The sequence below is a fragment of the Streptomyces sp. NPDC020917 genome (genome assembly GCF_044333795.1).
Taxonomy (GTDB): Bacteria; Actinomycetota; Actinomycetes; order Streptomycetales; family Streptomycetaceae; genus Actinacidiphila.
The window spans coordinates 1-115,343 of sequence record NZ_JBIRRR010000003.1; the positions used below are offsets into that span (position 1 = coordinate 1).

The 115,343-nt window shown below is 72.2% G+C and carries 90 protein-coding genes and 1 pseudogene (1 of these 91 running past the window's edge); 50 read left to right on the top strand and 41 right to left on the bottom strand.

Going from position 1 to position 115,343, the window contains the following annotated elements; all coding sequences use genetic code 11:
- Positions 1-410 precede the first annotated feature (410 nt).
- On the top strand, positions 411-3,374 hold the full coding sequence (locus ACH4TG_RS07405) for a CBM35 domain-containing protein (protein WP_398241207.1): 2,964 nt from the start codon (positions 411-413) through the stop codon (positions 3,372-3,374).
- A gap of 50 nt (positions 3,375-3,424) precedes the next feature.
- On the opposite strand, the gene ACH4TG_RS07410 is transcribed toward ACH4TG_RS07405, so the two are convergent.
- Entirely contained in the window at positions 3,425-3,994 is a 570-nt protein-coding gene (locus tag ACH4TG_RS07410; protein ID WP_398241208.1) for a GNAT family N-acetyltransferase, read from the bottom strand.
- Positions 3,995-4,423: 429 nt separating this feature from the next.
- On the opposite strand from ACH4TG_RS07410, the gene ACH4TG_RS07415 reads away from it, so the two are divergent.
- Entirely contained in the window at positions 4,424-7,504 is a 3,081-nt protein-coding gene (locus ACH4TG_RS07415; RefSeq protein ID WP_398241209.1) for a LamG domain-containing protein, read from the top strand.
- A 107-nt stretch (positions 7,505-7,611) separates the two neighbouring features.
- Here ACH4TG_RS07415 and ACH4TG_RS07420 read toward each other — a convergent pair whose 3' ends face one another.
- Complete coding sequence (locus ACH4TG_RS07420; RefSeq protein ID WP_398241210.1) at positions 7,612-8,166, bottom strand: GNAT family N-acetyltransferase; 555 nt, start codon at positions 8,164-8,166, stop codon at positions 7,612-7,614.
- A 223-nt stretch (positions 8,167-8,389) separates the two neighbouring features.
- Here ACH4TG_RS07420 and ACH4TG_RS07425 point away from each other — a divergent pair, with 223 nt between their 5' ends.
- The 4 genes from ACH4TG_RS07425 (at position 8,390) to ACH4TG_RS07440 (ending at position 11,442) form a co-directional block, all read left to right on the top strand.
- Entirely contained in the window at positions 8,390-9,061 is a 672-nt protein-coding gene (locus ACH4TG_RS07425) for a TetR/AcrR family transcriptional regulator (RefSeq protein ID WP_398241211.1), read from the top strand.
- Positions 9,018-9,812 carry a maleylpyruvate isomerase family mycothiol-dependent enzyme gene (locus tag ACH4TG_RS07430; protein ID WP_398241212.1) on the top strand — a complete coding sequence of 265 codons (795 nt, stop codon included), beginning with the start codon at positions 9,018-9,020 and terminating at the stop codon, positions 9,810-9,812. Before ACH4TG_RS07425 ends, ACH4TG_RS07430 begins: the two co-directional genes overlap by 44 nt.
- Before the next feature lie 134 nt (positions 9,813-9,946).
- Positions 9,947-10,621 carry a GntR family transcriptional regulator gene (locus ACH4TG_RS07435; RefSeq protein WP_398241213.1) on the top strand — a complete coding sequence of 225 codons (675 nt, stop codon included), beginning with the start codon at positions 9,947-9,949 and terminating at the stop codon, positions 10,619-10,621.
- Between the two features lie 137 nt (positions 10,622-10,758).
- The gene (locus ACH4TG_RS07440) at positions 10,759-11,442 is read left to right on the top strand and encodes an alpha/beta fold hydrolase (protein ID WP_398241214.1); all 684 of its coding nucleotides are present in this window, start codon (positions 10,759-10,761) and stop codon (positions 11,440-11,442) included.
- A gap of 14 nt (positions 11,443-11,456) precedes the next feature.
- On the opposite strand, the gene ACH4TG_RS07445 is transcribed toward ACH4TG_RS07440, so the two are convergent.
- Genes ACH4TG_RS07445 through ACH4TG_RS07460 form a run of 4 tightly spaced genes read right to left on the bottom strand, consistent with a single transcriptional unit; the run spans position 11,457 to position 15,014 of the window.
- Positions 11,457-12,404 (bottom strand): catechol 2,3-dioxygenase, encoded by a 948-nt coding sequence (locus tag ACH4TG_RS07445; protein WP_398241215.1) that lies wholly within the window; start codon positions 12,402-12,404, stop codon positions 11,457-11,459.
- Between the two features lie 29 nt (positions 12,405-12,433).
- Positions 12,434-13,519: a 4-oxalomesaconate tautomerase gene (locus ACH4TG_RS07450; RefSeq protein WP_398241216.1), complete on the bottom strand. Its 1,086-nt coding sequence runs from the start codon at positions 13,517-13,519 to the stop codon at positions 12,434-12,436.
- A gap of 2 nt (positions 13,520-13,521) precedes the next feature.
- Complete coding sequence (locus ACH4TG_RS07455) at positions 13,522-14,247, bottom strand: 4-carboxy-4-hydroxy-2-oxoadipate aldolase/oxaloacetate decarboxylase (protein ID WP_398241217.1); 726 nt, start codon at positions 14,245-14,247, stop codon at positions 13,522-13,524.
- Positions 14,244-15,014, bottom strand: coding sequence for a PIG-L deacetylase family protein (locus tag ACH4TG_RS07460; RefSeq protein WP_398241218.1), 771 nt, complete (start codon positions 15,012-15,014; stop codon positions 14,244-14,246). Before ACH4TG_RS07460 ends, ACH4TG_RS07455 begins: the two co-directional genes overlap by 4 nt.
- Positions 15,015-15,382: 368 nt before the next feature.
- Here ACH4TG_RS07460 and ACH4TG_RS07465 point away from each other — a divergent pair, with 368 nt between their 5' ends.
- On the top strand, positions 15,383-16,897 hold the full coding sequence (locus tag ACH4TG_RS07465; protein ID WP_398241219.1) for an MFS transporter: 1,515 nt from the start codon (positions 15,383-15,385) through the stop codon (positions 16,895-16,897).
- A 120-nt stretch (positions 16,898-17,017) separates the two neighbouring features.
- Here ACH4TG_RS07465 and ACH4TG_RS07470 read toward each other — a convergent pair whose 3' ends face one another.
- Positions 17,018-17,401, bottom strand: a complete 384-nt coding sequence (locus tag ACH4TG_RS07470; RefSeq protein WP_398241220.1) for a hypothetical protein — start codon at positions 17,399-17,401, stop codon at positions 17,018-17,020.
- 186 nt (positions 17,402-17,587) lie between these two features.
- Here ACH4TG_RS07470 and ACH4TG_RS07475 point away from each other — a divergent pair, with 186 nt between their 5' ends.
- Positions 17,588-18,514 (top strand): helix-turn-helix domain-containing protein, encoded by a 927-nt coding sequence (locus ACH4TG_RS07475; RefSeq protein ID WP_398241221.1) that lies wholly within the window; start codon positions 17,588-17,590, stop codon positions 18,512-18,514.
- 28 nt (positions 18,515-18,542) lie between these two features.
- Here ACH4TG_RS07475 and ACH4TG_RS07480 read toward each other — a convergent pair whose 3' ends face one another.
- Both ACH4TG_RS07480 and ACH4TG_RS07485 read right to left on the bottom strand, forming a co-directional pair.
- Positions 18,543-19,262, bottom strand: coding sequence for a class I SAM-dependent methyltransferase (locus tag ACH4TG_RS07480; protein WP_398241222.1), 720 nt, complete (start codon positions 19,260-19,262; stop codon positions 18,543-18,545).
- Positions 19,263-19,379: 117 nt separating this feature from the next.
- Positions 19,380-21,044 (bottom strand): serine/threonine-protein kinase, encoded by a 1,665-nt coding sequence (locus ACH4TG_RS07485; RefSeq protein ID WP_398241223.1) that lies wholly within the window; start codon positions 21,042-21,044, stop codon positions 19,380-19,382.
- Positions 21,045-21,244: 200 nt separating this feature from the next.
- On the opposite strand from ACH4TG_RS07485, the gene pip reads away from it, so the two are divergent.
- The 5 genes from pip to ACH4TG_RS07510 all read left to right on the top strand — a co-directional run bounded on the left by pip (position 21,245) and on the right by ACH4TG_RS07510 (position 24,538).
- A complete protein-coding gene (gene pip / locus ACH4TG_RS07490) occupies positions 21,245-22,204 on the top strand; it encodes a prolyl aminopeptidase (RefSeq protein WP_398241224.1) in 960 nt (319 codons plus the stop codon).
- A 273-nt stretch (positions 22,205-22,477) separates the two neighbouring features.
- A complete protein-coding gene (locus tag ACH4TG_RS07495) occupies positions 22,478-22,891 on the top strand; it encodes a sortase-dependent protein (RefSeq protein ID WP_398241225.1) in 414 nt (137 codons plus the stop codon).
- 3 nt (positions 22,892-22,894) lie between these two features.
- On the top strand, positions 22,895-23,542 hold the full coding sequence (locus tag ACH4TG_RS07500; protein ID WP_398241226.1) for a class F sortase: 648 nt from the start codon (positions 22,895-22,897) through the stop codon (positions 23,540-23,542).
- 122 nt (positions 23,543-23,664) lie between these two features.
- Positions 23,665-24,162 carry an RNA polymerase sigma factor gene (locus tag ACH4TG_RS07505; RefSeq protein ID WP_398241227.1) on the top strand — a complete coding sequence of 166 codons (498 nt, stop codon included), beginning with the start codon at positions 23,665-23,667 and terminating at the stop codon, positions 24,160-24,162.
- Entirely contained in the window at positions 24,146-24,538 is a 393-nt protein-coding gene (locus tag ACH4TG_RS07510; RefSeq protein ID WP_398241228.1) for a hypothetical protein, read from the top strand. Before ACH4TG_RS07505 ends, ACH4TG_RS07510 begins: the two co-directional genes overlap by 17 nt.
- Before the next feature lie 101 nt (positions 24,539-24,639).
- Here the strand turns inward: ACH4TG_RS07510 and ACH4TG_RS07515 are convergent, their stop codons facing one another.
- Both ACH4TG_RS07515 and ACH4TG_RS07520 read right to left on the bottom strand, forming a co-directional pair.
- The gene (locus ACH4TG_RS07515) at positions 24,640-25,302 is read right to left on the bottom strand and encodes a DUF6185 family protein (RefSeq protein WP_398241229.1); all 663 of its coding nucleotides are present in this window, start codon (positions 25,300-25,302) and stop codon (positions 24,640-24,642) included.
- Between the two features lie 53 nt (positions 25,303-25,355).
- Complete coding sequence (locus tag ACH4TG_RS07520) at positions 25,356-26,702, bottom strand: ribosomal protein L7/L12 (protein WP_398241230.1); 1,347 nt, start codon at positions 26,700-26,702, stop codon at positions 25,356-25,358.
- A 134-nt stretch (positions 26,703-26,836) separates the two neighbouring features.
- Between ACH4TG_RS07520 and ACH4TG_RS07525 the strand changes: the two genes are divergently transcribed.
- Positions 26,837-27,247, top strand: coding sequence for a hypothetical protein (locus ACH4TG_RS07525; protein WP_398241231.1), 411 nt, complete (start codon positions 26,837-26,839; stop codon positions 27,245-27,247).
- Positions 27,248-27,289: 42 nt separating this feature from the next.
- Here ACH4TG_RS07525 and ACH4TG_RS07530 read toward each other — a convergent pair whose 3' ends face one another.
- Positions 27,290-29,239: a BTAD domain-containing putative transcriptional regulator gene (locus tag ACH4TG_RS07530; RefSeq protein ID WP_398241232.1), complete on the bottom strand. Its 1,950-nt coding sequence runs from the start codon at positions 29,237-29,239 to the stop codon at positions 27,290-27,292.
- A gap of 112 nt (positions 29,240-29,351) precedes the next feature.
- Between ACH4TG_RS07530 and ACH4TG_RS07535 the strand changes: the two genes are divergently transcribed.
- Positions 29,352-30,230 (top strand): alpha/beta fold hydrolase, encoded by an 879-nt coding sequence (locus ACH4TG_RS07535; RefSeq protein WP_398241233.1) that lies wholly within the window; start codon positions 29,352-29,354, stop codon positions 30,228-30,230.
- A 269-nt stretch (positions 30,231-30,499) separates the two neighbouring features.
- Here ACH4TG_RS07535 and ACH4TG_RS07540 read toward each other — a convergent pair whose 3' ends face one another.
- The 3 genes from ACH4TG_RS07540 to ACH4TG_RS07550 all read right to left on the bottom strand — a co-directional run bounded on the left by ACH4TG_RS07540 (position 30,500) and on the right by ACH4TG_RS07550 (position 34,658).
- Positions 30,500-31,594, bottom strand: coding sequence for a B12-binding domain-containing protein (locus tag ACH4TG_RS07540; protein ID WP_398241234.1), 1,095 nt, complete (start codon positions 31,592-31,594; stop codon positions 30,500-30,502).
- Complete coding sequence (locus tag ACH4TG_RS07545; protein ID WP_398241235.1) at positions 31,591-33,273, bottom strand: SpoIIE family protein phosphatase; 1,683 nt, start codon at positions 33,271-33,273, stop codon at positions 31,591-31,593. The genes ACH4TG_RS07540 and ACH4TG_RS07545 overlap by 4 nt, the downstream gene beginning before the upstream one ends.
- A gap of 200 nt (positions 33,274-33,473) precedes the next feature.
- Entirely contained in the window at positions 33,474-34,658 is a 1,185-nt protein-coding gene (locus ACH4TG_RS07550) for a PP2C family protein-serine/threonine phosphatase (protein WP_398241236.1), read from the bottom strand.
- Positions 34,659-34,754: 96 nt separating this feature from the next.
- Here ACH4TG_RS07550 and ACH4TG_RS07555 point away from each other — a divergent pair, with 96 nt between their 5' ends.
- Positions 34,755-35,246: a MarR family winged helix-turn-helix transcriptional regulator gene (locus ACH4TG_RS07555; RefSeq protein ID WP_398241237.1), complete on the top strand. Its 492-nt coding sequence runs from the start codon at positions 34,755-34,757 to the stop codon at positions 35,244-35,246.
- Positions 35,247-35,295: 49 nt separating this feature from the next.
- Here the strand turns inward: ACH4TG_RS07555 and ACH4TG_RS07560 are convergent, their stop codons facing one another.
- The gene (locus tag ACH4TG_RS07560; protein WP_398241238.1) at positions 35,296-35,709 is read right to left on the bottom strand and encodes an SHOCT domain-containing protein; all 414 of its coding nucleotides are present in this window, start codon (positions 35,707-35,709) and stop codon (positions 35,296-35,298) included.
- A gap of 313 nt (positions 35,710-36,022) precedes the next feature.
- Here ACH4TG_RS07560 and ACH4TG_RS07565 point away from each other — a divergent pair, with 313 nt between their 5' ends.
- The gene (locus ACH4TG_RS07565; protein WP_398241239.1) at positions 36,023-36,304 is read left to right on the top strand and encodes a dsRBD fold-containing protein; all 282 of its coding nucleotides are present in this window, start codon (positions 36,023-36,025) and stop codon (positions 36,302-36,304) included.
- A gap of 345 nt (positions 36,305-36,649) precedes the next feature.
- Positions 36,650-39,010 (top strand): family 43 glycosylhydrolase, encoded by a 2,361-nt coding sequence (locus ACH4TG_RS07570; protein ID WP_398241240.1) that lies wholly within the window; start codon positions 36,650-36,652, stop codon positions 39,008-39,010.
- An 86-nt stretch (positions 39,011-39,096) separates the two neighbouring features.
- Here ACH4TG_RS07570 and ACH4TG_RS07575 read toward each other — a convergent pair whose 3' ends face one another.
- Both ACH4TG_RS07575 and ACH4TG_RS07580 read right to left on the bottom strand, forming a co-directional pair.
- Positions 39,097-41,670, bottom strand: coding sequence for an NEW3 domain-containing protein (locus ACH4TG_RS07575; protein WP_398241241.1), 2,574 nt, complete (start codon positions 41,668-41,670; stop codon positions 39,097-39,099).
- Positions 41,671-41,681: 11 nt separating this feature from the next.
- Complete coding sequence (locus ACH4TG_RS07580; RefSeq protein WP_398241242.1) at positions 41,682-44,114, bottom strand: glycosyl hydrolase family 95 catalytic domain-containing protein; 2,433 nt, start codon at positions 44,112-44,114, stop codon at positions 41,682-41,684.
- Between the two features lie 471 nt (positions 44,115-44,585).
- On the opposite strand from ACH4TG_RS07580, the gene ACH4TG_RS07585 reads away from it, so the two are divergent.
- Entirely contained in the window at positions 44,586-46,754 is a 2,169-nt protein-coding gene (locus ACH4TG_RS07585) for an NEW3 domain-containing protein (protein ID WP_398241243.1), read from the top strand.
- 152 nt (positions 46,755-46,906) lie between these two features.
- Here the strand turns inward: ACH4TG_RS07585 and ACH4TG_RS07590 are convergent, their stop codons facing one another.
- A complete protein-coding gene (locus tag ACH4TG_RS07590) occupies positions 46,907-47,746 on the bottom strand; it encodes an alpha/beta fold hydrolase (RefSeq protein ID WP_398241244.1) in 840 nt (279 codons plus the stop codon).
- A 161-nt stretch (positions 47,747-47,907) separates the two neighbouring features.
- On the opposite strand from ACH4TG_RS07590, the gene ACH4TG_RS07595 reads away from it, so the two are divergent.
- Positions 47,908-48,792 (top strand): aminoglycoside phosphotransferase family protein, encoded by an 885-nt coding sequence (locus ACH4TG_RS07595; protein WP_398241671.1) that lies wholly within the window; start codon positions 47,908-47,910, stop codon positions 48,790-48,792.
- 229 nt (positions 48,793-49,021) lie between these two features.
- On the opposite strand, the gene ACH4TG_RS07600 is transcribed toward ACH4TG_RS07595, so the two are convergent.
- Positions 49,022-50,497: an MFS transporter gene (locus ACH4TG_RS07600; RefSeq protein ID WP_398241245.1), complete on the bottom strand. Its 1,476-nt coding sequence runs from the start codon at positions 50,495-50,497 to the stop codon at positions 49,022-49,024.
- A 312-nt stretch (positions 50,498-50,809) separates the two neighbouring features.
- Between ACH4TG_RS07600 and ACH4TG_RS07605 the strand changes: the two genes are divergently transcribed.
- From ACH4TG_RS07605 to ACH4TG_RS07625, 5 genes are all read left to right on the top strand, one after another.
- Positions 50,810-51,184, top strand: a complete 375-nt coding sequence (locus ACH4TG_RS07605; protein ID WP_398241246.1) for a YybH family protein — start codon at positions 50,810-50,812, stop codon at positions 51,182-51,184.
- A 93-nt stretch (positions 51,185-51,277) separates the two neighbouring features.
- Positions 51,278-52,459 (top strand): hypothetical protein, encoded by a 1,182-nt coding sequence (locus ACH4TG_RS07610; RefSeq protein ID WP_398241247.1) that lies wholly within the window; start codon positions 51,278-51,280, stop codon positions 52,457-52,459.
- 867 nt (positions 52,460-53,326) lie between these two features.
- Positions 53,327-53,632, top strand: a complete 306-nt coding sequence (locus tag ACH4TG_RS07615) for a DUF1214 domain-containing protein (RefSeq protein WP_398241248.1) — start codon at positions 53,327-53,329, stop codon at positions 53,630-53,632.
- Between the two features lie 69 nt (positions 53,633-53,701).
- Positions 53,702-54,370: a GAP family protein gene (locus tag ACH4TG_RS07620; protein WP_398241249.1), complete on the top strand. Its 669-nt coding sequence runs from the start codon at positions 53,702-53,704 to the stop codon at positions 54,368-54,370.
- 89 nt (positions 54,371-54,459) lie between these two features.
- Positions 54,460-56,166, top strand: coding sequence for a SulP family inorganic anion transporter (locus tag ACH4TG_RS07625; RefSeq protein WP_398241250.1), 1,707 nt, complete (start codon positions 54,460-54,462; stop codon positions 56,164-56,166).
- A gap of 226 nt (positions 56,167-56,392) precedes the next feature.
- Here ACH4TG_RS07625 and ACH4TG_RS07630 read toward each other — a convergent pair whose 3' ends face one another.
- Positions 56,393-60,694 (bottom strand): glycoside hydrolase family 3 C-terminal domain-containing protein, encoded by a 4,302-nt coding sequence (locus ACH4TG_RS07630; protein ID WP_398241251.1) that lies wholly within the window; start codon positions 60,692-60,694, stop codon positions 56,393-56,395.
- A 347-nt stretch (positions 60,695-61,041) separates the two neighbouring features.
- On the opposite strand from ACH4TG_RS07630, the gene ACH4TG_RS07635 reads away from it, so the two are divergent.
- A complete protein-coding gene (locus ACH4TG_RS07635) occupies positions 61,042-63,927 on the top strand; it encodes a family 78 glycoside hydrolase catalytic domain (protein ID WP_398241252.1) in 2,886 nt (961 codons plus the stop codon).
- 20 nt (positions 63,928-63,947) lie between these two features.
- Here the strand turns inward: ACH4TG_RS07635 and ACH4TG_RS07640 are convergent, their stop codons facing one another.
- Positions 63,948-64,316, bottom strand: coding sequence for a DoxX family protein (locus ACH4TG_RS07640; protein ID WP_398241253.1), 369 nt, complete (start codon positions 64,314-64,316; stop codon positions 63,948-63,950).
- 77 nt (positions 64,317-64,393) lie between these two features.
- Between ACH4TG_RS07640 and ACH4TG_RS07645 the strand changes: the two genes are divergently transcribed.
- Entirely contained in the window at positions 64,394-64,795 is a 402-nt protein-coding gene (locus ACH4TG_RS07645; RefSeq protein ID WP_398241254.1) for a winged helix-turn-helix transcriptional regulator, read from the top strand.
- Positions 64,796-64,801: 6 nt separating this feature from the next.
- On the opposite strand, the gene ACH4TG_RS07650 is transcribed toward ACH4TG_RS07645, so the two are convergent.
- Positions 64,802-65,245, bottom strand: coding sequence for a hypothetical protein (locus ACH4TG_RS07650; RefSeq protein ID WP_398241255.1), 444 nt, complete (start codon positions 65,243-65,245; stop codon positions 64,802-64,804).
- A 386-nt stretch (positions 65,246-65,631) separates the two neighbouring features.
- Between ACH4TG_RS07650 and ACH4TG_RS07655 the strand changes: the two genes are divergently transcribed.
- Entirely contained in the window at positions 65,632-65,766 is a 135-nt protein-coding gene (locus ACH4TG_RS07655; protein ID WP_398241256.1) for a hypothetical protein, read from the top strand.
- Positions 65,763-67,445, top strand: coding sequence for an amidase (locus ACH4TG_RS07660; protein WP_398241257.1), 1,683 nt, complete (start codon positions 65,763-65,765; stop codon positions 67,443-67,445). Before ACH4TG_RS07655 ends, ACH4TG_RS07660 begins: the two co-directional genes overlap by 4 nt.
- Positions 67,446-67,535: 90 nt before the next feature.
- Here the strand turns inward: ACH4TG_RS07660 and ACH4TG_RS07665 are convergent, their stop codons facing one another.
- Complete coding sequence (locus ACH4TG_RS07665) at positions 67,536-69,584, bottom strand: SpoIIE family protein phosphatase (RefSeq protein WP_398241258.1); 2,049 nt, start codon at positions 69,582-69,584, stop codon at positions 67,536-67,538.
- 148 nt (positions 69,585-69,732) lie between these two features.
- Positions 69,733-71,808, bottom strand: coding sequence for an alkaline phosphatase family protein (locus ACH4TG_RS07670; RefSeq protein WP_398241259.1), 2,076 nt, complete (start codon positions 71,806-71,808; stop codon positions 69,733-69,735).
- A 378-nt stretch (positions 71,809-72,186) separates the two neighbouring features.
- On the opposite strand from ACH4TG_RS07670, the gene ACH4TG_RS07675 reads away from it, so the two are divergent.
- Positions 72,187-72,639: an SRPBCC domain-containing protein gene (locus tag ACH4TG_RS07675; RefSeq protein WP_398241260.1), complete on the top strand. Its 453-nt coding sequence runs from the start codon at positions 72,187-72,189 to the stop codon at positions 72,637-72,639.
- 158 nt (positions 72,640-72,797) lie between these two features.
- On the top strand, positions 72,798-73,085 hold the full coding sequence (locus tag ACH4TG_RS07680) for a DUF4333 domain-containing protein (RefSeq protein ID WP_398241261.1): 288 nt from the start codon (positions 72,798-72,800) through the stop codon (positions 73,083-73,085).
- 132 nt (positions 73,086-73,217) lie between these two features.
- Here the strand turns inward: ACH4TG_RS07680 and ACH4TG_RS07685 are convergent, their stop codons facing one another.
- Together ACH4TG_RS07685 and ACH4TG_RS07690 are read right to left on the bottom strand one after the other, a co-directional pair.
- Entirely contained in the window at positions 73,218-73,775 is a 558-nt protein-coding gene (locus tag ACH4TG_RS07685) for a hypothetical protein (protein ID WP_398241262.1), read from the bottom strand.
- 116 nt (positions 73,776-73,891) lie between these two features.
- Complete coding sequence (locus ACH4TG_RS07690; RefSeq protein WP_398241263.1) at positions 73,892-76,930, bottom strand: glycoside hydrolase family 2 protein; 3,039 nt, start codon at positions 76,928-76,930, stop codon at positions 73,892-73,894.
- Positions 76,931-77,685: 755 nt separating this feature from the next.
- On the opposite strand from ACH4TG_RS07690, the gene ACH4TG_RS07695 reads away from it, so the two are divergent.
- Positions 77,686-80,541, top strand: coding sequence for a glycoside hydrolase family 2 TIM barrel-domain containing protein (locus ACH4TG_RS07695; protein ID WP_398241264.1), 2,856 nt, complete (start codon positions 77,686-77,688; stop codon positions 80,539-80,541).
- 450 nt (positions 80,542-80,991) lie between these two features.
- Here ACH4TG_RS07695 and ACH4TG_RS07700 read toward each other — a convergent pair whose 3' ends face one another.
- Positions 80,992-83,946, bottom strand: coding sequence for an alpha-L-fucosidase (locus ACH4TG_RS07700; RefSeq protein ID WP_398241265.1), 2,955 nt, complete (start codon positions 83,944-83,946; stop codon positions 80,992-80,994).
- Between the two features lie 300 nt (positions 83,947-84,246).
- Here ACH4TG_RS07700 and ACH4TG_RS07705 point away from each other — a divergent pair, with 300 nt between their 5' ends.
- Positions 84,247-85,974, top strand: a complete 1,728-nt coding sequence (locus tag ACH4TG_RS07705; protein ID WP_398241266.1) for a beta-N-acetylhexosaminidase — start codon at positions 84,247-84,249, stop codon at positions 85,972-85,974.
- A gap of 140 nt (positions 85,975-86,114) precedes the next feature.
- On the opposite strand, the gene ACH4TG_RS07710 is transcribed toward ACH4TG_RS07705, so the two are convergent.
- Positions 86,115-87,059: an NADP-dependent oxidoreductase gene (locus ACH4TG_RS07710; protein ID WP_398241267.1), complete on the bottom strand. Its 945-nt coding sequence runs from the start codon at positions 87,057-87,059 to the stop codon at positions 86,115-86,117.
- A gap of 206 nt (positions 87,060-87,265) precedes the next feature.
- On the opposite strand from ACH4TG_RS07710, the gene ACH4TG_RS07715 reads away from it, so the two are divergent.
- Entirely contained in the window at positions 87,266-87,769 is a 504-nt protein-coding gene (locus ACH4TG_RS07715) for a MarR family winged helix-turn-helix transcriptional regulator (RefSeq protein WP_398241268.1), read from the top strand.
- A 57-nt stretch (positions 87,770-87,826) separates the two neighbouring features.
- Here the strand turns inward: ACH4TG_RS07715 and ACH4TG_RS07720 are convergent, their stop codons facing one another.
- Positions 87,827-88,786: a helix-turn-helix domain-containing protein gene (locus ACH4TG_RS07720; RefSeq protein ID WP_398241269.1), complete on the bottom strand. Its 960-nt coding sequence runs from the start codon at positions 88,784-88,786 to the stop codon at positions 87,827-87,829.
- 417 nt (positions 88,787-89,203) lie between these two features.
- Between ACH4TG_RS07720 and ACH4TG_RS07725 the strand changes: the two genes are divergently transcribed.
- The 5 genes from ACH4TG_RS07725 to ACH4TG_RS07745 all read left to right on the top strand — a co-directional run bounded on the left by ACH4TG_RS07725 (position 89,204) and on the right by ACH4TG_RS07745 (position 93,046).
- Positions 89,204-90,343, top strand: coding sequence for a hypothetical protein (locus ACH4TG_RS07725; protein WP_398241270.1), 1,140 nt, complete (start codon positions 89,204-89,206; stop codon positions 90,341-90,343).
- 156 nt (positions 90,344-90,499) lie between these two features.
- Complete coding sequence (locus ACH4TG_RS07730; RefSeq protein WP_398241271.1) at positions 90,500-90,784, top strand: hypothetical protein; 285 nt, start codon at positions 90,500-90,502, stop codon at positions 90,782-90,784.
- A gap of 345 nt (positions 90,785-91,129) precedes the next feature.
- Positions 91,130-91,477 carry a hypothetical protein gene (locus tag ACH4TG_RS07735; RefSeq protein ID WP_398241272.1) on the top strand — a complete coding sequence of 116 codons (348 nt, stop codon included), beginning with the start codon at positions 91,130-91,132 and terminating at the stop codon, positions 91,475-91,477.
- Positions 91,478-91,555: 78 nt separating this feature from the next.
- Positions 91,556-92,110, top strand: a complete 555-nt coding sequence (locus tag ACH4TG_RS07740; RefSeq protein ID WP_398241273.1) for a YceI family protein — start codon at positions 91,556-91,558, stop codon at positions 92,108-92,110.
- A 60-nt stretch (positions 92,111-92,170) separates the two neighbouring features.
- Positions 92,171-93,046, top strand: a complete 876-nt coding sequence (locus tag ACH4TG_RS07745) for an NAD(P)-dependent oxidoreductase (protein WP_398241274.1) — start codon at positions 92,171-92,173, stop codon at positions 93,044-93,046.
- A 5-nt stretch (positions 93,047-93,051) separates the two neighbouring features.
- Here ACH4TG_RS07745 and ACH4TG_RS07750 read toward each other — a convergent pair whose 3' ends face one another.
- Positions 93,052-94,248 (bottom strand): YncE family protein, encoded by a 1,197-nt coding sequence (locus ACH4TG_RS07750; RefSeq protein ID WP_398241275.1) that lies wholly within the window; start codon positions 94,246-94,248, stop codon positions 93,052-93,054.
- A 641-nt stretch (positions 94,249-94,889) separates the two neighbouring features.
- Between ACH4TG_RS07750 and ACH4TG_RS07755 the strand changes: the two genes are divergently transcribed.
- The 3 genes from ACH4TG_RS07755 (at position 94,890) to murJ (ending at position 100,023) form a co-directional block, all read left to right on the top strand.
- Entirely contained in the window at positions 94,890-96,416 is a 1,527-nt protein-coding gene (locus ACH4TG_RS07755) for a UDP-N-acetylmuramoyl-L-alanyl-D-glutamate--2,6-diaminopimelate ligase (protein WP_398241276.1), read from the top strand.
- 96 nt (positions 96,417-96,512) lie between these two features.
- The gene (locus ACH4TG_RS07760) at positions 96,513-98,186 is read left to right on the top strand and encodes a hypothetical protein (protein ID WP_398241277.1); all 1,674 of its coding nucleotides are present in this window, start codon (positions 96,513-96,515) and stop codon (positions 98,184-98,186) included.
- 7 nt (positions 98,187-98,193) lie between these two features.
- Positions 98,194-100,023, top strand: a complete 1,830-nt coding sequence (gene murJ / locus ACH4TG_RS07765) for a murein biosynthesis integral membrane protein MurJ (RefSeq protein WP_398241278.1) — start codon at positions 98,194-98,196, stop codon at positions 100,021-100,023.
- A gap of 60 nt (positions 100,024-100,083) precedes the next feature.
- Here the strand turns inward: murJ and ACH4TG_RS07770 are convergent.
- The 3 genes and pseudogenes from ACH4TG_RS07770 to ACH4TG_RS07780 all read right to left on the bottom strand — a co-directional run.
- Positions 100,084-100,728, bottom strand: a pseudogene (locus ACH4TG_RS07770) (glycosyltransferase family 2 protein); the annotation flags it as partial.
- Positions 100,725-102,137 (bottom strand): UDP-N-acetylmuramoyl-tripeptide--D-alanyl-D-alanine ligase, encoded by a 1,413-nt coding sequence (gene murF / locus ACH4TG_RS07775; RefSeq protein ID WP_398241672.1) that lies wholly within the window; start codon positions 102,135-102,137, stop codon positions 100,725-100,727. The gene murF and the pseudogene ACH4TG_RS07770, both read right to left, overlap by 4 nt.
- Before the next feature lie 239 nt (positions 102,138-102,376).
- The gene (locus tag ACH4TG_RS07780; protein ID WP_398241279.1) at positions 102,377-103,171 is read right to left on the bottom strand and encodes an NDP-sugar synthase; all 795 of its coding nucleotides are present in this window, start codon (positions 103,169-103,171) and stop codon (positions 102,377-102,379) included.
- 131 nt (positions 103,172-103,302) lie between these two features.
- Here ACH4TG_RS07780 and ACH4TG_RS07785 point away from each other — a divergent pair, with 131 nt between their 5' ends.
- A complete protein-coding gene (locus ACH4TG_RS07785; protein WP_398241280.1) occupies positions 103,303-103,440 on the top strand; it encodes a hypothetical protein in 138 nt (45 codons plus the stop codon).
- Positions 103,437-104,444 carry an NAD(P)/FAD-dependent oxidoreductase gene (locus tag ACH4TG_RS07790; protein ID WP_398241281.1) on the top strand — a complete coding sequence of 336 codons (1,008 nt, stop codon included), beginning with the start codon at positions 103,437-103,439 and terminating at the stop codon, positions 104,442-104,444. Before ACH4TG_RS07785 ends, ACH4TG_RS07790 begins: the two co-directional genes overlap by 4 nt.
- Before the next feature lie 147 nt (positions 104,445-104,591).
- On the opposite strand, the gene ACH4TG_RS07795 is transcribed toward ACH4TG_RS07790, so the two are convergent.
- Positions 104,592-105,890 carry a hypothetical protein gene (locus ACH4TG_RS07795; protein WP_398241282.1) on the bottom strand — a complete coding sequence of 433 codons (1,299 nt, stop codon included), beginning with the start codon at positions 105,888-105,890 and terminating at the stop codon, positions 104,592-104,594.
- 338 nt (positions 105,891-106,228) lie between these two features.
- On the bottom strand, positions 106,229-107,017 hold the full coding sequence (locus ACH4TG_RS07800; protein ID WP_398241283.1) for an SDR family oxidoreductase: 789 nt from the start codon (positions 107,015-107,017) through the stop codon (positions 106,229-106,231).
- 159 nt (positions 107,018-107,176) lie between these two features.
- Between ACH4TG_RS07800 and ACH4TG_RS07805 the strand changes: the two genes are divergently transcribed.
- From ACH4TG_RS07805 to ACH4TG_RS07825, 5 genes are all read left to right on the top strand, one after another.
- Positions 107,177-108,025: a LysR family transcriptional regulator gene (locus ACH4TG_RS07805; RefSeq protein WP_398241284.1), complete on the top strand. Its 849-nt coding sequence runs from the start codon at positions 107,177-107,179 to the stop codon at positions 108,023-108,025.
- A gap of 56 nt (positions 108,026-108,081) precedes the next feature.
- The gene (locus ACH4TG_RS07810; protein WP_398241673.1) at positions 108,082-108,360 is read left to right on the top strand and encodes a hypothetical protein; all 279 of its coding nucleotides are present in this window, start codon (positions 108,082-108,084) and stop codon (positions 108,358-108,360) included.
- 33 nt (positions 108,361-108,393) lie between these two features.
- The gene (locus ACH4TG_RS07815; RefSeq protein WP_398241285.1) at positions 108,394-108,855 is read left to right on the top strand and encodes a nuclear transport factor 2 family protein; all 462 of its coding nucleotides are present in this window, start codon (positions 108,394-108,396) and stop codon (positions 108,853-108,855) included.
- Positions 108,856-108,992: 137 nt separating this feature from the next.
- On the top strand, positions 108,993-109,859 hold the full coding sequence (locus tag ACH4TG_RS07820; protein WP_398241286.1) for an oxidoreductase: 867 nt from the start codon (positions 108,993-108,995) through the stop codon (positions 109,857-109,859).
- 168 nt (positions 109,860-110,027) lie between these two features.
- Positions 110,028-110,309 (top strand): hypothetical protein, encoded by a 282-nt coding sequence (locus ACH4TG_RS07825; RefSeq protein WP_398241287.1) that lies wholly within the window; start codon positions 110,028-110,030, stop codon positions 110,307-110,309.
- A 132-nt stretch (positions 110,310-110,441) separates the two neighbouring features.
- Here the strand turns inward: ACH4TG_RS07825 and ACH4TG_RS07830 are convergent, their stop codons facing one another.
- Positions 110,442-111,302, bottom strand: a complete 861-nt coding sequence (locus tag ACH4TG_RS07830; RefSeq protein WP_398241288.1) for a dienelactone hydrolase family protein — start codon at positions 111,300-111,302, stop codon at positions 110,442-110,444.
- 137 nt (positions 111,303-111,439) lie between these two features.
- On the opposite strand from ACH4TG_RS07830, the gene ACH4TG_RS07835 reads away from it, so the two are divergent.
- The gene (locus tag ACH4TG_RS07835; RefSeq protein WP_398241289.1) at positions 111,440-112,471 is read left to right on the top strand and encodes a GlxA family transcriptional regulator; all 1,032 of its coding nucleotides are present in this window, start codon (positions 111,440-111,442) and stop codon (positions 112,469-112,471) included.
- A gap of 133 nt (positions 112,472-112,604) precedes the next feature.
- Here the strand turns inward: ACH4TG_RS07835 and ACH4TG_RS07840 are convergent, their stop codons facing one another.
- From ACH4TG_RS07840 to ACH4TG_RS07855, 4 genes are all read right to left on the bottom strand, one after another.
- Positions 112,605-112,790, bottom strand: coding sequence for a hypothetical protein (locus ACH4TG_RS07840; RefSeq protein ID WP_398241290.1), 186 nt, complete (start codon positions 112,788-112,790; stop codon positions 112,605-112,607).
- Positions 112,791-112,920: 130 nt separating this feature from the next.
- Positions 112,921-114,117, bottom strand: coding sequence for a M20 family metallopeptidase (locus tag ACH4TG_RS07845; protein ID WP_398241291.1), 1,197 nt, complete (start codon positions 114,115-114,117; stop codon positions 112,921-112,923).
- Positions 114,114-115,208, bottom strand: coding sequence for an LLM class flavin-dependent oxidoreductase (locus tag ACH4TG_RS07850; protein WP_398241292.1), 1,095 nt, complete (start codon positions 115,206-115,208; stop codon positions 114,114-114,116). Before ACH4TG_RS07850 ends, ACH4TG_RS07845 begins: the two co-directional genes overlap by 4 nt.
- On the bottom strand, positions 115,205-115,343 hold the end of the coding sequence (locus ACH4TG_RS07855; protein ID WP_398241293.1) for an ABC transporter substrate-binding protein. 767 nt of this gene lie beyond the right edge of the window; 139 of the gene's 906 nt are visible here — the last part of the coding sequence; the start codon falls outside the window, past its right edge; its stop codon occupies positions 115,205-115,207. The genes ACH4TG_RS07850 and ACH4TG_RS07855 overlap by 4 nt, the downstream gene beginning before the upstream one ends.

Below are 115,343 nucleotides of genomic sequence, written 5' to 3' on the forward strand. Positions count from 1 at the left end.
CACCCTCCTCGCCAACCAGATCAACGGCACCAACCCCACCCCCAAAGAACTCCTCCACGAACCCGAACTCGTCGTCCGCCACTCCACCGCACCCACCCCGAAGTAGGGCCCCGCGGCGGACCCCGGCGCGGGTCGAGGCGGTCGGGCTCCCGGGCTCCCGGCCGCGGAATTCCGAGCAAGAAACCGACGGAAAAGCTTCACCGCATTCACCGCCGAATGGCGCGTATGCGCGAGCGCGGTGCCATCGGCGCAGCTCATCCCCTTGCCGGCGGCGTCACACCCATTTCGCGCCGCGCGCCGCGCCTTGGGCAGGACCGCCGGGATCCATTGCACGGGGGTGAACGCGGGGCTACGGTGCCGCTCGCTCAAGCACTCGCGCTTCTCCCCCACTTCTCCCGCGGAGTTCACCCATGCCCGAATCCCCCCGGGGCACCCGTCTGCCCAGATCGGCGCCCGCCGCGCTCGTCGCGCTGCTCGCCCTGCTGGCCGCCCTCGTCAGCTGGACCGCGCTGCGCGCCTCGGCGTCCACCGCCGGCACCGTCTACGAAGCCGAGTCGGCCGTCCTGTCCGGCGGCGCCGTGACCGCCTCCGACCACACCGGGTTCACCGGCAGCGGCTTCGTCGGCGGCTACACCGACGGCAACAAGGGCAGCGCCGCGACCACCTTCTCGGTGACCGCGGCGAGCACCGGCGGCTATGTCTCGACGCTGCGCTACGCCAACGGCACCACGGCCGCGCAGACCCTCTCGGTCTACGTCAACGGCACCAGGGCAACGCAGATCTCGCTGCCCGCGACCGCCGACTGGAACACCTGGGGCACCGTCGCCACCGCGGTCACGCTGGCGGCGGGCAGCGACACCGTCGCGTACCGCTTCGACAGCTCCGACAGCGGCAACGTCAACCTGGACAACCTCACCCTCGCCGGCGTCCCAGCTCCGCCCGCCGGCCAGTACGAGGCGGAGTCCGCGGCCCTGTCCGGCGGCACGGTGATCGCCTCCGACCACACCGGGTTCACCGGCAGCGGCTTCGTCGGCGGCTACACCGACGGCAACAAGGGCAGCGCCGCGACCACCTTCTCGGTGACCGCGGCGAGCGCGGGCGGCACGCCCGTCGCGCTGCGCTACGCCAACGGCACGGGCTCCACCCGCACCCTGTCGGTGTACGTCAACGGCGCCAAGGTCACGCAGACTTCGCTGCCCGCGACCGCCGACTGGAACACGTGGGGCTCGGTCACCGAGAACCTGACGCTGAACTCCGGTGCCAACGCGGTCGCTTACCGCTTCGACAGCTCCGACAACGGCAACGTCAACCTCGACAGCATCACCGTCGGCACCGGCACGACCACGCCGCCGACGACCCCGCCCACCACTCCGCCCGGTGACGGCGGCGGCCAGGCGTACGACGCGGCGACCGCGTTCTTCACCGGCGGCCCCTCGGTCGGCACCTCGATCGCCGGCTACGCGGGCGTCGGCTATCTGACCGGCTTCACCGCCCAGGGCGCCCAGACGCAGATCGACACCGCCGTGCCGTCCGCGGGCAGTTACGCCGTCTCCGTCGCGTACGCCAACTCCTCCGGCGCCGCGCAGACGCTCTCGCTGTACCTCAACGGCCTCAAGAACGCGCAGCTCACCCTGCCCGCGGGCAGCGGCTGGCTGTCGGTCACCAGGACCGTCGCGCTGCGCTCCGGGCTGAACCTGATCGGCCTCCAGCACGACTCCGGCGACACCGGCGACGTCGCCGTGGACGGAGTGTCGGTCGACGGCGGCACCGCGCTCGCCACCCAGGGCGCGACGCTGCCCTACACCGAGTACCGCGCCGCCGACGCCACCACCAACGGCAGCGTGCTCCCGGTCAGCCGCGCGTACCCCTCGCTCAGCGCCGAGGCCACCGGGCGCAGCGCCGTCCAGCTCACCGGCACCGGGCAGTACGTGCAGATCACCCTCACCAAGCCCGCCAACTCCGTGGTCGTGCGCTACTCGATCCCCGACACGTCCGACGGCTCGCCCACCACCGCGCCGCTCTCCCTCTTCGAGGGCGGCACCAAGGTCACCGACCTCACCCTGACCAACAAGTACGCGTGGCTGTACGGCGGCGGCTACTACGACACCAACAACCCGGCCGACGGCAGCGGCCACCACTTCTACGACGACGTGCGCTACAAGAGCGCCGCCACCTGGCCGGCCGGCACGGTCCTGAAGCTGCAGAAGGACACCACCGCCGGCGGCACGTTCACCCTCGACACGATCGACACCGAACTGGTCGACGCCGCCTACGCGATGCCCGCCGGATACGTCTCGGCCGCGGCATACGGGGTGACCCCGGGCGGCGGCGACGTCACCGCGGCGCTCAACAGCGCGCTGAGCCAGCTGTCCGGCACCGGTCAGGGCCTGTGGCTGCCCGCCGGCACGTACGGCATCTCCGGCCGGGTGAGCCTCGGCGACGTCGCGCTGCGCGGCGCGGGCCCCTGGTACACCACCCTGCAGTCCACCGCGGAGAACGGCAGCGGCGGCCTGTACGCGACCGGCGGCCGCACCCAGATCGCCGACCTCGCGGTCTTCGGCGACCACACGTTCCGCAACAACGACCAGGGCGCACCCGCCATCGAGGGCGCCTTCACCTCCGGCTCGCTGATCCTCGACGTGTGGATGGAGCACTCCAAGGTCGGCCTGTGGGCGGTGCCCGGCACCGGACTCGACGTCTCCGGCGTACGGGCCCGCGACATCTACGCCGACGGCATCCACGTGCACGGCGGCTCCTCCGGCACCCGGGTCGAGCAGTCGAACGTCCGCAACACCGGCGACGACAACATCGCCCTGGACACCGAGGGCGGCGACGTCACCCACTGCACCGTCTCGCACAACACCGTGCAGTCGCCCGTCCAGGCGGGCGGCATCGGCGTCTACGGCGGGGGCGACAACGTCGTGGAGAACAACGCCGTCAGCGACACGGTCGCCTTCGGGTCCGGCATCGACGTCAGCACCGCCTTCGGCCAGAACTTCTCGGGACCCACCACCGTCCGCGACAACCTCCTGGTGCGGGCGGGGTCGCACGAGTACAACTGGAACTCCGATCTCGGCGCGCTGTGGATCTTCGCCGACGCCAAGGGCGACATCACCCAGCCCGTCACCGTCACCGGCAACACCATCAAGGACAGCTCCTACCAGGCCGTCCTGCTCAGCTACAACCACCGGATCAGCAATCTGGCCTTCGACCACGACACCATCACCGGGGCCGGCACGTACGGCTTCGACATCAACACCGTCACCGGCAGCATGACCGTCAGCAACACCACGGTCAGCGGTACGTCCTCCGCCGCCCTCAACAATCCCGGCGGATACACGATCAACCGGGGCCCGGGCAACTCCGGCTTCTGATCCGGCCGGATGGGGAACGGGGTCCCGAGCCGACGGCTCGGGGCCCCGTTTCAGATCCGGGCGCGCTCCCACTGCTCCTTGGTGATCTCGTACCGCACGCCCCCGTGCTCGGCGCCCTCGACGCGTCCCATGTCGGGGGGAACGGGCGCGGTGTCCACGAACGTCATGCCGAGCTTCTCCATGACACGGCGCGAGCTATGGTTCACCGTCATCGTCGCGGCCCAGGCCATGCGCAGTCCGAGCCCGGTGAACCCTTTGTGCAGCAGGGCCTGCGAGCCCTCGGTGGCGTAGCCCCTGCCCCAGGACGCCTGCCGGAGCCGGTAGCCGAGTTCGGCCTCCTCGCGGGGTCCGTCCGTCTCAGGACGCAGGCAGAACCACCCGACGAACGCCCCGCCGTCGCGCTCGTGCGCGGCGAACAGCCCGAGCTCACCGTCCCACTTCTCGTACCCGGCGATGATGTACGGCAGGTGCCGCTCGCGGACCGTCTCCGGCGCGGTCGCCTCGCCCCCGGTCAGATAGCGCATCACCGCCGGATCACTGTCCAGCTCGATCAGCAGCTCCGCGTCCGCCGCCGTGAATCGCCGCAGGCTCAGCCGCTCGGTCTCCAGGTACATGTCCACCCCATGGATCCTGCCCCACACACCCACAACCGTCCAATGGCCCGTCGGGCGCGCGGCCCGGCTTCGTGCGGGGTGCCGCGGGTGGGCAAAGGGGGCGCCACGATTTTGCCAAAGATCGGAGCTATAGGGGGTAGGCAGCCCCAGTCGGATCGCCGTATAAAGCATTGACCCGACGTCAAGTCCACGGATTGCCCGACCGGAGGCGCGGTTACGGGGAGTCGTCCTCCTGCGATCCGGCGAAATGTCGGATGTCTTGGGGTTGTGGTCATCGGATCACTGAGGGCAGCCGAGGCTGCCGAGCGTCGCACTCGCTGTGGAGGCACCGTGTCATCGAGACCGTCCCTACCCCCTCACTCCCCGCCTCACCCGTCCCCGCCCCGGCGCCGTGCCCGGTCGATGGTGGCCGGCGTCGCCGCGTTGCTCACCGCCGTGTCCGGGGTCGCTCTCGCCGCGGGCACCGCGCCGGCAAGCGCGGCGGCGACCTCGACCACCGCCTGGCGGAACGGGGCCTTCGACCTCGACCCCCTCGCCGTCGTCAGCCGTGACGACATCGTCATGACCAAGGCCAACACCAATCCCAACACGTCCATGCCGCTGGGCAACGGGGCGCTCGGCGTGTCCGCGTGGGCGGCGAACGGGTTCACCGCCCAGCTCAACCGGTCGGACACCATGCCGTCGCGCAAGTCCCCGGGACAGGTCGCCATCCCGGGCCTGTCCGCCATGACCCAGGCGGCCGACTTCACAGGCCGGCTCGACCTGACCACCGGCGTCCTGGAGGAGTCCGGCGGCGGCATCTCGATGAAGGCGTGGGTCTCCACCGCCGCGGACGAGCTGGTCATCGACGTGTCCGGCGCGAACCCGGACGTCGCGCAGACCGCCTCGGTCAGCCTCTGGTCCGGCCGCCACCCGGCCGCGGCGGTGTCCGGCACCACCGGCACGCTCGCCGAGACCTGGCAGGACAGCTCCGGTTACGGGGCGAGCGGGCAGACCTTCGGGACGCTGGCCGCGATCACGGCCGACGGCCGCAACGTGAAGGCGAGTGTCGCCGGCTCCACGAAGGTGCAGCTCGACTTCACCCCGGACGCCAAGGGCGACTTCCGGGTGGTGGTGGCCGCCCCGCACTGGACCGGCGGCGACGCCGCGGCGACCGCCGCTCAGGTCATCGGCAGCAGCGCCACGCTCCCCGAGACGGCGCTGCTCGGCAAGCAGAGCGCGTGGTGGCACCAGTTCTGGGTGCATTCGGGCGTGGTCGAGATGAACTCCGCGGACGGGAACGCGGCCTACATCGAGAACCTGCGGACGCTGTACCTCTACGACGCGGCCGCCAGCTCGAAGGAGGGCACGTACTTCGGCAGCCAGGCCGGCGAGGCCGACATGTTCGCCTGGAACCAGGACAAGCAGACCTGGGCGCCGAACGACTACTGGCTGTGGAACCTGCGCGGCGAGATCTCCGCGAACATGAGCTCGGGCAACTACCAGCTCAACACGCCGATCTTCGACATGTACATCAACGACCTGCCGAACATCGAGGCGTGGACCAAGGAGCAGATGGGCGGCCTGCCCGGCGCCTGCGTGCCCGAGACGATGAGCTTCAACGGCAACGGCTACTACGGCGACGGCCCGGTCGAGTCGGACGCCTCGTGCGCCCTGGCCGCCGCGCCGCAGTGGAACGCCCTGAACGTCAGCAGCGGCGCCGAGGTGTCGCTGTACATGTGGCAGCAGTACCAGGGCACCAAGGACATCCAGTTCCTGCGCAGGGCCTTCCCGTTCATGGAGGCGACCGCCCAGTTCCTGCTGGCCTACCAGCAGGTCGGCTCCGACGGGCTGCTGCACGCGGTCGCGAACGCGCACGAGACCCAGTGGTCGGTGCAGGACCCCACCATGGACATCGTCGCGGACAAGACGATCTTCCCGATCATCGCGCAGGCGGCCGAGATCGTCGGTGACTCCCCCGCCCAGGACCCGCTGCTGGGCACTTTCGCCACCGCGCTGACGCAGATCCCGCCGTACCCGCGCACCGACGCCAAGACCAGGTCCCAGCTGCTCAACCCCGGCTACTCCGAGGCCGAGACCCAGGCCGCGGACGCCACCGGGACCGACATGATCGGCATCTCGTACCAGCCGGCCGCCCAGCGGCACAACGGCGAGAACCTCGAACTCGAGCCGCTGTGGCCCTGGAACCAGGTCAGCGACCAGGACGCCAACCTGTTCTCGCTGGAGCAGCGCGGCTACACCAACCGGCCGAACAAGGGCGGCAACGACTGGTCCTACGACGCCGTGGACGCGGCCCGGCTCCAGCAGCCCGCCCAGGTCGAGGCCGACCTGGTCTCGATCACCGAGGCCCACCAGGTCTATGTGAACGGCCTGGCCGACATCAACAACTCCATCGGCTACCAGCCGTACCAGGAGCAGTCCGCCAACGTCGCCGCCGCCGTGAACGAGGCCCTCGCCCAGGACTACGACGGCATCATCCGGTTCGCCCCCGCGTGGCCTTCGGACTGGGACGGCAGCGGCTCCGTCGCCATCCAGCACAAGAGCAAGGTCGACGTCCAGGTCGAGAACGGCGAACTCGTCACCGCCGCCGTCGAGGCCGCCACCACCGAGAGCCTCAAGGTCAAGAACCCCTGGCCCGGCCGGCAGGTCCAGGTGGTCGACGGCAGCACCGGCGCGATCGTCGTCGCCCCGACCTCGGACGCGGTGGTGACGCTGAACGCCCGGGCCGGTTCCTCCTACCTGGTCGAGCAGCCCGGCTCACCGACCTCGGCCCGGCCGTACGCCCCGGTCACCGGCGTCCCGGCCACCACGGACAAGCGCCTGGGCACCCGGCACATCGGGCTCGACGACACGCCGACGCCGCCGCCGTGCGCCACGCCCACTGCGCCGCTGCTGGCCGCGTACGACCCGACGTCGGGCAGCACCGTCACGGACGTCTCCGGAAACAAGCGGGACCTGTCCTTCGCCCACGAGTCCGCGTCCTACGCGTCGGACGGGCCCACGGGGTCGGCTGCGGTTCTGGGCAGCGGCGGCTACCTCACCTCGGCGGCGACGTCGATGGGGTTCGTCCCCGACGCGACGTTCGCCGTGGAGGTCAAGGCGGAGCCGTCCGCGAGCTACCGGCGGATCTGGGACTGGAAGTCCTCGGGCGGGGGTGACGGCGACGGACTGCTCCTCGACCTGACCCCGTCGAACGCCCTGCGCATCATCACCACGGGCACGAACCACACGTTCGCCACCCAACTGCCCATGGACACATGGGTGAACCTGGTGGTCACGGTGGCCGACACCGGTGACGTGACGGTCTACTTCGACGGCAAGCAGGTCGACCGGACCACCATAGGGGAGACCGATCCCCCGGGCATCAACGGCTGCGCGACCGGTGCGGTGCACCTGGGAGCCGACCAGGGTGGCGGCCAGTCCCTGACCGGCGAGATCGACCGCGCCGCGGTCTTCACCCGCGCGCTGACCCCCACGGAGGTCGCCGGCTGGCAGCACGAGGCCGGCCTGGCCTGAGCAGTCCCCTCACCGCGGAGCCCCCAGCCGTCCCCAGCCGGGGGCTCCGCGCTTCTCGCTGGTCATCCCTGTGCGGATGCCGCACGTCGGGATCGGGCGTGCCCCGCCTAGCGGGCCGCCTGGTGCAGGCTGGCGAACTCGTGGGCGAGGATGCCCATCACGACCAGGTCGTGGTGGCGACCGCCGAAGAACGCGCGCTCGCGAAGGCGGCCCTCGTCGACGAATCCCAGCTTGCGGTGGAGCGCCAAGGACGCCTCGTTGTGGGCGAGTATCCGGGCCTCGCACTTGTGGTAGCGCCGTTCGGCGAACATGAACCGCAGCAGCATGACCACCGCTTCCGTCGCATAGCCCTTGCGGCGGTGGTCCGCGCCCAGGGTCACGCCGTACTCGAACCAGCCCATGTTCGGGTCGGCCTCGTGCGACGCCACGACCCCGACGGCTTCGCTGGTCTCGACCGATTCGACCACCATCACGAACCGGTCCCCGGCCGGAGTGGCCCCGGCCGCCTCCTTCGCCCGCGAGCGGAAGTGCTCGGCGGAGCGCGGCGGGTGCAGCAGGTCTCCCAGGCCCTCCTCGTCAACGGCGAAGCGCTGCAGCGCAGTCCAGTCCGCCGGCTCGACACCGCGCAGGCGCACTCGTGAACCAACCCAGAACGAGGTCATCCCTCATTTGATCACGCTGCGGCAGCGGCCGGTCCCGCGGCGGTCGGCCCGCTGCTGGTGCGTGCGCGGGAGGCGGCGCTGGCATAGCTGCGCGATGTGCTGCGCTCCGTCCACCCACCCGCCCGTCCTCGCCGACCGGCGGCACGGTCCGCGCCCTCAGCGCGAACGGGGCCTGTCCAACGGGGTGTTGACTTCCCTACGGGTATTAGGGTTTCCTCAATGCATGAGGGACGACCGGAGGCTGCGCCGGCGCAGGGAGACCGTGCAGGAGATCCTCGACACCGCGCTCGACGTCATGGCGGTGGAGGGTGTCGCCGCGCTGAGCATGGCCGAGGTCGCCCGGCGGGTGGGGGTGCGCCCGCCCTCGCTCTACCAGTACTTCCCGTCGAAAACGGCCGTCTACGACGCCCTGTTCGAGCGCGGCATGCGCGAGACGGTCGAGGTCCTGGAGCCCTACCGGGCCGGCCTGTCCGAGGATCCGCGAGGCGCGATCCTGGCGGGCCAACAGGCCACCGTCGCCTGGGCGATGGCCAACCCGGTGCTGGCGCAGCTGCTCTACTGGCGGCCCGTTCCCGGATTCGAACCGTCCCCCCGGGCATTCGAACCCGCGGTGCGGCAGCTGGAGATCCTGCGGACGGCGCTTCAAGCGGCGGTACAGGCCGGGCAACTCTCCCCCGCGGCCGCCGCCGAGGAAGGCATCGCCCTCTACACGGCGCTGGTGTCCGGTGTGATCAGCCAGCAACTCGCCAACGAGCCGTCCGCGCAGGTCGAACAGGGCCGTTTCTCCCGGCTCACGCGGACGGCGGTGGACATGTTCTTCCACTTCTACGCCCCCGAGGAGGGCGAGTCCCATGGATCAGACCTACGTAGAGGCCGCGCGCCTGCCGCGGACTGACCGCGATCGGTCGGCCGCGGTGGCCGAGGTACAGGGTCGGGCGGCCCTGGACGTGCTCCACAAGCTCGGCGACGAGGACTGGCGACGCCCCACGGACTGCGTGGAATGGGACGTGCGCACCCTCGTCTCCCACCTCGTCGCCCAGTGCGAGGACAACATCAGCCTGCCGACCATGCTGCGCCGCGAGATCGCGGGACGGCGGCGCCACCCCGGCAAGGGCCCGGTGGACGCGCACATGGCAGCCCAGGTCGCCGACCACGCGGCCGCCTCCGGACCGGCGCTGGTCGAGCGGTTCGCGCTGCTGTGGCCGCGCGCCGTGGCGGCCCGCCGGCGCCGGCCGGGCCTGCTGCGGCGTGCCAAGGTCGACACGGGGATCCCCGGGGCGTCGCGGATGTCCGTCGGCCACCTGCTCGACACCGTCTACAACCGCGACCTGTGGATGCACCGCATCGACCTGGCCCGGGCCACGGGACAGCCCGCCGGCGTGGGCGAGGACGAGCGGCAGATCGTCGAGGAGGCCGTCCGCGACCTGGCCCTGTCCTGGTCGCAGGCTCCCCTCGCCCTGGAACTCACCGGCCCCGCGGGCGGCGCGTGGCTGATCGGCGCGGGCGAGCCGACGGCCGTCGTCAGGGCGGACGCCGTGGCCTACATGCGCGCGCTGGCCGGCCGCGACGACGAGGTACCCCTGGAGCTGGTGTCCGGAGCGGAGTCCGCCCTCCCCGCCGCCCACCGGGCCAGGATCGTCTTCTGAACGGGCCCGGCTCACGAGCGGCCGACCGGGGCGGCGGACCCCTCCTGCGAGGGTTCCGCTCCGCCCGCCACCGGGCCTTCGGGTATGATGACTGACAAAATTGTCGCCAACTTCTGCGGGATACAGCAGTGACGATGCGCCCCCCTCTGGCCGAGGCCGGCTCCACGGCGTCAGCCACCGAAGCGATTCGCGCCGCCATCACCAGCGGGAGTTTCGCCCCGAACCAGCGCCTGGTGGAAGCCGAGTTGTCCGAGCAGTTCGGCACCAGCCGGGCCGCGGTGCGCAACGCGCTGATCGAACTGGCCGCCGAGGGCCTGGTCGAGCGCATCCAGAACCGCGGCGCCCGTGTCCGGGCCGTCCCGCTGGCCGAGGCCGTCGAGATCACCGAGGTCCGGATGGTCCTCGAGGGACTCTGCGCGGCCAAGGCGGCCGAGCGGGCCACCGAGGAGGACCGGCGGACGCTGGAGGGGATCGGGGAACGGATGCGGGCCGCGGTGTCCGGCGGCGATCCGCTCACCTACTCGGCGCTCAACCAGGAGCTGCACGGCCGGATCCTCGCCATCAGCGGGCAGCGCACGGCCTGCGCGGTCCTCGAGCGGCTGCGCGCGCAGCAGGTGCACCACCAGTTCCGCCTCGCGATGCAACCGGGCCGGACCACCGTCTCGCTGCCGCAGCACCTGGCCGTCATCGAGGCCGTCCGCTCGGGCGACGCCGCGGCCGCGGAGGCGGCGATGCGCGCGCACCTGGCGAGCGTGGTGGCGGCCCTACCGGAAACCGCACCGCCTTCCGACCTGATGCGCGGCCTCTAGAGCTGCGACCTGCCAGGTCCACCGGCTCCGGTTCGACCGAGCCGCCGCACGCGGAGCGCACACCCTGGCCTGAGCGGGGTGTCGGAGCCTGCCGATAGTGTCGGCAGGCTGGTCCGACTCGTCTCCGGGAGACCGCTGTGGACATCCTGCTCATCGCCGGCCTGTGGCTCGACGGATCCGCCTGGGACGGTGTCGTACCCGAACTCACCGCGCTCGGCCACCGTCCCGTGCCGCTCACCCTCCCCGGCCAGGGCGACGGGACAGCCTCCGCGACACTGGACGACCAGGTGGGAGCGGTGCTCGCGGCGGTTGACGCGGTGCCCGGGAAGCCCCTGGTGGTCGGGCACTCCGCCGCATCGAGCCTGGCCTGGCTGGCCGCCGACGCCCGGCCGGAGAAGGTGGCCAAGGTCGCCCTGATCGGGGGCTTTCCCGCACCCGACGGACGGGCCTACGCCGATCACTTCGCGATCCAGAGCGGCGCCATGCCCTTCCCGGGCTGGGGCCCCTTCGAGGAAGCCGACGCCGCCGACCTCGACCAGGAGGCCCGGGACCGCTTCGCGTCCGCCGCCGTTCCTGTCCCCGAGGCGGTCGCCAGGGGGATCGTTCGTCTGACCGACGAGCGCCGTTTCGACGTCCCCGTCGCGGTGGTCTGCCCTGAGTTCACGCCGGCCGACGCCAAGGAGTGGATCGCCGCCGGGGAGAGCACTGAACTCGCCCGTGTCGCCCACCTCGAGTACCTGGACCTCGACTCGGGCCACTGGCCGATGGCCACCCGCCCCCGCGAACTCGCCCGGGTCCTGGCGAAGGCTGCCATGTCCTAGCCGTTCCGGGGTGGTCAGGCCACCGGCGGGGTGCCGTGGGTGTGGAAGGACGCGATCGTCTTCAGGCCCCATGCCTGGCCCTTGGCCCGCTCGGCCTCGGTCCACGTGATCAGTTTCCAGTCGGGGGCGAGGACGAGGCGGGTGAGCGGGTTGCACAGCTCGATGCGGTTGCCGCCGGGCTCGTAGACGTAGAGGAAGAACGTCTGCTGGATGGCGTGCTTGTGCGGGCCCGTCTCGATGAAGACGTCGTTCTCCAGGAACTGGTCGGCTGCCCGGAGGATGTCCTCGCGGGTGTCGGTGGCGAAGGCGATGTGGTGCAGCCGGCCGCGGCTGCCGGTCCAGTCGTCGGTGTAGACGATGTCGTAGGACTTGTTGCCGAAGGTCATCCACCGGGCGGCGATCACACCGCTGTCGAGGCGGATCTGCTCGGTGGGCATGGCCCCGAGCACGTCGCACACGAAGTCGGTGGTCGCTTCGACCTCCTCGGCGAGGAAGTTCACGTGGTCGAGGCGGCGCACCGTGAAGCCGTTCCCGGGGTGGCGCTGCGGCTGGTTCTTGAGCGAGGGAGCGAGCGCGGGCGGCGCCTGGTACCACTCCGACTCCCAGTAGACCTCCAGCTCGTGGCCGTCAGGGTCGCGGAAGAGGTACGTCGGGCCCAGTCCCGGGTCGCCGTCGCGCCAGCCGATCCCCAGGCCCGCTGCCTCGATCGCCTTCACCCGCCGCTCCAGCGCCTCCTGACTGCCGGCCCGCAGTCCGGTGCGCCGGATCCCCGATGTGTGATGCGCCGTCAGTTTCAGTGAGTGGTGCTCGTAGTCGTCGAAGGTGCGCAGGTACACCGAGTCGCCCTGGCGGCCGTTCTCGGTCAGGCCCATGATCCGGGTGAAGAAGTCGAGGCTCTCCTCGGGGCGGGGCGTGAGCAGTTCGACGTGGGCCAGGTGGGCGATCTCGTGCATGGGTGCCATGGCGGGTCGGTCTCTCCGTCGGGTCGAGGTCAGTACGAGCGGGGGAAGACGGTGCCGTCGAACAGTTTGCGTGCGGTGCGGACCACGGCGGAGCGGCGCACGCGGACGCCTCCGCCGGCGCCGTCCCCGTCGAGTTCGACGGCCACGTCGAGCCGTCCGGTGGGGTGCTCGATGCCCAGGGCTTCGCCGGCCGCGGGCGGTGCCAGCAGTTCCCGGCCGACGGCGCCGTCCATCGACAGGGCGGTGGCCACGGTGATCGCACCGAGCACTCCGATGGACTCGTGCGGGCGCAGCGGGATGAACGTGCGGGTGGTGACGGCCCCGCCGTACCGCGGGGCGGCGACCAGCGTGGTCTTGGGCACCGGCGCCTCGCCGACGTCGCCGAGGCCCATGAGCGTGCCCGCCCGCAGGCGGAGCGACTGGATCCGGTCCAGCAACGCGGTGTCGCCGGCGAGTTGCGCGGGCGTCTCGTACCCGGTCACGCCCAGGTCCGCGGCCCGGGCGATCACCACCGGCATCCCGTTGTCGACGCACGTGACCGGGACACCGTCGACGACGTCGCTGACGTGTCCGGTGGGCAGCAGGCTTCCGCAGGCGGAGCCCTCGGTGCCGGCGAAGTCGAGGAGGACGGGGGCCGCCGTCCCGGGGACGCCGCTGATCGCCGTGGCGCCCGCGTACTCCACCTGGCCGCCGGGGGTCGGAAAGGTCGCCGTGGCGAGGCTGCCGGAGTTGACCATCCGGATACGCACCCGCGTCTCGGTGTCCGCGGCCGGGAAGAGCCCGCGCTCCACGGCGAACTGCCCGACGCCTGCCAGGATGTTCCCGCAGTTCTGCCGGTCCGAGACGTGCGCCGTGTCCACGCCGAGCTGCAGGAACAGGTAGTCGATGTCGGCGTCCGGGCTCGCGGAGGCGGACATGACCGCGACCTTGCTGGTGAGCGGATGGGCTCCGCCGATGCCGTCGATCTGGCGCGGGTCGGGAGAGCCCATGATCCGCAGGAGCAGCTCGTCGCGCTCGCGGGGGTCGGCCGGCAGGTCCCGGGCGAGGAAGTAGGCGCCCTTGGAGGTGCCGCCGCGCATGACCATGCACGGCAGGCCGGGCTGGTGACCGGTCATCGTCAGCTGCCGGTGGTGGTGTCGGAGCCGCCGCGTGCGGCGTACGCGTCGTGGTCGACGTACTCGATGCCGAGGCCGGCCAGCCGTTCGCGCAGGCCGTACCGGTCCAGGCCCAGCTCGCCGGCGAGGAACGCCTCCCGCGACGCGTCCTCCTTGGCCGTACGTGCCGCCGCCGCGGTGACCGCGTGGTCCGCGTCGCCGCGCGGCACGACCATCGCACCGTCGTCGTCGGCCAGGACCACGTCGCCGGGGCGGATCGTCTGCCCGCCGATGGTGACGGGCACGTTGACCGCTCCGGGTGTGGCCTTGACGGTGCCCTGGGCGCTGACCGCCGCGGACCACACGGGGAATCCCATCGCGTGCAGCTCGGCCACGTCGCGCACGCCGGCGGCGGTCACCAGGCCGCGCACGCCGCGCCGCCGCAGCGCGGTGGCGAACAGCTCGCCGAACATGCCGTCGGTCGAGGGGGAGGTGGTGGCGACGACGAGCACGTCGCCGGGGCGGCACTGTTCGACGGCGACATGGATCATCAGGTTGTCGCCGGGCCAGGACAGCACGGTGACCGCCGTTCCGGCGATCCGTGAGCCGAGGTGGACCGGACGGATGCCGGGGCCGAGGTAACCGGTGCGGCCCAGCGCCTCGTGGACCGTCGCGACGCCGAACGGCGCCAGTTTCTCGACGAGTTCGGCCCGCGCGCGGGGCGGGTCGGTGACGACGACGGTCCTCATGCCAGCACTCCCGTGGTCTGCGGGTACAGGCGCACGAAGGCCTCGGCCCGGCAGTCGTGGGGCAGGCCCAGGTTGGGGCCGGCGTTGCGCCGGAGCTGGACGCCGCGGCGCTTGGCCAGGTCGGTGTAGTAGTCCCACATGTGCTCCTGCGCGGGCAGGCATTCCATGGCCTTGCGCTTGCGCTCCCACACAGAGGTGATGTCGAGCAGCGTGTCCGGCTTGAAGTCGCACTGCTCGGGCTGGTGCGGCTCGAAGTGGAAGACGGGAGGGGCGCCCAGGGGCGCGCCGGGGGCGTCGTAGCCGATGGCCTGCGCGAGGATCCGGGCCTGGATCGCCATCCGGGCGGCGGCCGGGTGATCGCCGTTGTACGGGTCGGCGAGCGTGTGGGTCAGCACGACGGCGGGCTCGACCTCGCGGTGGATGCGGACCAGGCGGTCCACGAGCTGCGGGGTCTCCAGCAGGGGGTAGTCGCCGGCGTCCAGGAACTCGACGTCGGCGCCGAGAGCGGCGGCGGCGTTCTCCGCCTCGCTTCTGCGCAGCGCCTTGATCTCGTCGAGGCTCTTCCCCTCGCGCCAGGCGCGGGCCGACTCGCCCCGCTCGCCGAAGCTGAGGCAGACGACCTTGGCGGGCCGGCCGGCCGCGGCGGTCAGCGCGATCGCGCCGCCGGCGCGCCAGACGAAGTCGCCCGCGTGGGCGCTGACCACCAGGAGCGGCCCTGCCGCGGTGGGAGCGGGGGCGTCCGGTGGGGACGTGGGGTTCGTGGTCATGGTGCCTCTCCAAGGGGGGCGCGTCCGGCGGTGTGGCCTCGCGTTCTCGCGGACGGCTTGACCCTAGGTTCTGCTCTCAAAATCGTCAACAATATGCGCGACAACTCTTGCGCCATTGTCCCCGGCGGCCTAACGTCCCTCGCACGTCGACGCGCCCGGCGCGGAAGACACCCCTCGGCAGTGGGCTGCCCGTCGAGCACCACCCGGTCCGAGAAGACCGAGCACCACTCGGTCCGAGAAGACACCGACGTTTTCCCGAGGAATGGGGACCCACCTTGTCCACCCCGCTGTCAGCCCCAGGACAACCGGGCACCGCGCCCGGTCAGAGATTCCGCCACACGAGCCTGAGCCTGGCCACGATCGTCGCCGTGGGCTTCGCGGTCTGCCTGGCCCAGATCGGCCTGGCTGTCCCCGCGACCCTGAACGGCACGTTCCAGCAGGTGCTCCACCCGACGGGCGCCTCGCAGCTGGACTGGATCTCCGACTGCACCCTGCTGCCGATCGCCGCCCTGGAACTCACCTTCGGCGTGCTGGGCGACCTGTTCGGCCGCAAGCGCCTGCTGGTCGGCGGATCGCTCCTGCTGCTCGTCGGCGAGATCGTCTCCGGCACGTCGAGCGGCGTCGCGCAGATGTACGTCGGGCAGTTCATCGCCGGCCTCGGCTCGGCCGCGCTGTTCCCGACCACGCTGGCCATCATCGCCTCGGGCAGCCACACCCATGCGAGCCGGGCCCGCATGATCGCCCTGTGGGCGGCCCTGCTGTCCACCGGCAACTTCATCGCCCCGATGCTGGGCGGGCTCACCGCGACCTACGCGAGCTGGCGCCTGGCCTTCTGGATCATCGTGATCCTGGCGGCGGTGGGCACCGCCTTCAGCCAGCTGTTCGCCGAGGACTCGCGCTCGCCGGAGGACCGCTCGCTGGACATGCCGGGCCAGATCACCGTCGGGCTCGGGCTGTTCGCCCTCCTCTACGCCGTGATCGAGGGCCCGACGGCCGGCTGGGGCAGCCCGACCATCGTCGTCTCCTTCCTCGTGGCCGCCGCCCTCCTGGTGGCGTTCGTGGTCGTCGAGACGAAGGTCCGCAACCCGCTGCTGCGGATGGACCTGTTCAGGAACCGCGCCTTCGCGCTCGCGGCGGCCGTCACCGTGGTCGGCATGTTCTCCTTCCTGGGTACCGCCTATGCGATCAGCATCCGCATGGAGGTGATCCAGCACCAGAGCGCCATCCGCACCTCGGTCGCCTTCGTCCTGCTGAGCGGGCTGACCATCTTCCTTTTCCCGCTGACCTCGTTCATGATGGCCCGCTACCAGCCCCGGTGGATCCTGACCGGCGGCTTCCTGCTGATGGGCGTCGGCCAGCTCCTCGCCTCCCGGATGCCGATCACCGACACCGCGCTCACCACGATCGTCGTGCCGATGGGCCTGGTCGGCGTCGGCTTCTCCTTCGCCGTCTCCTCGGTCACCGCGACCGTCGTCAACACCGTCCCGCCGAAGCTCGCGGGCATGGCCGCGGCGACGACCAGCATGGTGCGCGACTTCGGCTTCGCCATGGGCCCCGCGGTCATCGGCGCGATCGCGCTCAGCAAGGCCGGGACACTGTTCGACTCGGCGGTCGGCACCGACCCGTCGATGGCATCCGTCCGGGCCGAGGCCGAGGGGGCCGGCCCGGTCACGGTCAACTCCGTCCCGCCGGACGTTCCGTTCAGCAAGGCCGCCTCGCACGCGGTCACCGCCCTCGACCACGGCTACTCGCTGGGCTTCCTGATCGTCGCCCTCGCCGCGCTGCTGTGCGCCGTCACCACGGCCCTGTTCCTGGGCGGCGAGAGCGAGCGCAAGGCGGAGGTCGCCACCGTCGAGCAGGAGGGCAGCGCGGTCACGGCCTGACCGGGCCCACGAGTACGGCCGGCCGGGCGTGACGGTACCCGGCGAAGCCCCCCGTGCGGTGAGGACTCGACGTCCCACACCGCACCGGAGGTCTTCGCCGGGCTCACCGCACTGCGCGGGTCAGCAGGTCTGGACGTAGTAGGCGCGGCCGCCGCTGTCGCCCATGTACCCGGGGGGCCTGCCGGAGAACGGGGCGGTGACCGAGCCGAGGTAGTTGTGGTTGACGTCGTAGAACCAGGTCATGGTGCCCGAGTACTGGTTGTCGCTCACCCAGGTGATGTTGTCGGTGCTCCCGTAGTAGTGCTCCGCGCAGGCGTACCAGGGGCCCGACCAGGTCCAGGTGTCCGTCGTGTTGTGATGGATGTGCAGGCAGATGTACCCCGACGGCACGCTGTCGCACGTTGCCGCCTGTGCCGGGCTTGCGGCGGTGAGACCCAGCCCGGCGGCCGACAGGACGCCCGCCGCCGCCAGTGCGGCCAGCTTCGCCCTTCGTGTCGCTCGCATCCGACTCGCTCCTCGCTGTGAGGGTGGTTGGTGGTCTTCCTCGAGCTGCGACCGTAGGGCCCGGTGCCGTCGGTAACTCGCCAGAATGCGCCGGCCTCCTCGCCATTTCGCACCGGCCGTGACAGGGCGCGCAGCGGGGACGGGCTAGCCTCTACCGGGCAGTGCACTGGTCGCCAGGGGGGTGGCATGACGGCGGTTTTCACCGATGTGGAGAGCATGCAGGCCGCGGTGTCGTCGATCATGGTTCCGTTGCAGCTCACCGCACCCCTCGGCACGCCCTTCCAGGTACAGGTCAGCTCGGCGCACGCCGGAGAAGTGGCCGTGGCCCGTATCGAGGACGGGCAGGGCCTGGTCGACCGCCGGCACAGGCTGATCACCTCCACCGATCCCGAGTTGTTCATGGTGGCGCTGGACCGCCGGGGGCCGGTCTGCGGGGAACAGGACGGCCGCCGGCACCGGGCACGGCGCGGCGAGTTGATGTTCCTGGACACCACCCGGCCCTACCGGCTGCGCTACGACGATCCGTGCGACGCGGTGATTCTCATGGTGCCGCGAGCCTCGCTCGGCCTCCACGCGGACGGGCTGCGCGGCAGGACGGCGGTCCCGCTGTCCGCCGACAGCGGGACCCGGGCGGTGGTCAGTGCGTTCTTCAGCGGACTCGGCGCACAGATGGACCACATGCCCGGACCTTCCGGCGCCCCGTTGGGCCACGCCCTCACCGCGCTGCTCGTCGCGGCCATCAGCCAGACCGCACCCGAACGGTCGGACCCCGCCACGGAGTTGAGCGACAAGATCGCCGCCTACGTCCTGGTGAACATCGCCGACCCGGGACTGTGCGTGGAGTCCGTGGCACGCCGGTTCGCCATCTCGCCCCGCAAGCTGCACCGGCTCTTCGCCCGCCGGCCAGAGACGTTCGCCGCCTGGCTCCGCGAAGAGCGGCTGCGCCGCGTCCACCACGACCTGCGGAACCCGGCTTTCGCCCAGCGCACCGTCGCGGCCATCGCCGCCCGATGGGGCCTGTATGACCCCGCCCACCTCAGCCGCCTGTTCACGGCCCGCTTCGGCCAGACCCCCGCGGAAGTCCGCCGCCTCGGCCCCCACCGGAACCCATGACCCGCCCCTCGCCTTGCAAGCTTTCCTGCTAAGCCAGTTGGGAAAGCAGGACGTACGTCTCGTGGTGAGCGTGGACCGTGCCGCCAAGCCCATCGATCCTCGAACGCAGTTCCAGAAGCAGGGCGGTGAGGCGGTCCGTCCCAAGTCTCACGTGATCGCTGACGGTTGCGGCAAGACCGACCCATGCGTCAGCGCCGAAGGTGCGCTCCCACCGGTAGCTCCTCATCTCCACCGGCGAGAACGCGGGGCTTCGTTCGAAGGGGTCGGCACCGGAGGCGTGCACTCGGGGCGTGGCCTGTGCCGGGCGCCATATCTGGGCGACCTCCGGCGCGTACCGGCGGTAGATCGGGTCGAACGCGGCACCTACGGCCTCGTCCACCACCGTCGAGGTCCAGAAACGCGCGATCGTCCCGCCGGCGTCCAGCACCTCGGCGGCCTTGGCGACCCCGCGCACGGGGTCGATCCAGTGCCATGCGTCACCGCAGGTGACGAGGTCGAACGTGCGCCCCGCGCAGTCCCATGACTCGAAGGCGGAGACCTCCACGTCCACACCGTGGCTGCGCGCGACCTGAGCCATCCGCTCGTCCAACTCGACGCCGAGGACGGGCAGTCCGCGCTCGGCCAGCGCCACGGCGGCCTTGCCGGTGCCGCATCCGACATCGAGGACCTTCGCCGGCCGCAGCCCGGCCAGGTCGTCGATCAGCTCGCGGGGATAGGTCAGGCGGTAGCGGTCGTACTCCTCTGCCACGGAACCGAATGACCCGGCCCGCTCGCGATCAAGGTGAAGCTCCTGCGGTGTATCGGGCATCCGGCCAAACTACCGGGCCCGTCCGGCTCGCTCCGAGCCCTCACGGACCGGCAGCGGTCAGGACCAGGACACGAGTTCGTCGGACCCGCTCCTGGATCCGGTCGGCCCGGCGGCGAAGGCACCCGCCCACGTCGCGTGCACGATCGCGCTCCACACGGCCGGGGCGGACGAGTGGTCGGTACGCAGCGCGACGGCCATCACCACGTAGTTGCCGTAGTGCCGTACCACCCCCGCGGTCTCCTTCTTCCAGTCGATCGCGCCCCGTTCGGCGCAGGGCCGGTGGCCGACGCCCTGCGGAGGGCACCACAGCGTGGTGGGGTACTCCGACCCGTACAGCAGGCCGTACGCCCGATCGGCGTCGGCGGCGGTCGGAAAGGGAATGACCTCGACGCTGACCAGGATCGGGGAGTCACCGCCGGTGGTGCGGGTCTGCTCCAGGTAGTCGCCGGTCATCATGGTGGTGCAGCCGTTCGCTGCGAACTGCTGCCCGATCAGGGCCGTTCCGGACGCCTGGGAGCACGCGTGCGTGGCGCTGTACGACTGGAGGAACTCGGCACCGCCGGCGTCCTTGAACGCGGACGAGAGCAGGGCGGGCACGCTGAGCGGCAGCGCGGACGGCGAGGCGCTGGTCGTCGTCGGGGCCGGCGCCGGGGACGTGCTGGGCGCGGTGGTGTGCGGACCGCCGCCGCTGCCGGACGCGTGCCCCGACGGGCTGTGCCCGCTGGAGCCGGAGGCGTGCGCACCGCCGCCTTTCGCGTTCCCCTGCCCGAAAAGGTCGACGGACAGCGCCACGACGCCGAGGAGCAGAAGCACGCCGATCGCGGCGAGCGCCCTGCGCCGGGCGGGGTGGCCCACGCCGGGCCCCGTCGGCGGCCGGGTGTCCGACCACGTCATCTCGTAGGGCTGCGTGGCCGTCGAGCCGCCGTCCGGCTCACGCGGTGCGTCCTGGCCGTCGAGGGCGTCCATGACCTGGCGCAGCGGGATGCGCCGGGCGGGGTCCTTCGTCAGCATCGCGGCGGTCAGCCGGGCCAGGGGCTGGGGCAGCCCGGTGAGATCCGGTGCCTCGGTCAGGGTGCGGAGCACGATCTCCTCCAGCGAACCACCGCCGAACGGGGTCCGCCCGGTGGCCGCGTAGCACGCGACACAGCCGAGGGAGAAGACGTCGCTCGCCGTGCCGACGTGGTTGCCGCGCAGTTGCTCCGGCGACATGTACCCGCGGGTTCCGGCGACGGCGGTCTGGGGGTGCTGGGTGCCGTCGAGGGCGCGCGCGACGCCGAAGTCGATCAGCCGCACACCGTCGTCGGCGAGGATGATGTTGCTCGGCTTGAGGTCGCGGTGCACGATCCTGCCGCGGTGCACACTGGCCAGTCCTTCGGCCAACTGGGCCAGTACTGTGGTCAGTTCGTCGCCCTCCAGCGGCCCGCCCTGCTCGACCCGCTCGCGCAGCGTCGGCCCGGGCACGTAGGCGGTGGCCATCCACGGCTGCTCGGCGGCCGGGTCGGCGTCCACCAGCGGCGCGGTGTAGAGGCCGCCGACGCGCCGGGCCGCCTCGATCTCCCGTGCGAACCGCTCCCGGAACGCCGGGTCGTCGGCGAGGTGCTGGTGCACGAGCTTCACCGCGACCGCGCGCCCGGCCCGGGACCGGCCCAGCCAGACCTCCCCCATGCCGCCCCGGCCGAGCTTGCGTTCCAGCTGGAACGGCCCGACGCTCCGCGGTCCCATCCCACTCACCAGCCCCTGGGAGCCACCCGTGCCACGGACCGTCCGTCGCCGCCCACCAATAGGAACCGACGCCTCACCTTTCAACCCGGTTGCAAAAAGTGGAAGTTGGGCCTGAGGTGGTGACTGCTGCGGGTGGCCGGACGGACGGTGGCGTGCAGGCCAGGGGCGCGGGTGGCCGCAAGCCCCTAGGATCGACGGCCATGGTCGATTTCTATCCGCCGACAACTCCCTACGATTCCGGGCTCCTTGACACCGGCGACGGCAACCGCCTCTATTACGAGCAACTCGGCAACCCCGAGGGGAAGCCCGCCCTGGTCGTCCACGGCGGACCGGGGGCCGGTGCCGTGCGGCGGGCGACGAGGGCTTGGGACCCCGGGGCGTACCGGATCATCCGCTACGACCAGCGCAACTGCGGGCGCAGCACCCCGCATGCGAGCGATCCGGCCGCCGACATGAGCCTCAACACCACGCGGCATCTGGTCGACGACATGGAGCGGCTGCGCGAGCATCTCGGTGTCGAGAAGTGGCTGCTCAACGGGGCCTCCTGGGGCCCGACGCTGATCCTGGCCTACGCGGAGCGGTACCCCGAGCGGGTCACCGAGATCGTGATCCAGGCGGTGATGACGAGCCGCCGCTCGGAGATCGAGTGGCTCTACCGCGGCGCCGGGCGGTTCCGCCCCGAGGCGTGGGACCGGTTCCGCGAAGGCGTTCCCGAGGACGAGCGGGACGGCGACCTGCTCGCCGCCTACGCGCGGCTGATGGAGAGTCCCGACCGCGCGGTGCGCGAGAAGGCCGCCGCCGGCTGGCTGGCCTGGGAGGACGCGGTCATCACCGGCGAACCCAACGGCGTGCCGGGCATGTACAGCAACCGCGAGATCGACGCACGCATCGCGTTCGTGCGCATCTGCGCGCACGTCTTCAGCAACGGCGCCTGGCTGGAGGAGGACCAGCTGATCCGGAACGCCCACCGGCTGGCCGGGATCCCGGGAGTGATCGTGCAGGGCCGGCACGACATGGGCTGCCCGGTCCAGACGGCGTGGGAGCTGGCGAAGGCATGGCCGGGCGCGCGGCTGCACATCATCGAGGATGCCGGGCACGCCGGAAGCGACGCCGCGGGTCAGGTGGTCCGGGACGCCATCGAGGAGTTCAAGGACCGCTGACCCCGCAGTGCGGGAAAGGCGGTGGCCGCACGCCGTCGCGCCCGAACGCGACGGCCGGCCTCCCCTGCCGCACGGACTCAGATCGTCCGGCGGACTCATCCCGTCCGGCGGAGGAGGCACCCCGTCCTCTCCCGGCCACAGCACATGATCGCGACTTTGCCATCTCTTTACAGCACGGCCCCCCAGCGGGTCGTCTCTCCGTCTGGTTGCACACCGCAAGCAGCCCGGCGCCCGCACCTCGGCGCGACCGGGCCGAACGACAGGAGAGTTCTCATGCGTGCACGGTCTTTCGTGACCGTCGTGGCCTGCGCCGGGGCGCTGGCCCTGGGCGGGGCCGGAACGGCCCTCGCGGACGGCGGTTCGCCGACGCCGACGCCTTCGACCGGTGCTGGTGGCAGCCCGACCGCCACCCCGGCCCCCACCGCCTCCAGCGGCACCGGCACCGGCACCGGCAGCACTCCGACGCCCGTCGCGTCCCCCACCGTCGACAAGGGCGCCACCGCGGCTCCCTCGGACAGCGGCAAGCAGGTCACCGCGGTGCCCGCGGGTGCCCCGAACACCGGTGTGCCGGCGCCGGCTTCGGGGTCGAACGCGGCGGAGACGGGCGCGCTGGCCGCCGCGGGGGTGCTCGTCGTCGGTGCGGGCTCGCTGGCCCTGCGGCGCCGCAGGCTCCAGGGCCGGGGCTGACCCGTGCGGACGTCCCGGCCGACCGCGCCCACCACCTTCGTCGCGGCTGCCGCTCTCGCAGGGCTGCTCGCCGGGTGCGGTGCCGCGCCGAGCGCGGCACCCGCGGCGGCCGGGCGGCCGACTCCCTCTGCTTCCGCAGGAGTTGACGACCCCGCACCCGGCGGCACGGCGGGGCCGGCACCGGCCGCCCGCTCGGTGCCCGTGCGGCTGCGGGTCCCGGACATCGACGTGGACACCCCGGTGACGGGTCTGGGTCTGGCAGCGGACGGGACCGTCGAGGTGCCGCCGGTCCGGGCGCACTCCCCTGCCGGCTGGTACCGCGGTTCCCCCACGCCGGGGCAGCTCGGGCCTTCGGTGCTCCTGGGGCACGTCACCGTCGGACGCTACGGGGACGGCGTGTTCCTGAAGCTGTCCCGGTTGAAGCCGGGGGCCCGGGTCGTCGTCGGCCTGCGCGACGGCGTCACCACCACGTTCACGGTGGACGCGGTACGCACCGTCGCCAAGGACCGGTTCCCGACCCGGGCGGTCTACGGGAACACCGACCGGCCCGAACTGCGGCTGATCACCTGCGGCGGCCCGCGATCCGGCAGCGGCTACCTCGGCAACGTCATCGTCTTCGCGTCGCTGACCGCCGTGACGCCCCCTGCCTGACGCCCGCCGCCTGACGCCCGCCGCCTGACTTTCGCCACGGAGCGACCCCCGCCCCGACGCCTGCCTCGCGACGCCCAGCGCCGTGGGGCCGACCCGCAGCCGAACCCTTCACCTGGAGCACGTTGAGCCAGTCCAAGGACCGGGCAGCCGCCGAGCTGTTCGCCGCCCTGTACGCCGACCTCGCCGGCTGGTGCCGCCGCCTGGTCGACGACGACGGCACGGCCCACGAGATCGCGTCCGAGGCGTTCGCCCGCCTGTGGCTGCGGTGGAGCAACGTCGAGGAGCCCCGCGGCTTCCTCTACGTGACCGCGGCGAACCTGGTACGCGACCACTGGCGCAGGATGGAGCGCGAACGCCGGGCGCTGCGCCGCGCCGGCACCGAGGCCACCCTGGCTCCGCGCGAGCCGGGCGCCGAGACCTCGGTGCCGGTGCGGCTGATCGTGCAGTCGATGCCCGAGAAGCTGCGGACCGTCGTCCTGCTGTACTACTTCGCCGACCTGCCGGTCAGGGAGATCGCGTCCCTGACCAAGCGCAAGGAGGGCACCATCAGGGGCGATCTCCACGCCGCCCGGGAGTATCTGCGCGCCGTACTGGGAGAACGTTGTGATCACACGCATTGAGCACTGGGAGGAACCCGGTGACGAGGAACTGGCCGCACGCCTCCTGGAAGGCCACGTGCGGCTGGCCGCGCCTCCCGGCACCTTCGAACGGATCCGCCGCCGCACCAACCGGCGGCGCGCGCTGCGCCAAACCGCGGCGACCGGAGCGGCGGCCGCGCTCGTCGCCGCGGCGACGTTCCTGCTGTGGCCCACCACAGCCGCGCCGGGCCCCGTTCCCCAGGCCCCGCTCGCCCCGCCCACGGCCACACGCTCGCCCGCGCCCGCGACCCCCTCGCCAACCCGCGCCGCACCGACCCCCTCGGCGACACCCCGCGACACGGGCACCCCCGACGGCACCACCAGCACGCCGACCACCTCGCCGGTCTCGCGCCCGTGACGCACACATACGGAGCCCGCCCCGGCGGATCGCGCCTTGACGCCGGCAGCGACCGGCAACTCCTTCCCGGCTGAAGCCTCCCAGCCCCCTTCGTTTTCGCCTCAGGGCGGGCTGGGGGGCGCGGGCGCCGAGCCCCCGCCCCGCAGCTGCTGCCACAGGCCGACCACAGCAGCGATCTGCGCCAGCGCGAAGGCGGCCTGTACGGAAGTCGAGCGCGGTTGGTAGACGGACAGCAACAGGCCGGAGGTGGAGCGCCAGTACGGGCGATCGCGTTTGAAGGTCTCGCGGTCCATCGCCATACCTGTCAGCGTCAGTATGGGCAGCAGGGCCGCCACGCTCAGCAGCCATGACCGGTCAGGATCCGTCCTGAGCACATAGGTGATCCAGCTGTCGGCGGCCACCGGCAGGAGCAGTACCAGCCACATGGCCAGCGCACGGGTGTATCCGCGCCGGCCGGGAAGCACACGGTGCATCGCGCCGAGGAAGAATCCGGCCGAGGCCCAGGTGAACTCCAGGCTGATGAAGTCGATGAGGATCTCCGGCAGCCCGAATCGCGTGCCCAGCAGGGAACTCCAGGCGGACGCATCGGTATTGGCCACCGTGAGGACCAGCACGGCTGCGGGGAGCCCCGCGACGGCGGCGACACGGGCCGCGTACAGGGCGTTGCCCCGCCATGTCGGCCGTGGCCCAACCTCAGTGGTCGCGGTGCCGGCGAACGGGCCGGTCAGGGTGCCGGGTTGCCTGCCCGCGTCCGGGGCGAACACGGCGAATGGAGTTCCAGCTCGAGCCTTCGCGATCCGGCACCAGCCCGCTCAAGTCACCAGGCGCGCCGGGCCGGGCGCACGGTCACCACCGCGCCGGCTCGCCTCAAAGCCGCCTCCGCCTTGGCCGCGGTATCGGCGCCGGCCGCCTCCAGAACCGGCCGGGGCGGCGTGTCGACAAGATCCTTGGCTTCCTTCAACCCGAGCGACGTCAGCTCACGAACGACCTTGATGACCTCGATCTTCTTCTTCCCCGCAGACTCCAGGACGACGTCCAGCAGGGCTGCGGCATCGCGCCACCCCATCCGCTGGACCGGGCGCACCGTCACCGACGCGCCGGCTCGCCTCAAAGCCGTCTCCGCCTTGGCCGCGGTATCGGCGCCGACCGCTTCCAGAACCGGCCGGGGCGGCGTGTCCACAAGATCCTTGGCCTCCTTCAACCCGAGCGACGTCAACTCACGAACGACCTTGATGACCTCGATCTTCTTCTTCCCGGCAGACTCCAGGACGACGTCGTAGCCCTCCGCCCCTTCCCTGTGACCGTACTGCGTCGGCGAGTTGGTGATGTCCACACGGGTGGCGGGCAGCGTGGACGGCAGACTCAGGGCCGCGATCGCGGCACTTGCGTCCGGGCGGTGTTCGGGCCGCTTGGCCAGCAGCCGCTCGATCAGCCCGGTCAGTGGGCCCGCGTTCCGCAGGGGTGGATGCGGCTCGAAGGCCACCGCCGCCATGATCGCCATCGCCGACGGCCGGCGGAACGGCGAGGTTCCCTCGACCGTCTCGAACAGCGTCGCGCCGAGCGAGAAGAGGTCCCCTGCCGGTTCGTCCGCGGCAGGGGTCGCGCCGAAACGCTCGGGAGCCATGTACTCCAGGGTGCCGATGACCATGCCGGTCGAGGTGATTGAGGTGTCGCCGTGCTGCTTCGCGATTCCGAAATCGGTCAGCAGCACCTGGCCGTCGGCGGTCAGCATGATGTTGGCCGGCTTGACGTCCCGGTGCACGATCCCGAGGCGGTGCGCGGCCCTGAGCGCCGCCAGCACGCCGAACGCGATCGCGGCGGCCCGTTCCGGTTCGAGGCGGGTGCGCCGTTTGAGCTCCTCTGCCAGGGACACACCGTCGACCAGGCGCATCACCACCCACGGCAGGCCGTCCTCGGTGACCACGTCGTACACGGCCACCACGTTCGGCTCGTTGCGCAGCGCCGCGGCGTTGCGCGCCTCGCGCTCCGCCCTGGCGACGAGCTCGGCCCGCGCGGTCGCGGAAGTGTACGGGTCGATCCTGATGCGCTTGATCGCCACCAAGGCGTTCAGGCGCTCGTCGTGCGCCCGCCACACCTCGCCGAACCCTCCGGCGGCGATGAGGTCCAGCAGCCGGTAGTGACCACCGATCAACCGCTCCGCCACAAGAGCCCCTCCGTCATGGGTATTTGACATTGCCAGCAGCGTACGTCGCGGGCGCGACGGGGTGTGGGGTTCCCGGATGACGAGCCGTGGGCGGGCGCCCGGCCGTCGCCGCGCGCGGCACTACGCTGCCCGCTATGGAAGCGACGCTGACGCTCAACTACCCGGCCCCGATACCGGCGGGACACGAGATCGAAGTGACCGAGTTCGCCGACACCCGGCCGGAGAAGAAGCGCAACAGCTGGAACCCGGCGTGGGACCAGCCCTTCCGGCACCCGGTGATCCTCGACGTCACGACCAACATCCGGTACCTGAACCACATGCACGTCCGGCGCGGGGACAACGGCGGCAACAGCTTCGTCCCGAACGACTACCCGCTCGAACCGCGCACCGACCTCCCCGTCAGGCGGGTCTACCGGGCCCGGGTCAAGGAGTGCGCGATCGTGATGGTGGAGGGGCTCGACCACCAGCACACCAAGCTCGTCGTCGACGTCATCGGCCCGGCACCGGCGGCGGCCGGCGAACCGGAGGACCGCCGCCCCTACTGACCCACGCGTTCCACTCGCCGGGTGCGGGTGGCCCCCGTCTGCCTACCCGCTGCCGGCCGTGCCGCCGGCGCATCCCTCCGCCTCCGCCAGGTACCGCGCCACCGGGCCCAGCGTCAGCAATCCGCTTGCTGCGCCGGCGTGTTCCGCGCGGGCGTCGCGCAGGGCGGCCGCGGCCTGCGCGGCGGCCTCGCGCTCGCCGAGGCGGACGGCGGCGCGGGCGGTCAGGCACCACATGGCCTCCTGCAGGTGGTCGCGCGGCGGTTCGGGCACGGCGGCGAGTGCGGTGCGGGCCTCCTCCGCCCGGTCCTGGGCGAGCAGCAGGAGCGGGCGCGCCCACGGCCGGTACGGGCCCCAGTCGAGGCGCGGATCGGTGGGCGCGGGCCGGTCGTGCAGCAGGCGCAGCCCCAGGAGGGCGAGCGGGAACAAGCCGCGGTGCAGCCCCGGCATCCCGGCCGTCCGCAGGGCGTCCTCGGCTGCGCGGTACTGCGCCGCGGCCGTCGCGGCGCCGGGCCCGCCGGCTCCGGTGCTGCGGGCGGCCGCGGCACGGGCCCGGAACCACGCGGTGAGGACGGGGACCAGGGGCGCCTCGGTGGTGGCGGCGATCCGCTCGGCGGCTTCGGCGTGCGCGGTGGCGGCGTCGAGGTCGCCGAGGGCGGAGGCGGACTGCAGGCGGACGAACCGGCCGAGGACGGCGAAGTTGGGCAGCTCGTGCCGGGTGGCCAGGTCGAGGATCTCGGCGCCGATCGTGTCGCGTGCCGCCGCGAGCCCGGGGCGGGTGAAGGACTGCAGGAACACCCCGTTGAGGGCGAAGGCCAGCAGCGCGGGGTCGGCCAGTTGGCGGGCCAGCGACTCGGCGTGGAGTGCCGCCTGCCGCGCGCGCTTCAGCTCGGTCCCGGACAGATCGGCGCTGCGGCTCTCGACGGCGATGGTGGCCAGCAGGCGGGCGGACAGGTCGGCGGGGGCGCCGGGGCCGAGCGCGGTGAGTGTACGTTCGGCCGCCGCGACGACGGCGCGGGACTGCTCGGGATCGTCGGCCCGGCTCCACAGGGCGGGCACGTCGTAGGCGCCGATGATCCGGGCGGTCAGGGACAGGTCTCCGGTGCGTTCCGCCGCCTGGACGGCGGCGAGCCGGTCGCGCCTGGAGTGGACGAGGGCGTCGCCGCCCGCCAGGGCGAGCGTACGGGCCAGTTCGACGGTGGTGCGCGGGCCGAGCCGGACACCAGGGGCGGTCCAGGCGGTGCGCGCGCCTTCGCCCGGCCCGGACCCGGTGAGGATGTCCCGCTCCAGCCTTCGGAGTTCGGCGCCGGGGTCGAGTCCGAGTCGGTCGACGAGCATCGCGCGGGCTTTGCGGAGGGTGGCCAGCGCGTCGGCCTGGCGGCCCGCCGCGTGGAGCGCGCGGGCGAGCAGCCCCCAGGCCGGCTCGCGCCACGGATGTTCGGCGACATGTGCGCCGAGTTCGGCGACGAGATCGGCCCCCGTCCCGGAGTCGAGGAGGATGCGGGCGCGCAGTTCCACCGCCTCCAGCCTCAGTTCCTCCAGGCGGGTCCGTTCGCGCTGCGCCCAGGCGGAGCCGGGCACGTCGGCGTAGGCGGGTCCGCGCCAGGCGGCGAGTGCCGCGCCGAGATCGGTCACCGCACCGGGGTCGCGCCGGGCGCGGGCCAGCGTGTCCTCGAAGTGGTGGACGTCCACGTCCTCGCGCGGCAGGCGCAGCGCGTAGCCGGGGCCTTCGGTGACGAGGACGCGCGGCGGGTCGCGGGGCGGCCGGTCGGGTTCGAGGGCGCGGCGCAGCGCGGCGACGAAGGTGCGCAGCGCGCCGACGGCGCGGGCCGGCGGGTCGGTCCACAGGTCGTCGACGAGGGTGTCGGTGGGGACCATCCGTCCCTCGGCGGCGACGAGCCGGGCGAGTACCTCACGGTGGCGGGGTCCGCCCAGGTCGACCGTGCCGCCGTCGTCGCGGAGGGCGCGCACGGAACCGAGCACGTCGATTCGCATGCCCCCATCCTGCGTGCCGGGGGCCGGCCGCGGCCAACCGTACTGATCGGCTGCTGATCGCCGTCGCCCACTCTGGTCCCGTCAGTCCCCCACCAGAAAGGTACGGCCCTTCATGAAGCTCACCCTTCCCGGCTTCGACCACCTCCGCCTGCCCGGTGCGGACGGGGTGGAGCTGGCTGCCGCCGTCGGCGGCAGCGGCAGCCCGGTCGTGCTGCTGCACGGTTTTCCGCAGACCCACCTGATGTGGCGGCACGTCGCCGAGCGGCTCGCCGGCGAGCACACGGTGATCTGCCCCGACCTGCGGGGCTACGGCGCCAGCGGCAAGCCGGCGGCCACCGGCCCGCAGGTCTACGCCAAGCGCACCATGGCCGCGGACGTCGTGGCCGTGGCGGCGGCGCTCGGCCACGACCGCTTCGCCCTCGTCGGGCACGACCGGGGTGCGCTGGTCGCCTTCCGCGCCGGGCTGGACCACCCGGAGGCCGTCACGCACCTGGGCATGCTCGACATCGTGCCGACGCTCGACATGTGGAACGTCCTGCACGGCGTGTCGGCCGCGGTCGGCTACCACCTCTTCCTGATGGCGCAGCCGCCCGGCCTGCCCGAGGCGATGATCGCGGGCAGCGCGGACGCGTTCTTCGGCTCGTTCCTGGACGCCTGGGCCGGCGACCCGGCCGCCATGCCGCCGGACGTGCGCGCCGCGTACCTGGCGGCGAGCGCCGCGGCGGTGCCGTCGATCGTCGCGGACTACCGGGCCTCGGCGGGCATCGACGTCGCGCACGACCAGGCGGACCTGGACGCGGGGTCGCAGCTCGCGATGCCGGTGACGGTCGTCCAGCAGGACTGGGGGGCGCAGCTGGGCTACGACGCCGCCGCGGTGTGGAAGGCGTGGGCGCCGGACCTGGACCACCGCCTGACCCGGGCGGGGCACTTCATGGCCGAGGAGGCACCCGACGAGGTGGCGGCGGCGATCCGGGGCCTGCTGGCGCGCTGAGCCCGCGGGCGCAGCCGCCGGACGTCACGGTGCCCTGGCCGCGGAGAAGGTCAGGAGGTGCTGGAGGCGGCGCGCCAGGCGGCGGGGGCAGGCCCGTCTGGCGGCGGAAGAACGTGGTGACGTTGGCGACGTCGAGGAAGCCGAGGCGCCGGGCGCGGCTGCCGGCGGGCAGGTCGGTGTGGGCGAGCAGTCGCTTGGCCTCCAGGAGATGCCGGGGGTCGTAGAACGCGGTCAGGTGGAGCATGGGCCGGGCCGGGCCGGCAGGAAGGTCATGCCGGTGCTCCGGGGTGCGTTCCGGTCGGTGCGATTGCGGCGTCCAGGGCGCACCGGGCCTCGTCGATCAGCCGGACGGATCGGGGGAAGTCCCTGAGTTCGGCGGCGAGGACGTCCAGGGCCGGGCGCAGGGACCTGGCCGGGACGTGGCGCGCGGCGAGGATCTCCGCGGTCCAGGTGATGAAGGCGGAGAACAGATCGCCGTCGTCGCAGTAGAGGGCCGCGGTCAGGAACTCCACGATGTGCGCGAGGTCCTCGGCGGTGTGCTCGCGCTGCCGGGCGGTATAAGAGGCCATCGCCGGAACGTCGGACTCCAGTTGGGTGAGGACGTCCTTGACGAGTGCCTGCCGGGCGCGGACGACCAACGTGTACTCCTGGTCGGCGAGATGGGGCAGGTCGTCGATCTGCTGCCGTCCGGCGGCCAGGTCCGGGCCAGGGATGCCGGCAGCGAGTTCCCGCGCGGCCGCGCGGGCGTCGGCGGCCCAGGCGTTCGCGCCGAGCAGCCGGGCGTTGCGGCCGTCGGGCCCGAAGGCCGCGCCGCCGGCGATGACCGGTATACCGATGGCCTGGCAGCCGGTGATCGCGGCATGGGCGGCGGGCAGCCGGGTGGGGATCGACGAGGACAGCGCGACCGCGTCCGAGCCACTGGCATGGAGGTGGGCGATGAGGTGCGGGGTGGGCACCTGGGCACCCAGGAAGTCGACCTGCCACCCTCTCAGGACGAGGACCTCCGCGAGGAGGCGCGCCGGAAGGACGTGCCATTCCTGGTCCACGCACGCCACGGTGACGCGGCCCCGGGTGGGGGTGACGCGAGCGGCCCGATGGTGGGCGAGGACGGCGATGACGCGCTCGGTGATGGCGCTCGCGGCGTGTTCCTGCGTGACGCTCAGGCGGTTGGCGGCCCACTCGGTGCCGACCTTCGCCTGCAGCGGAGCCAGGAGTTCCAGCAGGACCGTCTCGGCGTCCACGCCTTCGTCCAGCGCGCCGAGGACGAGGCCCGCCGCGCGGTGCTCGTCCCGGCTGATCACCGCGCCCCACAACTGGTCGCGCAGCGCGGGGAGCGGGTCCGGTGCGGTGGATTCCACGGTCATATCGTGTATCTGCCCCGGGTGTGCCCGTCCACCGCAGTGAGACGCGTGGTGCGGGGGGCGGTGATGGCCACCAGCGCCATGTCGTCGTGGCTGCCGTTGTGCAGCCACTGGGAGGCGAGCATCTGGATCCGCTCGACGACCGCCTCCGCGGGCAGGTCGGCGCACCCGGACAGGGCCTGCTTCAGTCGCTCGTCCCCGAACATCTCGCTGCCGAGCGGGCCCCCGCGCGCCTCGGTGAAGCCGTCCGTGTGGAGCAGGCACGTCTCGCCCGGCTGGAGGACGACCTGCGCGGAGTGCGCCTCGATGTCCGGGAGGGCGCCGATCAGGGTGCCGCGGGTCGGCACCTCCTCGACGCTGCCGTCCAGGCGCACCACCAGAGGGGCGGGGTGGCCGGCCGAAGTCAGCCGCAGCCGCACCTCGTTGCCGTCCCGCTGCACCGAGGCCAGCACCATGGTCGCGAAGCGGGTGTGGTGGGAGTTGAGCAGGGACCCGTTGAGGAGTTCCAGAATCCGTGTGTGGTCGTCGATCAGCGGCGTCAGCGCCTGAAGGGTGCTGCGGATCCTGCCCGTCAGCACGGCCGCGTCCAGCCCCTTGCCGCACACGTCACCCAGGACCACCAGCGAGGCGTCGGCGGAGGAGGGCCCGGGGTGGACGTCGTAGAAGTCGCCTCCCACCTGCTCACCGCTCTCGGCGGGGCGGTAGCCGCCGGCGAACTCGACGCCGTTCAGGCGCTGCAGGCGAGGCGGCAGCAGCTCGCGCATCAGCGTCCGGGTGATCGCGCTCTGCTCGCTGTACAGGCGGGCCGCGGACAGGGCGGCACCGGCCCGGGCGGCGAACAGCCGGGCGAAGACCTCCTCGCTCTCGCTGAACCGGGCCGGGTTGCCGCCGCGCAGCAGGATCAGGGCACCGGCGGGTATCCCGTGGCCGGGCAGCGAGGTGACGACGATCGATCCGATCGGCCCGGTGAATCCCCGGGGAAGCAGCCAGTCGGGCAGCAGGGCGCCGTCGATCCACCGCGAGGGCAGCGGCGGGAAACCCTGCAGCGCCTCGCTGAGACCGGGGAGGCTCGACGGATCGGCCGCGACCAGGTCACGGACGGCGTCGTGGCCCGCCATGGCGTGCACCACCGGCAGCTTGCCGCGGGACGGCGGTGCGACGACGACCGCCGCGTCCGCCAGGTGCTCGGCGGCCAGCCGCACGGTGGCCGCCATGCACCGGTCGGGATTCAGCGACGCCAGAAGGACGTTGGACGCCTCGACGAGGAAACCGGTGCGCTCGCGCTCGGTGGTGAGGGCCTGCTCGGCGAGCAGCCGGTCCGTGCCGTCGACGAGCCACCAGACGACCTCCCCTGCCTGGCTCCGGGTCGGGTGCGCCTCGAAACTGCGCACCCCGATCGGTCCCGCCGCCGCCGGGAGCGCCTCACCGGCGGTGCCTTCGGCCACCGGCACCCGCGCCCGCGGCACCGCGTCGGCGTGGGCCCGGGCAAGCCAGCCCGGCACGGCGTCCTTCATGCTCGCCCCGGGAACCGCCTCGCGCAGCAGCAGCCGGGCCGCGGGGTTGGCCCTGACCACGGTGCCGGCCCCGTCGGCGACCAGCACCGGGTACGGGGCCAGCGCCCACAAGCCGGACGTGGGACTCTGCCCGGCTCCTGCAATGGAATATCCCTCGACAGAGGCCATGAAAGGGGCCCGCGTGCCGCGAGCCGCACCAACTTTCCCAGGGGAGGCGAATCGTTTGCCGTGCGGCAACTATCTCTCACACGCACGTGCGATGACAACCCGCTCCCCCGCGCCCGCCCGCCAACACCGTTGCCGCCGGGGGCACTCACCACGCCACCCGGCGACGCCGCACCCCGGGAACCCGCGGCTCGGGACCTGACTCACTCCCCGTCAGGCCGGCCCGTCCAGTCCAGGCACATCACCAGGGCGTCGTCCGCGGCCGGCCCCGAACCGCGGTGACCCAGCAGGGCCTGCAGCATCGCCCGCGGCACCTGGGAAGCAGGCAGCAGACGCGTCTCGTTGATCGACCGCGCCAGCGCACGCAGGCTGTACTTCTCGCCACCCGGCGACAGCGCGTCGTAGACACCGTCGCTGATGAAGAGCAGGCGATCCCCCGGCGCGACGGTGAACCGCTGCGGCTCGTAGACGGTGTCCTCGAACATCCCCAGGGGCAGCTGCGCCTCGAGTTCGATCAACTCGACGGCCCCCTCCCGCACCCGCCAGATACGGGGCGAGCCCGCGTCGATGATCTCCACGTCCCCGGTCGGAAGATGGAAGTGGAGCAGCAGCGCCGACAGGTACTGGTCCCCCTGGTGCTGCCCGTAGACGGCCTGATCGGCCAGATAGGCCTGATCCCTCAACGACAGGCCGGCACGGCGGGCGTTGCGCAGGGCACTGACCGCGAGATTGGTCAGCAACGCCGCCTGTATCCCCTCGCCCATGCCGTTGTTCACCGTCACGTGCAGGTCGTCGGCCGAGGACGACCAGTCGAAGCTGTCGCCGAAAATGGCGTACGCCGGCTCGAGTTGAGCGCCGAGCGTGTACTCCGGCCGGGCGCACGCCCGGCCCGGCAGCAGCTGCCACTGCATCTCGGCCGCCAGGGTGAGCCGTTCGGCACGGCGCGCCTGCAGGAACAGATCGGTGTCCCGCTCGGCGACGACCAGCTCGTGCGCCAGCGCGTCCGCGCACTCCTGCAGCTCTTCGACGGTCCCGGCCGCCGGCCCGTCACCCTCCGGGTCCGGCAGCGTGACGCTCAGGATCCCCAGCCGGTCCCCGCGCACGCTGACCGGCAGATGCACCACGACCACGGCGGCCGCGTCATCGCGTTCCGCACACGGCTCCTGGGCGCCGAACGCACGGCCGGGAACGCTCGCGTGGACCGACAGCGGCGGACGCGTGTGCGGCAGCCTCTCCACCGGCTGCAGCCGGGTCATCGCGTAGTCCGCCATCAGCAGCTCCACCTTGCGGGCCCGGTGGCGGCGCTCGATCGCCGAGCGGATCACGTCGAAGATCTCGTGGGGCGGCGCGGCGCGAAGGCGACGCTCCACCGTCCCTGGTCTGTCCAACGCTATCGGTCCTACTTTCGTTGACATATCGTCGTCCAGGCGACTGCCGGATCGAACAGAGGGAACGAGCCCGAACGGCTCACTCGGGAGTGTCACATGAACGAGGCGCCGACCGCCCTGCACCAGCACACTTCCCATGACGTGACCGAGGTCGGAGAGGTCCTGGAACTCCTCGAACTGGCCTGGGAACGCGGCCGCCGCGAGTTCAGCACCGCCCCGCTGTCCGCCGCGCAGACCCGCGTGCTCTACGTCATCGAGCGCGAGCCCGGCATCAACCTGACCGGCCTCGGCCGGAGCCTGTCGGCGGCCGCCCCGTCCGTCACCCGCCTCTGCGACCGCCTCCAGGCAGCCGGATTCCTCCGCAGGGCCGCCGGAGCGCAGGACCGCCGCGAAGTGGAGCTGGAACTCACCGAGGCCGGCATCGCCCACCTGCAGACCATCAGGCACCGCCGCCAGCAGGCCCTGCACCGGGCCATGGGACGGATGGCCCCCGAAGCCCGGCAGGCACTGGCCGAGGGCCTCACGGCACTGAACGCCGCGGTGAGCGACCCCGCCCAGCCGTCCGGCCACGGCCGACGCGCCGGCTGACCGGCAGCCGCGGCCCGGCACCGGCACCGGCACCTGTACCGGCACGCCCTCAGTGCAGGATCTTCTCCTTGGCCTGCTGGAACTCCTCGTCCGACAGCCCTCCCCTGTCGTGGATCTCACTGAGCCTGGCCAGGTCGTCCACGTCACTCGTTCCGTCGCCGTGGGCGGTCTCCCGGATATAGGAGTCGAACTCCTCCTTCTGGACCCTGGCGTGCCGCGTCTCGCGCGCCCCCATCCCGCGACCGCGGGCCAGGACGTAGACGAACACGCCCAGGAACGGAAGCACGACCACGAAGACCATCCACCCGGCCTTGCCCCCACCGCTCATCGAGTCGTCCCGGACGATGTCGGCGATGACACGGAACAGCACTATCAGCCACACGATCCACAGGAAGACCCACAGGATCGTCAGGAAAACGCCGAGAACCGGATAGCTGGAGGCGAGATCGACGGTGCCGTTCATGGTGCTCACTCCTCGTGCAGAACGCCGCGGAGCCGCCACCCGCGGGCCGCCGCGAACGGCGGAGCACTCCGCACCTACCAGCCAACCGCCGGGGCGTGCCCGCGGACAGTGCCGAACGGCCCAGTCGAAGGGCACCGTCCCTCGGGGGCCGGCCCGTCGCCGCAGGGCCGGTCGGAAGGCACGAGGGGCCGGACGGCCCTACCCCGGTCGGACCCGGCTGGGTATGCCTGGAAGCGGGATGGTCCCCCCGGCGGTGGGGCCGGACGGCAACCGCCCCGCCGCCGAAGGAAGCGCTCCGGAAGGCAGGCACCTCATGACGCAGCAGACGGCGACCGCCGGACACACCAGGACATGGAACCTGCGGCTGGACATCTTCGAGACCGACCAGGACACCACGTCGGTCCACGCGGTCCTCGACACCGGCGACACCACCCTGGTCAGCCGGACCACCGCACACCGCAACCCCGACGACAGGCCGGTGCCCGAGATCGGCGACGAGTACGCGGCAGGCCGCGCCCTGCTGGCACTGGGCCGCCAGCTGCTCGACGCGGGGGCCGCCGACGCCGACGACAACGCACGCCGGACCGGGTCGTGACCCCGCGGAAGGCGCTGCGGGGACGCGTCCCCGGATGTCGGGGAGGGTGATCGGCGCCGGGGCCGGCGGCCGGGCCGGCCTCATCGCGTGGAGCGCATGCACCCGTTATTTTCTGTCACACCGGGAGGACGGGCGGGCGCTCCCGCCCCCTCCACCAGGCGATGACGTCATTCCCGGCCATGTCCGCATTCCTCCGCTGCCCTGGCGGCGCGCGTCCGCACCACCGTTCTGCCGGTGTCTTGACGGAAAAATTCGGTCTCCCTTGGATGAGCCGGGAGGGCGGCGCCGCGCGCTCCTTTGCTCGCCGCGCTCCATGCCAGGTTCTTCGATGGGGAAGGAACACTCATGGAATGGCGAGGCAGACTGGCGCGGTTCGCCGTGACGGCGTTGTCGGTCGGCGTGCTGCTGACCGGCGGGGTCTCGGGTGTCGCGCCGGCCGGCGCGGCGACCTCGGACGGCGCCGGACAGGCGCCCGCGACCTACACGAACCCGGTGACCGCCGGAGTGGTGGACACGTTCCCGGATCCGTCGATGATCCGGGGCAAGGACGGCTTCTGGTACGCGTACGGAACGACGAACCCGATCTTCAACAGCAAGGGTGAGCAAGGCGAGCACCTCCTCCCCGTCCTCCGCTCCGCAGACATGGTCCACTGGACGTACGTGGGCGACGTCGTCCCGCCGGACGCGATTCCTCCGTTCTGGCAGGGCAACTCCCGTGCCTGGGCGCCGGACATCCGCTATCTCGACGGCCGGTACCACCTGACGTACGCGCTCTCGACCGGCGGCATCGCGCTGGCCACCGCGCCGACGCCGACGGGGCCGTGGACGCATCACGGTCTTCTCGTCCCGAGCGCTCCGGTGGCCGGCTGCCCGACGGGGAACATCGACCAGGCGCTGTTCACGGACACCGACGGCACGCACTACCTCTACTGGGGCAGCTACGACGTCATCTGCGTCTCGAAGACGAACGCCGACGCGACCGCGCTGACGGGACCCGTCACCCAGGTCGCCCAGGGCCGGCGCATGGAAGGCGCGTTCGTCGTCAGGCACGGCGGCTTCTACTACCTCATGTACTCCGACGGCGGCTGCTGCGACGGCGCGTTCAGCGGCTACACCGTCAAGGTGGGCCGCAGCCAGAGCCCGTCGGGCCCGTTCCTGGACGACACGGGCACCGACCTGATGAACCATTCGAGCAAGGGCGGCTTCGTCCTCGCCCCGAACGGCAACGGGTTCACGGGTGTCGGGCACAACGCGGTCCAGACCGACCTGTCGGGCCAGGACTGGATCGTCTACCACGGGATCTCGAACGCGGACCCCGACTTCCCGCCGGTGCAGACCCGCGCGGGCGTGCTGAATCTCTCCAAGCGTCCGATGCTGATCGATCGGCTGGACTGGATCGGCGGCTGGCCGGTGGTCAACGCGGGCGCGGGCGCGAGCGTCTCGGGTGCGGCGGCTCCGGTGACGACCGGACCGGTCGACGACAACTTCAGCTCCGGACTGGCCGGTTGGGACTCCCGGGGCCCTGCCTCCGTCGGCGACGCGACGGACTCGGGGCGCTTCGCCCAGCTGGGCGCCGGGGCCACGCTCACCAGCAAGGTACGCACCGAGGGCGATCTGCGCGCCCAGGCCGACGTGCGGACGCCGGCGGGCGGCACCGTCGGGCTGCGCGCCGGCGTCAACGGGCGCAACGGCGCGGTCGCGTGGCTCGACTCGCGGGCCCGTGAACTCCGCGTCGAGGTCACGCACGGGGACACGACCGTCCGCTCCTCCTCTCCCCTGCCGGCGGCCTTCGATGCGACCACCTGGAAGGTGCTGACGCTCGACTGGGTCGGTGACGCCGTCACCGCGTCGGTCTCGGAGGACAATCTCATCGATCCGCTCGCGACGGCGACGGTGACGGCCCCCAGGAACGCGGCTCCCGGCGGCGCGGTCGCGGTGAGCGCCCAGGGCGCCGGCGGCGACGTCGACAACGTGAGCGCCGCACCGGCGGCCCGGCCCGTCACCGAGCGCGTTCCCGACCCGGTGCCGGGCCGGCTGCTCACGTCGTACTCCGACGACTTCGACGGGACGGGCATGCCGGGAACGGGCGACTCGGCGTGGTCGTGGGTGCGCCAGCCCGCAACGGGGCCGCGACTGGAGGACGGCCGGCTCGTGTGGCCCACCCAGTCCGCCGAGCTGTACACGGGCAACAACACCGCCTCCGTGCTGCTCCGGGACGCTCCCCGGTCGGACTACCTCGTCGAGACCAAGCTCACCTTCGACGGCACCCGGGCCTCCCAGCAGGCCGGTCTGGTCCTCTACCAGAACGACGACCGGTACCTGAAGCTGGCGCACTCCGTCCTGCCGGAGAACCGCAAGGCCGGCGAGGTGCTGCACCAGACGGAGTTCGGCAAGGAGGCGGAGCGCCCGACGGCCACTCCGCCGCTGGCCGTGGCGAACGGCCCGATGTTCGGCGCGGCCCCCGCGGAGACGACCTGGCTGCGGCTGTACGTGCGGCACGACGCCGCCCATGACGAGTACGACGTGCGCATGGCGTCGAGCACCGACGGCGAACGCTGGGAGTGGGGCGGCACATGGTCGCTGTCGAACCAGGGTGACCTGCGGATCGGGCTCGTCTCCATGAACACCGCCGGAGCCACCGCCACGTTCGACTACGTCCACACCTACGACATGGCCCAGGCCGCGGGAGCCGGCGCCTCCCGCTGACCCCCGGGAGCCGACCGCGGGTGGGGAGCCCCGAACAGGGTCCCCCACCCGCGGTGGTACGCCGTGCCGGCGCATGCCTCGCCGGTCTAGGTGAGGGCTCCCGGCTGGTCGTCGACCAGGATGCGGTCGATGTCGGGGGCGTTGGCGGTGGGGTTGGCGATCTCGATGGTGTTGGTGCCGGCTGCCAGGTGGACGGTCAGGTTCATCACGCCGAGCGTGTTGAAGTCCGTGGTCACCGGGAACGTCAGCGTCTGCGGGGCCCCTCCGTCGACGCTCACCATGGCCTGGCGCGACGGCGGGCCGTTGAGGTAGGCGATGGTCATCGCGTAGTCACCGTCGGCCGGTGCGTTGACGCCGTTGAAGGTCAGCGTCCCGGACTTGCCGATGTAGCCGGCCTTCTTGCCGCCGGAGCACGCCGTGCATCCGGATATCTTCGCCTGTCCGGCCAGGGTGTTCGTCGCGGCCTCGGCCTCGTACGACGTGGCGGACGGGGGCGTGGCGGCGCCGCCGGCGACGGTGAAGCCGTCGAACCCCGCGGTCGCGGCGGAGCCGCCGGCGTGGGAGGTGACGAACAGGCCGGCGTCCTGGGTGTCCGCCTGGCCGGGGACCGTCGCGGTGCCGACGGTGATCCACCCGGTGCCGTCGAAGGAGTAGAAGCCGGTGTACGTGGCGGCGCCGGTCCGCTCCAGCTTGAGGTGCACGGGCAGGGTCATGGGGTGGGTGCCGCCGGCCGGGGCCACGGAGTCGAGATGCGTGCCGCCGGTGCTCGTCCACTGCAACTGGATGCCGCCGCTGGGCGACGCGGAGAGCGCGACGCCCTCCGGTCCGGTGCCCGATCCGGTCATGTCGTTGCGGACGAGGATGCCCGCGGCGCCGGAGCCGGTGAGGCCCTGCTGCGAGGAGACCTCGGTGTCGACGGTCGAGGACGTCCCGACGGCGCCCGGCCGGTAGATCGCGCTGTACGCGTCGCCGGTCGTCGACAGGCCGCCGGTGCCGGCTCCGCTGATGCCGAACTGCTGCCCGGACTCGGCGAAGTGGGACTGCGCGTCCGTCGCGGAGGAGAAGGTGCGGTACGGCGCCCCGACCGGCGGGCTGGTGACGGCGGTCTGCGTCACCGAGGTGCTCTCGGGATGGACGCCGAGCCAGGTGTAGGACGCCGTTCCGGTGATCTGGTCGGTCCGGAACAGCTGGTCCGGCACCGGCGCGACGACCTGGAAGCGGGCCTGCACGGTCTTTTGGCTGCCGACCGCGTCGGCGCGCGTCGGCGTCAGCGGGCGCACCGTCCAGCCCTGGGGCGCGGTCAGGTTCAGCTCCACCTTCTCCACGGGGAGCAGCCCGTTGTCGGTGAAGGTCTCGGTCACGGTGCCGGCCTCGCCGGCCGTCAGGGCCGCCACGCTGCTGACGTCCAGCGAGACGTTCGGCGGCATCCGGCTCGGGTTGCGGATCGGTGAGACGCGGTACATGACCGTGGAGTGCGGAGCGACCTGGGTACTGATCGAGCCCGCGGTCTCCGTGGTGCCGTGCGTCCACAGGTCGCGCAGGGAGTACGCGGCGTGGTCGCCCGGCAGCCCGGCGGCCTGCGTGGTGGTGCTGATCGTGGCCGGGGTGTCGGTCTGGTTGAACAGGGCGACGGACACGTCGCCGTTCGCGAGCGGCTTGGCGAGCACCCAGTGCCCGTCGCCGCTGCTGACGATCGTCGCCTGCCTGCCCAGCGGGTCCTGGTCGACCGCGATGACGTCCGCGTTGGTGTAGACCGCGAGCGTGGCGGGGCTCGCGGTTCGCAGGTCGGTGCCGGCGATCAGGGGGGCGGCCATCTCCGACCAGAGGCTGAACTCGCTGCGGTACTCGGCGTCGGTCTGCCCGCCGTTGCCGATCTCCAGCATGTCCGGGTCGTTGAAGGCGCCGGGCTTCGCGAGGCCGGCGAGCTGCACGTTCTTGGTGAAGTTCGCCACCATGCTGCTGTACAGGTCGTGGATGTCGCCCGTGGTCCGCCAGACGTTCCCGATCTCCGGCCAGGCCGAGTTGGGCACGCCGAAGTCGGTCTTCTCGCAGATGCTGAAGAGGATCGGATGGCCGGTCTGCGCGGTGGCCTTCTGCAGGGCGTCGCGCATCGCGGTGTACCGGGCGATGGTGGCCGGGACGTTCTGCTGGTCCGCCGGCTGGTTGCAGTCGTCGTCCTTGAGGTAGTCGACCCCCCACTGGGCGAACTGCAGGGCGTCCGCGTCCTCGTGGCCGAGGCTGCCGGGGAACCCGCCGCTCTTGGAGCAGGTCATCGTTCCGGAGTCCTCGTAGATGCCCAGCTTCAGCCCGTCGTTGTGGACGTAGTCGGCCACCGCCTTGATCCCGTCGGGGAACTTCGCCGGGTCGGGGACGAGATTGCCGTTCGCGTCGCGCTGCTTCAGCGCCCAGCAGTCGTCGATGTTGACGTACGTGTAGCCGGCCGCCTTCATCCCGTTGGCCACCATCGCGTCCGCGGTCTGCTCGATCAGCTGCTCGCCGACCCCGCAGCCGAAGGCGTTCCAGTCGTTGAAGCCCATGGGCGGCGTCGCGGCCAGCCCGTTGTCGAGCGCCAGGGCGGGCCCGGCGGTGGCCACCGGGACGGCGACCGCGCCCAGCGCCGCGAGCGCGGTGGTGGTCAGTACGGCGAGTAGCTTGCGCATCTCAAGGCTCCTCAACCCAGTGTCGGGAGACCGATCTCGACCGGTCCGAGGGTGCGTGCGGTTGTCGCGGGAGAGCCGGTGACCGGCGCGAACGGCAGCTGCGGTGCGCCGTCCCGTTCGATGAGGTAGGACTGGCCGGCCCGCAGCGGCACGGTGAATTCGGACGCGGAGGTCGGGGCGACCACCGTGCGGCCGCCTGCGACCACCGTGACCCGCTGACCGGGCCACGGGTTGCGCACCTGCTGTGCGACGTCCGCTCCGGCCTCGATCGCGACCGTCTCCGGCACGCCGTCACGGACCTGTACGTCGACCTTGCTGCGGTGCTGGATGAACACGGTGGCGTCCGCGTTCCAGCCGGTGGGCAGCGCCGGTGCGATGCGCAGCAGGCCGTCGTAGTCCTGGACGAGCGCGTCCTGCAGCGCCGTCGTCACGACCCCGCCCTGCTCGGCGTAGGGCTCCTTGTAGCTGGCGCCGAACGACGCGAGGCCGGAGGGGCGTTGCTGGTAGGTCTTGGTGAGGTCGACCAGGGTCTTCGCCATGTCGTCGCCGAGACCGAGCCTCGCCGCGTCGATCGGGTCGAAGCTCCAGTCGTTGTGCTCCACGTAGGGGCGGTCGGTGTAGGTGCGCTTGGCCAGCTCCGAGAGCGGGCCGCTGTCGCCGATCAGGCCGTAGGGCCACACCGGTTCGAGGCCGAGGTTCTCCGCGTTGTGGGTCTTCGCGGCCTGCTGGCCCGACTGGCCGATCACGTCCTGCCCGGTGCTGTCGGCGTCCGGGCCGAGCTGCTGGGTCATGGTCGCGGCGTCGGTGCGCGGGTACGGCAGGACCTTCGGCAGCGCCGCGGTCAGCGCGTCCACGAGGTCGGGGTCGCGGTGCAGGAGTCCCGCTGCCCGGATCACGAGGGGGAAGACCGCGGTCATCGCCGTGATGTCGGTGGTCGGGTCCTGGACGTCCCACTGGGTCTCGTGCGCGTTGGACGGGCTGGTGTGCAGGAGCCCGTCGGTGCCGACCTTGGCGTACGACAGCATGAACCTGGCCCAGTCGGCCATGCCCGGGTAGTTCTGCCGCAGGAAGGCCAGGTCGTCGGTGTCCTGGTAGGTCTGCCACACGAACAGCGCGACCTCCGCGCCCGTGGTCAGCGTCCTGGTGTTGTAGTTGGCCGGCCCCTGCGCGCTGCAGTTCAGATAGGGGTTGGCGCCCCACTGGCCGGCTGCCAGGTGCACCTGGACGCCGACGCCGTTGAACCGCATGGTCTCCGGCGTGCACGCGCCGTCCGAGCCGGGGAACTGCCCGGCCGTCCAGGCGCGGGTGTCCGGCAGGGCGTCGCGGTAGAGGGCGAAGTAGCCGTCGTTGTTCGCGTACGCTCCGGCACCCATGTTGGCCGTGACCAGCATCCGCAGGTTCCAGCCCCAGTACGAGGCCGGATCCCAGGAGTGCGTGTCGCCGGAGGAGTCGAACAGGTCGGCGACACCGGCCTGCGAGCCCGGACGCACGTTGCCGCGCTCCGCGGCTGCCGTGAACAGGCTGATGGTCCGCAGGTTCGCCAGGTACTGGGCCGAACCGTCCGCGGAGGACAGCCCCATCATCCCGACGCCGTTCCAGTAGTGGTGCCACCAGGCCGCGGTCTCGCCGGTGGCGCCGCCGCCGCTGCCGGCCAGCAGCCGTGCGGCGGTGGCCGTCGCGTCGCCACCGGTCCACTGCGGCGAGGCGACGACGATGCGGAACGAGCCGTTCGGCTTGGGCCTGACGCTCACCTGCACCGTCAGCGGGTCGACGACGTCCGCGTGCACGTCGCGTCCGGCGGCGGTGATGGCGGCGAGCGAGCCGAACGTCCGGCCGCTGGCGCCCGGTTGGGTGTCGTCCTGCCACGTCTGCGCGAGCGTGCCGATGGCGCCGTCGGCCGATGCGGTCGGCGTGCGCGGCTGCCACAGGTGCAGTTGCGCCGTCTGCGCGGTGTCCGGGTCGGCTCCGGTGACGTCGATGACGAGCTGGTCGGAGTCGGCGCGGACGTAGGTGGTCGCCGTCATGCCCCCGCCGGTCTGGGTGAACGCGCCGTCGTAGAGGTCGAGTCGGCCCTGGTAGTCGGAGGCGCCGGTCAGCTTGGCCAGTCCCGGTACGACGACCTGGCCGGGCGACAGCCGGTCGGGCAGGGTGTCGGCCCTGTTCAGCTGGGCGGTCAGGCCGTTCTCGTCCCACACGCCGGCGCCGAGGCCGCCGTTGCCCAGCGGCATCGCCTGGGCCGGGGCCTTGTTGGGCTGGCCGAGGACCACGTCGGAGCTGTGCACCATGCCGGGAACGTCGACGTGGAACGAGCCGTTCTGCCACGCCGTGGTCGGCACGGTGGATGCGCTCGCCGCCGGGGCCTGCCCGATCAAGGCGACGGCCATGCCGTAGGCGAGCAGCAACACCGAGATCGACCTGCGGGTTCTCCAACCACCGTGGCGCATGAGACGGCTCCGCTCGCCGCTGGGCAACAAGACAGCGTCAGAGAAGCACCAGACATCGGATGAGTCAAGGAAAGTGACCGCATCACATGCGCAATGCCGGGCGTTTCGCCCCAGATAGATCGGGGGTTTCTCGATTGTGGGTTCCGAGGAGTTGACGGCGGCAGCCGGACCGGCCCGGGAATTGCCCGGCCACGGGCAATCCTCTCGACGCCGGGCCCTTTTCGACGATTCATCGGATGAATCCGTTGACTCAGCGGTCGATCACCCGTAGAACATGGGCACTCCCCCCTCCGAGCAGGGCACGTTGCCGTCGACCATGCTGAGGAGCCGCTCGTGCATGCAAAATTGACCAGATGTCTGCTTCCGGTACTTCTCTCCCTCGGGCTGGCCGCGGGGGTTTCGCCCGCGATGGCCTCGCCCCCGCAGGAGGCCCCACCGGGCGCCACCGAAGATGCTGCGGCCACTCCGCCCATGGGCTGGAGCAGTTGGAGCGCGCTGCGCGAGGGCAGCAGCCTGACCCAGGACGGGATCAAGGCCCAGGCGCGGGTCATGCACGACGAGTTGCAGCGGTACGGCTACCGGTACATCAACATCGACGCCGGATGGTCCGACCACCTGGACGCGTACGGGCGCGACGCCTGGGACACCACCCGCTTCCCCGACGGCCTCCCCGCGCTCGCCGCGTATCTGCACGGCCTGGGCCTGAAGTTCGGCATCTATCTGACGCCGGGCGTTCCGATCCAGGCGTACCAGGAGAACCTGCCGATCTACGGAACTCCGTACCACATGCAGGACATCGCGGATCCGACGCAGCCCGGCAACACGAACAACGACTCGTACCACATCGACTTCAGCAAGCCGGGCGCGCAGGAGTACGTGCAGAGTTACGCCGACCTGTTCGCCTCCTGGGGCGTCGACTACATCAAGATGGACTTCGTCGGCCCCGGCGGCGGCGTCATCCCCGCCGACAACCGCCCGGACATGCAGGCCTGGCACCGGGCCATCGTCGCCACCGGGCGCCCGATGCACCTGGAGCTGTCGAACTCGCTCAGCATCGCCGACACCGCCACCTGGGAGGCCACCAGCAACGGCTGGCGCACCGGCGGCGACATCGAGTGCTACTGCGGCGTCAACGGATCCAGCACCCCGCTGACGAGCTGGCAGAAGACGTCGGCCAGGTTCGACCAGGTCGCGAACTGGCAACCGTACGGCGGCCCCCAGGCGTTCAACGACTACGACTCGATCGAGGTCGGCAACGGCGACGACGACGGGCTGACCCCCGACGAACGGCAGACCCAGCTGAGCCTGTGGTCGCTGGCCGCCTCTCCCCTGCTCCTCGGTACGGACCTGACCAGGCTCGACGCCGCCGACCTCGGCCTGCTGACCAACCGCGACGTGATCGCCGTCGACCAGGACGCCATCAACGCGTCGAGGGTGAGCAAGACAGCCACCGCGCAGGTCTTCGCCAAGACGGAGCCGAACGGCACCGTGGTCATCGGGCTGTTCAACACCGGGTCCACCGCGCAGGCTGTCTCCGTCGACCCGGGCACAGCCGGTCTGCCCGCCTCCGCCTCGTACCGCCTGGACAACCTGTGGACGCACGAGGTGACCCGGTCCTCAGGCGGCTCGATCGCCGCCTCCGTCCCCGCCCACGGCGTCGCGCTGCTCCGGGTGCGCCCGTGGACCACCGACAAGGCCGCGGCCCGCCCGCAGACCGGGCTGGCGGTGACCGCGCCCGACACCCTGGCGGCCGGTCAGCAGGCCACCGTCGCGGCTGACTTCACCAACTGGGGCACCACGGCCGCGACCGGCGTCCACGTCGCCCTGGACCTCCCGAAGGGGTGGACGGCCACCCCCCAGTCCCCCACCTCGTTCGACTCCGTCGCGCCCGGCGCGACCGTCCGCGCCAGCTTCGGCGTCACCGCGCCCGCGTCCGTCACCGAGCTCTTCCCGACGGCCCGGCTCGACGCCACCGCCGGCTTCGTGTGGAAGAACGGCAGCGACACGGCAGCCGGCGGAACGGCCGCCGGGCACACGTCGATCGTGCTGGAGGCGCCCGTCCAGGCCCCGTTCCACACCTTCAACTCCACGCCGGAGCCCGCCCACTTCTCCCAGGTGGGCCCCGCACTGAGCATCCGCGCGGCCGGCGCCGACGTCTACGGGTCGAAGAACGAGTACGGGGCCCTCTACGTCCCCGGCGCGGAACACGACGGTTCCACGACCACGGTGCGCGCCACCTGGCAGCGGTACCAGAACTCCGGAGCCAAGGCCGGAATCATCGTGCGCAACGACATCACCGGCGCGAGCAACTCGCCCGGCTTCGTGACCGTGGGAGTGAGCGCCAAGAAGGGCTACTTCATGCAGTGGGACTCCAACGGCGACGGCCGGCTCGACTCCGGCACCGCCGCCAACGGCTCGGGGGTCGGCAAGCCCGTGCTGCCCAGCTGGATCCGGCTGGTCCGGTCGGGCACGACGTACACCGGTTACTACTCGACCGACGGCACCACGTGGACCAAGCTGAGCACCGCGAACGTCCCCTCCGCGGCGGCCACCCAGGACGTCGGCCTCTTCGGCACGGCCAAGAACCCGGGCTACCCGAGCCAGGACGACTTCGCCGACTTCTCCACCAGCGCCGGCTGACGAAACACCGTGTGATGTCGCGGGGCGACGGCACCTTCCCGCTTTCGGGGTGCGTCGCCCCGCGGCATCGTTGTGTGTCCCCGAAGCCGGGCACACTGCGGCGCGGGCTCCGGTCCGGGTCCGGGTCCTGACCTGGCCCGGGTCCGGGTCCGCTACCCGGCGGCGGGAGAGGTGAGGAAACGGCCCAGTTCCCGTGCCACGGCTTCGGGCTGGTCCAGCATCGACAGCACGTAGGCGTCGGGCACTTCGGCGTACCGCCCTGCGGGCAGGAGCTGTGCCAGGCGCCGGCCGTGCTCGGTCGGCATCACCCGGTTCGCTGACCACAGGACGAGCGCCGGCCCGGTGAACCCGCGCAGCGCCTCGGTGTCGCGTACGAGTTCCTCCTTGTCGAACGGCCCGTTGCAGTAGGCGCGGAGGTCCCGCCGGATGCCGGGGTCGGCGAGCAGGGGTTCGGTCCAGTGCCGGATGAGCTCGTCCGGCACTGGGCGCCGGGCCATCTGCCCGAACAGCATCGGCAGCCGGCGCAGCGGGCCGATGCGCAACTGGCGGGCGGCGAACCCCAGTCCGCCGGGCATGCGGGCGGCGAGTTTCACCATCGTGCCGGGCAGCCCGGGCGGGAAGTTGTCGAACGCCTCGCAGGGCAGGATCACTTGCCGGGCCACGCGCTGGTCGCGGCCGCGGGCGGTGAGGAACAGTGCTCCGCCCCAGTCGGTGTGGACCAGGGTGACGCCGTCCAGGCCGAGCGCGTCGAGGAAGTCGGCGACCAGATCGACCTGTCCGCGCAACGTGAGATCCGCGTCCGGTTCCATCGGCCGCCGGTGCGCCCCCAGGGGCAGCACCGGCCGTACGTAGGTGAACCCCTCCGGCAGGAGCGGCAGTACGCGATCCCACACCGTGTGGTCCATCATCAGCCCGTGGAGCAGGACGACCGGCGGCCCTGATCCCGTCACGTCGTATGCGACGACACCGGCCGGCACCTCGACATCCCGCATGGCAGTCTCCAGGAGAACGGTCTCTCCAGATAGGGGGCGCGTCCCTCACCCTACGGTGCCCCGCCGGACGGCTCCGGGTCAGGACCGCGCCCGTGGGAAAAGCGGTTGACGCCGATCGGCGCCCGGCGGTCGGATGACGTGCCATGAGCACCGAGCCGCCCATGCATCCCGGCATGCACCCCATCGACGACGGCCTCGTGCGACGGCTGGTCGCCGGGCAGTTCCCGCGGTGGGCGGGGCTGGCGGTGGAGCGGTGGCCGTCCGGCGGCACGGTCAACGCCATGTACCGGCTGGGCGACGACATGGTCGTTCGGCTGCCGCTGCTGGAGGGCGGAGCCGAGGACGTGCTGGCGGAGCGGACCTGGCTGCCCCTGCTCGCGCCCCGTCTGCCCACGGCCATCCCGGAGGTGCTGGGGGCCGGCGAGCCCGCCGAGGGGTATCCGTGGCGGTGGTCGGTGTACCGGTGGCTGGCGGGGGCGAATCCCGAGGCAGGGGCGCTGGAGGAACCGGTGCTGCTGGCCCGGGATCTGGCCGGGTTCGTGGCCGCGATGCGGAGCGTCACCCTGCCGGGGGCGCCCGGTGCCTACCGTGGCGGGCCGGTCGCCTCGCTGGACGCGGCGACCCGGGCGGCGATCGAGGAGTTGCGCGGGACCCCGGCCGAGGGCGTCGACTGCGATGCGGCGGCCGCCGTCTGGGACGAAGCGCTGCGGGCCCCGGGCTGGGACGGGTCGCCAGTCTGGCTGCACTCCGATCTGACGCCGGGCAACCTGCTGGTCGAGGACGGCAGGCTGGCCTCGGTGATCGACTTCGGGTGCACGGGCACGGGGGATCCGGCCTGCGACCTGTTCCCGGCGTGGAACCTGCTGCCGGCCGACGCCAGGGAGGTCTTCCGTGAGGCGCTGGGCGTGGACGACGCGACCTGGGTCCGCGGCCGGGGCCGGACCCTCTCGCAGGCCCTGGTCGCGCTGCCGTACTACCGGACGACGAACCCGGCGATGGCGACCAACGCGCGGCACGTGATCAGGGCGGTGCTGGACGAGAGCTGAGCTCTCCGAAGGGCGTTCCGGCACCGCCCCGCGAGGGCGTGGGTGGATCAGGCAGCGGGCAAGGGGCTGCTACCGAAGTCCACCTGCGGCGTGCCGCCGAGTCCGTGCCCGATGCCGCCGGGCGAGCGGGCCCCGACGTCCCCAAGTGCGGGCTCCTGCACCGCTCTTGGGCAGCCGGCGCCCGGCGCCACAACCGGCGTGCGCGGCCGCGGGAGCGCCGGGCCCGCTGCTACGGACAGTATTCGTCGGGCTCCTTGCCGCGCCTGAACCGGGCGAAGAGCACCGGGGAGTCCCACCCGGGGCGCTCACCGCGCATCCAGTCCTCCACCGCCGGCGTCGGCGGGTGGCGCACGCCGCCGACCACGTACAGGGCGACGCCGATCACCGCGCCCGCGATGGAGATCGCGAAGCAGATCCACAGTGCCGTCCTCGTACCCGCGTCGAGGTCGGGTCCGACGGTGGCGGCCACGTACAGCAGGATCGGCGCGACCAGGAACGCCGCGACCGCGCGGACGAGTTCGATGATCGCGAACACGCGCTGCACGTTGTTGGAGCGCAGCGAGAAGCCGGCGATGAACAGCGCCGGGACGACCGAGGCGCCGACGCCGATGCCGACAAGTCCCGAGCCGACGGCGGTGAGCACCCCCGTGGGCGGGGCGGCGGCGTTCATGAGCGCGATGCCCACGATCAGGAAGCTCATGCCGACGAGGACGTAGTAGTGCAGCGCGCGGGTGCGGAAGATGACGCTGAAAGCAGCCGCGGTGACCACCGCGCCGCCGAACTCGGGGAGGTACAGCAGCCCCAGGTGCAGGGGGCTGTAGTGGGGTGAGAGCACGGTCAGGGTCAGCGAGATCGCCGACACCGACGCGGCCGCCGCGCAGATCGCGGCGATGATGCCGGCGACCGGCAGCGTGCTGGCCAGGCTCCTGACGCACAGCAGCGGGTACTTCGCCGTGTACTCGTGTACGAAGAGGACGACGATCAGCAGCAGCCCGCCGAGCAGGGGCCCGCACGCGGTGGGATCGAGGAACCGGTGCGTGAGCAGCCGCGAGGCGCCGAAGAACGCCGCCACGCACCCCACCGTCGCCAGCCCGAGCGCGAGGTAGTCGATCGGGGCGCCCGGATTGACGGGCGGCGTGTCCCGGAAGGTCAGCAGGGAGAGCACGAGCGCCGCCAGCGCGATCCCGGCGATGATCCAGAACAGCGGCCGCCAGCCGTGGGCGTTGGCCTGGATGCCGCCGATCACCGGGCCGAGCGCGACCGCCCCGAAGATGCACACGTTCAGGATCACCACGGTCCCGCGCAGCCTGTCCGTCGGATAGTCGATGATCAGCGGCGGCACGGCGGCGATCAGCAGCAGGCTCGTGCACAGTCCCTGCAGGACGTGCCCGACGATGAACATCGAGGGGTCGACGGCCGCGGCGGTGAGCACCGAGCCGATCACCAGCAGGCAGCCGTAGACGATCAGCATCCGCCGCTGGTGCAGACGCTGGGCGAACTGCACGGCCAGCACCGTCCCCACCGCGTAACCCGCGTTGGCCATGCCCGTCGTCACGCTCATCGCCTGCGGGCTCATCCCCAGTTCCTTGGCGATGTGCGGCGTGAGGGGCCCCAGCGCCGCCGAGAGGGCGAGGTACGGCACCAGGGCGAACACCACCATGGCCGCCACGACGGGATAGCGGCCGGCGAGCGGACCCTGTCGCATCGGGCATTCTCTCCTGTTCGGCGGAAACGAGGACATTGCGGCATGCAGCCACCATGCTGGCCCGCCACCGCCGCCCCGGCGCCGAGCCCAGCCGCGATGTCACCCGATCGACGCTCAACTCCGTCCGCCGCAGCTCCGGGCACCGGCCCGGTCGGCCGGCCTGCTGGGTGGCGGTCCCGCCCACGTCGAGCGCTCGTCAGAATCCGCCGGGCCGGTGGCGGTCCGATGGTGGCTCCGCCATCGTTGAACGGCCCGCGTGTCACTGAACCGCGGCCCCGCTCGGGGCTCGCGCTTCCCCTGGAGAGCCGACCCATGTCCGACCTTGCCGACGAACTCACGGCCGCGTTGAGGCGGTACGAGCAGGCGACCAACAGTCACGACATCGACCGCGTCGTGCCGCTGATCGCCGAGGACGCGACGTACTGGTTCTCCGACGGTTCCCATCACGGACTGGACGAGATCGCCGGGGCGATCAAGCGGACCTTCGACGCGATTCGCGACGAGGAGTACGAGATCAGGGATCTCGAGTGGGTCGTCCTGGCCGACGATCACGCCGTCTGCCGTTACCGCTTCTTCTGGACCGGGGCGGTCGACGGCCGGCCCCGGTCCGGGGCGGGCCGGGGCACGAACGTGCTCGTGAAGCGGGACGGTGCGTGGAAGATGCTGCACGAGCACCTGAGTTCCTGATCCGCACGGGACGCCAGGGGGCTGGAACGGTGTGGGGCTGTGATCCGTCGCCGCTACCATCGCGGCACCACACTGCCTGGGGAGGGAACGGGGATGGGAGTGCTGTCGTCGCGCGGAAGGCGGTTGCGTCCGTGGGCGTCGCGGCGACAGCCGGGCGAAGACGTCGAGGTCGCGTACGGGCAGAAGCTGCTCGCGGACGGATCGACCGTCGAGGCGGAACGCTGGCTGCGCGAGCGGCTGACCGTCCGGGAGGGCGTGCGGAAGCCGGAACCCGGAGGGCTGCGCAGGGTCAGGCTCGCGCTCGCCGACACCCTCCTGGCGCTCAACCGGGCGGAGGAGGCCGCGGCCGTCCTCCACGCGGCCCGCACCGATGCGGATGCCTACCGGTGGTCGAGGCCCTTCACCTCGACGGCACTGCGCAGCGTGTCCGCGTTCGTGGCGATCCTGTGCGGGCGGGACACCGAGGCGGAGGCGGAACTGGACGCGATCGCGGCCGAGTTCCACGCCACACCCGCACCCGGGCCGCGGATCCTCATGGGGTACCTCCACAGCCGGCTGGTCGTTCTGGCCCTCCTGAGCCATCGGGGACGCTTCGCCGAGGCGCTCGCGGCAGCGGACGAACTCCTGCCCCGCGCGGCCGCGACGGTGGGTGTCGAGAACGGGTTCGTGGACGAGGTCCGCAGGGGCCGGGTCTTCGTTCTGGCCATGCTCGGCAGGTACGACGAGGCGGCAGCCGAATGCCGGGCCTTGCTGGCGCCCCGGCCAGGAACGGACGGGGACAGCGACGCCCAGGACACAGCGACCCTCGGCCTGGCCCACTGCCTCGTCGCGCAAGGCCGCTCCCAGGAGGCGGAGGCGGCCGTGCGCGGCCCGCTCGACCGCGCGGAGCGCGTGGAGGGCCGTTGCAGCCGCGAAGCGGTGATGCTGCGGCGTGCGCTCGCCGAGGCGGTGGCGCGGCAGGGGCGCTTCGAGGAAGCGCTCGCCCTTGTCGAGGGGCCGCCCGCGTGGGGCGTCGTCGACGCCGGTCACCACGAACTCGTTCGCGCCGAAGCCTTGCTGGGGCTGGGCCGCCGCGAGGAAGCGGAAGCCTCGGCCGCCCAGGCGCTGGCCGCAGCCACCGTGAACCACGCCCCTTGCCACGTCCGGATCCTGGAGATCCGCACCCTGCTGGCACGGATCCGCGCCTCCGCCCAGGAGTTGGACGCCGTCACCGCAGACTGGGTGACCCATTACGGCCCCGACCACCTCCGCACCCGTGCCGCCGCCGCCCGATAGAGGAAGGCACGCGAGGGCCGTGTGACGGCTGGGAGCCGCGCTCCACCATCCCGCTGGCGAAGGGGAGTTGAAGGTGTGCGACCATCCCTCTCGCACACACGACGGCACAAGGGGACGCGCGTTCGGCCGCTCGATCGGTACGGAGGACGCGTGTCCGGGGGGAAGTGAGGGGTCATGCGGGGAATCCGGGCGGTTGTGGTCTCGGGCGGGGGCATCGCCGCGCTCGCCGTGCTGGCGGTGAGCGGCTGCTCCGCGTCGTCGTCGGCTCCGCGCCCGGCGGCCGTGCATCCGGCGCGGACCGCGGCCGGCGCATCCACGTCGCCCACCGCCGATGCGCCGAGCCCCACGGCGTCCTCGCCCCGAGCTTCCGCATCCCCGACGCCCTCGGCAACGCACCGGACGACGTCCGCGCACACCGCCAGGCCCGGCGCCCGGAAGCCGGCACCCGCCGCCTCGCACTCGCATGCGCCGACCGCGCAGGACGGGCTCAAGGAGGACCCGGGCCCCCGCCCGACCGGACAGCCCACCGGACCGGGGACGCACCCCGAGCCGGGTTCGTCCGCGCCCGGCCAGGGCCCCTCCCTCTACCCGCCGGCCACGCCTTCCCCCCGCACCGCGCCGCCCAGCCCCTGACAGCCCCGCCGCCGGGGGCCGCGCCCCCGTTCGGCATCGCCTTCGCCGCCCGGACTCCGGCTGGCCGGCCTCTCCGCGAACCTCGACGGCCGGCGGCCGGTGGCCCGTGGCCGATCCGCGCAAGGAGACTCCCGGTGCGTCCCGGTCGCGCTGGACAGCCGGGGGTGCCCATTTGGCGGGGACCGGGTCGCGCGGCGCATCGGTGGCCTGGAGGGTGGCCGTAGGTGCGGGCTCATGGCCTTGGTCGAGCGTGAGGGCGGCGGCATGGCGGAAACGGTGGAGTTCAGGACGGCTACCCCGTCGCGGCGAGCGCGGCGGACTCGCCGGGCGGCGGTGCGCTCGCTGTTCGAGAAGCTGGAGCCGGACGGTGCCGGCCACGTGGACCTGTGGTTCGGGCCCCAGGAGCCGGACGGTGCGGAAGGCCGCTGGGTGCAGACGGTGCCCGGACGCGGCTGGTTCGCCTACTTCCGCATCTACGGTCCCCGGCAGGCGGCCCTCGACGGTTCCTGGAAGCCGGGCGACTTCGAGCGGCAGCACTGACCTGGAGGCCGGGCGACGTCGACCGGCTGGACTGACCGTCCGTGCACGGCGACCGGAGGGAGCGGGTCGATGGGTGGCGCGATCGGCGGGATGCTCGCGTCGGCGGTGGGCATCGCGATCAGCCCGCTGCCGCTGATCGCGGTGATCCTGATGCTGGCGACGCCGAAGGGGCGGACCAACGGCGTCGCGTTCACGGTCGGCTGGCTCGCCGGGCTGGCCGTGGTCGTGGCGATCGTGGTGGCGGCCGGAAGCGGCCTCACCACCAGCGGCGAGAAGCCCACCTGGGCCTCCTGGCTCAAACTCGCGCTGGGCATGCTGTTCCTGCTGCTCGCCGCCCAGCAGTGGCACGGCCGGCCCCGCCAGGGCCGTGCCGCGCCTCCCCCGAAGTGGATGCGGGCCCTGGACCGGTTCACGCCCGGCAAGGCGGCCGCCCTCGCGGTCCTGCTCGTCGTCGCGAACCCGAAGAACCTCGTCCTTGCGGTCGGCGGCGCGGTGTCCATCGCCACCAGCAGCGCGACCGGCGGCGGCAAGACGGCGGCCGCCGCGCTGATGGTGGTCATCGGCTCGCTGTGCACGCTGCTTCCGCTCGGGGTCTACCTCGTCGGCGGGGACCGGTCCGCCGCCGTCCTCGGCGGCTGGAAGGAGTCGATGGCCGCGCACAACGCCGCGATCATGACCACCGTGCTGGCCGTGCTCGCCGCCAAGTACGTCGGCGACGCCATCACCTCACTGACCTGACGCACGGGAGGCGGATCCCGGTCCCGGTCCTGATCCGCGGCCGGTCCCGGTCCCCCGCCTCCGCCCGACTGCCGCACGTGGAGGGAACGATGGTCGCGACGACACCCGACACCTCCGCAGGGCGCGCCTGGCCGGTGGCCGGCTGGCTGCGGCGGTACCGCTGGAACCGGCTGGGCCCCGACTCCCTCGGCGCGGCGACGGCCTGGGCGCTGATCGTCCCCGAGGGCGTCGCCTACGCGCAGATCGCCGGCGTCCCGCCGCAGAACGCCTTCTACGCCGCCCCGGTCGCGCTCCTCGCGTACGCGCTGTTCGGCACCTCGCGCTTCCTGGTCGTCGGCGCGACGTCCGCCGCCGCGGTGCTGTCCGGCGCCACCGTCTCCGGCCTGACCGGCGATCCGGCACAGGCCGCCGCGTTCTCCGCCGCGCTCGCCCTGATGGCCGGCACGGCCCTGGCCGTCGCGGGCCTGTGCCGGCTCGGGTTCATCGCCGACTTCCTGGCCGAGCCCACGCTGGTCGGCTTCCTGTTCGGCATGGCGCTCACGATGATCGTGCGTCAGCTCTCCAAGCTGACCGGCCAGTCCACCGGCGACGGCGACTTCTTCCAGCGGCTGTGGCACGTGCTCGCGCACATCGACCTGTGGAGCTGGACGACAGTCGCCGTCGGCGCCGCGGCGATCGCCGCGCTGCTGCTGCTCGAACGCTTCCTGCCGAAGGTCCCCGCCGCGCTGGTCGTCCTGGTCGCCGGCATCATGGTGTCCGCCGCCGCCGGCCTGAAGGACCACGGCGTCGACATCGTCGGCAGGATCCCGCGCGCGCTGCCCACGCCCGCCTGGCCCGACGTGCCGCTGCACGACTGGCTGACCATGCTCTCCGGCGCCATGGGGGTGGCGCTGATCTGCTTCGCGGAGGGCTTCTCCATCGCCGGCAGCTTCGCCCGCAAGCACGGCGACAAGGTCGACGCGAGCCGCGAGATGACGGCGATGGGCGCGGCCAACGCCGCCGTCGGCCTGTTCAGGGGCTTCGTGGTCTCCGGCAGCGCCTCCCGCTCGGCGGCCGCGGAGGGCGCGGGCGGCAGCAGCCCGATGGTGTCCGCCGTCGCGGCCGTGCTCGTCCTGGTCACCGGCGCGTTCCTCACCCCGCTCTTCACCGACCTGCCCGAGCCCGTGCTCGGTGCCATCGTCGTGGTCGCGGTCCGCGGATTCCTCGACGTGGGCGCGATGCGCCGCTACTGGAACCGCGACCGCCCCAGTTTCGCCGTCGCCGCGACCGCGCTGCTCGGCGTGCTCGTCTTCGACCTGCTGCCGGGGCTGCTGCTCGCGGTCCTCCTCTCGCTCGCCCTGTTCATCGCCGCGGCCAGCCGGCCCGAGCTCTCCGTCCTCGGCCGCGTCCCCGGCACCACCGTCTACGCCGACGCCGAGGCCCACGCGGCCGAGACCTTCGACGGCCTGCTCCTGGTGCGCCCGGACGGCACCCTCTTCTTCGGCAACGCCGCCCGCGTCCGGAACGAGATCGGCGCGCTCGCCGCCGAGCGGCGGCCGCGCGTCGCCGTGCTCGACCTGACCGCCAGCTACCGGTTCGGCGTCCAGGTCCTCGACACCCTCGGCGAGCTGCGGGAGGAACTCGCCCGCACCGGCACCGACCTGTGGCTGGCCCGGCCCCGCCGGTGGACCCGGGCCTTCATCGAATCGAGCTCGCTGGGCGCCCGGTTGGGCCCCGACCGGATCTTCGACACCGTCCACGACGCCGTCACCGCCTACGCGGCGAGCGGCGCCGTGGACGCCTACGAAAGGAGCTGAGCGGCAGGCCATACGCCGGGCGCCCGGTTCCGCTCCCCACTGCCCGTCGATCGAAGACCCCGCCCCGCGCCGGGATCACCACGGTGCGGGGCGAGGGGCGATGCCACAGCCAATCCTCACTGTCAGAGGGTGGCGAGGTCGACGGCGCCGGCCATCGCCTGAGGGTGGTCCGGTGGGAGGTGCCGGGTGCGGGGGCCGCCGCGGGCGCGCGGCCCCCGCACCGGGATCAGGTGACGGCGAGGCCGAACACGTGCAGCCGGGTGCCGGCCTGGTCGCCGCTGGCGGTGGCCGGGAGGGTGACGTAGGCCAGGGTCCTGCCCGCGGCCAGCGGCACCTGCGTCGCGTAGACGCTGACCGCGATGCCGGCCGGATAGCCGCTGCCCGCCGGCCGGTTCCAGGTCGGCGCGGTCGCCACGAGGTCGTTGCCCGGCAGCGGGGTGCTCGGGGTCCAGTTGGTCAGCGCGAGGGTGAACGGCTCGCTGCTGCCGTCGGTGTAGGTGAGCGTCCCGGTGCCGGAGCCGCTGCCGTTGTTGGCCGCGCCGAGGACCCACAGATGCGATCCGCTGCCGCTCACCGCGATGTGCTGCCCGGCGGCGACGACGTTGTCGGGGCTGCCGGCCGCGGCGGCCGGCCAGGTGAGCGCCGCGGGCCCGTGGGGGACCGGCTGCCCCGGTGTGAGGCCGACGCCCGCGAGCGACTGGGCCGAGTAGCTGTAGCCGGAGCCGTCGAAGTTCGCCTTCTGCGGTGCCGAGTCGTCGCTGACACCGGTGTTGTCGAAGGCGGCGGTGACCGAACCGAACAGCAGCGGCAGATCGAGGGAGCCGCCCTGGAGCTGGTAGTCCGTGCCTGCCGCGGTCACGGTGCCGGTCAGGGCGATCGAGGAGGACCTCGCGTCGTCGCCGACGGCGACGGTCAGGTCCCTGGTGACCGTCGACCGGGGCGGGATCACCACGGAGGTCTGCCCGGGGGTGACGGTCACCCCCGCGGGCGCCGCGGTCGCGGCGCTGACCGTGACCTGCTGGTCGGTGGTGTTGCGCAGGCTGAGCGTGGCCGGGTAACTGCCGCCGGTGCGCGCCAGTTTCGCGGTGGAGGTGAGGGTCGCCGAGACCAGCGGACCGACGGTGGTCCTCAGGCCGCTGCCCGCGCGGTAGCCGCCGTCGGCGGTCGCCGACGCGGTCAGCCGCCACAACCGGGCCTGGGCGCCGGGCGGGGGCGTGACCCGCCAGGAGGTCCGGAGCAGGTCGCCGGGGGCCGCCGCGTCGAAGGCCGCCGTGCTCAGCGCCTCGGCGGTCCAGCCGGCCGGCAGGTCGAGGCCGAGCCTGACGTGGTGGAGGGTCTGGGTGCCGCCCGCGGTGAGCGTCGTGGTGACGACGTTGCCGTGCGCGGGGTCGAGGGTCGCGGGTGCCTTCGCGGTGACGGTCCTGGCACCGGTCGAGCGGTGCAGCGTGTAACTGCCGGTCAGGGGGAGGTCGCGGGAGGAGTCGCCGACGAGGATCCGGTAGGTGCCGTCGTTGGTCCGCCACGCGTGCGTGCTGTCGTCCCAGGTCCTGAGGTCGGAGGCGGCCAGGGTGAAGGTGACGCGCTGCGACTTCCCCGGTTCCAGGGTGATCCGCTGGAAGCCCTTGAGCTGCCTGAGCGGTTCGCCGGCGCCGGCCGGGTCGCCGACGTAGAGCTGGGCCACCTCGCTCGCGGTCCGGGTTCCGGTGTTCTTCACCGTCGCCGCGACGCGCACCGGCCCCGCCGCGTTCGCCGTGCCCGGGGACACGGCGAGTCCGCTGAAGGAGAACGTGGAGTAGGTCAGACCGTACCCGAACGGGAACAGCGGGGTGAGGTGGTGGTCGTCGTACCAGCGGTAGCCGACCTCCAGGCCCTCGCTGTAGTGGTAGTCGGTGGTGTTCGTGGCGACGTCGACGGTGCCGGGGTAGCGGGACGGGTCGGCGGTCGGCAGCTGGTCCATGCTCGCCGGCCAGGTCTGCGGCAGCTTCCCCGAGGGGTTGACGTCGCCGAACAGGACGGAGGCGAGGGCCGCCCCGTTCTGCTGGCCGCCGTACCAGGACTCCAGGACGCCGTCGACCGAGCCGAGCCACGGCATCAGCACCGGCGCGCCGGTGTTGAGGACCACGACGGTGTGCGGGTTGGCGGCGGCGACCGCCTCGATCAGGTCGTCCTGGGCGCCGGGCAGGGTGAGGTTCTGCCGGTCGCCGTCCTCGCTCTCGTCGTCGTTGACGACCACGACCGCGACGCTGTCCTGCTGGGCGGCGGCCGCGGCCGCGGCGATGGCGTCGGTGTCGGGGGCCTGCCAGCCGAGCGTGACGGAGCCGTTCGCCGGCGGGGTCTCCGGCGTGCCGGCGACCGGGCCGTCGGGGCCGTTGACGGGCTGGTAGTTCTCCACGGTGATGGGCGTCCTCACGCCGCCCTTCAGGTGGATCGCGGAGACGCCGGGACCGTACTGGGCCCAGTCCTGGAAGACCGGCTGCCCGCCGAGGGTCATCCGCACCCCGCCGGTGTTGGCCATCGAGAAGGTGTAGGTGCCGGTGACCGGTGCGGTGAGGAAGCCCTGCCAGCGCACCGAGAAGCCGGCGCCGTTGACGCCGGGGCCGGGCGCGGCCGTGTAGTGGTCGTCGATCGCCGGCTCGACGCGGGTGAGCGCGGGCGTGCCGGACAGGTCGAGGTTGTTGAAGTAGGTCGCGGTCAGGCCCTGTTGCCCGTCAGCGGTGGTGAAGCGGGCGGAGGGGACCGTGGGCAGCTTGTCGGTGACTGCGGGCACCCGCAGCCCGCCGCGGGCGACGGCGGTCTGCCCGCCCTGGTCGTCGGCGGTGTACGCGTTCAGCTCGGAGATCGACCACCAGCTGCTCGCGGACCCGGTCTGCACGATCTTGAGGTAGCGGGCCTGCTGCGCCGGGAACGTCGCGGTGATCACCTGGCCCGAGCCGGTGCCCTCGGCCACCGGGTCGCCCCAGTTCGTGCCGTCGGCGCTCAGGTAGATCCGGTAACCGCGGGCGTAGTCGGTGGCGTTGCCGGCGTCCAGGGTGATCCGGTCGAGGAGGTGCGCGCCTCCCATGTCGGCGGTCACCCACTGGCCGTCGGCCATCGGCGTACCGCTGGACCAGCGGGTGGCCGGGTTGCCGTCGAACATGTTGCCCGGCTGGTCGGAGGCGCTCGCGGAGGAGGACGCCGCTCCGGTCCAGGAACCGGCGGTGTCCACGCGAACGTGGCCGCCCGCGCGCTTGGCGATCCCGTCGGCGACGGTGACCACCGACGACGCGTCGGCCGGCACGTGGGAGCTGCCGCCGCCCCCGGTGATCGGCGCCTCCTTCGCCGCGGCGCCGATCACCGCGATCGACGGGGTCGACGACGCGTCCAGCGGGAGCAGGCCGCCGTCGTTCTTCATCAGGACGGTGCCCTCGGCGGCGATGTCCCGTGCCGTGGTGACGTGTTCGGGCGTCGTGGCGGTGGCGCCGGGGGATCCGGCGGTGGAGTCGAACAGGCCGTAGGCGAACTCCTCGGTGAGCAGACGTGCCACCTTGTCGTTGAGCACGGCCATGCTGACCTGCCCGGAGCGCACCGCGTCGGCCAGCGGCTGCCCGAAGTTGCCGGGGGCGGGCATGGTGAGGTCCAGCCCGGCGTTCGCGGCCTGCACGGTGCTGCGGGCGCCGTCCCAGTCGGTCACCACGAACCCGTCGAATCCCCAGTCCTGCTTGGCCGTCTGGTTGAGGAGGGAGGAGTTCTCGTTGTCGTGCACTCCGTTGACCAGGCTGGTCGCCGCCATGATCGAGGCGGCCCCGCCGTCCTGCACAGCCTGCTTGAACACCGGGTAGTAGATCTCGTTGAGGGTGCGCTCGTCGACGATCGCGTTGCCGTTGTTGCGGTTCTGCTCGGTGTCGTTGGCCACCAGGTGCTTGAGGTCGGCCATCACGCCCTTGGACTGCACGCCCTTGACGTACTGGGTGACCATCGCCCCGGCCAGGTACGGGTCCTCACCGGCCATTTCGAAGACCCGGCCGCCGCGCGGGTCGCGCACCAGATTGGTGTCGGGCCCGAGGTTGACGCTGATCCCCTTCGTCCTCGCCTCGGCGCCCACCACCTGCCCGTACGCCTGCTCGGCCGCCGGGTCCCAGGTCGCCGCGGCGGCGACCGGCGCGGGCATCGCGGTGGTCCCGCCCATCACCACGCCCGCGCCGCCGTCGCTGAGGTTCAGCGCCGGGACGCACAGCCGCGGGATGGGCGCCACCACACCGGCGTAGCCGGGCAGTTGGCTGCCGTGGGTCATGGACAGCTTCTCGTCCGTCGTCATCCGCGCGAGCACCTCCGCGGCACGCTGCGCGGGCGACGCGCTCGAGCCGACCCACGGGCAGGCGGCGGAGGCGGCGGCGTCCGCGACCGGGCCTGCCGCGGCGGGGAACTGGCCCGCGGCCACGGTGAGCAGCGTGGCCGCGGCCAGCGCGCCGGCCGCCGCGCCCGCCCTGCGCCGCGATCGTCTCCGGGGGGATCCCCGGTCGGGCTCGGACTTCTCGACGGGATCGGACACGGGCGGGTCCCCTCTCTGGGCGAGCGACACACGCGGAGACACACGTGTGCATAGAACGATTCAACCGGGTCGCGCAGAACTTAGGACCCGTCAAGTCCAGGGTCAAGGGATCGGGAAACAATGTCGCCAACTTGCCAGATTGAAACGTTGTTGAAAGGGAATGGCCAAGGAATTCCCAGCACGACCCCTTGACCCTCCCCTTCTCCGGCCTTAAGTTCTGCGCCATCTCATTGAAACGTTCTATTACCGTCGGCCGGTGCACCTGACCACTGCGGGTCCGACGGTTCCGCGGGCAGGGAAAGGCAGCAATGGTGACGTCTCACCGAGGCCACCGCTGGTGTGCGGCAGTGGTCTTCCTCCTCCTGATGGTGTCCCTCCAACCGGCCCTGCCCGCGGCGGCGAGCACCGCCCCGGGGCCGGCGGGTCCGGATCTCGGCCGGGGCGACTGGATCGGCGTGGACGCGACCGACGCGAAGTGGTCGGACTACACCGTCGATGTCGACCTCACCGTGGTGAAGGAGGCGGCGAGCGTCTACTTCCGCGCCCGGTCGGGCGGTGCCGACTCGTACATGTGGCAGATCAACGTCACCGGTCCCGTCCCGATCCTGAAGAAGCACGTGTGGGCCGGCGGTGGCGTGTCCGCGGTGACCGAGACGCCCATCGGGGACGTCATCCGGCCCGACGCCCTCCACACCCCGCACCATCTGCGGATCGCGGCCGCCGGCGACACCGTCACCACGTCGGTCGACGGCGTCGTGGTCGACACCGCGCAGGAGAGCGCGTACCCGAGCGGCACCATCGGGTTCCGCGAGTCCCCGACCGAGGAGGCGACGTACCGGCACCTGGCGGTCACCTCACCGGACGGGGAGACGCTGTTCGAGGACCCGTTCACCGCGGGTGAGCCGAACGCGTTCAGCGCCGGGACCGTCGGCCCCGACGGCCTGGACCTCGCGGGCGCCGTCGCGATGCTGAAGCCACGCGACCAGACCCCCCGGCTGCGCGACGAGTTCACGCTTCCCAAGAAGGTCAGGAGTGCCCGGCTGTACGCCTCCGCGCTGGGCATCTACCAGATGAGCATCGACGGAAAGCGGGTCGGCGACGACCTGTTCGCCCCCGGCTGGACCAACTACCAACATCAGGTGCAGTACCAGGGCTACGACGTGACCGGTCTGCTCGCCCGCGGCGCGAACGCGATCGGCGCGCAACTTGCGCCGGGCTGGTACGCCGGCAACATCGGCTGGTTCGGCACCGGCCAGTACGGCACGGCGCCCGCGCTGTGGGCGCAGTTGCAGGTCACCTACGCCGACGGGTCGGTGCAGTCCTTCGGCACGGACGCCTCGTGGCGCGCGAGCACCGGCGGACCGGTGACCTCCGCGGACAACTACATGGGCGAGTCCTACGACGCCCGCAGGGAGCAGCCCGGCTGGAACGAGCCCGGCTTCACCGGCGCGGGGTGGTCCCCCGTCGCCGTCCAGCCCGGCCAGTCGGACAAGCTGGTGCGGCAGATCGGGCCGCCGGTGCGGGTGACCGGCACGGTCGCGCCGGTGGGCGTCTCCGAACCCGAGCCCGGGACGTTCGTCTTCGACCTCGGCCAGGACATCTCCGGCGTGGTGCGGCTGCGGGTGCGCGGTCCCGCCGGGACGACGGTCACCCTGCAGCACGCGCAGGCGGTCCGCCCCGACGGCACCCTGTACACGGACAACCTCGCGGCCGGTCCCGCCCCGTACCTGACCGCCGCCCAGAAGGACACCTTCACGCTGCGCGGCAGCGGAACGGAGACGTTCCAGCCGGACTTCACCTACCACGGCTTCCGCTACGTGTCGGTGACCGGCTATCCCGGAAAGCCCACCCCGGCGGATCTGACCGGGATCGTGGAGGGCACCGACGCGCCCGTCATCGGCAGCTTCTCCACGTCGAACGCCATGATCGACCGGCTCCAGTCGAACATCACCTGGAGCGAGCGGGACAACCTGTTCTCCGTCCCCACCGACACCAACGCCCGGTCCGAGCGCCTCGGCTGGACCGGTGACGCCGACTTCTTCGCCCCGACCGCGGCGTTCAACCGCGACCTCGACGGCTTCTACGCCAAGTGGGAGCGCGACCTGATCGACAGCCAGACCGCGCAGGGCGTCTTCGACAACGTCGCGCCGACCTGGCCGGCGGTGGCGAACGCCGGCTACGGCGGGGGCTGGGGCGACGCCGGCGTGGTGATCCCGTACACCGCCTGGCAGAGCTACGGCGACACCGCCATCGTCAGGAGCAGCTACGACGCCATGCGCAGGTACCTGTCCGCGATGGAGTCGATGAGCTCGGGGCTGATCCTGCCCGCGTCGTTCGCCCCGGCCGGGGACTGGATGAACGTGAACCAGCCCACCGCCTCCGACCTGATCGCGACCGCGTACTTCGCCTATGACGCCTCGCTCATGGCGCGGATGGCCGCGGCCATCGGACGCGACGACGACGCGGCCGGCTACCGCGACCTCTTCGCGCGGATCGCGTCGGCATGGAACGCCGCGTACGTGGCGGCCGACGGCTCCGTCGCCGGGAACAGCGAGACGGGCTACGTGCTCGCCCTGCACATCGGCCTGCTGCCCGAGAGCCTGCGCGCGCAGGCGGGCGACCGGCTGGCGGGGCTGGTCCGGGCCGCCGGCGACCACCTCGCCACCGGCTTCGTCGGCACCCAGTGGCTGCTGCCCGCCCTGTCCGCCACCGGGCACACCGACGTCGCCTACCGCCTGCTGGAGCAGACCACCTACCCGTCATGGGGCTACGAGATCGGGCACGGCGCGACCACGGTCTGGGAGCGCTGGGACGGCATCCTCCCCGGCGGCGGCTTCAACCCCAACGTGAACGGCAACTCCTTCAACCACGCCGTGGACGGCGCCGTCGGCACCTGGATGTACACCACGATCGCGGGCATCGTCCCCGACCCGGCGCATCCCGGCTACGCGCGCTTCTCCGTGCGGCCGGAGCCGGGCGGCGGGCTGACCCACGCCGAGGCGAGCCTGCGTTCACCGCACGGCACGATCAGCAGCGCGTGGCGCATCGCGGGGAAGGAGCTCTCCATGGACGTCGTGGTGCCGCACGGCACCACCGCGGTGATCCACGTGCCGACCCTCCCGCTCGCGCACGTCACCGCCACCGGGGACGCCCGCGCGGGCGTGCCCGAGGACGGCGCCACCGCGTTCACGGTAGGGCCCGGCCACTACACCTTCGAGACCCTCGCGGGCTGAGGAGGTCCGGCCGCAGCGGATCAGAGGGTGGCGGCGCGCAGCACGATCAGGGCGACGGAGGCCAGGGTGAGGACCGCCGCCGGAGGCGCGCCCCTGCGGTCGCCGACGCGCAGGTGGGAGGCGACCGCCCCGGCGAAGTAGAGCGTCAGGCCGATCGCGGCGGCGATGCCGGCGGGGCCCCACCAGAGCCCGGCGATCGCACCGGCCGCGCCCGCGGTCTGCGCGCCGATCAGGAAGGCCATCATGCTCTGCGGCACCCCGAGGGTGGACATCTGCTCGGTGATGTGCCGCGTCCGCAGGGACTTGGCTGCGGCCGACACCAGGAGAACCGCCGACATGACCACGGTGACGACGGCGAGGGAGACGAACACGGCGGATACCTCAATCATGCGAGATGCGAGTAGGGGGCGTGCGCACCTCGACGACGATAGGCAGCCGATAGGAACCTTCAGGTAACCTTCGGGGCATGAGCCTGCGCCCGGGAATCGTCTTCCTCGCCGACTGCCCCGCTCTCCTGGCCATGGAGATCATCGCCAGCAAGTGGTCCATGGTCACGCTCTTCGCGCTCACCGACGGCCCGTTGCGCCACGGCGAGCTGGTCGAGCTGAGCGGTGGCATCTCGCGCAAGGTACTGACCCAGACACTGCGCCGGCTCCAGGCCAACGGCCTGGTCGAGCGGCACGCGTACGCCGAGGCGCCGCCGCGCGTGGAGTACAGCCTGACCGCTCTCGGGCGCACCCTGGAGGAGCCGATCAGGATGCTCACCGCATGGGCGCGGGAGAACGGCGAGGCGGTCGTCACCTTCCGGGAGGCGGCCGGGACGGCCGGCACCGTCGAGGCGGACCAGGCAGCCCTGGCGGCCGGGTGAACGCGGTCAGCGGCGGCCGCCCGCGCATGCGGCCAGGCGTACGGCCGGCAGGTAGTGCGTGCTGCGGGGGTTGACGTCCGCGGGCAGCAGGAGGCCGCGGTCCGGCGGGGCGAGGACCTCGGCCAGTTCGTGGATCGGGTAGCCGAAGAGGTCGACGTCGCCGAACGCGACCGGCACGTCGGCGGCCCGGTTCGGGACCCGCTCGGTCCGCTCGACGTCCAGGTGTCCCAGGGTCCGCTCGGCGCACGCCGTGCAGGCATGGGCGGTGACCATGACGTCGTGGTGGGCGAAGAAGAAGGTCCAGTGCGCCCCGCACATCCACCCGGCGGCGCGGACGTCCGCGAGGGTCGACGCCGTCCACTGCGCCGCGCGCTCGGTCATGCCGAATCGCAGGACACCTGCGTTCGCCGGGAGGACGAGCCCGGTGCCGGGCACCACACGGAAGGTCACCCGCACAGTGTGCCGGGCGGCGCCGGCAGCGCACCACGTGCCGGGGGGACTGCCAACCCGCAGGTGTTTCGGGCGCGTTGACGGTGGCCTGATGTCACCCTGCGAAGCGCAGCGACGATGGAACGAGGCGGTAATCCACCGGAAACGGCATCTGGTGATCCTGGGCGCGCGGCTTCTCCCCCCAGCCGTGACCGTTAAGGAGACCACGTGTCAGTTGGCCCGGCAGATCTCACTGACGACCAGCTCAACGCCTACATCAGAGCCCGACTCGTCATTTCGGGGATCGATCTCGCGCTGTTCCCCACCGCTCCCGACCCGGTGACGGGTGCGCCCACCAGGACGCGGTGCTGTCCTCGATGCGGGGCTTCATCCGTACGAATCCGGCCGTGATCAACACCTGGCGCCCGGCCGTCCCGCAGGCGGCGCCCGGCACCGAGCCGATGCTGAGCCAGATGCTGTACCCGCCGCTGGAGTACCCCTCGATCACCGAGGCGTGGACCGGGAAGGCGGCCGGGGCATGAGCGCCCGCGACGTGAACCGCAGGGCGTTCCTCGCCGGTACCGCCACGGTGGCCGCCGGCGTCGGCACCAGCCTGGGCCTGCCGGCCCTGCTCGGGACGGAACCGCAGGCCCAGGCCACCACCGGGTACGCCCCGGGGTCCAAGGCCCAGCCGGTGAAGGTCCCCACGGTCGCCGTCCGCCAGGCGGCAGTCGACGACCCGACAGAGGCGACGATCGCCGAGGCCGTGACGCTGATCCGGCGCGGCAGGCTCACCTCGGTCGATCTCACCCACGCGCTGCTGGACCGGATCGGGACGTACGAGCCCGCCTACCTCGCCTTCAACGCCATCGACGCGGACGGGGCGACGGCCGCGGCGCGGGCCCAGGACCGCAGGCGCAGCGGCCCGCTCGGCGGGATCCCGCTGTGCATCAAGGACAACTACTACACGGCCGGGCTGCCGACCACGGCGAACTCGTTCATCTTCGAGAAGTTCGTGCCGCCGTACGACGCCACGTCCGTGGCCAGGCTGAAGGCGGCCGGCGGGATCGTGCTCGGGAAGGGCCAGATGGGTCCGCTGGCCACGACCCGGGCCACGACCCCCAACGGCACGGTCACCACGGTGAACGCGTGGACGCCGACCGATCTGAGCGTGGACCCGGGCGGCTCCTCGACCGGGCCCGGTTGCGCGGTCGCCGGCCGCATGGCGACCTCGTCGATCGGGACGCAGACCGGCGGCAGCATCGTCCTGCCCTCCAACGCCCAGAACCTGACGGGCCTCAAGCCGACCATGGGACGCACGTCGATCTACGGCGTCATCCCGCTCTCGTACACCCGGGACCACAGCGGGCCGCTGGCGCGGAACGCCCTCGACGCGGCCGTCATGCTCGCCGTGATGGCCGGCCCGGACCCGAACGACGTGCGCACGCTGGGTCTGCCGGAGCCGGCCGACTACATCACCTCGGCGCTGCCGGTGTACCGGGGCGGCAAGGTGGTCATGCGGCGGAAGGTGCGGATCGGGGTGCCGCCTGACTACCTCGCCGCCTCGGTCCCGGCGGATGTGCGGACGCTGCGCAGGTCCTTCCTCGACGCCATGGCGAACATCCCCGGCGCCACGGTCGTCGACGTCACCTACCCCGACGACTGGGATCTGCTGACGGGCGTCTTCAACAACGTCCGGCTGAGCGAACGCACGGAGGAGATGCTGCCGTTCCTGCAGCAGGACCCCAAGCTGCTCGGCGTCTCCTCGCTCTCCTGGCTGCAGGGGCTGTTCCTGTCCGGGGACGAGTGGGTGACCGGGCAGCGGGCGAAGACCCGGCTGGTGCGGGAGGTGCTCGACGGCGTGTTCGGCCAGTGCGACGTGGTCCTGCAGACCGGGCCCACCCAGTTCGACCAGATCGGACTGCCCGAACTCGCGCTGCCCATCGGCTTCCACGCGGTGGGCGCCAACCCGATGGTGCCCGTCGGCACCATCATCGGCGGCCGGCCGTACGAGGAGGACCTGCTGCTGGAGGTGGCCGCCGCGTACCAGGCCGTCACCGACTGGCACGACCGGCGGCCGGCCGACCCGCCGGCCGCAGCCGCCCACTCGGCCGCGGTGAGCCCGCAGTCCCGCGCCACCGCCGCCGGCCGGGCCACCCCCGAGCAGCGCGCCTCGCTCTCCCGGCTCACCGCCGCAGAGGTCGCGGCCCGGACCGCCTGACCAGCCGCGGGTGCCGATGCGCCGCCGCCTGCCCGGGCGGACGGCGCGCCGGCATCCGCGCCGGCGGCACCCCGCACGCCCGCGTGCCCGTCAGGCCGCGCGGCGTACCGCCAGCAGCGCCACGTCGTCGCTGCGCGTCGCCTCACCCTCGTGCGTGGCGAGGAGTTCCACCAGCCCGCCGAGGTCGACCACGTCGCCGCCGTCCGGGGAGGTGCCACGCATCCACCGCTGGATGCTGTCCTCCATGTCCCGCAGCGACCGGTCGATGTCGACGCCGCGGCGCTCGACGAGTCCGTCGGTGAAGAGCAGGAGGACGTCCTCGGAGTCGAGCCGCGCGATCGTGCTGGGGTAGGCGGCCTCCGGATCGACCCCGAGCGGCGGGCCGCCCGCGAGGTGGATCTCGGTGACGCCCTCCGGGTGCACCCGCAGGGGGTGCGGGTGCCCGGCGCGGGCGCCTTCGAGGGTGCCGTCGGTGGGGTCGAGCAGCAGGTACGCGCAGGTGGCGAACCGGTCCGTCTCCAGGTCGCACAGGACCCGGTTGACCCGGGACAGGACCGTCCCTGGCTCCACCCCGTCCTCGGCCAGCGTCCGCAGGGCGACCCGCAGCTGGCCCATGACGGCGGAGGCGTGCGCGTCGTGGCCCTGGACGTCGCCGATGATCAGCGCCACTGTGCGGTCGCTGAGCGGCACCACGTCGTACCAGTCCCCGCCGACCTGCATCCCCCGCGTCCCCGGCAGGTAGCCCGAGTACGTCTCCAGCATCGGCAGCTTCGGCAGGTGCCGCGGCAGCATGGCCTGCTGCAGGTCGCTGGCGCGCTCGTGCTCGGTGTCGAACAGCTGCGCCCGCTCGAGGCTCTGGGTGACCACCGCGGCGACCCCGGTGTAGAAGGTCCGCTCCCCCGCGTCGTAGCGGCGCGGTTGGGCGAAGGAGAGCAGGCACGCGCCGGTGCTGTGCTCCGCCGTGCCCAGCGGCAGCACCACCCACGACCGCGCGGGCACGTCCTGTGCGGTGGCCAGGCCGGGCACCTCCGGCCGCGTGCGACGGCTGATGTCCTCGATGAACAGCGGCGTCCCGTGGTGGGCGGCCCGCAGCATGGCCGCTCGCGCCGGGGCGCGCAGGTGCTCCAGGCCGGACACGATCCTGGTCTCCCCCACCACGCGCATCCGGCCGTTCTCCAGGATGCTGAGGACCACGTTGTCCGCGCCGACCGCCGGCCGGACGAGGTGGGTCATGATCCGGGCCACGTCGCGGACGGTGACCGCCTTGGCCATGGCCCGGGTCAACGTGAACAGGAACGAGTCGCGTGAGGCGTCCGCCGCGTCGTCGCGCTCCGGCGCCGGCTCCGGCCGCTCTCCGACGTTCACCAGCCCCACCACCTGGACCGGCTCGCCGCTGGCGTCCAGGGACACCCGGCCGCGTTCGGTCACCTGGTGCACGCAGCCGTCGGCGTGGACGACGCGGTAGTCGAGCCGGTAGACGGGGGACGACGCGCCGCCCGCCGCGCTCTCCGCGACGTCGGCGATGGCGGCCTGGAGAACCGGCACGTCGTCGGGGTGCAGGACGTCGAAGAACCGCTCCCCGCGGCCGTCGAACTCCGCCGGGTCCACGCCGTAGATCGCGCAGGCGCGGTCGTCCCAGTAGACGTGGTCGACGGAGAAGTCCCACGCGAAGACGCCTGACTGCGCGGCGTCCACGGCCGTGGCCAGCGGGCCGGTCTCCGCGGCGAAGAGCAGTGCGAGCGCGCAGGCCCGCACCACCAGCTCCTGGGCGGCCTCCGATTCCGACCGGTCCCCGCCGTCCGGTGCGACCTCGCCGTCGGGTGCGACCTCGCCGTCCGGTGCGTCGAGGGCCAGGGCGCCCAGCCGGCGGCCCTCCTCGGACAGCGGCAGCACCAGCGTGCTGCCCGCCGGGCCGTGCACCCAGCGCCGCTCCCCGGTGCGCACGGCTTCGGCGGCGGTCACGTCGACGAGGGTGTCCAGCAGGCCGGGTCCGGCGGGGAACGACGTCAGGCGCGCTCCCTGCACGGCGTAGAGCCCGGCGACCTTGGCGGGGAGCGCCGCCGCGGCCGCGCCGGTGACGACCTCCAGGACGCCCTGCGGATCACGGCACCGCAGCACGTCCAGCACCAGACGCGCCAAGCCGGCGCCTTGACCTGCGCCCATCCGACACCCCCTGCCTGGGAACGCGGTCGTGTGCCGTACCGACATCATCGGGTCCCGGGCCGCGATCCGCATCTTCGCGACGGCGGGCTGCCGCCGGGACCCTCCTCGGCGGCAGCCCGTCAGGTCACGCGGTGGCGATCCGGCCTGCGTAGCGGTGCGTCCAGGTGCTGTCGGTGTCGACGGTGAGCACGACGTCGTAGTAGCCCTGCTGGGTCGGCCACATCACGACGCTCGTGCCGCCGCCGCGCACCGTGACGCTCCGGGTGCCGCCCCGGTAGTCGTTGGCGGTGAGCGTGTAACGCACCGGCTCGGTGCCGTCGTTGCGCAACTTGAGCTTGACCTGGGCCTCCTCCTGGGCGCCCTCGCCCTTGAGCAGGGTGGCCTCCACGTGCGGGAGGGCGCCGTCCGGCTCTTCGCCGGCCGCCGCGAGCCGGCCCGCGAAGGAGCGCACGAAGCCGTCGTTGCAGTAGATCGAGAAGGCGTAACTGCCGCCGGTGGCGGCGGTGTCCCAGGTGTACGAGCCCGGCGTGCCCGCGGTGACGGTGAACGGCGTGCTGGAGAAGGCCTGGTACTTGTCGGGGAAGACCTGGAAGCACACGGCCTTGCCCTTCGGGCCGCCGGTGAGCGACATCGTGGCGGTGACCTTGCCCGACGCGCGGTCCTCGGAGAGCGTCGCGTGCGGATGGAAGCCCAGCGGCCGCGGCTTCATGTGGTCGGCGGTGATCGACACCGGCTGCTCGGCCAGCGGGTCGGGGAACGCCGCCGGCCCCGGCTGCGGGTGGGCGAAGTCCAGCGCGCTGGTCAGGTCGCCCGCGATCGAGCGGCGCCAGTCGCTGATGTTGGGGCAGCGGAACGGCTTGCCGAGCCGCTGCGCCCAGGTCTCCAGGAACGTGATGGTCGAGGTGTGGTCGAAGACCTCCGAGGCGACGTACCCACCGCGGCTCCACGGCGAGACCAGCAGCATCGGCACCCGCGGGCCCAGGCCGAGCGGGTAGGAGCCCGCGTACTCGCGCGCGGTGCCCGGCTCGGGCCACGGCGGCAGCACGTGGTCGAACTTCCCGTCGTTCTCGTCGTAGTTGAGGATGAACAGGGTGTGGTTCCAGATGTCGGGGTTGCTCTGCAGGCTGTCGAGCACCTTCTTCACGTAGCGCTCGCCGTGCAGGGTGTCGGCGCCCGGGTGTTCGGACCAGCCGTACGGCGCGACGATCCAGGAGACCGCCGGCAGCGGGTGCTCGGCGCCCGGCTGGCAGGCGTCGTGGAAGTCCTTCAGGACGGCGTCGAGGTTGGCGTCGGAGTCGTCGTTCGGCGCGGTCTTCCCGGCGTAGTACGTCGCGTTGCCGCGCCAGATGAGCCCGGTGCCGGGCTGCAGCTTCGGGTCGTCGGCGCTCAGCCCCTCCGGGTCGAAGCCCTTGAAGTACTTCAGCTCGTTGTCGCCGTAGTCGCCGACCCACGCGCTGAGGTAACCCTGGCGCCCGTTGCCGCTGTTGTCGGAGTAGAGCCGCCAGTCGATGCCCACCTGCTGGAGCTGCTCGGCCACCGTGGTCCAGGGACGGGAGTAGTTGGACTCGTCGGTGTTGCCCGTCTCGCTGTTGGCGGTACCGCTCCACAGGTACTTCCGGTTGGGGTCGGTCGGCCCGAACTCGGAGCAGAAGTTCTGGTCGGCGATCGTGTACTGGGCGGCGACGGAGTGGTAGAAGCCCATGTAGGCGTCGCTGTGGTAATTCATGCAGCGGGTGCCGTTGTGCTGCACCCACAGGTCCCACTTGCGGTGATTGGCGTCGCCCCAGGCCCCGTGGTCGTCGCCCCAGGGCCCGTCGTCGACCTGGGGCGTGACGATGTTCCCGCTGCGGTCCTTCTGCTGGAAGACGGTGGTGCCGTCCTGGAACCGCAGGGCCTGCTTGTCGTCGAAGCCGCGTATGCCGGGGAACGTGCCGAAGTAGTGGTCGACGGAGCGGTTCTCCTGCATGAGGATCACGACGTGCTTCAGGTCGGACATGTCGCCCCGGAAGCCCTGCGGCAGGACGTACTGCGCGGGCGTGGCGGCGTATCCGCGGCCCGCCCCGGCGATCCCGCCGAGCGCCACCGCACCGGCCGCCACCCCCGTGCCCTGCAGGAAGCGACGGCGGGTGGTCCCGGTCGTCGTGTCACTGTCACCGCCGGGCCCGGACTCGCCCCGCGAAGCGATCGGATCAGTGCTCATGGAAGGCCCTCTCGTTGGTACGTGAACTCCGCTGGAGTTGTACATACAACTTGGGCGACACCAACATCGCGGAAACACCGGCCGAGCGTCTGCCGACAGCACGGGAAGGGGCAGGTGCCGCCGGCCGGGTCGCCACGAGGGACGGACTCTCCGCGCAGTGGCAGCCCGCTCCTTGGCCAAGGACGGTCCAGCCTCAAGCTGCGCGGGCGACGCTGAACGGACCGGCGCCTGGCGCACCCGCGGTGGACGAGGACTGACCGCTCGCGGAAGGGGAGAGAGCGGCCTGGGAATTCTCGGCAGACCGATGAGTCTGTGCGGGTAGGTGCGTCTACCCCCATGACCGCCCGATGACGGGCGAGACAGACAAGGAGATCAGAGATGGGTACCGAGCAGGCAGCTGCGGCTAACGGCTTCTCCTACACGCTGACGCGCACACTCAACGCCCCGGCGACAGCCGTCTGGCAGGCGTGGACGACCCCTGGGCAGTACGCCCAGTGGGCGGGCGCCGTCGACGGCTCCGTCGAGATGGACGTACGGCCGGGCGGGCCGTGGAAGGCGACGATGGTCACCCCGGACGGCAGCCAGTTCCCGCTGACCGGGTCCTACCTCACGGTCGACGAGAACCGCTGTCTGGTCGTCGGCATGGACGCCCCGGGCAGGCCCGAGCCGACCGCCATGACCCTGGAGCTCACCGAGGAGAACGGCCCGCGGACCACCATCGTCCTCCGCCAGACCTGCGACACCGCGGAGGAACGGGACATGTCCGAGCAGGGCAGCACCATGCTCCTCGACAGCCTGACCACCTTCCTCACCCCGCGGACCGCGAGCTGACCCCGCCGGCCCCTCGGCGTGCAGCGGGGGCGGCAACGCGCCTCCCCCGCGCGCCTCGTTGTGAGGCCGGCCTAGCCAGCCGGTCAGGGGTTCGGTAGGACTTCCCGGATGAGTGATCATCGAAGCTTTCCGCGCTCTGTCCTAGCACGTCCTCCGCCGTGATCGCCGCCTGCGCGGTGGCGGTTACGGTCAAAGTGCTGACCCTTGGCGCCATTTCGGTCGAACCGCCGCGCGTGCTGGACCAGACAGCGCTGGAGAAGCAGGTGGCGGGTGAGGTCGGCGGCCTGAAGAACACCCCCGGCGCCAGGGTGGTCTGCCCTCTTTCGGTCGTGGTGAAGGAGGGCGCCGCGTTCGACTGCCGCGTCTGGGGAGGCAACAACCCGAAGACCGTGCATGTCACGATCACCAGCGATCAAGGCGCTCTCTCGATGGAGTCCGGCGATTAGGAGCGGGTCGGCCCCCGTTCCGCCAACTCCCAGTCACCGTCCCGGACATGGACGTTCCCGTCACGGCCCGCCGGCAGGACGTGCTGCCAGTCGGCGGGCGGCGGGGTGGCGGTTTTTTTGCGGGGAGCTTCGCTACAGGAGGCCGGCCTGGTGTTCGTCGCCCCTGAGCTGGGACTTGAGCACGACCGCACCCGGAAGCGTGTTCAGCACGTACTTCGCGCAGTAGCTGTCGGGCGCCTTGGGGGACGCGCTCGCGCAGGCGAACTGATCGTAGGCCGCCGCGGCCCCGGTCATGTCCTCGGCCTGGCGCCTCGCCTGGATGTATCTGCCTGTGGTCCCGGTGATCTGGATGTCGTCGAGAACGCCGCGGGCCGCCTTGTCGGCGGCGGCGACCGCCCGGGCGCACGCCTGGGTGTGGATGCTGCGGCACGCCTTCACGCCGTCACCGCTGAGGGTGTCGAGCCGGGGACCCCACTTCTTGGACAGCAGCTGCGAGGACGTCGTGACGACGGTGACGGGCATGCTCGTCACCGGCGCCGGCCGCGGGACCGTGTCGGCGGCGGCCGCCGTCGTGGCCGACGGCGGCGGAGCCTTGGCGGTCGCGCTGCCGCCCCCGGACTGGCAGCCCGCCACCGCGAGCACGAGAAGCGTGGCGGTCGTCAGCGCCTGGGCGAGACGTCTGGTGGTCATGGGGTCCCCTCCCTGATGAGAGCGACACCTTAGTGATCACCCGGTGGCGGAGCAAAGTCCCAGGTCAACTCGGCCGGACCCGGCCGCGGGTGGGGGCGCCGCGGCCGGGCCGGGCGTCAGACCACGGTCAGAGCGAAGACGTGCAGCGCCGCACCCGGCGGTGTGGTCGTCGGCAGCACCACCGCGCTGAGCGTCCTCGTGGAGTCCAGCGGGATCGCGGTGCTCCACAGCGAGACGTCGCGGGTCACGCTCCTGGCGCCCACGTTGTAGGAGTGCAGCCCGGCGGCGACGTGGTCGCCGCCGGTCGGCGAGGTGGTGAACCAGTCGTCGAGCGCCAGGGTGAACGGAGTGTGGGTGCCGTCGGTGTAGTAGAGCGTCCCGGTGCCGCTCTGCTTGCCGTAGGTCGCCGCGCCCAGGACGGCCAGGGCCGTTCCCGAGCCGGAGACGGCGATGGCCTGGCCGGTCGCGGCGACGTTGTCGGGCCGGCCGGCGGCGACGTCCGGCCAGGTGAACTGGCCGTCGGGGGTGCGCACCAGGCCGCCCGGGACGATGCCCGCGGCGGCGAGGGCCTGCGCGGAGTAGCACGAGCCGCTCTGCGTGAAGTCGGAGGCCGTCGTCCCGCCGTCGGCGGTGACACCGATGCTGTTGAACGACGCCTCCAGCGGGGCGAGCGTCACGACCTTGAGCAGCCTCGGCTGCGCCTCGGTGTCGGCGTCGAAGACCGCGTGGACCTCGCCCGTCGCGCCGTTCGCCACCGCGGTGCCGGTGAGCCTCACCGTGGTCGACCAGGTGCCGCCCGCGGTGAGGGTGAACGGGATCGAGGTGCGGTCGGCCCTGGTTCCGGGAGGCGGCGTGATCTGCAGCGTGCCGCGCGCGTTCCGGCCGAGCACTTCGCGGACGGTGATCCGGACCTGCTTGTCCACGGCGCCGTCCGGGGCCGTGAGGACAGCGTCGATCTCGTCGATCCGCCCCGGGGAGAACATCACCCGCCAGCCGAGCTTGGGTTCGCGCCAGTAGGTCTGAAGTCCCTTGGTGTGGAAGCCCGGCATGGGTCTGGCCGGGTTGCTGTCACTGCCCGGGCTGAGCATGAACTCGCTGGACGTCCAGTACATCGTGCCCGCGACGCCGGGCCGGCCGGCGAGCAGCCGGTGGTACTCGTCGATCATGAGCCCCTGGTAGTAGTACGTGCCCTTGCCGTAGCCGGTCGCGGTCGCCACCGCATCGGCGCCGTACTCGGAGAGCATGACCGGTTTGCCGCCGGCCGCCTGCTGGATCGTCACCATGCTGTAGGTACCGGCGCCGGGGTCGGTGAGGTCGGCGAAGGTGCCGGTGTACCAGCCGTCGTAGATGTTCGTGCAGGCGAAGTCGTCATAGGCGAATGCCCTGTCGGTGGACCCCCAGCCGGTCATGTGGGTGTACAGGCGGGTCGGGTCCAGGCCCTTGCCGTGGGCGGTGAGCTGCCGGACGTAGTCGGCGCCCTGCGCGGATTCGGTGCCGTTCTCGTTGCCGACGGAGTAGGCGATGAGTGCGGGGTGGCCGCGGTCGCGCCGGATCATCCTGGCCAGCCGGTCCTTGGCGAACCCGACGACCTTCGGGCTCGTCAGGGTGGTCGCGTTGTAGACCTGGGTGACGTTGACCTCCTCGATCACCAGCAGGCCCAGCTCGTCCGCCGCGGCGAGTTCGGCCGGCGTGGTCGGGTAGTGGGCGGGCCGGAAGATCCGGAAGCCCTTGTCGCGCAACTGCTCCAGTTCACGGTGGGCCAGCCCGTCCGGCTGGCACCTGCCCAGGCCCGGGTAGTCGGTGTGCCGGTTGAATCCGCGCAGTTGGGGCAGCGCCTCGCCGTTGAGGCGGATCTGGTCGCCGACGACGGCGACGTCCCGGAACCCGGCCCGTACGGTGACCGGGGGCTGCCCCGCCGGGCTCACCCGGACCTGGTAGAGCCGCGGCGTCTCCAGCTCCCACCGCTGGACCGAGGGCACCGTGAAACTCACCGGGGGCGCGTCGACCACCCCGGAGCCCGCGGGCAGGGTGAAGGCCACGTGCTGTCCCGGCAGCGGGCTGCCGGAGGGGTCGAAGAGCGCGACCGCGGCTCTGATCTCCTGTGCCGCGCCGGTGGTGTTGACACCGGACGCGTGCAGCGTGAGGGTCCCGTCCGCCGCTCCGGTGGCGGTGACGCCGGTGAGTCCCGCCGCGGGCACGGTGTCCAGGTGGACGCCGGCGAAGAGGCCGCCCCAGTTCCAGTACAGGCTCCAGTTGAGCTGGAACAGCGAGCTGGTCCGGTTGTCGGTGACGACGGCGATCAGGTTGTCGCCGTCGACGAGGTGCTCGGTCGCGTCGAACGTCTCCGGCAGGTAGCCGCCCTGCGCCGTGCCGGCCAGAGCCCCGTTGACGTAGACCTGGCAGGCGAAGAAGCAGGATTCGAGGGTGAGCAGGACCCGCTTGCCGGGTTCGGGGGCGGTGAGCGTGACGATCCTGCGGTAGACGCCGAGCGTCCCCTTGTCGTCGTTCCACCGGTCGCGCACCGCACCGAAGGCACCCGGCACCAGGACCTTGGTCATCGGGGTCTCGTCGAAGCCGGGCTGGGACGCCGGGGGCACGTCCCCGGTCAGCGCGCCGGACGGCAGATCCGCGGTGGTGGCGAACAGCCAGCCGCCGTCGAGGACGGTCCGGCCGGCCGGCTGCACCGGGTGGCGGACGGTCGTCACCCGGACCGACTGGGTGGCCCGCCCTGCCGGGGTGTCCGCCTCGACGGTCAGCGTGTGCTCCCCCGGGTCGAACCAGCCCCCGTCGGTGGCGGTCCGCCAGATCGGCGGCAGCCCGATGTCCTGGCTGTACAGGTCGGTCAGTTCACTGAAGGCGACGTCGTCCATGCTGAACCGCACGGCAGTGGTCCCGGCGGGGGCGGTCACCTCGATGTCGGTCAGGCCGGTGAGCACGTGGTCCGTCGGCGAGGTGAAGCTCACCGTGCCACCGGTGTCCGCCGGCGCGGGCGCGGCCGCTCCGGTGGCCGAACGCGCCTGCGCGGTCTCCGGGAACGTGAAGGCGAGCACGGTCCCGCCGACCGCGCCGGCCGCGCCCGCCAGCAGGCCCCGCCGGGACATCCCCGGCTCGGGGGCCCGGGAGGCCGGCCGCGGTAACTGCTCGGATCCGCTCATGGCTGGTTCCTCTTCTCTCGTGGTGCCATCGGAGGACTCCTCGGTCACGGGAGCCAGGCGGTGGGCGACGCGGGTTCTGGGACCGCGGCTGGACGCTTGCCACGTGCGTGATGGGCGGCGGATGGAGCAACGTGAGCGTTTGATGGACGAAACACCGCCAGATCGAACGACATCAATCACATTCTCGCAGGCGCCCTGAGCGTAGATAGGCGCCTCGATCGCGTCAAGGCTTCGCGTCAGTAACGTGCGCACCATGGGAAACCGCCGGAAGAAGGCGCGCCCACGGGCACGTTGACGGCCTGTCACCGGTCGGGTGGCGGCGATGCGCCCACGACGGGGGCCGGGGCCGAACCGGTCCTCAGCGGGTGCAGGCCATGACGGGCGGGATCCGGCGGGAGGCGTTTCCTGAATTCACCACAATCACACACGGCCATTGCTCGAAGTGTTGACATCACCCACAGAAGCGCGCACTATCTCACAGTCCAATGCGCCAATCTGCGCGATCAATGTCCCTTCATGCACTATTGCGCACCGCACGTCATGACTGCGCACGCGAACGGCCCCGCACCGCGACGATGGACCAACTGCACCCGTGTCGCTCCGGCGAGCCGGCTGAGCGACCGTCCGGACCAGCACCACCCGCTCGAAACCGCTCCCGGCATCCCCGTGCCGGCGCGCGCGCATGCCGTCCCCGCCTGGAGGAACGACCGCAGGGTAGCGCTGCCTTGAGACTTCGGAGTGGAAAGGGAAGTGCCATGACAGGCGTACAACGGCGGGCTTTCATCGCCGCGGCGGGCGGGACGGCCGTGGCAGGTCTGCTGCCGGCAGGGAGCGCGGAAGCCCTTGCCCCTCCCCGGACCGACGACGCGCCCGGGTCGGCCGCGGGCACCTACGCGACGACGGACTCGCCCCGTGTCACCTGGTCGCTGAACCAGGGATGGCGCGCGGTGCTGGGCGACCCGGCCAACGCCCAGCAGCCGTCCTTCGACGACACGGCCTGGGAGCCCGTCGACGTGCCGCACCCGCTGAGGTTGCAGCCGGTGGACGTGGGACCGGACAACCTGCAGACCATCGCGTGGCTGCGGCGCCGCGTGACGGTGCCGAACAGCGCTCGCGGACAGCGCCTGCTGCTGCGCTTCGAGGGCGCGATGCAGGTCGCCGAGGTGTACCTCGACGGCACGAGGCTCGGCGTGCACTACGGCGGCTTCACCCCGTTCGGCTGGGACGTGACCGGCTATCTCCAGCCCGGGCGCGAGTCGGTGCTCGCCGTGCGCCTGGACAACACCGACCAGCCGACAGTGCCGCCGGGCAAGCCCCAGTCGGGCCTGGACTTCTCCTATCACGGCGGTCTGTACCGCGACGTGTGGCTGACCGCGGCCCACCCCGTGCACATCACCGAGCCGATCATCGAGGGCCGCGTCGCGGGCGGCGGGGTGTTCGTGACCACGCCCGACGCCGGGCCGCGTGCGGCGACGGTCAACGTGGCCACCGACGTGGTCAACAGCAACGCCGCCGCGGCGAGGGTGGTCGTCTCCACCGTGATCACCGACGCGGACGGCAGGACCGTGGCCACCGCCGAGTCCGAGCAGTCGACCGTGGCCGCCGGGGCGACGGTGGCCTTCCCGCAGACGCTCACCGTGCACACGCCCCACCTGTGGTCGCCCGACACCCCGTACCTGTACACGGCGCGCGTGGAGGTCCGGGTGGCGGGCGCGCCGGTGGACCGGGTCAGCAACCGGTTCGGCATCAGGACGCTGTCGTGGACATACGACTCCGGCTTCAGCCTCAACGGCACCAAGCTGCTCCTGAACGGGACCAACCGCGGGCACCAGGAGTACCCCTACGTCGGGTTCGCGGCACCGGCTTCGCAGCAGCGCCGCGACGCCCTGCTGATCCGCGAGAGCGGCGCGAACTTCGTCCGCTCGGCGCACTACCCGCCCCACCCGGCGTTCCTCGACGCCTGCGACGAGGTCGGCCTGATGGTCCTGAACTGCGTGCCGGGCTGGCAGTACTGGAACAACGACCCGCTGTTCGCCGAGCGTTCGCACGACGACCTGCGCACCATGATCCGCCGCGACCGCAACCACCCCAGCGTCATCCTGTGGGAAGCCACCCTCAACGAAACGTACAGCGGCAAATCCCCCTTCGAAGCCGACCAGCAGCGGATCGCGCAGGAGGAGTACCACGGGGACCAGATGTGCACCTACGGCGGCAACGGCACCTTCGACGCGAAGATCTTCACCGTCCAGAACGCCTACTGGGTCCGCCCCTCGCCCGGCGACCCGATCACCGAATCCCCCGGCGCCGCCCTCCTCTACCGGGAGTACGGCGACTACGAGTTCGGCGGGGACGGCGACAACTCCTCCCGCACCACCCGGGCCGACGGCCCGCAGGCGATGCTGGCCACGGTGCGCAACAAGCAGTCCGAGTTCAGTGAGTTCCAGGAGCCCGGCTACTTCGGATCGGGGGTCCTGGCGGGCCTGGCCACCTGGTCGGCGACCGACTACACCCGCGGTTCGCGGGCGAAGACCTGCTACTCCGGCTTGATGGACCTCTTCCGCGTCCCGAAGTTCGTGTACTACTTCTACCAGTCCCAGCGGGACCCGCATGTCCACCAGGCCGGCGTCGACTCCGGCCCGATGCTGTACGTGGCGAACTACTGGGACCAGGGCTTCACGGACCTCACCATCCCCAACACGGCCGTGGGCACCGGGCGGAACCAGTGGCAGTACGACGGCGACTGGCAGGGGACGTCCGGCGACAACTCCTACAGCAACACCACCGGCGACACCGCGGTCCTCACTTTCACCGGCACCGGCGTCACGCTCTACGGCGACCTGGACCGCGTCCACGGCATCGGCGCCGTCACGCTGGACTCCGGAGCACCGCAGAACGTGGACTTCTACGCCGCCGGCAGGCAGGAGCAGGTCGCCGTCTGGAAGGCCACCGACCTCACCGACGGACCGCACACCCTCACCGTCACGGTCACCGGCACCAAGAACGCGGCATCCTCGGACACCTACGTCGCCCTCACCAAAGCAGTCGTCTCCGGCAGCCCCAACACGGTCGTCGTCCTCTCCAACTGCGACGAGGTCGAACTGCGCCGCAACGGCGAGGTCATCGCCCGCCAGGCACCCGACAGCGGTGGAATCAACGCCCACGTGCCGCACCCGCCGTTCACCTTCACCGTGGACTTCGAGCCCGGCGAGCTGGCGGCCACGGGATACCTCGACGGCCGGCCCGCCGCTTCCGGGACGGTGCGGACACCGCGGTCAGCCGCCCGGATCGAGGTCACGGTCGACCTGCCGGACGGCCGCCTGGTGGCGGACGGCACCGACTTCGCCGTCGTACGCGCCCTGGTCACCGACGCCAACGGCACCATCGTGCGCGGCAACGACGTTCCGGTGACCTTCCACGTGAACGGGGCGGGCCGGCTGATCGGCGACGCCGGCATCGGCGCCAACCCCGTCACCGCGACCGCGGGCATCGCGACCGCGCTCGTGCGCGCCGACCGGCGGCCCGGCCGGATCACCGTCACCGCCTCCGCCCCCGGACTGGCCACAGGGACCGCCGGCTTCACCACGGCGCCCGATCCGGCACCGAGGATCTGACCCGCAGGACCGTCGAGTTGCCCTGCCGTGGCCCGCGCCACGGCAGGGCAGGCGCGGGGCCCGAGGAACCACCATCGAGAGGAAGCCATGGCACCTGTCACCCGAACACGCAGACCAGGAACGCCACCAGCACCCTGGCCTCGGTGATCACCCAGGCCGGCCTCGACCCGTCCGTGCAGCACACCCTGACGGCACGGCCTGGGTCGCGCTCGTCCCTCGGGTGCCCAGACCTGGAGCAACAAGTCGGCTGTCCGGCTGGGCTTCGAGTCGTCCCGGCAGATCCTCCAGGGGACGGCGTCCCGCAGCATGATGCAGAGAGACGGAACCTGACGGTCAAGGCGGCCTCGCCCGCTCAAGAACGGCGATGTTCCCGGGCCCGGACGACCGCGCCCCCGGGGACAACGGGGACCGGCACGCCGTCAGGGTGGCGTGCCGGTCCCGGGTCCTCGCTCAGGACGTGGCGTGGAAGAGGCTGATCCGGTCCAGGTGCACCTCCGCGCGGCTGTGGAGGATGCGCAGGCGCAGGTTGCCGGTGGTGACGGGGTGGTCGAGGGCGATGATGCGCTGGTAGCCGACGGCGCCCACGGTGGCCACCTGGCTCCAGCTGCCGTCGGTGCCCTGTGCCTCGACGACCGCGCTCTCCAGCTGCTGGCCGAAATGGATGTCCTCGGCCAGGGCGATCCGGTCCACGGTGGTCGCGGCCGGAAGGGTCAGCTGCACGGTTCCCGCGTTCGGGCCGGGGGCCACCCAGTCGGTGCCGGCCTTGCCGTCGACCACCGCGGCGGCGTTCCCGCCGTCACCGGTCGCCCTGGCCTTCAGCGCCAGGTCGGACGGCATGTCGGCGTCGATCCTGGCCCGCCACTCGGTGAGCCTGGCGACGTCGGCGGGGGCGATCAGCCCGTCCTGGTCGGGCGGGATGTTGAGCAGCAGATCGGCATTGCGGCCGACCGACTTGTAGTAGATGTCGGTGAGTTGCTGGACCGACTTGGGCTGCTGGTTCTCGTGGTAGAACCAGCCGTCGTGAATGGAGACGTCGCACTCGGCCGGCCACCAGGACAGCGCGCTCGCCCCGGAGTCCCGGCCTGCCAGGAGCGCCGAACGGCTGCCCTGGTCCTGCGCGGAATAGCTCAGCGCGTAGTCGCGGGAGCCGGATGCGGTGGTCACGGTGGGCAGCACGCTCCACTCGTCGGGCCGGGCGACGCCGCTCTCGTTGCCCACCCAGCGCACGTCGGGGCCGGTCACGGCGATCACGGCCTGTGGGGCGAGCGCCCTGATCAGCTGGTACCAGCTGGGGAAGTCGTAGTTCTCGACCTTGCCGGCCGGGATCCGGCCCTGGGCGCCGTCGAACCAGACCTCGTCGATCGGGCCGTACTGGGTGAGCACCTCGTAGAGTTGGTTGAGCATGTAGGCGCCGTAGTCGTCGGCGGTCAGCGTGAAGCCGGGGATCTTCCTGCCGGCCCGGTCGTCGCCGGGGACCAGGGTCGGGATGGTCCGCGGGGTGTGGGCGCTGCCGTTGGCGTAGACGCCGTCGAAGTACTGGTTCTCGTCGGCCGGGGAGATGTAGACGCCGACCTTGATCCCGTACTTCCGCATGGACGTGGCGAAGTCGCCCAGGACGTCGCCCTTGCCGCCCTCCCAGGAGCTGCCCGCCACGTCGTGCGTGGTGTAGCGGGACGGGTAGAGCACGAAGCCGTCGTGGTGCTTGACGGTGAGGATGGCGAGTTTGAAGCCGGCGTCGCGCAGCGTGCGTGCCCACTGGTCGGTGTCGAGCTTGCTGGGCTGGAAGACGTCGGGGTTCTCCTGGCCGGTACCCCATTCTGCGCCGGTGAAGGTGTTGACGCCGAAGTGCAGGAAGGCCGTCTGCTGCAGCTCCTGCCAGCTGATCTGGCGTCCGTCGGGGCGCACCGCGGACGCCTTGGCGACCAGGGAGGTGAGGCACTCGCCGGGCATGATGCTGATCTGCTGGGCGGGGGCCACCTTGGTCGCCAGGCAGGGCAGCGAGCCGAGGACCCGCACGTCGGCCGGCGCGAGGCCGCTGAAGGCGGTGACGGCGACCCCGTAGACGGTGCCCTGCGCGCCGGTCAGCCAGTCGATCCTGGGGGTGACCGCCGCCGGTGCGGCGGACGCTGCCGCGTGGAACGGTCCGGAGACGGTGTGGTCGCCCGTGACGAGGGTGAGCGCCAGGCCGTCGGTGTCCGGTTCCACGGCGAGGGCCAGGTGCTGGTAGCGGACCCCGGAACGGCTCTGCGCCGCGGGCAGCTTGACGTCCCAGTGGTCGGCGCCCGCGGAGAGCCGCACGGTGTGCTGGTCGCGGGCCGTCAGCGATGCGAGGCCGAGGACGTTCATGACAGGGGTGCCGGGCTGGAGCAGCTCCGGTGCCACCACGCTCTCGGCGAGCACGCCGGATCCCAGCGGATCCGTTCCGAGCGGCGCGGTGTCCCAGCTGATGCCGGTCGCGGACCGGGGTGCCGCGGCCAGCCGCAGCGTGCCCGGCGTGGTGATCCGGCCACCGGTCACCGTCAGGCCGTCGTCGGCTGTCTCGCCCTCTGCCGGGTGGTAGGTGCCGTCCGTGCTCACCGCGCCCTCGAAGTCGACGCCGAGCCGCTTGGCGCTGCTGCGGACCGTCTGCAGTGCAAGGTCGGCGGGGACGAACGGGGAGGTGAAGGTGGCCAGTCTGACCTGCCGGAGCGAACCGGTCAGGCCCCGGCTCAGCGCGGAGGGGTGGACGTCGTTGCCGAAGCCGGCCTGGGTGCCGCTGGTGTCGTTCCAGCCCGCGGGGCCGCTGGTGCTGATGGCGTCGGGGAGTTGGGCGCCGTCGAGGAAGGCGTGCATGGTCGCGCCGCCGGCCGTCGGCTCGTAGGCGATGGACAGCACGTGCTGGGTGCCGGCGGTTGGCGCCGGGACGGACTTGGTCGCGTCGCTCCAGGTGCCGTTGCTGTTCGCGGAGAAGCCGTACTGGAGGGAGCTCCCGTTGTAGCGGGCGAACAGGTTGCCGCCGAGGGCGAACACGGTGGCCAGCGATCCCTGGGTCGCCGCGGGGGTGAACGCCGCCTCCATGACGAACGGCTGCTGGACCGTGCCTCCGCTGATCGGGGTGCTCGGCGTGAACGTCAGGCCCTCCTGCCCACCGTGCAGCCGGATGCCGTCGGCAGGGTCGGTCTGCTCGCCACCGGTCCGGCGGACGAGCACACCGTCCATGGTCTCGCCGGTGGCGGCGGTGTAGGTGTTGCCGGAGCTGAACGAACCGCCGAAGGCCGCATGGAGCAGGTCGGTGGTGCCGCCGGTGGCGGAGGCGGAGGCGTGCCATGTGGCGGAGGTCAGCAGGCCGCAGGCGAGCATCGCTGCGGTGAGCAGCCGAACGGGTCTGCGCTGCCGGACGGGACGGGGTCCCAACGCACGTCGCATAGGGAGTCATCACCTCAATTCATCGGATGACTCGGCATCACAGCAGTGCGACAGGAGCGCGTCAAGACCGTGCGCACGCTTGACTCCAGAAGGTCCGTCTGATCGATGCGGCCGCGTGCCGTGGCGACTCGAACAGCGACGTGAAGGTCTGGACTGCCTCCGGCGGTCATCCAGCGATCAATCATCCCGTTGCGCAGTTCTGCTTGCAACGCGCGGACTCTTGACAGGAATGAGCAGACCGAGGAGGCTCAACCCTCGGTCAGGCTTTGCTGTCAAAGATCCGACCTACAGGAGTTGCCCATGCGCTTCCCGCGACATCGGGGCCGCCTCGCCTCGCTCGCCTGCACCGCAGCACTCACCGGATCCCTGGTCGTCGGCGGCACCTCGGCCGCGCACGCCGCCGTGCAGCCGACCGCGAGCACTCCCCCGCCGATCGTCCCGCAGCCGGTGTCCGAACTGGCCGCCCACGGGCCGGGGTTCACCATCAGTGCGACCACCCGCATCGAGGTCACCGGGGACGACGCCGACGCGCTGGGAGTGGGACGCTCTCTCGCCGCCCTGCTCCACCCCGCAACCGGTTTCGACCTGCGGGTGTCGTTGTCCCGCGCGCCAGAGGGGCGAGCGATCGTCCTGGACCCGGAGGGTCCCGCGTCTCTCGGCACCGAGGGATACACCCTCTCCTCCGGTGCCCGCGACGTGCGGATCACCGCGCACGGCGCCGAAGGGCTGTTCCGCGGCATCCAGACGCTGCGTCAACTCCTGCCGGGTGACGTGGAGTCGACGACCCTGCGGCACGACACCTGGACCGTCGCCCCGGTCCGCATCACCGACCGCCCCCGCTACGCCTATCGCGGCGCGATGCTCGACGTGGCCCGGCGCTTCTTCCCGGTCGCCGACGTCGAGCGCTACATCGACCAGGCCGCCGCTTACAAGATGAACACGTTGCACCTGCACCTGACCGATGATCAGGGCTGGCGCATCGCCGTCGACGCGATCCCGGAGCTGACCGGCGTGGGCGGCACCACCCAGAGCGGGTTCACCGGCGGCTCCTGGTACTACACCAAGGAGCAGTACCAGCAGATCGTCGCCTACGCCAAGGCCCGCTTCATCACCGTGGTGCCCGAGATCGACGGCCCCGGCCACACCAGTGCCGCCATGGCCTCGATCCCCGGGCTCAACTGCGACGACAAGGCCATCCCGCCGTACTCCGGCTTCGGCGGACCCGGTCTCCGCATGATCTGCCTGACCGATCCGCAGCACATCGCCAATGCGAGCCAGTACCTCACCACGGTCATCGACGCGGTCGCCGCGCTCACTCCTGGCCCGTACATCCACATCGGCGGGGACGAGACCCCGCAGGCCACCGCAGCCGAGTACAACGCCTACGTGCAGGCGGCGAGTTCGGCCGTCCGGGCCCAGGGCAGGACCGTGATCGGCTGGCACCAGCTCGCCCAGGGCACGCTTCCCGCGGGCAGTCTGCTCCAGTACTGGGGCGACTCCGGTGACCGGGCCACCGTGGGCAGCGCCCACGAGGCCGCCGACATCGTGGAGGCCAGGGAGGGCGTCGCGCAGGGCGCCTCGTTCATCATGTCCCCGGCCGACCGCGCCTACATGGACATGCGCTACGACGCCTCCACGCCGTACGGACTGTCCTGGGAGGGGTTCGTCCCGGTCCAGAAGTCCTACGACTGGGATCCCACCACCGTGACCGCCAAGCCGGACGGCAGCTCGCCGGTGGTCGCCGCCGACCGGATCGCCGGCGTCGAGGCCGCGCTCTGGTCCGACCGCGCCTACAACGGCAGCACCAGCCTGCCGACCTCCACCTCGCAGTTCCCCGAGCCGTCGGTCTACGCCGACTTCATGACCTTTCCGCATCTGCCGGCCATCGCCGAGATCGGCTGGTCCCCGCAGTCCACGCACGACTGGAACAGCTTCAGCGTGCGGCTCGCCGCGCAGGCGCCGCGCTGGACCGCCGCCGGGATCGGCTACTACGCCGAACCCGGAATCCCCTGGCCGAAGCTGAGTTGACGCAGGGCCGAGGCCCCGATGCCCACCGCGCGGCGGTGCGGCGTCCGCCGTCGCGCCGGCCATCGGGGCCGGCGCGACGGCGATCTCGGGATCCGGGCTGACGGAGGCGGTCGCGCCCTTCGGCATGGCCGGGTCGCGGGTCAGGCGGCGGGCGGGACGACGACGACCTTGCCGGACAGCGCGCCCGCGGCGGCCTGGGCGTGGATCGCCGGCAGTTCGGCCAGCGGCACCCGCTGGGCGACGTCGACGCGCAGCTCGCCGGAGTCGACCAACGCGACCAGCCGCGCCAGCTGTTCGGCGTCGCTGCGGACGTACATGTCGATGCCGCGCACGCCGCGCTCCTCGTCGGAGGGGGCCGGCATCCACACCGTGGTGTTCACCAGCGCCCCGCCGGGACGGATCAGGGTGAGCAGCGCGGCCAGTTGCTCCGGCTCGATCGGCGCCAGGTTCAGCACGAGGTCGACCGGCTCGGTCACGGCCGCGGTGACCGCGGTGGCGGTGTGGTCGACGACCTCGTCCGCGCCCGCCGTCGTGACCCGCTCGCTGCTGCGCGGGCCGGCCGTGGCGATCACGAACGCTCCGGCGTTCTTGGCCAGTTGGACGGCGTAGCCGCCGACCGCTCCCCCGGCACCGTTGATCAGCACGCGCTGCCCGGCCGCGAGCTTGCCGTGGTCGAACAGCGCCTGCCAGGCGGTGAGGCCCACCCCCGGCAGGGCGGCGGTGTCGGGCAGCGGGACGCGACGGGGCGCCGTCGCCAGGATCTCGGCCGGCGCGAGGACGTACTGCGCCGCGGCACCGTCGCCGTCCATCGGCAGGAAGCCGACGACCTGGTCGCCGACCTCGATGCCGTCGACGCCCTCGCCCAGCGCGTCGACCGTGCCGGCGACGTCGATGCCGGGCGTGTGCGGCAGCGTCACGGGGATGGGGCCCTGCATGAAACCGCCGCGGATGGTGCCGTCGACACCGTTGAACGAGGTCGCGGCGACCCGGATCCGGACCTGGCCGGCTCCGGGGACGGGCTGCTCGACGTCCTCGTAGCGCAGCACCTCGGGGTCGCCGTACGCGTGGAAACGCATTGCCTTCATCGGAGGACTCTCCTTCACTCGCTCCAGATCTGCTTCGAATTCGAAGCATCTGTTGGCCACAGTAACACTGCTTCGAGTTCGAAGCAAGTGAAGTGGTGGCGACGCCCTCCCGTCGCCGCGGCGAGCCGGCGCCCCGTGCCGCGCCTGCACGAGGTCTGGACGGCAGCACCCTGCACTGTTCGAATTCGTAGCAGTAGCCTGGGGCCATGCCTGATTCACCGCCGTCGCTCGACCCTGTGCAGCTCGGCACGTACTTCGACCTCATCGAGGTGACCAGCCTGCTCCGGCACGCGGTCGAGCAGCAGCTGCGCGAGGCGGGCGATCTCAGCTATGTGCAGTTCCAGCTGCTGGCCCGTCTCGGCGACTCGCCGACGGGCAGCCACCGCATGACCGACCTGGCCGACGGCGTCGTCTACAGCCGCAGCGGCCTGACCTACCAGGCGGGACTGCTGGAGAAGGCGGGCCTGGTCGTGCGCGCCCCCTCTCCGGACGACGAGCGGAGCATCACCGTCACCATCACCGACGCCGGGCGCGCGCTGCTCGCGAAGGTGCTGCCCGGGCACGTCGAAGTGGTCAGCGGCCTGCTCTTCGAGCCGCTGTCGCGCGACGACGTCGAGACCCTCGGCGGCCTGCTGGCCCCGGTGCGGGACCACATGCGGTCGACGCCGCCCCGCTCGGCAGCGCCCCGCCGCCGCAAGGGCGCACGCTGAGCACCCGGTAAGAAGGGGGCCGCAGTGCGTGGCCACCGGCACGGCCGGGCCGCACGGTCAGGGGCGGTCGTCGGCGCTTCGGCAGGCGATCGACCACCGGCGGTACTCGCCGGGCGGCATCCCGAAGGCCGCTTTGAACGTCCGGTTGAACGTGGCGGCGTCCGGGAACCCCCACCGCGCGCCGATCGAGGCGATGGGGTGGGTGGCACAGCGGGGCTGCGCCAGTTCGGCCCGGCACCGGTCCAGCCGGAGGTCGCGGATGAGGGCGCTCACGGTCTGCTTCTCCGGGCGGAACAGATGGTGCAGGTAGCGCACCGAGATGTTGTGGGCGTCCGCGATGGCCTGCGGCGTTAAACGCGCTTCCGCCAGATGCGCCTCGATGAACGCCTTCACCCGGCGCAGGAGCACGCTCTGCTGTGTCTCCGGCGGCAGCAGCCCCTCCCGGTCCGCGAGACCGCCGAGGTACGCGGAGGCGAGCTGGACCGCCGCCGCTCCCAGACGCTCCGCCTCCAGCTCGCTCCACCGTCCGCCGGCCAGCCCCTGGAGGAACCCGGCGAGCAGGGCCCCGGTCCCCTGCGCGGGAAGCCGGCGCGACAGCAGATCCTGCATCGACCGCTCCGGAAGGGGGACCGCGGGTTTGGGCAGGTGGAGGATGGTCAGCCAGCCGGCCTCGGTCACCTGCATCTGCACCGGCTGCGACGTGTCGTACAGCAGCAGGTCGCCCGCGCCGACCTGAGCGTGGCTGCGCGCCTGGTCCATCACCATGATCCCGCTGGCCATGTAGCCCAGCTCCCACAGCTCGGGATCGGACCGCTGGATCAACCGCGTGGTGCGCACCGCGGTCAGAGTCGGGAACGACAGGAACGACACGTTCACGGGCCCGAGTTCCAGCGCGGCGGTCGATGCCCGGAAGTCGTCGGCGTGCTCGCTGGCGATGTGCGTGGGGGCGAGATCCTGCATCAGCCGGTCGCGCCACCAACCGAACCGCTCGGCCTTCGGCACCTCGGCCGTGTGCATCTCGCCCCAACCCATTCTTCCGCCCTCGCGCTTGTTGTTCGCATCGTGACAACGACCGTGCGCTCTGGGTCAATTACCCGCGCGCAGACCAACGGGACACTTCGTTCCGAGCCAATTCACACATCGGAGGGAAAACGGACGTGACCGCACGTCGTCGGATGGCTGCAGCGGCTGCGACCGCCGCTTCGGCCGGCAGCCTGGCGGTTGCGGCGCCAGGGGCCGAAGCCGGCACCCCCACCTCGGGGAACCCGCACGCGGCGACCCGTTCCGTCGCCGCGACTGCGAGCGGGATGACCCTACAGCACGTCACCGGCACCGCAGACGACGTGCACGAACACCGCGCAGATGATCCCGTGGTCTTGCAACGGGCGCTCCCACCCCTGCTGCTCCCCCCTGTCAGGCACCGCGGGCCAGAGCGTGTCGGATCAACGTAGCGAGGTGATGGCGCGCGAGCAGTGGTGGCGGAGCGAGGGCCTGTTTGCTCTCTGCGTCCTGGTGGCGCTCGGCGCCGCGCTGGTGTGCGTGTTCGGACTGGTCGCGATGTATCAGCACGGGACGGGCGCCTACGCCGTGCGGTACGGCCGGTCCGTGGTGCTGGAGCTGCCCGAGGAGTGCACCGAAGGCGGCAACGGGGCGAGCTGCCAAACGAAGTGGACCCGGCAGGACGCGACGTTGACCCGGCAGGACGGCCGCACCGGGTCCGTCCCCTTCCTGCCCGGCCAGGCCATCACCGTCCACTTCTCCGACGCGGGCTGGTCGCAGTACGACCACTACTACGCCTACCGGGAGTTCGGCCTCGGCGGCTACGAGCGCGGCGGCAAGGACGACCCGACCGATGTCACCCTGGCCGCACGCGCCTTCGGCCACGACGCGTACGTGGCGATCGGGTACCACTCCACATCACTGACCTCGTGGGGACGGCACCGCCTGCCGCCCACGGTCTGGTGGTCCCTCCCGTTGGGCCTGCTCCCGCTCGTGGTCGTTGGCGCGGCCCTGGCCGTGGAGGCGGTCCGTGGGCCGGCCGGCGGACCGAGCCCGGGTCCGGCAAGGCCCCGGGGTACTCCCGTTGCGTCGCCGTCCGGTACGACGTCCACGGCACGGCGGGTGAGGCCCCGTCCTGTGAGCGTCAGTTCGACCAACGCGCGGGTGGCGGCAGAGCCGGAAGGACTCCGGGTGGAAGAACGCGCGGTCGGCCTCGACGGGACGACGCGGTGGCGCACGCTGCTGGAACTGGAGTGGCACCACATCGCCCGCGTCGAGCTGGTGCCCGAGCCCAGCCCCGCCATGAACAGGCTGCTTCGCAGACTGGACCTCGACATACAGCAGTTGGACCACCACCGCCTGGACGCGCTGAGAGCCTCGATGAGGGCGGGCAGGATGCCGGCGTTCGTGACCGTGACGCTGTACGTCCATCATGTGCGGGAGTCGAAGCCGCGTCGGCTGCTCGATGCCTCATGGCTCGGGACGGACGCCTGGGAGTCGGTGGCCGCCGCGGTGGCCGCGAACACCACCGGCCGGCTCGCCCTGGACCTCACCCCCCTCGCATCCACCCGTTAGCCCGTCCTCGCGCTGCGGGGGGCAACCCTTGTCGCCATCCGGATCACGGCCATGGGGCCCTTCCGGTGACTGCGGGACCCACGTTGCGCTGCATGGCTCCCGAAGGGGTAAGGCATCCCCGCACAGGACGCACCGGAACCCCCGAGGAGATCGGCCATGTACGCAGCAGTGCGGCGGTATGAAGGCGTGACCGATCCGGCCGCGGTGGCGCGCCTGGTCGAAGAGGGATTCGCGCCGCTCGTGCGCCGGGTCCCCGGCTTCGTCGCCTTCTACTGGCTCGACGCCGGCGACGGGGTGGTCGTCTCGACCAGCGTCTTCCAGGACCGGGCCGGCGCCGAGGAGTCCACGTTGAGGGCCGCGAACTTCGTCCGGGACAACCTCGGCTCGCTGCTCCCCCACCCTCCCGAGGTGATGGCCGGCGAGGTCGTGGCCGCCGCATAAGCCGGCGTCCCCGAAGGGGCAATGAAATGGCCACCGGGCGAGAGAGGGCCCGCGCGTCCTCATGCGAAAAACACAACGGACCGGAACGGGAGATACGGGAATTCGCCTCGCCAGGGGCCGACGAGAATACCCGGCGCCATTCCCCCATTGTCCCCGGATCGTGCGCCGCCCGGAGCGGTTGCCGGCCTCCGCACAGGGGACGTAGCGTGGAGGGAGTCGCAGTCGACATCGACGCGGAGGCGAGCCGGCCGCCTGGTCATGGTGCCCCAGTCGAGGTGTCCCAGTCGCCGGCCGGGGAGCTTTCCTCGTACGCCCAGGTTCGTACGTCCAGGAAAGAAGCGACTCATGCAGAAAGAAAAGGTTGAATCCCACCTCAAGGGAATGGACGATCTTGACTTCTCCGGCTGGAACAACGCCGACTGGGACGGCGTGTTCGCCCACCACCACACCGACGACGTCCTCGTCGACTGGAAAGGGCAGGCGCCGACGCACGGAATTCAGCAGCACATCGAGGCCATGAAGGCCTATGTGGAAACGGCGGGAGGAACTCCCCCGCAGATCGCGTCCCACCCGATCGCTTTCGGATCCGGGGAGTGGACCTGCGTCATCGGTGAGTTCGAGGGCGGAGGCCGCATGGTGACCGTCGCCAAATGGGTGGACGGAGCGATCTCCGAGGAATACATCTGGTCCTAGACCACAACGACCTGCCTTCCGGGAATTCCGGTCCCGCACGGATCGATAAGCCCGTTCTGATGCTACGAGGGAGTACACATGACCACACCCGCCCTGGCCGACGTGACCGGTACGTACGTGCTGGACCCGGCGCACACCCGCATCGGATTCGTCGCCCGGCACGCGATGATCACCAAGGTGCGCGGCTCGTTCCACGAGTTCGAGGGGACCCTGCAACTGGACGGTTCCGACCCGTCCCGTTCGAGCGCGTCGGTCTCCATCCAGGCGGAGAGCATCGACACGGGCAACGCCGATCGCGACGGCCACCTGCGGACGAACGACTTCCTGGACGCCCCGAACCACCCGAAGATCACCTTCACCTCCACCAAGGCCGAGCAGTTGGACGAGAACCATTTCCGGCTGACCGGGGATCTGGCGATCAAGGGCGCGGCCAGGCCGATCAGTGTCGACTTCGAGTACACCGGCACCGCGCGCGACCCCTTCGGCAACGACCGGGTGGGCTTCGAGGGCGAGGTCACGGTCAGCCGCAAGGACTACGGACTGACGTGGAACGCCGCTCTCGAAGGCGGCGGAGTCCTCGTCGGGGACAAGGTGGTCCTGCAGTTCGACGTCTCGGCGATCAAGCAGGCGTGACGGAGCCGGCTGAGCCGGAGGGCGCAGGGCCCGGAGGGCAAGCGCGCAGAGGAGCTTTCCATGTCACAGGCCACGAAGGTCACCGTGCTCGGAGCCGGCGCGCTCGGCGCGGCCATGGCGACGCGGCTCGCGGAGACCGGTCATCAGGTGAGGCTGTGGAACCGTACGCCCGGCAAGGCGCGCCGGGTGGCGGAGCGAACGGCCGGGATCACGGCGGTGGAGGGCCTCGGCGACGCGGTCTCGGGTGCGGCGGTCGTCATCACCGTGCTGCGGGACGGCCAGGCGGTGGCGGCGGTCATGTCGGACGCCGTCACCCTGCTCGGCGACCGGGCCGTGTGGGTGCAGGCGAGCACGGTGGGCCCGCAGAGCGCCGGTGAGCTGGCCGCCCTGGCGCGCGAGCACGGCGTCGCCCACCTCGACGCACCGGTCTCGGGAAGCACCGATCCCGCCCGGCACGGCAAGCTGGTCTGGATCGTCGCCGGCCCCGACGACGTCCTCGCGCGGGCGCGTCCGGTGCTCGACGATCTCGGCTCGTCCGTGCTCCACGTGGGGACGGGGGTCGAAGGCAGCGCCGTCAAACTCGCGGTCAACGCCTGGATGACCGCCTCGACGGTCGTCATGAGCGACGTCCTCGCGCTGTGCGACGCGCTCGGCGTCGACCACTCGACGCTCGTCGAGACGCTGGACGCCGGCTCGCTCAGGATGCCGTACGAGCTGCAGAAGATCGACGCCATGGACGACCATCTGTACACGCCGGGGTTCGCGGTGCAACTCGCCCTCAAGGACATCGATCTGGCCGCCGCGACCGCCACCACCCCCAGCCCGGTGTTCCACGTGGTCCAGGACCGCCTGAACGCGACCGTCGCCGCCGGGCACGGCGACGACGACCTCGCCGCCGTCGACTACGTGCGGAACCCGCCCCCGCCCGCCGCCTGAACCGCTCAGCGGTAGTTGCCGGTGTGGCCGAGGCTGTAGCGGCCCGGCTGGGGGAAGATCGACAGGCCGTGCGGATTCGCGCCGACGTGGATGCGGGCGAGCAGACGTCCGTCGGTGGTCGAGAAGCAGTACACCTCGTCGTCGTTCCGCCCGGACAGCCACAACTGCCTGCCGTCGGCGCTGACGCCGCCCATGTCCGGCGAACCCCCGCCGGGAATCCTCCAGTTGGCGACGACCGCGCTGCTCGTGGGGTTGACCACCGAGACCGATCCCGCCTGACGGTTCGAGACGTACAGCAGCCTGCCGTCCCGGCTGGGGTAGATGCCGTGGGTTCCGGCGCCCGTGCGGATGAGGGCGCCCCGTTGGAGGGTGGCTCCCTCGATCGGGATCAGACCTCCGTCGTGGAACCCCGCCACGTAGAAGGTCCGCCCGTCGGGGCCGAGCCGGATGTCCTGGGGCATGGAGTCCGCCCCGAGATCGAGGGTCCCCAGGACCTTCATCGTCTTCGTGTCGAACTTCACCAACTGGCCGGAGAATTCACACGTGGCGATGAAGTACGCGCCGTCCGCGGAGAAGTCGGCGTGGTTGATCCCCCGGCACGGCACCTTGACCTGCCGGCGCAGCGCGAAGCTGTGGGGGTCGCGTACATCGATGCGGTTGAGGTACTCCGCCACGACGAGCGCGGACCGGCCGTCCGGGGTGAAGTAGAGGTTGTACGGCTGGCTGACGTTCCGGACCGGCGTCCCGGGCTTTCCCGTGTGTGGGTCGATCGGAACGAGCTGATCGCTGCTGCTGGCATCGACCCACAGCGTCTTGAGGTCCCAACTCGGCGTGACGTGCTGCGGCATTCCCCCGACGTGGAAGTGGTCGACGATCTTGAACGTCTTCGGGTCGATCACCGTGACGGTGTCACGGTCTGTACTGGTCGACCAGCGGGTGCCCCCCATGCCCGTCTCGCCGCTGTTGGGCACGTACACCAGTTCCCGGGCCCCGGCGACCGCCGGACTGAGCATCCCCGCATGGGTGTACGCGTAGACATCCGACGGTGCCACCGCTTGCTGCCGGGTGTTCGGAGACGGCCCGACGCCGCGCGATGCGCGCCGCGCATCCTGGCCGGAGGCGAGCAGGCCGCCGGCGATCACGACGCACGCGGTGACGACGAGGCCGCACACCCACACGAGGCTGTTTCGATTGGGGCGCATGCGCAGCCTCCGCTTCGGAAATGCCTGACGGCGGCAGCGTAGGCAGGAGCGGCGCCCGCCGCGATTGCACCGGCTCCGCTTCTCCCCGCCTGGGACCGACCTTGCTGTCCCCGCTCCCGCTTCTCCCTGTGCTTCTGCCCTGCTACCACCCGAGTCCCGAACCTGGATCGGCACTGCCCCATCGGAGTGGGCCGGCCGGCCCTCTCCCGAGCATCGCCGGGAGCGCCAACGGCCGTCAGGAGGCGGTCACTCGGATGGGCCTGCGCCACGGCAGGGCCGGCCGGCCCGTCATCGCGCGCGATCGCCCCTGCAGGCCGTCCGGTCCGACATGCGGTCGCCCGACGCCTCGCTTAGCGTCCAAGCAGCGCCGGAATCATCCGATTCCCGCGAGGGTGCCCGAGTCGATCCGGCTCAGTGCCGCGGACGTATCTCGACACCCCGGGCCCGATCCCCCTTCGAGGATGCGAATTCCTCCGGACGTATCCCATCTGTGCGATGGAGACGTGTGCATGACTGGCGACATACCTCCGACTCCGACGTGGGCTCCCTGGCGGGGACGTCCGGGCGCCTCACGGCACCCTGCTCCCCACGGGCCGGGCCAGGACGGGCTCCGTCCACCCGGCGCACCACCGGGGCCCGCCATGGACCTCGGCTCATCCCGCCCGGTCAGCCTGTCGGAACTCGCCGCGTTCTGGACCGGGACCGAGCGGCGCGGCGCGGATGTCGCCGTGGTGGACTGCACGCACGACAGCAGGCAGGTGCGCCCGGGCTGGCTGTTCTGCGCTCTGCCCGGCGCGCACCACGACGGGCACGACTTCGCGGAGGCCGCCGTCCGGGCGGGTGCCCGGGCCCTGCTGGTGCAGCGCTTTCTGGACCTCGACGTGCCCCAGCTGCGCGTGCCGAGCGTGCGATGGGCCATGGGCCCCGTGGCCGCGGCCGTTCACGGCCGGCCGGCGGAGCGGTTGGCGCTCGCAGGTGTGACGGGCACGAACGGCAAGACCACGACCACCTATCTCCTGCAGGCGGCGTTCGTGGCGTCCGGGTGGCGTGCGGGACTGCTGGGCACCGTGGAGACGCGGATCGGCCGGCAGCGGTGGACGTCGCCCTTGACCACGCTGGAGGCGCCCGACCTGCACCGGGTCTTCGCACGCATGCGCAGGGACGGCGTGCGGGCCGCCGCCATGGAGGTGTCCTCGCACGCCCTCGATCAGCACCGGGTGGGCGGGATCACCTTCGACGTGGCGGTGTTCACCAATCTGGCGGCCGAGCACTTGGACTACCACGGCACGATAGAGCAGTACTTCCACAGCAAATCGCTGCTGTTCACCCAGGAGCACTGCCATCAGGCCCTGGTGTGCGTCGATGACGAGTGGGGCGTCCGGCTCGCGTCCCAAGGTGCCGTCCCGATCACCACGTTCGGGCAGAGCCCCCGTGCCCAGGCGCGGATCACCGATGTCGCCAGCGACCGGGACGGCGTGCGCATCGTGCTGGACTGCGCCGACGGGGCGGTCCAGTTGTCGACGCGGACCATGGGTTTCTGCAATGCCACCAACCTCGCCGCCGCGTATCTCGCCGCACGGGCTCTGGGTGTCCCACCCGAGGCGGCGATCCACGGCATAGGGCGCTGCCCGGCGGTACCCGGCCGCTCCGAGGTCGTCGACCTGGGTCAGCCGTTCCTCGTCATCGTGGACTACGCGCACACCCCCGGCGCGCTCTCCTCTCAGATCGGCACCGCTCACGCCTTGACCGGCCCGGGCGGCCGGGTGCTGGTCGTCGTCGGCTGCCGCGGCGGGCGGGACCGCTACAAGCGTCCCGAGGTCGGACGGGCGGCCGTCGACGCCGACATCGCGATCTTCACCAGCGACAGCCCTGGCGAGGAGGACCCGCAGGCCATCGTGTCGGCGATGCTGACCGGCGCGCTGGGGCAGCCCGACCGACCGGTCGTCGTCGAACTGGACCGGGCCGTGGCGATCAGCCGGGCCGTCGCGACGGCCGGGCCCGGGGACGTGGTGCTCATCGTCGGACGCGGCCACGAGTCGACCCAGTACCTGGCCGGCCACGAACTACCGCTGGACGACCGGCAGCAGGCCCGCGCCGCCCTGATGGCGCGCGGCTGGGCCGGATCCCGCAGGAGGAGGTCGCGAACGAAAGTCGGCGCCCTCGGGTGAGCCCGCCCGACCGCCGGCGCCCGCCCCGCCCCACGCCCCGGGCCGGTGCGCTCCCCCTCCCGTCGTCCCCGCTCGCAGGAAAGTGAGGTCACCGGCGTGCAAGGCAACGCAGCGGCACCATCACCGCTGGAGGACTCCCCCGCACCCCGCCGCCCGGTCGACGCCGGCGGGAGACGCCGTGCGGCCGGACGCGCCCTCGGCATCAGCGCGCTGGTGTGCTGCACCGGATCCGTCCTCCTGATGATCGTTTCCGGACTGCTCGGACCGTCCTCGACCGAGCCGGTCTTCGGCTCGGCGCGCCTGCTCCCCCCGTGGTTCTGGACGGCGCACCCCCCGGACGCGCTGGTGTGCGCACTCGTCGCCCTGGTGCTGGTGCTCGGCACTGCCGCCGTGGTCACCGGACTCGCAGCCGTGCGTCGCGGGTGGTCGCCGCGCCCGCGCACCCTGCTGCTGTGCGGCGGGGCGGCCGTCATGGGGCTGCTGTGCGTACCGCCTGTCGGGACCACGGATCCCCTCAACTACGCCGTCTACGGCCGGATGGCCACCCTCGGTGTCGACCCCTACCGGACGACTCCCTGGGCGTTCGCCCAGGGCGGTGACCCGATCGGGCACCTGGCCCTCGCCGAGCCCTGGCTGCACTTCCCCTCGGTCTACGGCCCGTTGGTCACCATGACCGAGTGGGCCGCCTCGGCGGCGGGCGGCACGTCGATGCTGCGCACGGTGTGGCTGCTGTCCGTGCTCAACGGCGCCGCGTTCGTCGCCACCGGAGCGCTGCTGCTCAAACTCGCCGGGCCCGATCCGGCACGCCGGGTGCGCTCGCAACTCCTGTGGACCCTCAACCCGGTGCTGATCTGGAACCTCGTCGCCGGACCGCACATCGACACGCTGGGCACGTTGTTCGTAGTGGCGGCGTTCTGGGCACTGCGCCGGTCCGGGGCGGCCACCGGCCTCATGCTCGGCGCGGCGACCGCGGTGAAGATCACCCTGGGGATCCTCGCGCTGCCCCTGGCCTGGAGCATGCGGCACGACCGGCGTCGGCTGGCGGCCGCGGTGGCGGTCGGCGTGCTCGTGGTGGTGGTCGGCTACGGCTTCACTCCGCACGCGGTCCTCAACGCGGTACGGGTCAGCGGGCAGTCAGCCGTCGGCTCGCCCTGGCCGCTGCTCCTGCGGAAACTGCTGGTGCCCGTGTTCGGCGCCGCCGGCGGGAAGGCCGTGATGGCCCTGCTGGAGATCACGCTGATGGCCGTGCTGGTCGTGCTCCTGCGGGCCACGCTCCCCCTGGCCGCTGACGACGACATCGCCCAGCGGGCCGCCCGCCCCGCGCTCGTCCTGGTCGCCGCCTATCTGCTCGGCACCGCCTATGTGCGCCCCTGGTACGACGGTGTGGCCTGGGTGCTGCTGGCGCTCGTGCCCCGGTCCTGGTTCGATCTGGTGCTGCTCGCCCACACCACGTTGATGACCATGCCGTTCGTCCCGGGGCTCCCCTACGTCCTCCACCCGCACCGGCTCAATGTGCTGGTGCTCCAGGTGGGCTACCGGATCGTGCCCGCGTTGCAGGTCCTGCTGCTGCTCACCGTCCTGTGCGTGTACGCCCGGCGCAGACCGGGTGCGAGGCCGCCGCTGCTCCTGCGCGGTACCCGCCGGGCGGGCGGGCGCGCGCCGGCCCGCGGTGCCGCGCCGCCGGCCGGCCCGGCCGTCCTGGACAGCCGGCGGGACGTGCGGACGGCGGGTGCCCGTCTCACGCTCTTCTTCGACCGCCGGCGGAGGTGAACGACGGATGACGGCCGACGCGTTGCGCCGGTGGACACGGCGGGCGAACCGCCTGGGGCCGGAGATGGCCATGGGCGTGGGCACGGCGCTGTCCCGGCTGACCGGGCTGGCCCGGATCATCGCCCTGTCCTACGCGCTCGGCGTCACACCGCTGGCGGACGCCTACAACGTCGCCAACACCACTCCCAACATGATCTACGACCTGGTCCTGGGCGGGGTGCTGTCCGCGACCCTCATCCCGCTGTTCGTCTCACGACTCCACCGGGACGAGCGCCTGCCGGGGGCAGGAGACGGGGACGACGACGCGTGGGCGGCCATATCCGCGGTGCTGACCGTGTCGGCGGTGGTCCTGGCCCTCGGTACCGCCCTCGTGGCGGCCACGGCCGGGCTCCTGGTCAGCGGGTACACCGTCGCCACCCCGGCGGGCATCGCGGGCGGCGAGCACGTCGTCGCGGTGCGCCTGCTGCAGCTCTTCGCACCGCAGGTGTTCCTCTACGGCGTGATCGCCATGGCCACCGCGGTCCTGAACACGGTGCGCCGCTTCGCGCTGGCGACGTTCGCCCCGATAGCCAACAACCTGGTGCTCATCACCATCCTGCTCCTGGTGGCCGGGCACCTGCGCCACATCTCGATCGCCCGGGTCCTCGACGATCCGGCCACTCTCATGATCCTCGGACTGGGCACCACGGCCGGTGTCGCGGCGCAGGCCCTCGTCCTGGGGGTCGGGCTGCGGCGCGCCAAGGCCCGGTTGCACTGGCGGTGGGAGCCGCGGCATCCCGCCATACGCCACGTGGTCCGCCTGTCCGGGTGGACGTTCGGCATGGTCGCCGCCAACCAGGCAGCGCTCTTCGCCGTGCTGCTGCTCGCCAACAGCCGGCCCGGCGGGGTCAGCGCCTACACCTACGCGTACGCGTTCTTCCAACTGCCGTTCGGCGTGGTGGCGGTCTCCATCACGACCGCTCGCCAGCCCTCGTGGTCGGCCGCCTGGGCGGCCGGGGAACTCGGTGGCCTGCGCGAGCAGGTGGCATCGGGGCTGCGCCTGCTCATCACCTTCATGGTTCCGATCGCCATCGTCCTGGCGGCGCTGGCACACCCGCTGGTGAGCCTCCTGCTCGGGCACGGCGCCACCGGCGCCGCAGGGGTCACCAGCACCGCCCAGGTGCTCGCGGTGCTCGCCTTGGGCCTGCCCGGTTTCTCGGCCTATCTGTACTTCATCCGCGTCTACCAGGCTATGCAGGACCTGCGGTCGGCCTTCCTGCTCTACCTGCTGAACAACGGCTTCACCGTGGTCATGGCACTGGCCCTCTACCGCCCGGCCGGCGTGCAGGGCATCGCCGCGGCGGTCTCGGCGGGTTACACCCTCGGAGCCGTCGCCGCCGGGGTGACGCTGCGCCCACGGCTCGGACTGGCCCCCGGCGAGCGGCTGATGATGCCCGTCCAGGCGCTGACCCGCACCGTCGCGGCCAGCCTGCCCGCGGGTCTGCTCGGCTGGCTGACCGTACGGTGGACGGGCGCGCCGACGGGCCTCGCGGCCTTGCTGCCCCTGATCGGCGGCGCCGCCGTCGCCGCTGTCGCCCTTGCCCTCTGCTGGGGTCGCCGCGCGCTCCCCGGCCGGGGAGCCTCAGACCCCGCGCGTCCGGCGCAGCCGGCTCACCACCCGGCCGCCGAGGAAGGGCGCGAGGTAGGTCACGGCCGCTCCGGGCACGTATCGGACGAGGCCCGCCGACCGCAGTCCGCGCGCCACCCGCCGCACCTCGCCGGGCTGGCGGGCCAGCACGAAGGCGACGGCGAACCGCAGGTGATGCCAGGTCAGCACCCGGGCGAAAGCGGCTCGTGACAACGAGGTACCCCGCCGTTCCCGCTCCAGCATGACGAGCATCCGCTCGTACAGGCGGACCAGGTTCTTGCTGTAGCCGGTGGGCTCATCCCGGTAGACCACCAGGGGGACGTCCAGCTTGACGATGTCCCCCTGCTTGGCGCACCGCAGCCACATGTCCCAGTCCTCGGCTCCGTCCAGCGCCGGGGCGAACCCGCCGCAGGCGCGCAGAACCTCGCTGCGGACCAGGACGGTGGACGTCTGGAAGCGGTTGAGCACCAGCAAGTCCCGGTAGCCCACCGGCGTTTCACCAGCCGCCGCGGTACGCGTGGTGTCCTCCGCGGCCCCGCCCTCGTCGAGGGTACGTACCCAGTCACCGGCGAGCAGTACCGCAGACGGGTGCCGGACCGAGGCCGTCAGCTGCCGGCTCAGCTTGTCCGGCAGCCACACGTCATCGGCGTCGAGGAAGGCCACCCACGGCTGCGACACGCTTGCGATCCCGGTGTTGCGTGCCGCGGACGGTCCCCGGTTGTCCTGCTTGAGCAGCATCACCTCCGGGAACGACGCTGCCACGGAGGCGGTGCCGTCCTGCGACCCGTCGTCCACGACGATCACCTGCGCCGGCCGCAGGGACTGGCCGAGGGCGGATGCCAGCGCCGCCGCCAGGGTCTTCTCCGCGTTGTACGCGGCGATGACCACGCTCACGGGAGCCAGGTCGTTCTTCATGCGCCGTCCCTCCTCGTCCCGACCGCCACCGGATCGGGTCTGGCCAGGCGCGTCGCGGTCTCTTCCAGACCGGCGCTGTGCGAGCCCTTCACCAGGACGAGATCGCCGGCCTCCAAGCAGCCGCAGAGGAGGTCGAGGGCGGCTTCGCGGTCGGGCACGAGCGCGCTGGTGACGCCGTGCGCCTGTGCCTGGCCGTGGATGAGCGCCGCTTCGGCTCCGCCGACGGCGACCAGAACGCTGACACCTGCGGCGGCGACGCGCCGGCCCAACTCGGCGTGGTAGGTCTCGGATGCGCCGCCGAGTTCCGCCATCTCCCCCAGCACCGCGACCGTGCGCCTGCGTCCCCCGGACATGGCGGCCAGGGCCTTCAGCGCGGCGTCCATGGAATCAGGGTTGGCGTTGAACGCGTCGTTGACGACCGTCACCCCGTCCGGACGCTCGATGACGTCCATCCTGCCCCGGCTCAACTGCCGCGCCGAGCTGAGCCCTTCCGCGACGTCGTCGAGCGCGGCTCCGAGGCTGAGCGCGACGGCGGCGGCAGCGGTGGCGTTGGCCACGTGGTGCTCTCCGTGCATGCCGAGCCGGACGGGCGCACGCGAGCCGTCGTGGGTCAGGAGGAACGAAGGACGACCGTCCTGGTCGACAGCCACGCGGGTGGCGCGTACGTCTCCCGCGGCCCTGCCGAACGTCAGGACGCGCGCGACGGTCCTGGCCGCCATCGCCATGACGTACGGGTCGTCGGCGTTCAGCACGGCCAGCCCGTCCGGGGGAAGCGCCTCGACCAGTTCGCCCTTCGCCGCGGCGATGGCTTCCTTGGAGCCGCCGAACTCGCCGATGTGGGCCGTGCCCACGTTGAGCACCAGGCCGACGGTTGGCGGGACGATGCCGGTCAGGTACCTGATGTGGCCCGCACGGCTGGCGCCCATCTCCACCAGCAGGCAGCGCGTGCCGGCGTCCGCCCCCAGGACGGTCAGCGGCAAGCCGATCTGGTTGTTGTAGGACAGCGGGGCCACCACGGTGGAGCCCGTGGGCTCCACCAACTGACCGAGCAGATCCTTGGTACCGGTCTTCCCCGCCGAACCCGTCAGGGCGACCACGGTGGGAGAGTCCAGCCCGGCCAGCACCGTCCGCGCGAGACGTGCCAGCGCGTCCACCGGGTCCTGAACCACGATCGCGGGAACGTCCACCGGGTGCGCCGCGAGGACCGCGACCGCTCCGGAGGCGACTGCTGCGGCAGCGAAGTGGTGGCCGTCGGTGCGCTCTCCGGGCAGGGCGACGAACAGCGAACCCGGCACGGCGTGCCGCGAGTCGATGACGACGGTCCGGTCCACCACCGCCCGCGGATCGGGCACGCCGTGCAGCGCGCCACCGACCGCCTGCGCGATCTCCTCCAGCGTCATCGGCAGCACGGCAGCTCTTCCCTTCATGGGCACCGGACAGGGCTGTGCAGACGCCGTCATCGGCGGTCCCGGCTCGACGCGACTCCTCGTTCCACTCCATCACGTCACCGGGGGAAGCGGACGGACGGCGCCTGTCCCCTTGCTGCCGCCTGGCCGCGAGGTTCACCCCTTCGAGGACTTCGGGCACGGTGCGGGGCGGTGCGGGGCGGGGCGCCCGCGCCGGGGTGCGACCGCGGCGCCGTTGGCCGTCAGATCTCCGGGTCCGTGGTCCGGAACTCCGGCGCGAGCAGCGCACCCGATGCCAGGACCTCCTTGGACGCTTCGATCACGTCCTTGACGGTGTCGATGCCGCGCCAGTAGCCCGAGATCCGGTATCCGACCAGGAGGCCCTCCTGGGCAAGATCGGGGAAGGTGCTGTCCTCGTGGTCCCCCTTGTCGGGCAGCCTCCCGATGACGTCGGGGTTGAAGAGGTAGATGCCCGCGTTGATCCAGTACGGGAGTTCCGGGGACTGGGTGAATCCCTTGATGCGGTTGCCGTCCACGAGTTCCGCGACCCCCCAGTTCGACCGGTACGGGGAGAGCGCGAGAGTGACGGCGCCGCGGTTCAGCCGGTGGTAGTCGGCGAAGTCGCGGAGCGAGAAGCCGGTGATGACATCGCCGTTCAGGACGAAGAACGGCGCGTCGGGGTCCGCCAGGTCGCGTGCGGCGAACTTCAGTCCGCCACCCCGGCCGAGGGGCTCGGCTTCGATGGCGTAGCGGACGTCCAGGCCGAACCGGCTGCCGTCGCCCACGTAGTCGCTGATCATTTCGTGCCGGTAGCCGCCGCTGATCGTCACGGACTTCACCCCGTGGTCGGCGAGCCATCTGAGCTGGTAGCCGACGATCGGCGCGCCGGCGACCGGCACCATGGCTTTGGGCGCGTCATCGGTGTAGGGGCGCATACGGGTGGCCTGGCCACCGGCAAGGATCAACGCCTGGGATACCAGGGCTTCCGGCATGGCCTGCTCCTCCTGGCGCGGGGCGTCCTCGTGACGCCCGTCCACCGGCATCCTGTCAGCGGCGAAACGGGTTGGCACGTCGCGGACTCCGGTGCGTAAGGGTCCCGGTGGCTCCGCCACCGCGCGCCGGAAAACCGCCAGGCCGGTCGCGGCCCCCCTCCGGTACCGTGTCGCGGATGAGCCTGCGACGCACGTGGCGAACACCCCTGCTGCCGACCCTGTCCGTCGAGGCCGACGACGTGGACGCTCGCGTGCGCTGCCTCTCCGGCGGCGCCCCGGACCGGAGCGCCACCGACGTGCCGAGCCGACGATGAGCAGCGGCCTGGTGGTTGTCGGCGCCGGTGTCGTCGGCGCCTCGGTGGCCTATCACGCCGCCCGGGCCGGAGCCGCCGTCACCCTCGTCGACGCCGGGCGGCCGGGCGCCGGGGTGACGGGGAACTCGTTCGCCTGGATCGGAGCGTCCGGCCTGCGCACCGGTCCGGCCGCCGCGCTGCGGGCGTCCGCGACGGACGAGTACCGCCGGCTCGGGGCCGAGTTGCCGGGACTCCCGGTGACCTGGTCCGGCTCTCTGTCGTGGGGCACGGCGGACGGCGCGCCGGAGGCGGGGCCCGGGCAGGAGATCGTGAGCGCGGCCACCGTGGCTACGCTCGAACCCGCCCTGCGGCAGCCTCCGGAGTGGGCCGTCTGGGCGCCCGGTGACGGCGCCGTCGACCCGGTGGGGGTGACCGAGCGGCTGGTCGCGGGTGCCCGCGCCCACGGCGCCGTGGTCCGTCCGGACACCCCGGTCACGGCGGTCCGCCGGGACGCCGCGGGCCGGGTCGCCGGTGTCGAGACGGCTGCGGGGCCCGTCTGCGGTGCGACCGTGGTGCTCGCGGCGGGGGTGGCGACGGCCGCGCTGGCCGCGCCGCTCGGCATACACGTCCCGGTCGACCCGTCGCCGGCGACGCTCTTCGGGTTCCGCGCTCCGGCCGGTCTGGTCCGCACCGTGGTCAACAACCGTGACTTCGACCTCCGGCAGGTCGCCGCGGACCGGCTGATCGCCGCCGCGGACGCGCCCGAACGGACCCTCGCCGCCGTCCGGTCCACCTTCCGCGGCGCCGGGAACGTCGAGTTGCTCAGTAGCAGGGTCGGCGTGCGCCCCATGCCGGCCGACGGCGAGCCGATCGTCGGCCCGGTCGCCGACGTGCCCGGCCTCTACGTGGCGGTACTGCACTCCGCGGTCACGCTCGCCCCCGCCGTGGGACGCCTGGTCGCGCGGGAGCTGGTCGACGGCGCCGTCGAGCCGCTGCTGGCGGGCTGCCGCCTCGACCGCTTCTAGGCCCGGGCGTCACCGGACTCCGGACGAGCCCGAAGCAGCGCATACGCCCCGCCGCCAGCGCGTGAGGGCGCACTGGCGGCGGGGTGCCTGCGGGGGGGAGGCAGGCGAGGGGCCTGCTTCAGGTGCCTGCTCGGAGCAGGCGCCTGCTCAGAAGGGGTGGGTCTTCAGGTCGCCCAGCAGGACGTCGAGTTGGCGCTCCTGTTCGGCGGCGGGAGCCGGCTGGATCTTGCCGTGGTCGATGGCGTACGCCTTGAGGACCGCGTCCATCTGGTTGTCGATCAGGGTCCAGGTCGTGTTGTTCACGGCCTGCAGGGAGGTGGCGTCGGCGTCCCAGTCGTCGCGCATCTTCTGCACGGTGGCGTGGGAGGCCGCGGCCGTCCCGGCCTTGTCCTGCGTGATCGCCGTCTGCGCGAGCTGCTCGTACTTCGCCACCGCCGCGGCCGTCTGGCCGCCGGTGAGGGCCGCCTTCGGGCAGGCCGGCATCGTCTCGCTCTGACCGGTCGGGTCGCAGGTGACGTGCGGCTGGTTGTGGGCCCAGACCATCAGCGTGACGGTGGCGGCGGCGAGCACGCCGAAGGCTCCCAGCGCGATGCGCTCCCTGCGCGGATCGGTGATGACCGACCGCTTGTGGGTCGCGTCGTGCGCCTCGGCGACGTCGCTGCGGCTGATCGACAGGTAGATGACGGTCGCCAGGATGGCGCCGAGGAAGATCAGGCTGGTGGCGAAGGTGCCGAGTCCGAGCCCGACGGGCTCGCCGGCGCTGGTCGCGGTCTTCGGGGAGGCGAGCCAGTCACCGATGTTGGCGCCGAGCGGGCGGGTGAGGATGTAGGCCAGCCAGAACGAGAGGACCGGGTTGGCGCCGAACCTCCACAGGACGGTGATCGACGCGATGAGGCCCAGGGGCAGGAACACCGACTGCGCCGGCGTCCAGTTGGTCAGCTCCAGCGTCCAGTCACCGGTGGCGGTGCCCAGCGCGAACGTCACTAGGACCGTCAGCCAGTAGAACGCCTCCCGTGGGAAGGTCGTGATGCTGTGGATCGACAGGGTCCGCTCGCGCAGCCACCAGACCCCGAAGACGAGGGCCAGCAGCACCGAGAACACCGTCGAGCTCAGCCACAGCGGGACGTGCTGCTGGTCGGTGAGCATGTCGGTGTAGAGCGTGCCGGTGACGCTGACCACGACCACGGTGAGCCAGTACGGGAACGGGCTGTAGCGCTTGGTGCGGAACTGCACGGTCAGCACGACCGCGAACACCGCCGTGAACAGCAGCATGGTGTTCGTCAGGCCGAAGCCCAGCGTGGTGTTGATGTAGTCGGCGAAGCTCTCGCCGACGGTCGTGCACAGGATCTTGATGACCCAGAACCAGACCGTGACCTCGGGCACCTTGTTCAGCAGGCGGCTTCCCGTGGTACCTGGCGCTGGCGCGGTGGTCGTGGACGTCGTCATGCCGCGACCCCGCTGTCTGCGGTCTCGTGGACGGTCACGCCGCGGCGTGACGTGCGTCCCGCCCCCGCGCTGACGGGCAGCCGCCGGTCCGGACGGCGTGAGGGACGCCGTGGGTGCGCTGTCGCCGCGCCACACGGCCCTGCGGTGGTCATCAGCCGCAGGGCCCCGGACGGGATGACCTCGGCGGAGGGAGTCGTGGTGGTCATGGGCCGAGGCTGGCACGCGGAATCTGAAAAGTTCCTGACTGCCTGATCACGGCGTATGCAGGCCCGTCCCCGTCCCCGTCCCCGTCCCCGTCTCCGTCTCCGGCGGCGCGGCCCCGGCCATCCCCATTGCGGTTACCAGGGCACCACACCGTCGTCGTCCTGGAAGGAGCCGGTCGGGCCGTCGTCGGGCAGGGACGCGAGGCGGATCGCGATCGCGGCGCCCTGCTGCGGGGTGCGGACGCCGCGGAAGCCGTTGAGGTCGGTCGCGCAGTAGCCCGGGCAGCCGGCGTTGACGAGGATGTTCGTGTCCCGCAGCTCCTTGGCGTACTGCACGGTCACGGCGTTGAGGAACGTCTTCGACGCCGCGTACGCCACGGAGATCGGGCCGGTCTCGGCGCCGGGAGCGGTCTGGCGGGTGAGCGAGCCGACCGTGCTGGACATGTTCACGATCCGCGGCGACGCCGAGCGGCGCAGCAGCGGGAGCAGCGCGTTGGTGACGCGGATGACGCCGAGGACGTTCGTCTCCACGGCCGTCCGCACGGTGTCGAGGGCGACGGTGGTGGGCGTCTGCGGCGCGGCACCGGTCACGCCCGCGTTGTTGACGAGGACGTCGAGGCGGCCGGCGCGCTCCTCGACGAGGCGGGCCGCGGCGGCGGCGCTGGCGTCGTCGGTCACGTCGAGCGGGACGCCGAACGCGTCCACGCCGTCCGCCCTGAGCCTGCGGACGGCGGCCTCCCGGCGCTCCTCGTCGCGGGCGCCGACGCCGACGCTCCAGCCGAGGGCGCCGAGGCCGGCGGCGATCTCGTAGCCGATGCCCTTGTTCGCGCCGGTGACCAGCGCGATCGTCGTCCGGTCGCCGTCCCGGTCCCGCACGGCGCCGGCGGTGTCGTCGTTGCTCTCGTGGTTCCTGTCTGCGGTCATGTCCCCAGCGTGCTCCGCGGCCGGACGCGGGCGCCAAGACCATGTCGGTGGGCGGCGATACCGCCGGGGTATCGGCACAGCTCATCGACGCCGCGCGGCCCGGCGGTGGGGAGCGGCGGCGCCGCCCGGCGGCCGGGACGCTTCGGGTACCTTGGCGGGATGGAGACGCGGGAGCTGCGGTACTTCGTCGCCGTCGCCGAGGAGTTGCACTTCGGGCGGGCGGCGCAGCGGCTCGGGATCGCGCAGCCGCCGCTGTCCCGGGCGATCCGGCAGATGGAGCGACGGCTCGGCGCGCCGTTGCTGGAGCGTACGAGCCGCGGGGTCGCGCTGACCGAGGTGGGGGCGGTGCTGCTGCGGGAGGGGCGGGCGGCGCTCGACGCGGTGGACGCGGCCGACCGGCGGGCACGGCGCGCGGCCCTCCAGGTGAGCGGCAGCGCCGGCATCGTGCTGGTCACGAAGGCCGGGGCGGCCAACGAGCTGCTGGCGAAGCTGCTGGACGCCTACGCGGCCGAGCCGGACGCGGTGCCCGTCGACGTGGCGCTGTGCGGGCCCGGAGAGCAGGAGCGGCTGCTGCGCGACGGGCGGGCGGACGTGGCCCTGCTGCACCTGCCGTTCGACTCGACGGCCGGGTTGGACACGGAGGAGCTGCGTACGGAGGAGCAGGTCGCGATCCTCCCGTCGGACCATCCCCTCGCGACCCGGGCGCGGTTGCGGATGGCCGAGGTGGCCGGGCTGCCGGATCTGCCGCTGCCGCGCTGGCCCCGGCTCGACGGCTCGTACCCAGACGGGCCGGGGCCCCAGGTCCGCGACCACACCCAGCTGCTCCAGCTCATCTCGCTCGGGCGGGCCGCGGCCGTACTCCCCGAGTCCTGCCGGGCCCACCTCCACGACGGCCTCGCCGCGGTACCCGTCACCGACGCCCCCGCGGTCACCACGGTCATCGCCTGGCCCCCGCACAGCCGCTCCCGCCCCATCGCCGCCCTCGTCCGCACGGCCACCCGCCTCTAGTACGGTCGCTGGCCGCCAGGTCGGCTGCCACTCCGGCGCAGATCGCCCTGGCCTGGCTGCTGGATCTGGCACCCAACATCCTGCTGATCCCGGGCCCGCGGACACGCGCGCACTTGGACGACAACCTGATGAGTGCCGGTGTGGTGCTGGGTGATCAGGCCCGCACCGAGCTGTCCCGGGCCTTCCCCGCCGGCGGACCGGACGGGATCCGGGATCGGATCGGTGAACCTGGACGCCTGCCACCTGGCCACATCGCCCGATGTCCACTTTGTCACTTACGCTGGATTTGTGGCCTGGTGGTCCGGTCGGCCCGCGCAGAGGTGCAGCGCGGATGATCCCGGGTGAAGTGACCAGGAAGGAGACGAGCCGTGTCCGCAAGCCCAATGGACGTCGTCAGCACGTGGCTTCAGAACCTGCTTGACCCTGAAGCGGTTCACCGCCTCGTCGCTCCCGATGCCACGTACGTCTCGCTGAACGCCGAGGACGCCGAACTCAAGAAGATCCTGCCGTGGACCGGAACCTCTCAGGGCCCGCAGGCCTTCCTGGACAACCTCGGCGGCATGTTCACCCGTTGGGAGAACCAGGCGTTCAACGTCACGACGATGTTCGGCTCCGGCGAGAACGTCGCCGTGTTCGGCGATTTCCGCTACAAGTCGCACTCGCTCGACAAGGTCGTCACGTCCCCCTTCGCCATGCTGGTGAAGGTCGTCGACGGGAAGGTGACCTACCTCCAGTTCCTGGAGGACACCTACGCGACCGCGGCCAGCTTCCGCAAGGAAGGCACCTGGACCGTCCAGACGCTGCTGGAGGAGCAGCCGTTCATGGTCTGACTACCCCTCACCCCGTCCGCCGGACACCATGCGTGACCCGTGTCCGGCGCAGAAGGACAGGGCGTGGCGAGTCGGCGCCCGATTCGTCCGCCGGTCGGATAGAACCAGGTGACAGGCAGACTGCGAAGGACTCCGAGATGACCGCCGGTTCCCCCCTCCAGACCCTTACCCTCGCCCAGGATCTGACCCTCACCCGCATGGGATACGGCGCCATGCAGCTGGCCGGTCCCCGCGTCTTCGGACCGCCGAAGGACCGCGACCAGGCCGTGGCCGTGCTGCGCGAGGCGGTCGCGCTCGGCCTCACCCACATCGACACCAGCGACTTCTACGGCCCGGCCGTCGTCAACGAGCTGATCAGGGAGGCGCTGCACCCCTACCCCGACGACCTGCACATCGTCACCAAGGTCGGCGGCCGGCGCGACGAGCAGGGCGGCTGGTTCCCCTCGCACGACCCCGCGGCCCTCAGGTCCCAGGTGCACGACAACCTGCGGCACCTCGGCCTGGACACGCTGGACGTGGTCAACCTGCGCACTCCCACGCAGGAGGGGATCAGCGACGCATCCGTCGCCGAGTGGTTCGGCACCCTGGCCGAACTGCGCGACGAGGGCCTCATCCGCCATCTCGGCCTCAGCGGTGTCACCGCCGGCCAGCTCACCGCCGCCCAGGCCGTGGCCCCGGTGGTCACGGTGCAGAACCTGTACAACCTGACCGACCGGACCGACGACGCCCTGGTCGACCGCTGCGCCGCCGAGAACATCGCCTACGCCGCGTTCTTCCCCCTCGGCGGCTTCACCCCCTTGCAGTCGCGGACCCTGACCGACGTCGCCGAACGCGTCGGCGCCTCCGGCCAGCAGGTGGCCCTGGCGTGGCTGCTGCAGCGCTCACCCACCATGGTCCTCATCCCCGGCACGTCCTCGCCGGACCACCTGCGCGAGAACGTGGCAGCCGCCGAACTGGCACTGCCGGCCGACGCGATCACCGCACTCGACGCGATGGCCGCCTGAGCCTGCGGCTTTCATCAGCTCAGCCCCGGTCCGGCGGGCAGGGAGAACGCGCGGCGCCGGTGACGGTATGAGGGGGCATCAGCTAACCGGCGCGATTCCTCGCTGACGCCCGGCCTCGCCGCCTGGGAACATGACCGGTACGGGCCCCACCGCACCGGAAAGGTCACCATGAGCCGCAAGCTGTACTGGCGCCCCGGGAGTGTCCACCCGGAGAACGAACTCCCCGATGCGCTCAAACGCGAACTCGCCCCGCCGTACTGGGGCCACGACGGCGCTGCCCGCGACAGTGCCCCGCACCAGCTCACCGAGGAGCACATCCCTCAGCTCCAGGCGCTGGCCGACCGCGGCATCGACGGTGCCGACGCCCTGATCACCGCGATCCGCGAGCACGACAACCGCATCGTGGTGTGGATCTCCGGCCCCCTGACGAGACCGCTTAAGGGACGCTGATCGGCCGGAACCGCGGCAAGGCCAGTGGGCCGACAGCTCGCCGATCGCCACCGCCTTGATCGTCGGAACTGCTCTGGAGAGGTGAGGGAGTTCCGCACCCTCCACGTGATCACCGCATGCCCGTACGGGCTCTCACGTGCCCGTGCGAACCGGTCCCAACCCGGCGTCGGCGCCGCCCACCGCGTTCCCGTGCGGGTGCAGCCGGTCGGTGAGGAACGCGAGGATCTCGTCGCGGGCCCGGACCGTGGGGTGGCCGGCCTCGTCGACGAAGTGGGCGGTGACGACGCTGTGCGGGGTGCCGACCACGTGCGCGAAGAAGGGCGGCGGGGCCGGGTTGGCGGCGCTGTCGGGCAGGACCCGCCCGTCGAAGGCGTCGCCGAGCAGGGCGCGGTAGGCGGCGAAGCGCTGCCCCGTGCACCAGCGGTCGCCCTCGAACCGGTAAGCCAGGACGGTGAGTTCGTCACGGTCGAGGCGGTCACGCACCGCCCGGGCGTCCGCCGGGTCGAGTTCGAGTCCGGCCGGGTCGTCGAGCGGCAGCGACGGGTGGTTGACCACCGGGGCGATCACCGCCGGCTCCAGGGCCATGGTCAGGGCGAAGTTGCCGGTGAAGCACAGGCCGATCGCGCCCACTCCTGGCCCCCCGCATGCGGTGTGGGCCTGTCGCGCCAGGCCGCGCAGCCACACCGTCACCGGGCTGGTCCCGCCGCCTGCGAAGGCGCGGAACTCCGCGCTGACGCAGGCGCGGCGGACGACCTCGCGGCCGCCCTCGGCCGTGGGGAAGACGCCGTCCGTCCCGAACAGGGAGGGCACGTGGACGGTGAAGCCCGCGTCCCGCACCCAGCGCGCGAGCCGCAGTACGTCGGGACTGATGCCCGGCATCTCGGGCAGCACCACGACCGCGGGCCCGGTCCCGGCCACGTACACCGTCTTCTCCACACCGTCCACCGCCACGGTACGGCGGGCGAAGTCGGTGATCGGATCGTCGTCGCTCATGGGGCCAGCCTCGTCCCGGGCCAAGGGACCGGGCGAGAGGCGGGATCGCCAAGGGCAGGGGTAATCTCGCCACACGTACGGGCGGCAGCGGTTCGCGGTGGGCGGCCCGGGCCGAGGACATCGGGGGTACGGGAGTGGTGGGGGCTGCGCGGCAGGCGGAAGACGCGGGCGCCGGGCCCGGTGTGCTGCGGGTCGGGGTCCTGGCGTACCCGGGCTGCTTCGCGTCCGAAGTGTTCGGTGTCCCCGACCTGTTGACGATGGCCGGGCATGTCGCCGGACCGGACGCGCCGCCCGGGTACCAGGTGTCGATCGTCTCGCCCCGCCGGCGGGTCACCGCCTCCGGCGGCACGAGCCTGGACGTGTGCCCCGTGCGCGAGGTCGACGTCCTCGTCGTCCCCGGCTTCGCACTCTCCCCGGACACCGACCTCGACGCCTGGCTCGCCCGGCTCTCGCCCGAGATCGCGGCGATCCGGGCACAGGCCGCCACCGGCACCGCGGTCGTCTCCCTCTGCGTCGGCGCGTTCCTGCTCGCCCAGGCGGGCCTCCTCGACGGGCGCCGGGCCACCACCTCCTGGCTGCACGCCGCGGAACTGGCCAGGCGCCACCCGAACGCCGACGTGCGGCCCGAGCACCTGGTCGTCACCGACTCCGGGGTGACGACCACGGCCGCCTTCAGCGCCATGTACGACTTCGCGCTGGACCTGATCCGCCGGCACGACGGCGTCCGGGTGGCCCGGGCCACCGCACGGCTGGCCCTCGTCGACGACGCGCGGGCCTCCCAGACGCCGTATGTCGACGCGCGGCTCCTCCCGCAGCCCGGCCGGGACTTCTCCCAGCGGGTCATGCGGCGGCTCGACCAGAACCTCGCCGAGCGGTACGACCTCGCCGCGCTCGCCGACGCCTTCCAGGTCAGCACCCGCACGCTGCTGCGCCGCTTCCGCGAGGAGACCGGACGCAGCCCGCTGGCCCACCTGCAGGCCACCCGGGTCAACCGCGCCCGCCATCTCCTGGAGACCAGCGACCGCACGGTGGCCGCCATCGCGGCGGCCGTCGGCTACCAGGACCCCGGCACCTTCGCCGCCCTCTTCGCCCGCCACACCGGAAGCCGCCCGAACGCCTACCGCGCCGCTTTCCGCCGCTCCCCCCTGGCCACCGTCCCCGAGGCATAGAGAAGACGACCACCGCCACCCGGAAGTGCCCGGCCACGTCCGGCCTCGTGGGCGAGGGGCGGGAACCGCCGGCCGGCGCGCAGGAGTTCGCGGAGTGCGGTGATCGGACTCGGCGGTGCGTGCGCGCCGGGCGTCAGGCGGGGGTGTCCAGCGGGTTGGCGGCCGTTCTGCCGGCCAGGCCCGAACGCACCGCGGCAGCAGCGGAGGCGCCGGGTTGCCGCGCGGCTTGGGCCCGGAAGCACGCCAGGAACTGCTCGGTCACGTTCATCGTTGACGGCGCCGTGTCCGGCACGGAGCTCACCGCCACCGTGACGGTCACGGACTGACTCCGGTCGAAGTCCCCCAGGCCACCGGGCAACGCTCGTCCGAGGGCTGTGAAGGCACGTTCCGGGTCGACCCGGCACAAGCGCGCTCCCGCGCCTGCGCCATCGGGAACGCTGCCGCCACGGCTACGGCGGTGTTGCCCGGTCGGCCGGTCCGGCCGGCGGGGCCTCGGGGGCGGCGAGGCGGCGCAGGGCGAGTGCGGCGAGCAGCGCGGCGCCGTCCGGGAGGATCGCGTCGTCGAACTCCGCGTCCGGTGCGTGGTTTCCGGGGGCGGAGGCCGGGTCGCAGCCGGCGGGGCAGGCGCCGATGCCGGTCATCACTCCGGGCACCTCGGCGAGGATCCGCCCGATGTCGTCGGAGACCAGGGCCGGGCGGGTGGTGCGGACGAACCGCTCGGGGCCGAACAGGTCGGTGACGGCGGCCCGGACCCGGTCGGCCTCGGCGGGGTCGTTCACGGTCACCGGATACCCGGGCGTGTAGGTGATCTCCGCGGTGACCCCGTGGGCGGCGGCGATGCCGTGCGCGGTGTCCGTGGCGATCGTGGCGAGCAGGGCCAGTGCGGTGTCGGACAGTGCCCGCAGTGTCGCCTCCAGCCGGGCCCGGTCGGGGACGATGGTGGGCCCGGTGCCGGCGTGCACACTGCCGACGGTGAGTACCACCGGGTCGAACGGGTCGAACCTGCGGGCCGGCAGGGCTCCCAGCGCGGTGACGAGTGCGGCGAGCGCGGGTATCGGGTCGTGGGCGCGGTGCGGCCAGGCGCCGTGGCCGCCGGTGCCGTGCAGGGTGGCGGCCAGGGTGCCGTTGGCGGCCAGGGCGGGCCCTGCGGTGTTGCTGAACTGCCCCACGGGCGCGGACGCGGAGCTGTGCAGGGCGTAGGCGGCGACCGGACGGCTGCCGGTGGTCTCCAGCAGCCCTTCGGCGAGCATCAGCCGCGCCCCGTCGTGGCCCTCCTCGCCCGGCTGGAACATCAGGAGGACGTCGCCCGCGAACCGGTCGCGCCGGGCGGCGAGCAGGTGGGCGGCGCCGACCAGCATCGCCGCGTGCTGGTCGTGGCCGCAGGCGTGCCGCGGTCCGCCGGGGAACGGCAGCGCGTCGAGGTCGGCGCGCAGCAGCACGGTCGGTCCGGGCCGCGCACCGGACACAACGCCGACCACCGAGGTCAGCGCCGTGCCGGTGTGCAGGGTCAGGCCCGGTCCGTCGAGCGCGGACAGCACGGCCTGCTGGGTGCGCGGCAGGTGCAGCCCGGTTTCGGGGTGCGCGCCGAGGGTGCGCCGCAGCCGGTCCAGGCCGAGCGAACGGGCCTCCTCCACCAGCTCGTTCACCGGGCGGCGCCGTCGCGCAGGGCGGGCAGCACCGTCTCCGCGATGCGGTAGGCCTCCTCCAGGAGCGGGTTGCCGGACAAGATGAACGTGTCGACGCCGAGTTCGCGGAACTCCTGGAGGCGTTCGACGACCTGGGCGGTGCTGCCGACCACGGCGGTGCCAGGCCCGGGGCGGAACAGGCTCATGCCCGGCCACAGGTTGGGGTGCTTCTCCAGTTCCCTGGCGTGCTCGGGGACGCGTCCGCCGTGCTGGCGGAACTGCCGTGCCCAGCCTTCGCCGTCGTTGCTCTCCGGGTCGCCGAGCATCCTGCTGTAGGTGGCCCGGCTGGTGACGTCGAGCAGCCGGTCGGCGGCTGCCCACGCCTGGTCCTCGGTGTCCCGGACGATGAGGTGCAGCCGCAGGCCCAGGCGCAGTTCGCGGCCGTGGTGGGCGGCCCGCGCGCGTACCCGGTCCAGTTTCTCCTTCAGCAGGTGCGGCGGTTCGCCCCAGGTGAGGTACACGTCGACGTGCCGTGCGGCCATCTCGATGCCGGGTGCGGAGGATCCGCCGAACCACAGCGGGGTGTGCACGCCCCCTTGGAGGGGCGTGAGTTCGCGCAGTGACTCGCCGGCCCGGGTGAGTTCGTAGAAGCGGCCCTTGTGGTCGAACACCTCGCCGGCGGTGAGGCGTTTGACGATGTCCCAGTATTCGGCGCTGAGTTCGTAGCGCTCGTCGTGTTCGAGGTGCAGTCCTGCCTGGCGCAGCGCCTCCGTCGAGCCGTTGACGACGTTGAACCGCAGCCGGTCCGGGCCGAACAGGTGGGTGAAGCTGAGCGCCATCTTGGCCAGCATCGTCGGGGAGATCAGCCCGGGGTGCACGGCGAGCAGCGGTTTGAAGCTGGGCCGGGTGACGGCGGCGACGGCGCTGGCGAGCGGCCATACGTCGTACAGGTCGGTGGCGAACAGTGCGCCGTCGTAGCCGAGCCGGTCCACGGCGATGCCGAGCTGCTGGAGGTAGGCCAGGTCGATGCTGCGGCGTCCTTCGGGCTCCCAGGGGTAGGCGCCTTCACGCGGGATGACGTACCAGAGGACTTCGGGGCTGGACACGGTCACTTCTCCGGGGTTGCGGCGGCGAGGACGGGCGCCGCGGCGGCGTCCAGGCCGGGGTGGCGGGCGTCGGCGACGGTGATCGGGCGGGGCAGGAATCCAGTGGCGGCAAGGATGTCGGCGGCCTCCTGCTGCTCGGCG

Bases quoted from the DNA above. Each gene is read 5' to 3' on its own strand.
- ACH4TG_RS07795 (WP_398241282.1), bottom strand. From the start codon at position 105,890: ATGACGACGTCCACGACCACCGCGCCAGCGCCAGGTACCACGGGAAGC.
- ACH4TG_RS07695 (WP_398241264.1), top strand. From the start codon at position 77,686: ATGACAGGCGTACAACGGCGGGCTTTCATCGCCGCGGCGGGCGGGACG.
- ACH4TG_RS07605 (WP_398241246.1), top strand. From the start codon at position 50,810: ATGTCCGACCTTGCCGACGAACTCACGGCCGCGTTGAGGCGGTACGAG.
- ACH4TG_RS07705 (WP_398241266.1), top strand. From the start codon at position 84,247: ATGCGCTTCCCGCGACATCGGGGCCGCCTCGCCTCGCTCGCCTGCACC.
- ACH4TG_RS07735 (WP_398241272.1), top strand. From the start codon at position 91,130: ATGCAGAAAGAAAAGGTTGAATCCCACCTCAAGGGAATGGACGATCTT.
- ACH4TG_RS07560 (WP_398241238.1), bottom strand. From the start codon at position 35,709: ATGAACGGCACCGTCGATCTCGCCTCCAGCTATCCGGTTCTCGGCGTT.
- ACH4TG_RS07720 (WP_398241269.1), bottom strand. From the start codon at position 88,786: ATGCACACGGCCGAGGTGCCGAAGGCCGAGCGGTTCGGTTGGTGGCGC.
- ACH4TG_RS07615 (WP_398241248.1), top strand. From the start codon at position 53,327: ATGGCCTTGGTCGAGCGTGAGGGCGGCGGCATGGCGGAAACGGTGGAG.
- ACH4TG_RS07800 (WP_398241283.1), bottom strand. From the start codon at position 107,017: ATGACCGCAGACAGGAACCACGAGAGCAACGACGACACCGCCGGCGCC.
- ACH4TG_RS07620 (WP_398241249.1), top strand. From the start codon at position 53,702: ATGGGTGGCGCGATCGGCGGGATGCTCGCGTCGGCGGTGGGCATCGCG.
- ACH4TG_RS07740 (WP_398241273.1), top strand. From the start codon at position 91,556: ATGACCACACCCGCCCTGGCCGACGTGACCGGTACGTACGTGCTGGAC.
- ACH4TG_RS07495 (WP_398241225.1), top strand. From the start codon at position 22,478: ATGCGTGCACGGTCTTTCGTGACCGTCGTGGCCTGCGCCGGGGCGCTG.
- ACH4TG_RS07585 (WP_398241243.1), top strand. From the start codon at position 44,586: ATGGGCTGGAGCAGTTGGAGCGCGCTGCGCGAGGGCAGCAGCCTGACC.
- ACH4TG_RS07660 (WP_398241257.1), top strand. From the start codon at position 65,763: ATGAGCGCCCGCGACGTGAACCGCAGGGCGTTCCTCGCCGGTACCGCC.
- pip (WP_398241224.1), top strand. From the start codon at position 21,245: ATGGTCGATTTCTATCCGCCGACAACTCCCTACGATTCCGGGCTCCTT.
- ACH4TG_RS07535 (WP_398241233.1), top strand. From the start codon at position 29,352: ATGAAGCTCACCCTTCCCGGCTTCGACCACCTCCGCCTGCCCGGTGCG.
- ACH4TG_RS07830 (WP_398241288.1), bottom strand. From the start codon at position 111,302: ATGAGCGACGACGATCCGATCACCGACTTCGCCCGCCGTACCGTGGCG.
- ACH4TG_RS07485 (WP_398241223.1), bottom strand. From the start codon at position 21,044: ATGGGACCGCGGAGCGTCGGGCCGTTCCAGCTGGAACGCAAGCTCGGC.
- ACH4TG_RS07730 (WP_398241271.1), top strand. From the start codon at position 90,500: ATGTACGCAGCAGTGCGGCGGTATGAAGGCGTGACCGATCCGGCCGCG.
- ACH4TG_RS07430 (WP_398241212.1), top strand. From the start codon at position 9,018: ATGGATCAGACCTACGTAGAGGCCGCGCGCCTGCCGCGGACTGACCGC.
- ACH4TG_RS07610 (WP_398241247.1), top strand. From the start codon at position 51,278: ATGGGAGTGCTGTCGTCGCGCGGAAGGCGGTTGCGTCCGTGGGCGTCG.
- ACH4TG_RS07710 (WP_398241267.1), bottom strand. From the start codon at position 87,059: ATGAAGGCAATGCGTTTCCACGCGTACGGCGACCCCGAGGTGCTGCGC.
- ACH4TG_RS07625 (WP_398241250.1), top strand. From the start codon at position 54,460: ATGGTCGCGACGACACCCGACACCTCCGCAGGGCGCGCCTGGCCGGTG.
- ACH4TG_RS07565 (WP_398241239.1), top strand. From the start codon at position 36,023: ATGACGCAGCAGACGGCGACCGCCGGACACACCAGGACATGGAACCTG.
- ACH4TG_RS07420 (WP_398241210.1), bottom strand. From the start codon at position 8,166: ATGACCTCGTTCTGGGTTGGTTCACGAGTGCGCCTGCGCGGTGTCGAG.
- ACH4TG_RS07820 (WP_398241286.1), top strand. From the start codon at position 108,993: ATGACCGCCGGTTCCCCCCTCCAGACCCTTACCCTCGCCCAGGATCTG.
- ACH4TG_RS07455 (WP_398241217.1), bottom strand. From the start codon at position 14,247: ATGAGGACCGTCGTCGTCACCGACCCGCCCCGCGCGCGGGCCGAACTC.
- ACH4TG_RS07700 (WP_398241265.1), bottom strand. From the start codon at position 83,946: ATGCGACGTGCGTTGGGACCCCGTCCCGTCCGGCAGCGCAGACCCGTT.
- ACH4TG_RS07570 (WP_398241240.1), top strand. From the start codon at position 36,650: ATGGAATGGCGAGGCAGACTGGCGCGGTTCGCCGTGACGGCGTTGTCG.
- ACH4TG_RS07555 (WP_398241237.1), top strand. From the start codon at position 34,755: ATGAACGAGGCGCCGACCGCCCTGCACCAGCACACTTCCCATGACGTG.
- ACH4TG_RS07645 (WP_398241254.1), top strand. From the start codon at position 64,394: ATGAGCCTGCGCCCGGGAATCGTCTTCCTCGCCGACTGCCCCGCTCTC.
- ACH4TG_RS07470 (WP_398241220.1), bottom strand. From the start codon at position 17,401: ATGCGAGCGACACGAAGGGCGAAGCTGGCCGCACTGGCGGCGGCGGGC.
- ACH4TG_RS07685 (WP_398241262.1), bottom strand. From the start codon at position 73,775: ATGACCACCAGACGTCTCGCCCAGGCGCTGACGACCGCCACGCTTCTC.
- ACH4TG_RS07530 (WP_398241232.1), bottom strand. From the start codon at position 29,239: ATGCGAATCGACGTGCTCGGTTCCGTGCGCGCCCTCCGCGACGACGGC.
- ACH4TG_RS07785 (WP_398241280.1), top strand. From the start codon at position 103,303: ATGAGCCTGCGACGCACGTGGCGAACACCCCTGCTGCCGACCCTGTCC.
- ACH4TG_RS07690 (WP_398241263.1), bottom strand. From the start codon at position 76,930: ATGAGCGGATCCGAGCAGTTACCGCGGCCGGCCTCCCGGGCCCCCGAG.
- ACH4TG_RS07805 (WP_398241284.1), top strand. From the start codon at position 107,177: ATGGAGACGCGGGAGCTGCGGTACTTCGTCGCCGTCGCCGAGGAGTTG.
- ACH4TG_RS07435 (WP_398241213.1), top strand. From the start codon at position 9,947: ATGCGCCCCCCTCTGGCCGAGGCCGGCTCCACGGCGTCAGCCACCGAA.
- ACH4TG_RS07425 (WP_398241211.1), top strand. From the start codon at position 8,390: ATGAGGGACGACCGGAGGCTGCGCCGGCGCAGGGAGACCGTGCAGGAG.
- ACH4TG_RS07825 (WP_398241287.1), top strand. From the start codon at position 110,028: ATGAGCCGCAAGCTGTACTGGCGCCCCGGGAGTGTCCACCCGGAGAAC.
- ACH4TG_RS07540 (WP_398241234.1), bottom strand. From the start codon at position 31,594: ATGACCGTGGAATCCACCGCACCGGACCCGCTCCCCGCGCTGCGCGAC.
- ACH4TG_RS07475 (WP_398241221.1), top strand. From the start codon at position 17,588: ATGACGGCGGTTTTCACCGATGTGGAGAGCATGCAGGCCGCGGTGTCG.
- ACH4TG_RS07640 (WP_398241253.1), bottom strand. From the start codon at position 64,316: ATGATTGAGGTATCCGCCGTGTTCGTCTCCCTCGCCGTCGTCACCGTG.
- ACH4TG_RS07675 (WP_398241260.1), top strand. From the start codon at position 72,187: ATGGGTACCGAGCAGGCAGCTGCGGCTAACGGCTTCTCCTACACGCTG.
- ACH4TG_RS07755 (WP_398241276.1), top strand. From the start codon at position 94,890: ATGGACCTCGGCTCATCCCGCCCGGTCAGCCTGTCGGAACTCGCCGCG.
- ACH4TG_RS07575 (WP_398241241.1), bottom strand. From the start codon at position 41,670: ATGCGCAAGCTACTCGCCGTACTGACCACCACCGCGCTCGCGGCGCTG.
- ACH4TG_RS07445 (WP_398241215.1), bottom strand. From the start codon at position 12,404: ATGGCACCCATGCACGAGATCGCCCACCTGGCCCACGTCGAACTGCTC.
- ACH4TG_RS07750 (WP_398241275.1), bottom strand. From the start codon at position 94,248: ATGCGCCCCAATCGAAACAGCCTCGTGTGGGTGTGCGGCCTCGTCGTC.
- ACH4TG_RS07590 (WP_398241244.1), bottom strand. From the start codon at position 47,746: ATGCGGGATGTCGAGGTGCCGGCCGGTGTCGTCGCATACGACGTGACG.
- ACH4TG_RS07450 (WP_398241216.1), bottom strand. From the start codon at position 13,519: ATGACCGGTCACCAGCCCGGCCTGCCGTGCATGGTCATGCGCGGCGGC.
- ACH4TG_RS07405 (WP_398241207.1), top strand. From the start codon at position 411: ATGCCCGAATCCCCCCGGGGCACCCGTCTGCCCAGATCGGCGCCCGCC.
- ACH4TG_RS07790 (WP_398241281.1), top strand. From the start codon at position 103,437: ATGAGCAGCGGCCTGGTGGTTGTCGGCGCCGGTGTCGTCGGCGCCTCG.
- ACH4TG_RS07745 (WP_398241274.1), top strand. From the start codon at position 92,171: ATGTCACAGGCCACGAAGGTCACCGTGCTCGGAGCCGGCGCGCTCGGC.
- ACH4TG_RS07525 (WP_398241231.1), top strand. From the start codon at position 26,837: ATGGAAGCGACGCTGACGCTCAACTACCCGGCCCCGATACCGGCGGGA.
- ACH4TG_RS07595 (WP_398241671.1), top strand. From the start codon at position 47,908: ATGCATCCCGGCATGCACCCCATCGACGACGGCCTCGTGCGACGGCTG.
- ACH4TG_RS07670 (WP_398241259.1), bottom strand. From the start codon at position 71,808: ATGAGCACTGATCCGATCGCTTCGCGGGGCGAGTCCGGGCCCGGCGGT.
- murJ (WP_398241278.1), top strand. From the start codon at position 98,194: ATGACGGCCGACGCGTTGCGCCGGTGGACACGGCGGGCGAACCGCCTG.
- ACH4TG_RS07545 (WP_398241235.1), bottom strand. From the start codon at position 33,273: ATGGCCTCTGTCGAGGGATATTCCATTGCAGGAGCCGGGCAGAGTCCC.
- ACH4TG_RS07715 (WP_398241268.1), top strand. From the start codon at position 87,266: ATGCCTGATTCACCGCCGTCGCTCGACCCTGTGCAGCTCGGCACGTAC.
- ACH4TG_RS07600 (WP_398241245.1), bottom strand. From the start codon at position 50,497: ATGCGACAGGGTCCGCTCGCCGGCCGCTATCCCGTCGTGGCGGCCATG.
- ACH4TG_RS07460 (WP_398241218.1), bottom strand. From the start codon at position 15,014: ATGACCACGAACCCCACGTCCCCACCGGACGCCCCCGCTCCCACCGCG.
- ACH4TG_RS07580 (WP_398241242.1), bottom strand. From the start codon at position 44,114: ATGCGCCACGGTGGTTGGAGAACCCGCAGGTCGATCTCGGTGTTGCTG.